This is a genomic window from Tunturiibacter empetritectus (genome assembly GCF_014201375.1).
In the GTDB taxonomy this organism is placed as follows: Bacteria; Acidobacteriota; Terriglobia; order Terriglobales; family Acidobacteriaceae; genus Edaphobacter; species Edaphobacter lichenicola_D.
The window spans coordinates 1-115015 of record NZ_JACHDZ010000004.1; the positions used below are offsets into that span (position 1 = coordinate 1).

Below are 115015 nucleotides of genomic sequence, written 5' to 3' on the forward strand. Positions count from 1 at the left end.
AGAGCAACGATACCAAGAGCAACAACAAAAAGCAGAATCCCTATGAAGGAAAAACAAAGAACAATCCCTTGACACTAGTGACCTGCTCATAGAAAATCGGCTTGTCGTCAGTGACTCAATCTGGCTGAAGGGGGAAGGACCTAGTCCCATTGTTCCTTGGGTGGTGCCCCGTACCATAGATTCGGAAGGCGAAGATGGAGTTCCCATGAGAACGGAGTTGCTGCGATTCAACGGCGCCGTCGAACACGATCCCTCCATCGAGGCGTGGATGAAAGAGCGTGGGGGTGAGTTGGGAGTCATCGCGCAGGAGTGGTTTGAGAGGATGCGACGATGCGGGGATGAAGTGCGGGAACTCTTGCATGATGGATGTCCGGTGGCGTGTTTGGGAGATGCGCCCTTCGGCTACGTGAATGTATTCGCCGCGCACGTCAACGTGGGATTCTTTCATGGCGCAGCGCTGCCGGATCCGGCGCGATTGTTGCAGGGCACCGGCAAGTTCATGCGCCATGTGAAGCTGAGGCCAGGGACGGCGACAGACGCCGCATCGCTCAGCAGGCTGATCGATGCGGCGTACTCGGACATAAAGGTTCGCGTGGAAAACGGTTAGGCAACAGCGTCCGAAGCAGTAGCTAGGCTCGGCGGCCGTCTGGGGTGAAGATTCCTTCGAAGGCGGGCCAGTAGGCCCAGATGAGGAAGAGCTCGAGGAGAGTGCAGACGAGGCCGGGTCCGATTCCTGCGCCTCCGGTTAGGGTGATGTGAAAGACGAGGATGTTGACGAGGATGGGGCCGAGGATCACCAGGCCTACGGGGACGTAGCGGCCTACGATTAGCAGGAGACCGGCGATGGTGTAGAGGATGCCGTGGAAGGTGAGCCAGCCGTGGGTGTACATGAGGGTGGCCATGACTCCGGCGTCTCCGGGGATGGTCTGCATGGGGATGAAGTGGAAGAAGGCGTTGAGACCAAATACGAGAAAGACTAGTCCAAGAAGAATGCGTGCGATCAGGACGGCGATTTTCATAGGCGGCTAACTCCTTTGATGGGATCTGGTAGAGAATTCTCTGTGTGTGCTTCAATTGCGTCAAGAAGATTGATGGGATAAGTCGAATCTATGCTGAATAGTGGTAACCCTGGTGTCACCATGTCGTTGGCTGGGAAGGTTGCACTGATTACGGGCGGTTCGCGCGGGATTGGCGCGGCGACGGTGCGGATGTTTCGGCAGGCGGGTGCGAAGGTGGTCTTCAACTATCGGTCGGCGGCGAAGGAGGCCGAGGCTATTGTTGCGGAGTGCGGCGGTGCGGAGGTGTGCCGCGCGGTGGAGCAGGCTCTTTCGACCCCGGAGGATGGTGCGGCGCTGGTGCGCGCTGCGGTGGCGGCGTTCGGGCGGGTGGATTGCGCGATTCTGAATCATGGCGTTTGGCCTGCGCAGGATGCGCCGATCGCGGAGATGACGAGCGAGCAGTGGCGTTCGACGATGGGGACAAATCTGGATAGTGTGTTTGGGGTGGTGCGGGCGGCTGTGGCGCAGATGAAGGCTCAGCCGAAGGTTGGCTCTGCGCGGGGGCATGTTGTCTTGATCAGCTCTACGGCAGGGCAGCGGGGCGAGGCGTTCCATGCAGACTACGCGGCGACGAAGGGGGCGCTGATCAGCTTGACCAAGAGCCTTTCGACGGAGCTGATTGGGGAAGGGATCTATTGCAACTGCGTTGCGCCGGGATGGGTGGCAACCGATGCTACGGTTGGGGTGCTGAGCGATCCTGAGGTCTCGAAGAAGCTGCTGTCTCTGATTCCACTGGGGCGTCCGGCGCAAGTGGAGGAGATTGCGGCTCCTGTACTTTTTCTTTGTACGCCGTTCGCTGGGTTTATCTCGGGCGAGATCTTCAACGTGAACGGCGGCGCGGTGCTGGCGGGATGAGCGGAGTGTCCATGAAGCAGGTTGTGGTTAGAATCGGCGTTGCGGTTGCGCTTGGATTGGGCTTTGGATTGGGGACGACTCAGGCGCTGTGGTCACAGGCCAGCGAGATTCCCAGTGCTGCGCCGGTGATGCCTGCGGGGCAGACGCCGGAGCAGCGTGGACGCAAGCTGATGGATGAGATGGTGGAGGCGCTGGGCGGGGACGCGTGGCTGCATCGCCGCAATATGCGCGAGCTTGGGCATGTTGGGCGCTTCTTTCGCGGCACACCGACGGGCATCGTGATTGACTTTACTTCGACGCGCCAGTTTGCGACGGCTAATCGGTTCGAGGCGCTGCGGGTTGGTTTTATTACGGATAAGAGCATCCTTCTGCCGGGGAAGAAGATCGATATTGTGCAGATCTGGACGGCTGGCAAGGGATACGAGGTGACCTATAAAGGCCGGACTGAGCTGCCGAAGGATCAGGTGACGGACTTTTACCGGCGGCAGGAGCACTCGGTGGAGGCGGTGGTGAATACGTGGCTGAAGGCTCCGGGGGTGGTGGTGGTGTATGAGGGGACCAGCATGGTGGAGCGGCAGTTGGCGGAGAAGGTCTCGATTCTTTCTGCGGACAACGATGGGGTGACGTTGTACCTGGATGCTACGACTCACCTGCCGCTGCGGCGTACGTTTGAGTGGAGGAATGAGACCTTCAAGGACTTCGACGAAGACGCGGAGGAGTATGCGGACTACCACACGATCCAGGGGCTGCCGACGGCGCTGACGATCAGCAGATATCACAATGGGGATCTGGCGAGTCAGACGTTTCTGCTGAAGGTGGAGTATGACGTGGATGCTCCGCCGGATATGTTCAATCCGGATGTGTTGCTGAAGAAAAAGCAGTAAGAAAAAATAGTGAGAACCACCGGGCCTGAGTAGACTCTGTGCAGACTGAAGGAGCGAGACGCTATGAAACGGAAGTTCGCAAATATTCTGGAGACGGTGGGGAATACGCCGGTGGTTCGGATCAACAGGCTGGCGCCGCCGGATGTGGATCTGTATGTGAAGGTGGAGGCGTTCAATCCGCTGGGGTCGGTGAAGGACAGGCTGGCGCTGGGTGTGATTGAGGACGCAGAACGGCGCGGGACGCTGAAGCCGGGGCAGACTGTGATTGAGGCTACGAGCGGGAATACGGGGATTGGGCTGGCGATGGTGTGCGCGCAGAAGGGGTATCCGCTAGTGGTGGTGATGGCGGAGACGTTCAGCATTGAGCGGCGGAAGCTGATGCGGTTTCTGGGGGCGAAGATTGTGCTGACGCCGGCGGCAGAGCGGGCGGTGGGGATGATCAAAAAGACGAATGAGCTGGCGGAGAAGCATGGGTGGTTCAGGACGCTGCAGTTTGAGAATGAGGCGAATGCAGAGATGCACTCGCGGACGACGGCGCAGGAGATTCTGAGGGACTTTGAGGGCGACCGGCTGGACTACTGGGTGACGGGTTTTGGTACAGGTGGGACGCTGAAGGGCGTGGCTCGGGTGCTGGCGGAGAAGCGGCCTGAGACGAAGATTGTGGTGTGTGAGCCGGATGTGGCGCCGATGATCTCGAGCGGGGAGGCACAGCCGCGGAATGCGGATCGGACGCCGTCGGGGAGCCACCCGGCGTGGACTCCGCACCCGCAGCAGGGGTGGAGCCCGGATTTTATCTCGAGCCTGACGCAGGATGCGATTGATGAGCACCGGATCGACCAGGTGCTGCGGATTACGAATGCTGATGCGATGAAGTGCAGCCGGGAGCTGGCGCTGAAGGAGGGGATCTTCGTGGGGATTACGTCGGGGGCGACCTTTGCGGGGGCTCTGAAGGTGTGTGCGGAGGCTAGGAAGGGATCGACTGTGCTGTGCATGCTGCCGGATACGGGAGAGCGGTACCTGAGCACGCCGCTGTTTGCGGATATTGCGGTGGATATGACGCCGGAGGAGCTGGAGATCTCGCGGTCGACACCGGGGGCGCAGCTGCAGGCGGCGGGGTGAGTCCTGCCGGACGGGCTCGCTACGCGCGAGGCGATCACTTCGTGACGGGTTTACCCCTTCGGTTGGCGCTCCCGTTGGTCGCGAAGATAATTTCTATGCAGACTGAGCTGCTGTTTCGACGGTCGGCGTGGCTCGGCGTTTATACTCATCCTTGCCATGAGCGAGACTACGACGGATCAGATTGCCGACGAACAGACTGCGGCGCGTACTACGATGGACATTCTCGAGATCATGTCCCTGCTGCCGCACCGCTACCCTTTTTTGCTGATCGACCGCGTGGTCGAGATGGAGCGGAAGCAGCGGATTGTGGCGATCAAGAATGTGACGATCAACGAGCCGCACTTTCAGGGGCACTTTCCGGACTACCCGATCATGCCTGGGGTTTTGATGGTGGAGGCTATTGCGCAGACGGGGGGGGCGCTGCTGCTGACGGAGATTCCCGATCGCGACCAGAAGCTGATGGTGTTTACGGGAATCGAGAATGCGCGGTTTCGACGGCCGGTGCTGCCCGGGGATCAGCTTCGCATTGAGGTGACGGTGCTGCAGTGGAGGAGCCGCGCGGTGAAGATGCTGGGGAACATCACTGTGGACGGCAAGCTGGTGTGCGACGCTACGGTGATGTGCCAGGTGGTGCCGCGGGTGGTGAAGAAGACTGCGCCAGAGGCTCCGACAGAGTGAGCATTCATCCGACAGCCATCGTTGCGGCGGGGGCGCAGATTCCTGCGAGTTGCACGGTTGGTCCTTACTGCACGGTTGGTCCTGACGTTGTGCTAGGCGAGGAGTGTGAGCTGGTCTCGCACGTGGTGCTCGATGGGCACCTGACGATGGGGCGGGGTAATCGCATCTTTTCGTTTGCCTGCATCGGGATCTCGCCGCAGGATTTGAAGTATGCGGGCGAGCCGACGCGGGTGGAGATCGGCGACGGGAATACGATTCGCGAGTACGTTACGATCTCACGCGGGACCAGGGGCGGCGGGGGAGTTACCAGGGTCGGGAGTGAGTGCCTGATCATGGCGTACACGCATATTGGGCATGACTCGCAGATCGGCAATGGATGCATTTTGGCGAATTCCGCCACGCTGGCAGGCCATGTGACGGTTGAGGATTACGCGAGCGTCGGCGCGCTTTGTCCGGTGCACCAGTTCTGCAGGATTGGGCGGTACGCTTACATCGGCGGCGGGACTACGATTACACAGAATGTTCTTCCTTACTCGCTGACCTCGATTGAGCGGAACAACCACGCATATGGCTTGAACAAAGTTGGGCTGGAGCGGAGAGGGTTTACGCCGCAACAGCTGAAGGAGCTGCGCGCGGCTTATCGTACTCTGCTTGCGTCGAAGCTTAATATCTCCGATGCGCTGGCGGCCATTCGCGAGATGATTGCATCGGGCGGCGCGGGGGAGCACGTCGCGTATCTCGCGGACTTTATTGCCAACAGCGAGCGTGGGATTATCAAGTAGGCGTTTCATGCAGTCTCTGGCACAGAGCATCAGATTGGAGTTGGCCCGTTATGATCTTGTCGGTTCCGAATCGTTTCGTCCTTGCTGCTTCCCTTCTCGCCGCAACTTTGTCTTTTTCTGCGAGCTCAGAGGCTCAGGCGGCTCCGCCTCTGCGCGTGGCGATCGTTGGGCTGGTTCATGGTCATGTGCAGGGTTTTCTGGGTAAGCTTGCGGCTCATCCTGAGATCACGCTGGTGGGCGTCTCCGATCCCGATCCGGCGCTGCGCCAGAAATATATCGCGAAGACACATCTACCTGGGAGTATGTTCTTCGCGACCGAAGCGGAGATGTTGAAGCGAACGCAGCCGCAGGCGATTCTGGTCTACACCTCGATCGCGGGGCATCGAGCGGCGATTGAAGAGGCTGCACCACTGCATATCGCCGCGATGGTGGAGAAGCCGCTGGCGACTACGGTGGAAGACGCGCTTGCCATTCAGGCGCTGTCGGAGAGATATAACGTTCCTGTTCTGACGAACTACGAGACGACCTGGTACAACTCGAACACGGCTGCGGTGAAGATGCTGGAGGAGGGGAAGATTGGCGAGCTGCGGAAGCTGGTGGTGCATGACGGCCACGAGGGTCCGAAAGAGATTGGCGTTGATCCGGAGTTTTTGAGCTGGCTGACTGATCCGAAGCAGAACGGTGCTGGGGCGCTCTTCGACTTTGGCTGCTATGGAGTGGATCTTGCTACGTGGATCCTTCATGGCGAGCTTCCGATCTCCGTGACTGCCGTTACGCTGCAGATTAAGCCGAAGATCTATCCCAACGTCGATGACGACAGCACGGTGGTGCTGACCTATCCGCATGCGCAGGCGATACTTCAGGGCTCTTGGAACTGGCCTTTTGCTCGGAAGGATATGGAGATCTACGGGGCGACCGGGTATGTGGATACGGTTTATGAAGATGCAGCGCCTGGTGCGAAGCTTCGCGCTCGTTTGACGGGGGAGAAGGCTGAGCACGTTGAGACTGCGCCGCCGCTTCAGGCTCCGCAGAACGATTCGCTGAACTATCTTGCTGCGGTTCTGGCTGGTACGGTGAAGCCACTGCATGATTTGAACTCTCTCGACACGAATATTACGGTGGTTCGGATTCTCGATGCTGCGCGACGGTCTGCACAGTCTGGGAAGACGATTTATCTCGCTCGTGAAGTTGCGGCAGGAACCAAATAGTCTCTATCTCAATGACGCTATCGAACGAATCAGAACGGCTGGGATTGATTGCAGGGAACGGACGCTTTCCGTTTCTCCTGCTGGATGCTGCGCGTGCGCATGGGTTGCAGGTTGTGGTTGCGGCGATCAACGAAGAGACCGACCTTGAGATGAACGATCGTGCGGCTGCCGATGCCGGGGTTCGCGTCCACTGGCTCTCGCTTGGGGAGCTCTCGCGGCTGATCGAGACTTTTCGCGCGGAGGGTGTGACGCGGGCCGTGATGGCTGGTCAGGTGAAGCACAAACAGATCTTCTCGAGCATTCGGCCGGACTGGCGGCTGGCGAAGTTGTTGCTGAACCTCCGCACTCGGAATACCGATATGCTGCTGGGCGCGGTGGCGAAGGTTCTTGGCGATGAGGGGATTGAGCTGATCTCGTCAACGCAGTATCTGGAGCCGCTGCTGGCGAAGGCTGGTGTGCTTACGCGGCGGGCTCCTGATGCGGAGGAGGAGAAGGACATTGTTTACGGCAGGGCTGTTGCGCAGGCGATTGCGGGTTACGATCTGGGACAGACGGTGGTGATTGCGGCGCAGGCTTGCGTTGCCGTGGAGGCGATGGAAGGAACCGATGCTACGATTGCGCGCGCCGGAGAGCTTTTTCGTACGCTTGGAGTGGGAGACGAGACGACGCTTCGGCGCGCGCTTACGGTGGTGAAGGTCGCCAAACCTAATCAGGATATGCGCTTCGATGTGCCTGTGATCGGCGTTGCGACGATCGACACTATGAAGGCCGCGGGGGCTACCTGCCTTGCGATTGAAGCAGAGAGAACGCTGATATTTGATCCTGCGACGATCTTCAGTACGGCGGACGACGCCGGGATTACGATCGTCGCAAAGTAAAGATCTTGTCACAGATCTGTAAAGGCCTGTGTTGGAGGGGTAAAATTGCCCTCAGTATATTCGGTGCGCGTCTTACGCGACAGCCATTCGTCTACAGCTAAGAGAACGACATAAGGGGAACCACCATGCGCAAAGCGGTTTGGATCGCAGCAATCATCGGCGTAGCAGCGGCGTGCGGCGTAGGTATAAGGGCGTATGCAGCGCCCGCCGCAGACACAATACAGGCTGGAGCCGTGGCGCCCAACTTTACCCTGCCCTCGCAGGAGGACAAGCCGGTGAGCCTGACCGACTACAAGGGCAAGTGGGTCGTGCTCTACTTCTACCCGAAAGACCAGACGACCGGCTGCACAATTGAGGCGCATAACTTCCAGCGCGACATCGCGAAGTATGACGCTCTGAATGCGGTTGTTCTGGGCGTGAGCTTGGACACCGTGGAGGGGCACAAGACGTGGTGCTCGAAGGATACGTTCAGCTTCAAGCTGCTGGCTGATCCGGATCACAAGGTGGTCGATCTGTACGGAGTTCCGGTGAAGAACTTCGGAGTGGCGAAGTTTGCGAATCGTGAGACGTTCCTGATCTCGCCCGACGGCAAGGTGGCGAAGGTGTGGGAGAAGGTCGATCCGAACGTCCACAGCACGGAAGTTCTGGCTGAGATCACGGCCGCCAAGAAGTAAAGACTTATCAGCAGACGCAAAAAGGCCCGGGCTCTCAATTGAGGAGTCCGGGCCTATTTGCTTGCCTTGATGTTAGTTACTTCTTTTTTGGAGCAGCCTTCTTTACAGCCTTCTTTACGGCCTTCTTTGCAGGAGCCTTCTTGGCTGCCTTCTTAGCAGGAGCCTTCTTTGCTGCTGCCTTCTTCGCTGGTGCCTTCTTTGCTGCTTTCTTAGTTGCCAAGGTAGTACCTCTCTTCTTTAGTTTTTTACTGCTTGCCGTGCTCTTGTTGCCGGCCGCCTTTTTGGGGGCGACCTTACCGCCGCGCAGAGCACTAACCTTCTTCGCGGCAGATTTCGATTTGGCGGCGGCCTTCTTTGGAGCGGCCTTCTTCGCCAGAACTTTTTTCGGTGCGGCTTTCTTCGCAGCAACCTTCTTGGCTACGACCTTTTTCGCGGCCTTTTTGGTGGCTGCTTTCTTCGCAGGAGCTTTCTTTGCCGGCGCCTTCTTTGCTGCGACGGCCTTCTTCACCGGAGCGGCCTTCTTGGCTGGCGCAGCTTTCTTGGCTGGCGCAGCTTTCTTTACCGCCGGCTTTGCGGGACTCGCGGAGGACTGGCTCTTCACCGGCAACACCGACTCTCTGGTTGGGGGCTCATAGCTACGCACCGGAGAGGGGGGCAGAGCGAACAGCTTCGCCTCTTCGGCGTGGGGATCGTCGTCGGTGTCTTCTTCGTCGAGCTGAGCTTCATCATCGTCCGAGGTCATCGTGACCTCTTCTTCTTCTTCGTCATCGTTGAAGCGGCTGTGCAGATCGTCCTGTTCGTCATCGTGTTCATCGCCGAAGTTATGATCGTCATCGGCTGCGGCTGCGTGAAGCTTGATGGTGTCGTCGAACATCATTTTTGTTATCCCCTCACTGCTCTCTACTTCTATCGTTCTCTGCGTTGCCTTACCAGCTTCGATGCAACAAGAAACATCTTTACTTCCCGGGACGAGATTCTAGCAACAGGATGCATCCAAGCGCTACCGAAGGCAAGCAATCTTTTTCACGAGGTAGCTTATCGTGTAGCTTTCTTTTTCGTTTTGGTCGTTGAACTCTGCCTGGCTGCACCCGCAGTCTTCTTGCCTGCGGTCTTATTTTTCGTTGACGCTCCACTTGTCTTCGAGCCAGTGCGCCCGCGGGCTGGATGCGCAGAACCCTGATGAACACTGGTCGAAAGGGTGCGCGCGCCTCTTCTTCTGCGAGCTCCTCTGACGCGCACGTGGGTCCCGGGTGCGAGCTTCACCGGCTCTGCGACTGCGAGGGAGGCACCTGGCCGCACCGCGCTTGAGGAGAGATGATTCCATCGCCGCAACTCTTCGACCGAGACGCCGAATCGATCGGAGACGGTGACCAGCGTGTCGCCATGACGCACGGTGTATCGCTGCGGTCGCGTGCTTTGAGCGACGGTCACCGGGATAACGAGTTCGTCTCCGGCATCGACACTGTCCGTTGCAGAGAGGCCGTTCGCGGCGTTGACGTCGCTGATGTGGGCATGCAGCGAGGCGACGATGCCGTCGAGCGACTCGCCGGAGCGGACCACGTGAAAGCGCCAGGTGCTGCGTTTGTCCTCGGGAATCTCCTTGAGGCGCTCGGTGAAGACGTCGCGCGTGCCGATGGGGATGTGCAGATCGAAGGGCATGTCGCCCGGCGTGGTCATGCGCAGGAGGCTGGGATTGAGGGCTACGATCTCCGGCAGGGAGGAGTTTGTAACGTCGGCGACCAGGCGCAGATCAATCGCGTAGTCGACCGACACGGTATCGGAGACGACGGGTTCGTTGGGCACCATCTTGTCGAGGCCGTACTTCTCGGGGTTCTTGGCCATGATGACGGCGGCGAGGATCTTCGGGACGTAGTCGCGGGTCTCGCGGGGCAGCGCGTTGCGGCGATAGAGCTCCCAGAAGTCCGCATAGCCGGTTCGCTGCACGGCACGCTGCACGTTGCCTGGACCCCAGTCGTAGGCGGCCATCGCGAGATACCAGTCGCCGAACTGGTTGTAGAGGGACTTCATGTACTTCGCGTAGGCGATCGAAGATTTTTCGGGGTCGAAGCGCTCGTCGAAGTAGCCGTTGCGCGCGAGACCGTAGGCACCGGTCGGCATGAACTGCCACATGCCCCCTGCGCCCGACCTCGAATTGAGCGCCTGAGGTTGAAAGCCTGATTCAGCTACGGCGAGATAGATGAGGTCCTGCGGGACACCCTGGGCCGTGAGCGCCTTCTGGATCATGGTCTTGTATTTTCCGGCGCGCTCCATGCTCGCAAGCATGTGGGCGTGGAAGGAGGGCGAGTTCGCAAAGTACCCGATGTAGCCCGCGACCTGATCGTTGATGACAAGGGGCAGGTCGGAGGAGATCTGCAGCTCCGCCTTCAGCTTTGCGGTGAGCTCGGGGTCCGCGGGGAAGGTGAGGTCTTCGGCTGTGTCGAGCGGCGCCTCTTCGATCTTCGGGGAGAATCCGTTGCCTTGCTTCAGGGCTGCCATCTCGAGCGAGTTGACCGCGTTCAAAAGATGGTCGAACTCATCGGCGAGTTGCGGGTCGGTCTTGAGGTCCATGCCGCTGGTGAGCATGAGGTCGACGGCAGAGTCGAAGTCGAGCCGTGCGGCGTCGAGACGGCCGGCGCGATAGTTGTCTACGCCGCTGCGATAGGCTGCCTCGGCGGAGTTGATCAGCTGCTGCACCTTGAAGGCCCGGGCGGAGTTTTCGATGGACTGCTCGGTGGAGGGAGCGGCCTTCGCGGATTGCGTTGGGGCTGGAGTGGATTGGGTGATCGTCGGAGCGGTTGTCGATGCGGGGGCCTTGCCGGGCGAGTCTGTCTCATCCTGCGGGCAGCCCGTCAAGAGTACGAGCGGCAGACACGCCACCACGAGTGCTACCGTTCGCACCGAATCGCTTAAAGTCATCCGCACCATCTTCGCTTCTCATTGTAAGGGGTGCAAGAAGCAAATTTGCGGCCACTGTTGGTATAGAACCTTTGTGGATGCGATGCGCGCTCTCAAATCAGAGCGAGGCGGCGTGCTGTCGCAGTGCGATCAACATTCCGTTCGGGTTATCGGCTTCGGATCAGGACTGCAGTCGCGTCATCGGTGTGGTTCGATCCGTGGCTGAATCTGCACACCTCCTCGATGAGCCCCTCCACGCAGGCCGAGGGCTGCAGGAAGTGATCGGCCAGCCGGGCTGCGCCGTACTCTTCGTCGCTGCGGTTCATCGCCTCGGTGATGCCATCCGTATAGAAGAGGAGCTGGGTGCCGGGCTTGAGCGTGACCTTGTATTCGGGATACGTCGTCGTTCCGAGTCCGAGCGGCATGCCGGTTCCTATGTCGAGGAAGGAGCACTCGCCGTTGATGAGGAGAGGAGGGAGATGTCCGGCGCTGGCGATGGTGATCTCGCGGGATCGCGCGTCGAGCACGCCGTAGATCATGGTGACGAACTTGCCCATGGGAAAGTCTTCCATCAGGATCTGATTGAGCTGCATGAGCGTTTTTCCGGGAGAGGGGTCGAGCTTGACCAGCGAGCGCAGGATGGCGCGTGTTGCCGACATCAACAGGGCCGCCGGCATCCCCTTGCCCGAGACATCGGCGAGCACGATGCCGCAGCGATGGTCACCGAGATCGATCAGATCAAACCAATCGCCGGCGACGGCTCCGGCTGGATTCCACGCGGTTTCAAACGCGAAGCCACAGACCAGCGGGACCGCCTTGACGAAGAGCGATTGCTGGACGGCGCGGGCGTCGTCTGCTTCGCGCTGCATCTGCTCGCGCTCCTGGCGTTCGTTGCGAAAGAGCCTCGCGTTTTCGATCGCCACCGCGATGTGGGCGGCCAACGCCTCCATGACGGCGATCTGATCGTCCGAGAAGGCGTTGATCTGCTTGTGATCGACGCACAGGGCTCCGATGACTTCGCCGTGAAGCAGGAGCGGAACTGCAACCTCGGACCGCGTGTCGAGTTCGCAGGCCACGTAGTAAGGATCGGTCGTTACGTCTCCGGCGTAGCGCGTTACACCGGTTGCAGCGACGTGGCCGACCATGCCTCGTTCGCCGATCTTGAGGCGGTCGCCTTTGCAGTAGGTTGAGCATCCACGCACGCCGTGGAGCACCATCTCGTCGCCCCCCGCCTCGCGCAGCCAGACGGAGACCTCGACGCAGCCGATCGCAGCGGCGATATCGTTTACGACGCGGTCGAACAGCACATCGAGGTCGAGGGTGGAGGTGATGAGTTGCGCCGTCCGCTGCAACTTCATCAGGGCCTGGATAAAATCGCAGGTGGAGTGAATACGGTGGGGAACTGCTTCGAGCGCATCGAGCTCGTCGATCGGATCGAGCGGGGGTAGATGGGTCGCCATAGTGTCCTCCTTGACAAGGACTGGACGTGAATCTATGCCCGTTTGATGTTGCGGTCAACGCCGCGATGCAAAGTTTGAGATTCTGAACAGGCTCGACTTCTGGAATGCCGTCGAACGAGATTGTCCGCTGCCTGCAAGTCGTTCGAGATCAATGCGGCCTGACCACTACCGCAATCTGCCGTTCCCTTTGTAGAAACGCATGGGTGTTAAGATGGATATTGAGGCTACCCAGCTACAAAATGGATCCAAGTCACATCCGCAACTTCGCGATCATCGCGCATATCGATCATGGCAAGTCCACCCTTTCCGACCGGCTCCTTGAGCTGACCGGTTCGCTGACCTCGCGCGAGATGCAGGCCCAGGTGCTGGACGCCATGGATCTGGAGCGCGAGCGCGGCATCACGATCAAAGCCCACACCGTCCGCATGATGTACAAGGCGCAGGATGGCGAGACCTATCAGCTGAACCTGATCGATACGCCGGGCCACGTCGATTTTTCTTATGAGGTTTCGCGCTCGCTGGCATCGTGCGAAGGGGCGCTGCTGGTGGTCGATGCGTCGCAAGGTGTGGAGGCGCAGACGCTGGCGAATGCCTATCTTGCGATCTCGAACGGACTCGAGATTATTCCGATCATCAATAAGATCGACCTTCCCAGTGCTGACATCGAACGCACCAAGGAGATGATTGAGAAGTCCGTGGGGCTGCCTGCGGATGATGCGATCGCCGTCAGCGCGAAGACGGGGCTGAATGTTGCCAGCATCCTTGAGGCTGTGGTGACGCTGCTGCCGCAGCCGGAGGGCGATCCCGAGGCTCCGCTGCAGGCGTTGATCTTCGATAGCTGGTTCGATCCCTACAGAGGCGTGATTGTGCTTGCGCGCATCATCAACGGCAGGCTGCGCAAGGGAATGAAGATCAAGGTGATGTCGAACGGCAAGACCTTCGACGTGGAGAGTATGGGCGTGATGACGCCGAAGCCGGTTGAGCTTGCGGAGCTGAGTGCAGGCGAGGTTGGTTTCTTCGTTGCCACCATCAAAAACGTTGCGGATACCAAGGTCGGCGACACCATTACTTCGGTCGAAAATCCCTGCGCTGAAGCTCTGCCGGGTTTTGAAGATATCAAGAGCATGGTGTTCGCGGGGCTGTATACCGTCGATTCCCATGAGCACGCGATGCTGCGCGACGCGCTTGAAAAGCTTCGCCTCAACGATGCTTCGTTTTCGTTTGAGCCTGAGTCTTCGGTCGCGCTTGGGTTTGGATTTCGCTGCGGCTTTCTTGGGCTGCTGCATCTGGAGATTATTCAGGAGCGCCTGGAGCGTGAGTACGATCTCGACCTGATTACGACTGCACCGGGTGTGCGCTACAAGATCACGATGACCGACGGCAGCGTGCGTGAGGTGGATAATCCCTCGCGCTGGCCGGAGACGACCGAGATCGAACAGATCGAAGAACCGGTGATCATGGCGAAGATTCTGACAAACGAAGAGTATGTCGGCGGGATCCTGAAGCTGGTGGAAGAGAAGCGCGGACGCCAGCAGAACATGGAGTATGTCTCGGACACGCGCGTTCTGATTACGTATGAGCTTCCGTTAAACGAGATTGTGCTGGATTTTTACGATCGCCTGAAGACCGTCTCGCGTGGGTACGCTTCGCTCGACTATCAGCTTGCTGGCATGTGGGTTTCGCCGATGGTCAAGATGGATATTCTTATTGGCGGCGATCCTGTGGATGCGCTTTCGATCATCATCCACAAAGATTTTGCGCAGCAGCGTGGTCGCGCGCTTGTTTCGAAGATGCGCGAACTCATTCCACGACAGATGTTCGAGGTCGCGATTCAGGCTGCGATCGGTTCGAAGGTCATTGCGCGTGAGACTGTAACCGCGATCCGGAAGAATGTAATCGCGAAGTGCTATGGCGGCGACATCAGCCGGAAGCGTAAGCTGCTCGAGAAGCAAAAAGAGGGCAAGAAGCGGATGAAGCGGATTGGCAAAGTTGATATTCCGCAGGAGGCTTTCCTTGCGGTCCTCAAGGTGGGCGAGGAGTAGCCTGATTGCACAGGGGTTTCAGGCGCTTCGAGTTTCCACTCGAGCTTTTTTTTTGGTGGAATACTGTTGATCAGGCAATTTGCGTGCGATTCCGGCACACATCTGGATTAGATGCGGAAATTTGTAACCCGGTAGTAACGTCGATCTGTGGAAACCCTTGAAACAGCGATAGTTGCTGAGAGCCGGTCATCGCTGGTTCTCATTACTTTGGGGAAGGTCTGGCAATACGCTGATTCGTATGCACTTAGACTGACACCCAGAAAGCGGCCACGCTGTCAGGAGCGGAGGTTCGACGACTTTCGCCTATGCTTTGGTTTCCACAATCCACAGGTTTTTCCACAGGGGTCTTGTGCTTAGCCCCAAAAACAAGCAAAACGCAGCGAGGAGATGACTCCTCGCTCCGTTTTGACGTGAACTTCTGGAAGTTACTGCTTCGGTGCAGCGGGTTTCGGCGTTGTCGTTGGACGCGGACGAGCTGTCGTGGGGGCCGGGGAAGACGGTCCGGACGGGGCCGGCGCAGCAACACCGGAAGTGGTGTTGTACGCGGTCACAACGGCCTGGGTGACGTCTGTGCTCTGGTTGGCCCACATCACATTGCTCTGCTGTCCGCTGACATCGAGCAGCAAGGTGTAGCCATTCTTGCTGACGTAGTCCTTCAGCGTGACTGAGACCTTGGCGGCTACCTTGCCGTAGGCTTCCTGCAGATCCGCGTTGTAGGCGGTCTGGGCATCCTCGGCGTTGCGGTTCAGCTCCTTCTCTTTGGTGTCGATGTTGCGCAGGCGAGTAGCGCGCTCTTCATCGGAGAGAGTTGCGGGAGCACTCTGCAGCTGAGCCTTGAGCGAGTCGACCTCCTTGGAGAGGGTGTCGATCTGATCCTTCTTGGGCTTGTACTTGTCCTGAATCTGCTGGACGGCACGCTGGCCTTCGTTGGTGGCGAAGACCGCCTGCTCGAAGGCGACCAGCGCGATCTTTGCGGGGATGGCCTGGGGCTCAACGGCAGCGGGTGCAGCGGTGGCAGGAGCGGGAGCTGCAGCAGTCTGGGAGACTCCGGCGGTGGTCATCAATCCGGCGCCTAGCGCGGAGATAAGAACGAGGGTGCGATTCATGCGGTCTGTGGTACTCCTTCAAAATTTCGATCTCTTCGGTCGGTCGATGCTTGTTACAAAATTTTTGCCTGTTACAAATCTCTGGATAAAACTGATTCGGCTTATCGACCACATCGTCTTCGGTGACTACGGAGGTCAGCTTTCAAAGAGATCAGCTGCGATTGGCCAACTCTCCGTAGCTCCTTAGACGAACTCTGTCATGCCCGGGGTTACTTCGGCAGTGCAGGCTTCGGCGCGGCCGAGGCGTGTGGGTGAGCGGCGGGAGAAGGCGCGGATGGAGTCGGCGGTGCGACGCCTGAAGACGCGTTGTACGCATCGAGAACTGCGCGGGAGATATCGGTGCCCTCGCTGGTCCAGAGCACGCTCATCGAACCGCCCTGCTGGCCGGTGATATCGAGCAGCATAGTGTAGCCGTTGTCCTCGACGTATTTCTTCACGACTGGGGCGAGCTTCTTGGCGACTGCTCCGATGGCTGCCTGCTGCTCGCCGCCGACGGCCTGCTGTGCATCTTCGCCATCGCGCTGGAGCTGTTTTTCCTTGGTGTCGATGGTACGCAACTTCGCGGCGCGTTCGGACTCGGTCAGGGTTGCAGGGGCGCTCTGCAGCTGCTTCTTAAGGGTGTCGATCTCCTGTGCCTTGGCCTGCAGCTCTGCCCCTTTGGGCTCGTACTTCTTCTGCAGGGCCTGCAGAGCGCGCTGTCCTTCGTTGGTTGCGGCAGCGACCTGCTCGAACTCGATGGTTGCAATCTTCGCGGGGACCGCGTGTGGCGCGACCGGGGCAGGTGCTGGGGCCGGAGCAGGTGCGGTCTGGGTGGGAGCTGCAGCGGGTGCAGCCGGTGTGCCAGCGGTCTGGGCCACTCCGGCAGCGGATGTCATTCCCGCAGCGAGGGCGGTAACAAGAGCAAAGGTGCGATTCATGCGGTGTGTGGTACTCCTTCAGGGATTGATCAAACCTTGTACGGCTTCTGGCGCACCATCGCGTGCCGTCTGGGCCGTTCCCTACCTCCACTCGATCAACGCACCCTTGAGACAGAGCACGCCCATCTTTGACCTCGCTTGGACCGACTGCTGTGACGGCAAATCGGCGGCAAAACGAGAGGGCTGCCGGAACACATAGATTATAGGGTCCAGCCAGAGCAGGGTCAATCGAGCCGATTCGCCAGCAGGCCTGGGGCTGACAGGCTACGGAAAGATGGACTGGGATTGACGCAATATACTGTTTTTCAAATTTTCCAGATGCGGCCTGGCAGCTTCTGCGGGAGATTGCCAGCGTACGGCTGGCTCTGCTTTTGGCGACCGAATTGCTCCTTCATGAAAGAGAACACGTTGGATTGAATCCGGTGTGTGCCCGGTACCGCCCCGGCTCAGCAGAAGCTACACCCAACCGATGGTGTGGTCCATAAGCCCGGAGGTCTGCTTCCTTCATCGGAAGTCTTTCAGGAGGCCAGTGACTGGCCATTTACTGTAGAGGGGCCGCTTCGCGAAGCGGTCCTTCTGGTTTTTGAACAGATTTTCTGGTTTTGAACTAAATCGTGCCCAGGAAGTCGTAGAAGAGAGCCCTTGCCAAGTGGCTTCTTTGGGCGTACCCTAGGAGTTGCCTTGTGAACCGGCTGTGGGTGCCGATCGCTGTGTGGTCATCAGAAAGCTACGAATCGGGTAGGTTTGACGACCGAAGACACAGGATTACAGTAGACCGGATTTATCGGACTCTGTCGCAAACAGGTAGAGGGTGAAAATCAGGTTCGCCGCTGTCTGGCGCTCCGGGCTGTGCGTAACCGGCAGATTGTCCGTGTGATTGCAGCCGAATACCAATAGTAGACGTCCGTTCGAGTAAAACTTGAGACCGTTTCATCCGACGCTGCAAAACCGGTTTGGTTCCTCCTCCGTGAGTTTCACGGGGCAGGAGAGGCTTTCTGCGTGGGAGAGAACGCTAATTGCGATCTAAAGCAATAGGAAGTGGAAGCATGACTTCAGAGCAGAATGTACCCGAGGTAGATTCTCACCAGGGTTCGACAATGTCTCCCGGCCAACAGGACGGGGAGGCGCAATTTGCCGGGCAGAACGTCCCGCACGGCATGGGTCAGTCCAAAAGCAGCCGCCGTCGCCGCAGGAAGCGGAAGAGCAAGGGTGGAGACTCCCCTCAGGGCGCCCAATCCGCAAACCAATCCGGCGATCAAAGTGCTGGACAGCCGGTAGGCTCCATTCAGGGCGCTGCCGCTCCGCAGAACTTTCAACCGCAGGGTGGTCAGGGCTTTCAGGCCAACGCCGGCCAGCAGCAGAACGGCTCCTCCTCGAGCGGCAAACGCTGGAAGAAGAAGTTCCGGGATCGCGACCGTCAACGTTCGCCTGAGAACCCTGGCAATGTAGCCAGCGGCAGCAACGGCGGCGGGTTCAGCAGCAATGGCGGCGGCTATCGCGATCGCGACACGCACCAGCCCGGCAACAACAGCGGCGGCTTCAAACGCAAGGGCAGCGGCGGCAAACAACAGCAGCGCGGTCCTCGCAGCTTTGTTGGGCCGATGGATCACAGCTATCGCGCAGTGAACGGCAACTTCGCCGACACTCCGCCTTCTACGATGGATTCGCATAACGGCAACTACCAGGGCCGCAGCAACGGCCATGGCGGCGGACGCAGCTATCAGAGCGACTCCCAGCCCATCGACTACTCGCAGGGCCGCGCCATTCCGATTGCCGAAGACGCCCCGACGAAGATCTTCTTCTTCATCGAAGACCTCTTCTTCATCGCCAAGATCTCTGAGACAGCGCGTAAGCTCGGGGTCAAGGTCGCCTTCGTCAAGAACGACAAGGAGGCGATTGCCTCGCTGGTCGGCGGAGAAGAGGAAGACCGGCCTGGCCTGATCGTCTTCGACCTGAATAATGCAAACGCCAAGCCCCTCACGCTGATTCCCAAGCTGAAGACCAAGCTGAAGCGCAGCACCTCGATCATCGGCTTCCTGTCGCATCTGCAGGGAGATCTCAAGGCGAAGGCCGTCGAAGCGGGATGCGATACGGTGATGCCGCGTGCAGCCTTCTCGCAGAATCTGCCGAACCTCCTCCGCCGGTATGGCATGGAAGAAGAAGAAGAGCCTAACTTCAATATGTAATTCCGCATGCGTCCTGCCGGACGGGCCCACTTCGCGTGGGGCGGTCACTTCGTGACTTGTATACCTTGTTTGGGTGAGGTTAGCTGCTTTGGTCCTCCCGTTGGTCGGAAGGAAGCTCAGTCCGCGCTAGCCTGGAGGCCAGTTCATGTGCCTGCCGCCGAGCAGATGAAGATGCAGGTGGTTCACCGTCTGGCCGCCATCGTCGCCCGTGTTGACGACGATTCGGTAGCCCTTGCTCAGCTTCTCTGCGCGCGCGATCTCGGCCGCCGCAGACATCAGGGAACCTAACAGCGCAGAGTGTTCCGCCTCCGCCTTCGCGGTGGAAGCGATGTGCTGCTTGGGGATGATGAGCAGATGCGTGGGGGCCTGCGGATTGATGTCGGGAAAGCCGATGCAGAACTCGTCCTCGTAGACGCGGTTTGCCGGGATGTCTCCTGCGACGATCTTGCAGAAAAGACAGTCGGAAGCTGCGAGATTACTCGGCGGGATCTTCATTATGGTTGAAAGTACTTTGGATGCTGCCCTGCTGTCCAGGGGTCGTAAGCTAGCGCGAAGGCGGCGCGGCTTGCCGTCGATGGGTGCCCGTCAGACCAAAAATCGATGAAGGGATGCGGGGTGGGGTCGTCGAGCGAGTTCTCTCCAAGCTTCTGAAACCCTTGCTGGGTGGTGGTTTGCGGATCGGAGACGATGCCGTGGATGGCCTCCTGCCCGTACACATCGGCGGCGTGCTCAATCGAGCGGCTGAAGCTGTTTTCGATCGGTTCGGCGAAGAAGTTCAACACGTTGAGTACGAGCACCAGCACCGCCAGACAGGCCCAGTCGTTCTGCGAACGAATCTTCCATCGCGAACCGTATCTCGCCAGCAGCCACCATGTCATTCGCTGCCCTGCGAAGAATCCGACGAGCAGCAGAACGGCACTGAACAGGACGCCCTGCACGATGTGATGGAGCGCGTAGTGGCCTAGCTCATGGCCGAAGACGCCGGCGAGTTCATCGGGCGTGGCCGCAGCGATTGTTGTATCCCAGAGCACCAGACGCTTCGACGGGCCGAAGCCGGTGACGTAGGCGTTCATGCTGGTGACTTTGCTGCTGGCTCGCATGAAGAACATTTTGTCGGGAGGCAGGGTGACGCCACTGCGCGCCACTACTCTCTCCAACTGAGCCACCAGTGCCGGATTGCGTTGCTGCAATGGCTCGAACTTGTTGAAGAGCGGATCGACGAGGATTGGGGAGAGAAAGACGCCGAACAATACGGCGACCATCGTCGGGATCCAGAACCAGAACCACCAGCGCTTCGGAGACCACCGAATGACCCAGAACAGCACCATCACCAGGATGCTGGCCACGAGCCATTCGAGCAGAAAGCTTTTGCCTAGATCGGCAAACCAGCTTCCCCAACGCTGCACCGAGAGCCCGTATGCGAGCGACACATGGTGGCCGTAGAGTCGCAGAGGCGCGTTGAGCAGCGCGGTAAGCAGCAGGAAGAGAAAGACGAAGACGAAGGATTGCCCCCAGCGGCTCTTCGTCACTCTCTCGGCGAGGTCGCGGAGGCGCGATGGCACACCCAGCGCCAGCAGCAGAATAAGCTGCAGGATTTCCCACCCTTCGCCTAGAAGATGCAGCGCGGTGCGGTCGCGGAACAACTCCTTTGCCAGCTTGAGCTTGTCCGGAGGCAGCGTATAGGCCGTGTGATTCTGTGCGGCCTCCCGCAGAGCCTGGGCCTCAGTGGGGGTGGTTCCGAGGGCTTTTGCTGAAGGAATCGTGATTACGAAAAAGCTGATCAGCAGAAGCAAAGCTGCACGGACATTCATCAATCAAAAGGCTCCATCCTGATGAAGCCAGTGTGCATGATTCGTTTGCGAGGCGCAAAGATCGAACGGCGGCGTTGCAACCTATCGGTCCGATCCAGCTCCTGAGGACTCGGCACCGATCTCCAACCCGAAGCGCGATAGCTCGCGCTTCTGCAGGTTGTAGTCGATGAAAAAGCCTACTCCGATAGCCAGGGGGATGATGCCGACGGCCGATCCTGCCAGGACATCCCGCTCCTGCACGATGACGCTGAGCGCTACAAAGAACAGGATCAATCCCACCCCAACCGAAACCAGAACAATTCCTGTACGACGCGCGTTGCCGAGGCTGCGCAGAGGATCTCTGACGCGCTTCTCCTCGTCGCCGGAGCCCAAGAGCCTCTCGATCTCGGCAATGGGAACGCCACGCGCAATCATCGCCATGCGCTGCTCTGCCTTGTTGCGGCGCTGTTGAGCTTCAAACCAGATGCCAGAAACGATGGCGACGGCACCGACGGCGCAACCGGCTACCGGCACAATAAACGGACTTGATAGGAAATCCATAAGCTACCTCCTCTTTCTGCCCGCGTTAGACCGGGAGGCACTCCGAAAGTTTCACTCGCCGAAATGAAACTTTCGGAGCACTCTATTGTCTAACTTCGCTTGGACGTCGATCTCACCTTCGAGCAGCTGGTACGCGACCATCAGGCGATGGTCTTTCGCACGCTGCTGCGTCTGACAGGCAGCCGCGAGCACATCGATGATCTTGCCCAGGATGTCTTTCTGCGTCTTTACCGGGCGTTGCCCAGCTTCCGCGGCGAAGCGCTGATTACTACTTATCTTTACCGGATCGCGGTGAATGTTGCGCAGGACGAGTGGAAGCGTCGCAGCCGTGACGACCGCTCCCACGTCTCGCTCTCGGACGAGACTTCGGCGTGGGAAGAGCGTTTGGCGCACCCCGACAGGAACGCGGAACAGCAGATCGAGGAACGCGAGTTCCAACAAGCGGTTGACGAGCAGTTGCAACGCCTCAGCCAAATCGAAAGAACAATCCTTATCCTTTATCATCAGGAAGAACGTAGCTACGAGCAGATCTCGTACACGCTGGGGATGCCAATCGGCACCGTGCGGACCCATCTTCACCGCGGACGCAAGAAGCTTCGTGAAGCGATTCAGCAGAATCAAACCAGTGAGAGGAGAACAGCATGTCAGACGAATTGATGAACTCGCGGCTGGTAAGGGCCGACGATGAACTGGACCGGCGCGTTCTCCACGCTCTGGAGACTGCGCCCAGGGTGGAAGTTCCCGCCGACTTTGCCGCCCGCGTCGCTGACAGACTTCCTGCCCGACGCCCGGTTTCGCTCACCGCCACTCACTACGGCCGGAACGCAGTGTTTCTGGGCATGATTCTTACGCTGGTCATCCTCATCGCGGTGACGCTGTACAACGGCAGGCACGCTAGCTTTGGACTGGCTGAGTCTGTTCTTCTCGGGCAGTTCCTCGCGCTGACGGTGTGGCTTAGCGTCCGCCGCCACGGCGTCGAGTAGGCTGTCGACAAAACCCGTCCGGCTGCGTCCAATCCTCAGTCGTCTGCGGAGAATCTGCACGGAGTGGCACGAGCTGCTCGGCGTTACACGCTACAGCGGCACTTCCGATACACTCGGCAGCAGGCGCATTTTGCAGGCGAAACGAGTTTCCTTTTCCATGAAGAGACAAAGAGCGGTAGTGGCCGGCGTTGGGTTTGCCGGTCTGGTAGCGGTGACGATTTCGTCTGTTGGTACCAGTGCAGTGGCGGCAACCCGCAGTGAACCCGCGCCGGCGGCGGTGCTGATCGACACCATGGAGTCTGAGCTGCATCGCGCGATGAGCTCGCTAGGCAACAACGCGACGGACGCAACCCAACAGCCCAAGCCTTACTTCCTCAGCTACGCCGTCTCGGACAGCGACAGCATGAGCCTTACCGCGCAGTTCGGAGCGATCACCGGCTCTCGCGAAAACCACCGTCGCACCGCCGATGTGCAGGTTCGTCTCGGCACTGCCGCAGAAGACAATACGCATGGCGATCACCGGAATAGCGCACTGACCACCATCCCCTTGCCGCTTGCCAACGATAGCGACGCCATCGCTCGCACACTGTGGTTCGCCACCAACCGCGGCTACGGAAAGGCGCTGGACGGCTATCTGAAAGTGAAGACGGAGCAGCAGGTCCGCGCAAAAGAAGAGGATGCCTCCGCCGATTTCTCAAGCGAGAAGCCAGCTTCGGCGATCCTTCCCCCTTCGCCGGCGCTGGTCGTCGACACCGCGGGCTGGCAGACCCGCCTGCGTGAACTCTCCGGATTGTTCAAGCAGTATCCAGACGTCTTCTATAACAACGTTGCGCTTGAGGCGACCACCGAGACTGATTATTTTGTCTCGTCCGAAGGCGCGAAGGTGGCGACACCGAACCATGTTGCGCGTCTTGTTATCGTTGCCCGTACCCGCGCTGCCGACGGCATGGATCTCTTCCGCGCCGAGACCTTCGAGGCCGACGAGGTTTCGCATCTGCCCGATCAGAAGGCGCTGATCGACAAGACGCTGGCCATGGCGAAAAATCTCGAAGCGTTGCGCGCCGCGCCGGTTACCGAGCCCTTCAATGGTCCTGCGATCCTGAGTGGCCGCGCGTCTGCCGTCTTCTTTCACGAGGTGCTTGGACATCGCCTTGAAGGCCAGCGCCAGCGTGGCGATGACGAGGGGCAGACCTTTACCAAGCTGCTTGGTAAACAGATTCTTCCGCCGTTTCTCAGCGTCTCCGACGATCCCACGCTTACTGACTTTCACGGTGTGTCCCTCAGCGGCCACTATAGCTACGACGACGAGGGTCAGCAGGCGCGTCGTGTGGACCTGATCAAAGACGGCGTCCTCGACACCTTCCTGATGTCGCGCCTTCCGATCGCCAGCTTCTCCACCTCGAATGGGCATGGACGGGCCGAGACCGGACACATGCCGACGGGCCGCCAGGGAAACCTCATCGTCACCTCCTCGAAGACCGTCAGCGACGCCGAGCTGCGCGAGATGTTGAAGGCCGAGGCGAAGAAGCAGGGCAAAGCCTACGGGCTCTACTTTGAGGACATCTCTTCGGGCTTTGCCGTTACTACGCGACGGTCGCCGCAGGCCTTTCAGGTAATTCCTCTGGTTGTCTATCGCGTGTATGTGGATGGCCGCCCAGATGAACTCGTCCGCGGGGTCAGCATTGTGGGCACGCCGCAGGCGGCACTGAATCGCATCCTCGCCACCAACGACAAACAGGATATCTTCAACGGAATCTGCGGGGCCGAATCGGGGAGCATACCCGTCAGCGCTGTGGCTCCTGCCATGCTGGTCAGCGAGATTGAGACTCAGCGTCAGGCTCAAGGCACTGCGCGGCCACCTATTCTTCCGCCCCCTGGGACAGTTATCTCTACCGGAAAGAGTGGCCAGTAATGAAATTACCTTATCAGTTACAAATTGGCAGTTTTTCCGCGATTCTCTTTTTGACTCCTATATTTAGTGCACTCTCAGTTACAAATTCTGCCGCTGCGGAGACACCTCCCGCAGTGAACGATCCGCTGCTTCACGCGATGCAGGTAGAACTTGAGCGCGAGAAGGCTCTGCTGCTTCCCGGAATGCAGCATCCCTACTTCGTGGAGTATCGGCTGGACGATCTGGCCTCGTACGAGGCTGTCGCCAACTACGGCGCGCTCACCCGCGAGGAGGAGAATTGTCAGCGCATCGTCCGCGTCACCGTGCGCATTGGAGACTATGCCGTGGACAGCAGTACCAGCCGCGGCGACGGCACCCTGGAGCTTGCGCCTACGGACGACAACCCCGAAGCGCTGCGGTACGCGCTCTGGACAGCGACCGACACCGCCTACAAGAATGCGCTCCGCGCTTATTCGGCCAAGCAGGCTGCGCTGAAGCAGTTTCAATCCCTACAGGCTCAACCCGACTTTGCGCGGACCAAGCCTGTTGTCCAGGTCTCGCCCGTCGTGACGCTTGAGCTTGATCGCGACGAGTGGAAGCGACGCATCATCGAAGCCAGCGGCCTCTTCGTCTCGGATCCCCAGGTTCGTTCCTTCGCCGAGCACGTACAGTATTCAACTGCGAACATTCGCGGCATCGCGCTCAACCGCTACCTCGTCAACACGGAAGGGACGGTAGTGCGCCAGGGCTACACAGGTTACGACGGGGCGATCAGCGTAGGCGGCCAGGCAGCGGACGGGATGCGCCTGAGCCGCGATAACGGCACCGTTGCCGTAAACCCGAAGGAGCTCGAAAGCGCTGCGGCTTTTCACAAACGCGCAATTGAGGATCTGAAGAGCTTTGAGGAGCTTCGAAACGCGCCGGTGGTTTCAGCGGACGACTACCACGGACCTGTGCTCTTCAGCGGGGATGCTTCGGCTGACGTCATCGACCGTCTGCTTGTGCCGAACATCGAAGCCGATCGGCCCGAGATGGGAACGACTGCACGCACCACCGGCGCTTACTCCTCGAGCTTCAAGGCACGCGTCCTTCCGGAGATGCTCAGCGTCACCGATGATCCGCTGCAGCCGAAGTTCGACGGCAAGGCGCTTCTTGGGGCCTACAGCATCGATGACGAGGGCGTTCCCGCGCAGTCGGTCGATATCATCGTCAACGGCAAGCTCGAAAATTTTCTTATCGGCCGGGAGCCCATCAAGGACTTTGACACCTCGAACGGGCACGGACGCGCCGCACCTGCGCAGGCTGCTCACTCCCGTGCCGGAGTCATCCTGGTCAAGGCGAGCCAGCCTTTGTCGCGAGGTGAGCTGAATAGGCGCCTCCTCTCGATGGCGAAGGAGCAAGGTCGCGACGTCTACTCTGTCGAAACCCTCGGCGGCGAACTTCTGCCGCGCCTGCTCTATCTCGTGCATCCTGACGGGAGGCGTCAGCTTGTGCGCGGTGCGATCTTCGATGAGCTCGACAATCGCAGCCTGCGCTCCGATATCGTCGCAGCCGGCAACGACCCTTACGTTTCGAACTCCCTTGGCACCGTACCGCAGACCACCATCGCGCCGAGCCTGCTCTTTGACGATATTGGCGTGAAGCGAGCGACGCTGGAGCAGCAAAAGCTTCCGTACTACGAACCGCCTGCGCTGCCTGGCAAATAGAGTTCGCGAACGTCTCCTCGCATGAGCATCAACTGGCTAGTCGGTTCGAATCAAATAGGGTGCGGCGGCAGGATCCTTGGGGTGAATGCTGTCGGCGACCTCAGTGGCGTTGCTCTTGTTGGGGAACTTCGGGCTGATCCTGACCCAATGCCCTGTCGGCCCTGGGAACTCGATCACCTTGGCGGTGGCGTAGCGCCGCATCATCTCTTCTTTCAGCTTCACGGCGTCGGACTCTCGCGCGAACGCTCCTACCTGCACGCACCAACGGCCGCCGGGATCGGCGTTGGCGCGAACCGGTGCGGCGAATGCCTCAACCTTGACTTTAGCGACGCCGGCGCGATAGACCCCGGTCGCCTTAGCTGCCGCGAGCGAGAGATCGATGATGCGGCCATGCACGAAGGGCCCGCGATCCGTGATCTTCACGACGACCGATTCGTTGTTGGTCAGGTTCGTCACACGCACCATCGTTCCCATGGGCAGGGTGAGGTGGGCGGCGGTCATCGCGTTCTGGTCATAGACGGTGCCGTCAGCGCCTTTTCGCCCGGCGTAGGGAGGCCCGTACCAACTGGCCATTCCGACTTCGCTTGAGACAGGCTTCCCCAGATTGCCCGGGACCGGAGCAGGCGGGGGTGACGCCTCGGCAGCAGTCCCATCTGCGGTTGAGTTTCGCGGGGAGCGAGAGTTTTTGCCGTGGCTTGAGGCCGTCGTCGTGGCCGGTGGAGGCGGTGGCCGGTACGCCCGCGTTGTCTCTTTATGACAGCCGCTGATCGCCAGCGCGCACGCCGACAGCACTGCGACAGTGCCAAGCCGGACTATCGTCACGGCTTCGGCGCGTCCTTTGGTGGTGGCGCGGGAGGAGCAGAGGATCGTCTCGCGTGATCGTCCATTCGCGAGGCAAGCTTGTGCAACTCCGCCGCAGCGGTTCGCAGGGCTTCGGAGCTGTTGCGGCGCACGCCCGGCACCACCTCGTCATTGATGTACTTCACGACGTTCTTCAGATCTGCTTCGAGATGTGTCGCCGCATCCCGCAACGGCTGCTCCCACGATCGTTTCGGCTCTTCGGTTGCCATGCGCGTACCTCTACCTCTTGATTAGATGACGCGGAAAACGCAAGCGTCAACGCTCATCGCATCAAAGTGCCGGGATGGTAACGCCGGTAGCGACGGGCATTGCTCCGCCGGCCGGGCAAATACAACTTGCCCCGACGCTCCTGCGTCCGTTATACATAGGCAAACGCCCACATCATGTCGTTCACGTCATGGACCAGCCACTGCTCTTTAGCCGGAGGGCGCAATTTGCTCACCTTAAGAAGCCTGACTGATCTTACTTTCATGGGATGGTCGGATGAACGCAGTGATTGGGGTCACGTAAGCATGCGTTGGTTGCTGATGATAACGTTGCTGCTGATTGCTGCGAAAGCACATCCGCAGGCACCGGTCCCGACACCGCCGAAGACACTCGCCACCCCCTCCGAATCGACCTCAAACGATCTTCCCGACGCTCCAGGCCTTCCCGACGCTCCAGGCGCAGTCGATTCCGCTCAGAGCAATGTCGTCGCCATAGCCCAGACCTCCTTCCAGCAGACCGGCGATGGGGTCAAACCCTGCAACGCCTTTCGTGCCATGAAGGTCGTCTACTACAACCCTAATCGTCTCGACGAGATCCCCAAACCCTGCAGCAATCTCATCTATCCGTATCAAAAGTTTCTCGGCACGAACATCATCATCCCAATGACCTGGCAGGAGAAGGGCTATCTCGCCCTTCACGAGCTCGCCGACCCCGCCAACTTCGTCACCATCGTTGGTACATCGGCTATCTCCGTGGCCGCTGATTCCGACTCTGCTTACGGCCCTGGCCTCAAGGGATTCGGCAAATCCGTCGGCGTCAGCTACCTGCAGGACGTGACGGGCCAGTTCTTCGGAGCCTTTGCGATCCCTGTCCTGTTCCATCAGGATCCGCGCTACTTCCGCATGCCGAAGGCTCCCCTGTCGAAGCGAATCCTGTACTCGGTCTCCCGCACCGTCATCTCACGCCACGACGACGGCCGCTCCATGCCCAACTACTCCGTCCTGTTCAGCTATCCGATTGAGGCGGTCCTGGCCAATCAGTATGTGCCCGGCGTCCATAATGACGCCTCCTCTACCGTGACTCGCATCGTCACCGGATACGCCCTCGATCCCGCCAACAATCTGCTCAACGAGTTCCTCCCCGATGTGGCCAGCCACGTCCACGTCCGCATCATCTTCGTGCAGCGAATCCTGAACAACGTCGCCAACGGAAACAGCGGCGTCAACCTGCAGTGATTTATTTATCGCCAAACTGGGGTCCCATCCACCGCCTCACGTCGCCATTCAATGCAGATTATTGCCGTTCGATACCACATGCTTCGATATGACCCGTTGACTGGGTACTGTTAAGAGGTGAGTCCATTAGGATCGCCGCTGCATCTGACAGGAAAAGCAACAGATAGCTCGAATCAAGATGCACACCTCTGGCGGCAAGCAGCATCAGATCAGCAGCCTGAAAACGGATCGAAGTAGATAAAATCAAGTAACAATCCAGACGATAACAAGACATCAGACGGACACTCAGGAGACAAAGTAAATGCCGAAGGCCAAAATTGCGGAAAAAGCTCTCACCTATGGAGCCAAAGCAGGTTGGGCAGTATTCAACAAACTGAACTCGTTCAGCCCCAACGCCAGCTTCACCCCAAAGTGGAGCGACAAGCCGCTTCTCAAGAGCTATCAGAAAGAGAAGCCGCCCCTCGGCTGGCCCCGCACCACTGACTCCCTCTGTCCCAAGTGCATCCCGGAGATTCGTCAGCAGATCGTCGATGGCAAGCTGCCTCACGAGATCCTGCTCAACGAGAAGGTCGGCGAGATCAAGGCGCAGATTATCGAGCGCGACGGCGAGATCCTGATGGTCAAGGACTGCCCGATCCACGGCCACTTTGAAGACCTGATGTCGATCGACACCGCCTTCTTCAAGCACCTCGAAGAGGTCTTCCCCGGCCGCGACATCCGCGCCCACAACGATGAGAAGCTACACAACCACGGCACCTCCACCGTCACCCACGGCCGCGGTTCGGTTCTCACCATCGACCTCACAAACCGCTGCAATATGATGTGCGATCCCTGCTTCATGGACGCCAATCAGGTCGGCTTCGTCCACGAACTCACCTGGGACGAGATCAAGACCATGCTCGACAACGCAGTCACCATCAAGCCCAAGCGTCAAATGTCGGTCCAGTTCTCCGGCGGCGAGCCCACGCTCTCCCCGTACTTCCTTGACGCCGTCTCTTATGCCCGCAAGGTTGGTTACACCTCCGTACAGGCCGCGACTAACGGTATCGAGTTCGCCAAGTCGAAGGAGTTCGCCAAAGCCGCTGCTGAAGCCGGTCTCCGCTACGCCTATCTGCAGTTCGACGGCATCGGCAACGCTGCCAACTCGCACCGCAAAGTCGGCAACGCGTTCGATGTGAAGCTCCAGGCCATCCACAATCTGCATGAGGCCGGCGTCGACATCGTCCCCGTCACCACCATCATCAACGGCATCAACAACGAGCAGGTCGGCAACATCATCCAGTTCGCGCTCGACAACCCGAAGAAGATCAACTTCCTCTCCTTCCAGCCGGTCAGCTTCACGGGCCGCGACGAAGACATCTCGGACGAACGCCGTCAGGCTCAGCGCTACACCCTGTCGCACCTCGCGCACGATGTGAAGAACCAGACCGGCCTCGGCGAACCGACCCGCGACTGGTTCCCCATCTCCTTCATGTCCACCTTCTCCGACTGGGCCGACCTCGTTCACGGACCGGATCGCGACTGGGGCCAGCTCTCCTGCGGCTGCCACCCAAACTGCGGCATCTCGATGGCGCTGATGATCGACAAGGAGACCAAGGAAGCAGTGCCGGTCACCGCGTTCATCAATGCAGACCGCCTCGCCAAGGACGTCGCCCGCATCAACGACGCAGCCCGTGGCAAGTGGCTCTCGATCATCGGCGTCACCCTCGCGCTGCTTCGCAACTACAAGCCAGAGGCTGCACCGACGCACTTTAAGATCAAGGACCTGCTGCAGAAGTTCGATAAGAGCTTCGGCGCGACCGGCCGCAGCTATGGCAAGGTCACTGCAGACCGCACCATGGCCGACATCGAGAAGCGCCGCGGCGACCGCTGGAACTTCCTCTTCATCGCCGGCATGTGGTTCCAGGATCTCTTCAACTACGACTTCCGCCGCACCGAGCAGTGCATCATCCCGTACGCCACACAAGAGGGTGAGATCAGCTTCTGCGCCTACAACACAGGCGTGGGCTGGCGCAACATCATCGAGAAGATGCACATGACTTCGACCCTCACCAAGTGGTACGAGGAGCATGGCCGTCACGAGATCTTCGCCGGCGGTAAGAAGGTTGGTCTCGAAGCCGAGATGAAGTACGACCTGGTCCTCAACGACGAGCATGTCAACGCCGCCGCCAACGACACCTTCGACAAGTCCGGCATCGCGAAGAACTCTCGCGAAGAGAAGATCCGCGCACGCGATGCGAAGATCAAGCAGGACGCCGAAAACGCCCGCATGGCCAAGCTCTACCGCAAGGAGATCCTCCAGGAACCCGACGCTCCCGCTGGCTTCATCTCCCTAGGCGAGATCAAAGCCGCCCCAGCACCCAAGGTAGAAGAGACCGTCTCCGGCGACTAATTCAAATCAACAGAAAGGCCGCCAGCAATGGCGGCCTTTCTGTTGCGGCACGAACCCTCTACTTATGAACATCCTCATCGGTGCGCTGCACCTATGCGTCAACACGAGGGTCCGGAGGCAGCTTGGTGTACAGCGACACCACATCCGTATCGAGAAGATACTTCACAGCTCCACCTTGCGAGCCTTGCTGCGGGACCGCCGGAGATCAAGACCGGAGCCCGCCAGCGGCGAGTTTTTAAAGAAGGCGGACATGGTTCGGGCGTTCTGCGCAGGAGTGTGTTTCGCCTTCTTCCATTCCTCAGGAGACACAAGCACACCGACGAGTTTGCCGTTGCGCGTAATCTCCTGCGCACCCTGCGCCGGGCCGTTTCAATCAACTCACTGAACTTTGCCTTCGCCTCCGCCACTGCCCAACTTGCCATCTCACGCCTCCATGATGACTATTCTAGTCATCCTTTTTTCGTTCACTTCTCGCCCAAAGCCGCATCACCGCTCGCGCACGGCACTTCATCGCCTTCGTCCCCTCCCGCAAGAACCGCTCCAACATCTCCTCCGCCTCATCCCGCAGCGAAGCCTCCTCGAGCGCCAATAGTCCAAGTCCCTCCACCGCCGAACACCTCACCACGTTGCTCTCGTCCTCTGCCAGCAGCGACATCGTCCGAGCTGCCCTCAGCCGCTGCATACGAGTATGCGCAACCCTCGGCACTACCAACCCAAGATGCCATCGCGTCCGCGACTCTTCCAACGGGAGCGTCTCAAGCAGGCCTGCGAGTTCGTCGGCGTAAGGCTCCAGCAGTCTGCCGTCCGTCTCTGTGATCCGCCGCGCCACATCGGCGACGCGCTTGCGTACCTCGACGTCCTCGCCGAAGAGCTCCCGCACTAAAGAACGAACCGCGGATCTGTCGGCAAGGATCTCCCCGGCGATCTCGCGCGACATTGCCAGACCCCATCGCTTCACCCTGAGCCGTTGCCCCAGAGACTCCATGCGGCGAAGTTGTATTTTCATACTCCCCCCACCCGTACCCGAAAGCGTGCAAAGTATTCAAAGTAAATACTTTGACCTTGGACTTACAGATGATCCATGTTAACCACAGAAGGCCCGGCATTTGTGCCGGGCCTTCTACTCTTCCTGGATCAATTGTAGCAGCGGTGTCAAGACTGTTTGGCTAGTCGATGTGTTCGCTGGTAGCCGGGTGAGAAGCGTCAGCTATACCAACTACAGGCAGAGACTACATCCCTGTCGCTCTGGCGGTACGATACCGGCGTCCTGGCTTGCGAGGAGTTGCGCCAAAGGCCCACTCGCGCACCGGACCCACATCGACGTGGACAAACTGCGACACCGGATAGTACCCGACCCCGCCGGCGTGCAGAGAAAGTGCGGTATTGCGAAGCTGTACCGTTGAAACTCCCGGTACGCGAAGGTCGATCGCATGACCTTCCATGTGCTGGCTGTGCTCGGCGACACCGGTCTTTACCGACGAGTGCCGCAGCGCCTCATTCGTCTCCGGTGTTCTGTACCCGCAGACGACTTGAATGACGCCACTAACCCGTCCGAGCCGCGACATCATCGCGTGAAGCACGTCGAACTCCTTCGGCTCGTAGTGCACCACGTCCTGGGTGTAGTGATCGCGCAGGAAGTAGTTCAGCTTCTCGAGCGCCTCTGGAATATAGGTGTCGCCGATCCGGTAGATAACATCGAGGCTCTCGCCGGTGTGCAGATTCGTCATCCGCAGTTGATAGGGCTTGCCGTCGTCCGGCAACTCGCCCGAGACCGCCCCGGAAGAGATCTCATCGGGCATCACACCGGGCACCACCTCTTCGCCCGTGATCGTCACCGGATGCGTTTTGGTTCTGGAGGAGGTATGGAGAGTGTTGCGCAGACCGGCATGCACCCGGGTACGCGCGGTCCTAGCCCACGACGGACCGCTCACCCCAAAGATCAATATCATGGTGGCCGCAACCGCCGCAAAGCCTTTCGTGCGCAGTCTACGCATCTAAACTCTCCCGTGTCCCAGCGTTCGAATGCTTGCCCTCAATTGCGGTCCGCGATTCGTCATTTCCTTCTTCCAGTTTATCGGACTCATCTCCGAATAGATGACGTTGCTTCTGTAACTTTAGTGTCATATTTGGATCGGCTTGCAAGCTTCCTAGACCGTCGTTCTGTAAGTCGTAACCATAGCTCTATCAATGATTAGCTTCTGCCAGCTCCAACCACGCTGTCATACACGAGTTTCGCCGAAGCTATATCCTCGATAGCAATCCCGACCGATTTGAATACCACAGGTCTATCTCTTCTCTCTAACTCCTTGCCCTGCAGCAGCTCTCCAATCTCAGCACTTATCTGCGCCTTTGCCAGCAGAATATCCCCGGGTTCCCGCAGGGCGGCTTCTCGCGACTCGACCACGACCGCTCCCTGCATCGCCTCTTCGTCGAGCTCCCTGCGATTTGGCGTCACGGCGCCGACCGCGCAGACTATCGCATCCTTCTTGAGCCATCGGCCAAACAGCACCGGCTCCGGCGAACTTGTCAGCGTCAGCACGACGTCCGCGCCGGATGCGGCCTCCTCCGCCGTCGTGACCTGTGCCCCAACCTCCTCGGCGAACCTTCTTGCGTTGCTTTCGGTTCGGCTCCAAACGCGAATCTCTTCAAACTTTCGAACCCTCGACAGGGCCCGCAGATGGGACCGTGCCTGAACTCCGCTTCCCAGAATGCCCAGCACCTTCGCCTCTGGCCGCGCGAGCAGGTCGACAGCCACGGCCGATACTGCTGCCGTCCTCATCTCGGTGATCAGCCGCCCGTCCATCATGGCCAGCGGCTCGCCCGTATCTGCACGAAACAGTTGAATCACCGCCTGATGCGTGTGCTTTCCTCTATCGGCGTTGCCTGGGTAAAACGTGACCATCTTCGCCCCCATCACGTCTCCGTAGACGGCCGGCATGACGGCGAACCATCCAGCGTGTGCGGCCACCGACATCACCGTTCGTAGCGGCTGCACCAAGCGACCGGCAGAAAAATCCATCAGCGCCTGCCGCATCGCTGGAATCAGCTCGTCATAGGAGAGCGACGCCTTCACTTGTTCTTCATCGATAGATAACACTCGGCCGCTCCACAGATCGTCTTCCACTATCGAACGAGCCAGACCGACCGTGCGTGTGGCACCCTAGTAGATATGCAGCTCGACCCAATTCAGCTTCGTGTCCTCGGCTCTCTGATTGAAAAAGAGATCACCACGCCTGAGAACTACCCACTCTCGCTCAACGCCCTGGTCAATGCGTGTAACCAGCGCTCCAGCCGCGAGCCCGTGCTGGAGCTGACGGAGGAGGAGGTTCGGCAGGCGCTCCATACCCTCGAAGATCTTGCCCTCACCACACCGGTCCACGAGGCCCGCGTCCCCAAGTACGAACATCGTATCCGGACGGTCCTCAACCTCCGTCGCGACGAGACTGCCGTCCTTTGCCTGCTGATGCTGCGCGGTCCTCAGACACCTGGCGAGCTTCGCAGCCGCGCCGACCGCCTCTACACCTTTGATGATCTTGCGGCCGTTCAGTCTACCCTTGAACGTCTTGCCACTCGTTCGACGACGGACGAATTGACGCCAGAAAAGGGCGTTCCGCTGGTGACGGTCCTTCCTCGCCAACCTGGCTCCCGCGAGGCCCGGTACGCTCATCTGCTTGGAGCATTGCCGGACCTCACGGCTTACCCATCCGAGCGAGTGGAACCCGGCACCTCGACCACTCAACGGATGACTCACCTGGAGGCTGAGGTCGCGAACCTCTACGCAGCCATTCAAACTCTGACGTCGCGCATTGACCACCTCGAAGCCGGCCTCGAAGGGCCAGCAGAAGCATCTGGGTCTGGCGGCGATTCCTCTGTAAGATGAAGTTTCGCCTCAACCTGCGCCGCTATGCCTGACTCGACCACCAAAGCGCCTGTCACTCTCAATCGCCGCGCTCAGTTCCGGCGGGAGAGCGATGCTGAGCACGACAGTCTCGCGCGACTGGTAACACTGCTGCCGGAGGCGATCCTCTGCTTTGACCGCAACTGGGTGATCACCTACGCTAACGCCGAAGCCGTTCGAGTCAGCCGCATCCAGCCCTCCGATATCAACTCCAAGACCCACTGGCAGCTCTTTCCCGAAACCGTCGGCACGGCTTTAGAACGCACCTATCGCACTGTAATGCAGACTCGCATCGCCCAGCATGTCGAGCACTTCTACGCTCCCTTCGACGCCTGGGTCAACGTGCACATCCTCCCCACCGACGAGGGCGTCGCTCTTTATTACCACGACGTCACCGACCGCAAACGCGCCGAGACCCTTCGCGACTCGGCGGTTCGTCAGCTGGAGCAGATCTTCGACGCATCGCCAGATTCCATCGTCTGCATCAATCGCAACTGGATCTGCACCTTCGCTAATCGCGCAGCTCTCGACATTCTCAAGACCGACACACTGATTGGTGAAAATCTTTGGGAGCGCTTCCCGTCGAACCAGAAGGAGCCCTTCCGCTCTCACTACCGCACCACGATGGACCGGCGCATCGCCACAGAGTTCGAAGCCTACTACCCCGAGCCGCTCGACATCTGGTTCCGAGTCTCCGCGCGTCCCTTCGAAGATGGCATCATCATCTTCTCCAGCGATATCACCGACCGCAAGGGTGCAGAGCTGCTTCGTAATGCTGCCGCCCGCCAGCTCCGTCAGGTTCTCGAAACTACCACCGATGCTGTCGTAAGTCTGAACCGCGATTGGAACTTCACCTTTCTCAATCGCCAGGCCAGACAGCTTCTCAGTCCCGTGGGCGAGCTCCTGGGTAAAAATCTGTGGGAGAAATTTCCCACTGCGGCCCACCCAAAGAGCGACACCCGTTATCACTTCCATCGAGCCATGGATAACGGCATTCCCGGCGAGTTCGAGGCCTTTTATCCGGAACCATTCAACATCTGGTTCTCGATTCAATGCCGGCCTTACAACGACGGCATGGTTCTCTTCTTTCGCGATGTTACGGCTCGCCATCAATCCGATCAGATCCTCAAGCGACAGCAGGATCTTCTCGCCTCCGTCCAGCAAACCGCTCGCGCCGCGACCTGGGAGGTAGACTACGCCACGGGCATCGCCACCTACGGGGCCGGTTCTTATCCTGTCTTTGGCCATCCTCTTGCCGACATCCCTGACGCTCGCGCCTTCAAGAAATTCCTTCTCCCCAGGTATCTGCCTACGATTGCTTCGGCAGTGCAGGCAGCCGTCGAGACCGGTCAGATGATCGTTGTGGAGTGCCAGATACAGGCCGCAGATGGTCGGGTTCTCTGGATCGAAAATCGAGGCCAGATTATCTTTGTCGACAGCAAGCCTGTCAGCCTTCGCGGCCTTACCATTGACATCACCGACCGCAAGAAAAGCGAAGAAGCCCTTGTCACGAGCGAGGCCCGTTACCGTGTCCTTGCTGATCTGAACCCGCAAGCCATATGGATGGGTGCGCCCGATGGCAGCATTACCTACGCCAACCAGGGATTCCTCGACTACATCGGACTCACGATCGAGACACTCGGTGGGCGTAATTGGCTCAATACCTTCCACTCTGAAGACCGGCAGCGTGTCATGCAAGCCTGGACTCACTCGGTCGCTACGGGAGCCGAGTATGATCTGGAGGCCCGCCTGATCCGCGCTAAAGACGGCTCTTCTCGCTGGTGGTGGCTGCGTGCTCAGGCTGTCCGCGACGACTCAGGCGAGATTCTTCACTGGCTTGGTGTCGCCATCGACATCGACGACCGCAAGACGTTTGCTGAAACGCTCCAGCTACGTCAGGAAGAGACCGAGCGTCAGCGTTCCGAACTGGAGTCCATCTACCAGACTGCCCCCGTCGGGCTCGCTCTCTTCGACGCTGCTACTCTTCGCTATCTGCGGATCAACGATCGTCAGGTAGAGATCATTGGTCTGCCGCGAGAGAAGATCCTCGGCCAGGTCATCACCGACATCGTCTCCCTTCCGGGGCTTAAGGAGCTGCTCGAGACAGCGGCCTCCGGCAGACCGGTCCGCAATCAGGTGTTGCGCGGCGAACTCCCCGGACGTCCCGACGAACAACGTTCCTTCAACGTCAGCTACTCTCCCGTCTTCGCAGCAGACGGTTCGGTCGAGGCGATCGCCGCTGTCGTCCTCGAGGTCACTCTTCAGAAAAAAGCCGAGGCTGCTCTCATTCAGAGCGAAAAACTGGCCGCAGTGGGTCGCCTGGCCAGCTCCATCTCTCACGAGATCAACAATCCGCTCGAGGCCATTACCAACCTGCTCTACCTCATCGACCTCTCTGCCGATCTGCCCGAAAACACACGCGAGTATCTCCACACCGCGCAGGGCGAACTCTCCCGCGTCTGTCAGATCGCCACGCAAACGCTCCGCTTCCATCGTCAGGCCGTGCGCGCCACACAGGTCAACGCTGCGGATCTCGTCGACGCCGTCCTCAATCTCTATCAGGGTCGGCTCGCCAACTCGCACATCAAGGTAGAGGCCACTTACGTGACGAGCACTACGATACTCTGCTTTGAAAACGACATCCGACAGGTCCTCAACAACCTGATCGCAAATGCCATCGACGCCATGCGCGCCAACGGCGGCCGTCTCATCGTCCGCGCCCATGACGCTACCGACTTTTCTCCGAACTGCGCGCAGCCGCGGCACGGCATTCGCATCACGATCGCCGACACCGGCCACGGCATGTCGCAGGCCGTAAAGGCTCGTCTCTTCGAGCCCTTCTACACCACCAAGGACCTCAACGGCACAGGCCTCGGCCTCTGGATCTCCGCTGGCATCGTCACTCGCCATCAGGGCAGACTCACTTATCGCAGCAGTGAGCATCCGATCAACCACGGTACCATCTTCTCTCTGTTTCTTCCGTGGGCAGAGGTTGATGCGCCCAACTCAGCTTAGCCGATCGCAGCCAGCCCCGCCGATTTCCTCAGTGACCATCGCCCTTCTGACCGCTTGAGGGTATCCACATCTTCCCGTATAAATCCTTCTCATCGAGCAATTGTTCAAGACCGAAGTATTATGGCTCGGTAGCTCTTTTCTGCGCACACCCGCGCGAACTGCCGCATCACGACCGGAGAACATCCTCATGCAGAAGTCCGCAACCCGCAACATCCTGACCGTCATCCTTCTCGCCGTCGGATCCACTACGACGGCCTTTGCCAGATGGGTCACAAGGCGAACACTATCCTTCTCGTCGACTTCGACCATCGCCCCTCCACTTCTCTGAATGGCGACTGGCGCACTATTGTCGACCAGTATTCGACAAGCATCTACACCCTCATCAGGAGCTTCGCAAAGATGACTTCTTCATGGATGCCCCCTTCGATCCAAAATGGCCATCCGCAGGACTACAACTTCGCCAACGCGGCCACTCTTCGCGTCCCGGGCTACTGGAATACACAGCGTCCAGAGCTCCTGTACTACGAAGGGCCGATCTGGTACGAGAAGGTTCAACTTGCAAAAAAAATGCGGATCATGGTTGAGCCGTAGTTTCGCATTTTTACTGGTATTTTGAGGGGTGTTTTGGAAAAACATGGTTCGTAGACGTGGTTTTTTGCTGGTGTAAACGTGGTGTGATGCGTGGTAAACGTGGTGAAAAAGCAGTCTTTCGCACGGCGCGGAAAAATACGCCGCGAGTTTCGACTTTATTTTTGATCGGCTTTCCGCGGATGGTCCCTGCCGGGAAGTTGAGCTGCACATTTGTCCTGACAACGGCCATCTGGCGATCCGTTGAGGAGGATTTGAAGCTGCTTGTTTCACTGGGTTTCGTCAGGGAAGAACCCACGGTTGGTGGGTTGAATGACAAGGAAAAAGGGTGGAGACCATAGGTCTCCACCCTTTTCGTTGGACTGCTGTGAGCGGTTAGAAGTTGAGCTTGAGCTGGAACTCTGTAGACCGAGGTCCGCCGATATCGCTCGTACCCGATCCGCGCTGAACACGCTGCGGAGCGTGATCCGAGAAGCCGTTCGGGCCGTTCAGCAAGCCACTCTGTGAGGCAGTGGCGGTGGGTCCACCGGCGGTTGTTGTATTGGCAAGACCACCGTTCACGTAATCCGTGAAGTTAGAGAAGTTGCCGACATTATAGAATGCGATGGATGGCACCAGAGACAATCCTTCGCGGACCCGGTTTAGACGTACTGGATACCCGACGTTGACATCCAAGGTGCGGAACCAGGGATTCTGTAACGCGGCTGATTGAGGAAGCTGTGCGATTGGCTGCTGTACTGCTTGAAGCGCAGACAACTGCGCCTGGCTGAAGAGACCAGCGCTGATCAGCGCCTGACCTGCCGGAGTTATCTGGCCGGCATTCTGGCTGTTGTACTGATTTATCAGCTTGCTGAGGTTGTTCCCCTTGTATTCATGCATGTAGTATCCGGGGTTTGTGCCTGGAATCAAGTCTCCGATGGTCCCGTCGCCGGTTACGTCGGTCTGGAAGATGCCGGCGGCTGGACCACCGGTGGTGCCGCCGGGGTCTAGAGTCAGGGTTACAGCAGCGGGCGAGAAGAAGTGCCCGATGATGCCTACTTGGGGCCCATATTTAAAGGTCGCCGATCCACCAAACGAAATCTCATGGGTGTGGTCCAAGCCGTTGCGACCTATGTACTGGAGGGGATTATCGTAGTCGTAGGAAAGAGACTGGAAGAACTGGTCGCCAGAGGTGGCGGCTCCCGCGGCGGTGTTGCCTGACGAAACGATCCTCGAGAGAGAGTAGGCGAGTTGCACATTCGAACTGACGATCCCCGGGGCGGGGTGAGACTTCTGCTGCCGGAGCAGAACCTGCAGAGCATCGTACCCGGAACGCCCAATCGGAAGTATGACGAGGCCGTTGCCGACGTTTGGATTGATGCCCGGAAACGCAGCACCGGTCGCAACGGTACCGCCATTTGCAATGGCAGGACCTCCACCGAACGTCACGTTTCCTGAGTCAAGCCCGTTCCCTGAAAAGTCGGCGATCGTAGCGCCAGCCGCGATTGCACAGGTAATGGATGCGGAAAGGCTTACGGAGCTGCACCCGAATGAAGCTGCTGTCGCCTGAATAGCATTCGTGGCAGCAGCAACGTTCAAAGTGCGAGCAGCACCGACGTGATTCACATCAATAATCTGCCCCACCTTCAGCGTGGAATTATGAACATAATCGACGCTCACGATACTGCCCTTGCGGACCTCGCGCTGGATGCCGAAGTTCCACTGTTCCGAGTAAGGCGTTTTGTAGGGTCCACCGTACGCTTGCGTGATTTGAAGAGAGTTTCCAACGTAAGATCCGTTAGAGGCGGCGCCTGCCTTTAACGTGGAGGCCTGATAGGCCGCCTGAACGTTCCGAATATGCGGAGCCGCCTGGCCTACAGACTGTCCACAGAAGGTTGAGAAGGGAGTGCCATCCACGGGATCGGAGGTGAGTGAAGACCCATCAGGAAGGAGAAGGGTATTGGTTCCACCGCAGATGACAGGGGTGTTATTGAACAAACCAGCTTTGATCAGATTGCCGCGAGCGTTGATGGTGTTGTTGAAGACGCTGCTTTCGTAGAAGATACCGAAGCCAGCGCGAATCACCGTCGTGTGATTCCCAGGGCTGTAGGTGAAGCCGATTTGAGGAGCGAAGTTTGCGTAGGGCTGGTGAGTTCTCTTCCCAAGTCCGGGCTGAAACTGGTCGAGCAGGGGGGCGCTGCCCGAGCATGGAGCGATTGCTGCGGCCACATCGGAGCAGGGCGGAGTCGGCAGGTCCTGGTTCGCGCGATCGGTGTCAACGCTCCACCGGACGCCGGCCGTCAGAGTGAAACTGGGAGCGACCTTCCAGTTGTCGGACACATAGGCAGCTTCACGCCAGTCTTCGAGGCCGCCTCCAGGCAGGTTGAATCCAGGTTTTTCTGTGGAGAAGCCTTGACCGTTGCCGAGACGAGCGGTGGTGAAGCCATAACCGTTGATCGGGTCGTGCGGGCATTGCCCTGGGGTACCGTCTGCACAGCTTGCAAGTTCTTTTGCAGCGGTGATTGTGACACGCGGCGCAAGACCGAAGAAGTTAGCGAAGCCGCCGCCGAGGATCCGGTTGATGCTGTAGCCATAACGAATATTGTGTGTCCCGTGGGTCCAGCTTCCGTCATAGCGAAACTGCTTGTCGGATTGATAGGTGTTCTGCGGAGCATCCACATTCGGGCCAGAGAACAGGTTTTGGGCAGCATACCGGAAGTTGATTCCTGGAATGCCGTTATACACGCTAGTGTTGCCTGCGGTGTCATCGCCCAGCAGATTATGGAACTTCTCGTAGCTACCGCGGAAGGAGTGGGTGAAGCGACCGGTGGAGAAGTCGGCACCACCTGCTAATCCAGGGGTGTTGTCGCGGTTGTTGTACAACTCGTACCCGGCACCGAAGTTTGAGCTCGAACGGTCTACGTTATAGTTTGCACGAACATAGAAATGTCCGCCGAAGGGGCCGTTGTAGTCCAACCGGACAGTGGAGTAGGTCTGGCGGTAGGGGGAGGGGAGAGAGGGGTGAGAGTCCTGGATGGCCCGAAATAGAGGGCCCAAGACGATTGCGTTGGAGGAGTCCTGCTTGACGCGCTCTGCATTGCCAAAGAAGAAGAGTTTATCCTTGATAATCGGGCCGCCGATGCTGCCGCCATACTGGTTCCGCTGGAACGGCACGTCTATGCCGCTCGCAGTTCTTGCAAAGAGCGCGCTGTGATCCTGGAACTGATAGAATGCCTGGCCATGGAAGCTGTTGGTTCCGGAGTTGGTTGAGACCAGTACCTGGCCAGTCGAAGTTACGTCGCCCGAAACGTCCTGTGTGGAGCGGTTGAGCTGAAAGTCTCCGATGGCGCCCTGCGATACGTTGAAAATAGTGGTGCCCACCGTTTCGTCGGTGATGTCCTGCCCGTCCAGGAGGATGCGGGTTGTACGGCCTGAAACACCGCTGGTCGAAATAGCAGAGTAGCCCGCCTTCGTCGGGTCGAACGACTCTCCGCTCTGAAGGATGACACCAGGCTCAATCTGAGCCAGATCGAGGAAGTTACGGCCATTCACAGGCAGAGAATCGATCTGGTCTTTGGTGATAACGTCGCTGACTCCAGCCTGCTCAGTGTTTACCTGAAGAGCGCCGGCGCTAACCTCGACGGTTTCTGCTGAGGATCCAAGGGTAAGCTTGAAGCTTCCCGGTGTCGCAGTACCAGTACGAACCACGGTCTTGACGGCGAGCTTTTCGAAGCCCGGGCCAGAGATGGTCACCGAGTAGGGCCCGGGATTAAGAGGGCCGACGCTATAGTATCCCGCGCTATCAGTAGTAACCGTTTTGGTGGACCCTGTATCTGTACCTAGAATCACTAGGGTCGCATTTGGCACTACCGCGCCTGAGGGGTCCGTGATCGTTCCTTGGATCGATCCGCCGTTGACCGAGGTGGCCTGGCCGTAGCTCAGCATCGCAGTGGCGAACAGCAACATAAACAGCGTAAAAAGCTTTTTCATCTTTCAGCACTCCTGGGTTCGGGACGGAACATTCCTAGCGTCGGGGATTGATTCAGTCTGCCGGTTCCAATGTGCATGCATCTTTAGGGCCATTGCGAGGTAAATTCTTTTCTGATGAAATTTTCTCTATAACCAAGGGGTTTTCCCCGGCTGGGAATAGGAAGATCTACTCTTGCATCTACCTAATTGATGGAATAAGAGATTTTATCTCCCGAAAACTGTATTGGCATAAATCACTGTTCCCACGGCAGATTGAGTGGGCCTTATACACTTGCCTGATAGATAAGTTTCGGTAAACCCTGAATTTTATTTAAATGAAGTCAAAAAGCGTTCAAATCAGTTGAATTGTCCAAAAGAGATCCCAGCTTGACCTACTTCAAGTGCACTTGACCTACTTCCAGGGCACTTGACGCGCCGCGTTGACCGTCCGCTTGATCCGCGATCCGGGGTTAGGCTCTGATCTTCTTTGCGACGAGCCCATGCAACGTCTTCATTCTCTTCTCTATAGATAGAGAATGTCGGGGCGGAATCTACATCTCGGCCCAGCGGCGCAAGAGATTATGGTAGACACCGGTCAGTTGTACGGCTGTGGGGTTGCCGGGGGTCTCGAGCGCCAGACGCTGGATGGCTGTGTCGAGATCGTAGAGGAGGGTTCGGTCGGCGTCGCTGCGAATCATGCTCTGCACCCAGAAGAAGGAGGCTACGCGGGCGCCTCGGGTGACGGGGGTGACGTGGTGCAGGCTGGTGGCGGGATAGAGCACCAAGTGTCCGGCGGGGAGCTTTACGGAGTGAACGCCGTAGGTGTCTTCGACGGAGAGGTCGCCGCCTTCATACTCCTCCGGGGCGGACAGAAAGAGCGTGGCGGAGATGTCGGTCCTGATGCGCTGGCCGGTGGAGGCGTTGGCGCGAATCGCGGTGTCGACGTGGGTGCCGAAGTGGCCGCCGCCGGTGTAGCGGTTGAACATCGGGGGAAAGACTCGCAGGGGGAGAGCTGCCGACATGAAGAGCGGTGACCGGGCCAGGGCTGCGAGAACCATCTCGCCTAACTTGACGGTTACGAGATGGCCCTCGGGGAGTTGGAGGTTCTCCTTGACGCTCTGGGCCTGGTAGCCGGCTGTGACTTTGCCGTCGACCCACTCGGCTGCGTCGAGCGCCACTTTGGCCTGCTTTACTTCGGTTGCGCTCAACACGTCGGGAATCGTAATCAGCATGGTGTTGCTCCTTCGGCAGTACAAAGCAGGCCGTGCGGTCTCGGCCTGCTTGGGCGCTTCTCTTCCAGCTTAGAACTTGAAGTTGATTCCGATCTGCGCGTTGGCTCCGGCGCCTGGAATCAGATGGCTGGGATGGGGCAGATCGATGTAGTAGCGATTGAGGAGATTGTTGACGTTGGCCTGCAGCTCGAGGCGATCGGTCAAGGGGCGTCGCACCATTGCGTTGAAGATCCAGTAGCCGGGGACCTGCTTCATCTCGGTTGCGAGTACCTGGTAGTGAACGGCGGGGGCGCCGCTTGGAGTGAGATAACTGATGGGGCCGGAGTAGGCAGTCGGGACAAAGGGGACCGTGGAGCTGGCGGTGCGGCTGGCAACGTAGTTTCCGCCTACACCGACGTTCAGCCGCAGCGGCAGGCGATGGGTCACGAAGAGATTGAAGGTCTGCTTCGGTACGTTGGCCAGGGGGAATCCGACGGAGGTTGGAAAGAACTTTGAGAAGATGACTTCGCTATCAAGATAGGCATATCCTGCGACGATATCCATTCCCTCGGGCAGCCTTCCGACCAGAGAAAACTGCACACCCTTCACGAGCTGGTTTCCGGCTGCCACGATGTTGTTGGAGTTTGTGGGGTCGGTCTCGCGGGCGTTGTCCTTCTCGGTTCTGAACCAGGAGCCTTCGGCGAGGAGTCGCTCGTTGAGGAAGCTCCACTTGGCGCCGACCTCGTAGGTTTCATTTTCCTCAGGGGCTGCTGAGCTGTTGGCGAGGCCGATGCTCAGGCTCAGCGATTCGGCCGCGGGGTTGAAGCTGGTGCCGTAGTCGAAGTAGACGCTTCCGCGGCTCGACGGCTTGTAGACGAAGGCTGCGCGGTAGCTTGGCTGCTCATCGATACGGCTGATCGGCGCGACTGGCGCAGTTACGGTTCCCCCTGCGGGAGGAGTGGGTTGGTACAAATTGTAACCAGTATCGAACCTATCCCATCTGACGCCGCCGCTTGCTTCAAACAGGCGACCCAGCTTGATTGTGTCGACGAAGTAGAGTCCAACACTTTTTGCTTTTGTATGCACGATCGAGCTGATGTAACCGTTACCGCCGAAGGGCTGACTGGCATTTGGATCGATCAGGGTCGCTGTGGGCACGGTGTTGATCTTGTTGATGGTGTAGCTGGTTCTGATGGGATTTGAGATCTCCTGTCCGCCTTCCACTCCAGCTACCAGGGCATGCTTTACGCCGAAGGTTTTAAAGCGCGCGGTGATCTCGGTCTGGTCCCACAGGTCTCCTTCGACGCTTTTGACCTGGATCTGATTTCGGTTGACGATGATCTTGCTCGGATCGCTTGCGGCGGTGTAGGCACACGGCAGAGCTGTGTTCACGGCAGAGGTGGGCAAGGACGACACGAATCCACCAACGGGCACGCTGGCCGGAGGGTTGGAACAGATCTGCGGTTCTGTAATCTGCGCCTGCCGGGGATAGTTTGCGGCACGTGCGATGGTATGCAGATTCAGGTTCGGGGAAAATTCGTGCTCGGCTTTGAACGTCAGAATATCGTCGTTCGTCTTGAGGTAGTTTTCATCGGGGAAGCCGTAGTAGCTGTGCCGAATGGACCCAGGTGCGACTGCGTTGTTGAACCACGGCAGCCCGTAGTCCGGCGTGTCGCTCTCGGTCATGTGCAGGTAGCTCAGGGTCGCGCGGGTCTTTGTGTTGAGTCCAATGGAGACTGAGGGCGCGATGCCGAACCTGCGTATCTCTGCGTAGTCTCGCCCGGCGACTCCACCCTCCTGCCCCATGAGGTTGACGCGATAGCCCGTGCCACCCAGCACATCAAGCTCCGGTTCGTTAATGTCCGCCGTGATCCTGCGAGTCTTATCGGTGCCGAACTGCGTCTGCACGTTTACGAACTGCTGCACTACAGGAACCTTGCTCTCCTGGTTGATGACGCCACCGGTTGAACCGCGTCCAAACTGGATGCCTGCAGGCCCTTCCAGCGCCTCGACCTGCTCGTAGTTGAAGGAGTCTCGGTAGTAGCTACCGAAGTCACGGATGCCGTCGAGAAAGATATCGTTGCGTGCGGTGAAGCCGCGGATAGTCAGGTTGTCTCCCTGTGCGCCTGCCTCGCCTGCCGCCAGACTGATGCCTGGTACGTTGCGCAGGGCGTCGCGCAGAGTGGAGACGCCCTCATCCTTCAGGACAAACTGCGGAACCACATTGACACTCTGTGGAGTATCGATCAGCGGCTCGGTGAGCTTCGACAGTGAGACCGAGTTCGTGACTGAATCAGTTACAGATATAGTATCCTTTGCCTGCACTCCTACGAGCATCGTCGTAGCATCTTCCACGCGGTAGTTCAGGCCAGTTCCTTCGAGCAACAGGCGCAGCGCCTCGTCTTCGCGATAGAGTCCCACCACTCCCTGCGAGTTGAACCCTGCCACAGTTCCTGAGGGCAGCACAATCTTCACGGTGAGGCCGGTTACTCTCTCAAATGCTTTGACTGCCGCATCGAGCGGGCCTGCCGGAATATCAAACTTCTTCAGCGGCAATGAAGCGTCCACCGCGCCACTGACCGCCGGATCTGTCTTCTCGACTGAGGCTATCGCCGTCTTGGAGCCACCCATCGCCGCATAAGCCGCCAGCGTTCCTGCCGCGATCCATCCGCGGCTCCCGCCAATTCGTGCCCGGCTCTTCTTCTTCCCTGATGTCGTCTTACGCGTCGACTGCTTCATTTCGTATCTCCGTTTAAGCTCCGTGCTCGGTGAGGGCGATCGCGTTCTCTTTAGTTGAGAACAGCGTCGGTCTTCACGTCTCTCTGTCAGATCGAAGGCTGAGGGCGACAAACGGGCGCACCTCATCGTCGACCGCTAACCCTCGAAAAAATCCCCGCGATGACGTGATCTCCGGAGAAATCTTTGAGGGGCCTACTGATATGTCATGGAGTTTCGAGCCGAAGTAGAACGATTCGCAGATCGAACCTTATAATACAGAGAACCTGCAGTCACTCGGCTGTAGCTTCTAGGTCCTCGCGGTCTCCGCCAAGAGATAATCCGCGGGGATCTGGCTAAACACTCCAACTCCCAATCAAGCTCCTGAATCCAGTGCTGAACTGCGATGACTTGAATATACGACGTGATGAGTCCGAGATCAAGTGAATAGGCGACAAATTTAGTCTTAGTTCGTTTAATTGTCCTCTGGAGCCCCGTTGGCTACTTTTGGCTGCTTAATGCTGAGTCGCTAGTTCGCGAAAAATCGCTATCTATATTGTGGGAAGCTCCTCTAAGGAGCTGCCCTTTTTATCCTTCGGAACCTTGTTTCCGACCTCGGATTCCCCTAAGTCCCGCCTTTTCTGCACCACATTCTGGCTTCGGAGAAACCGCACGTTCAGGCGGCTTTACCCCACCAAATCAAGCATTTATCATAGGAATACACATGGCTGACGATTTGTTTCCGCAAGACCCGAAGAATCCCAACGCACCCTCCCCGCAGGACGCGAACTCCAACAACCCTCCCCCCGCCGGATCTCCTCCGGACGGCTCGACCGTTCAGGGCCGCGGCGCGGCGTTTATGCTCTCCATCAATATTGAAGAGGAGATGCGGAGGTCGTACCTCGACTACTCCATGTCGGTCATCATCGGGCGCGCGTTGCCGGACGTCCGCGACGGCTTGAAGCCTGTTCACCGGCGCATCCTCTACGGCATGCAGGAGATGGGCCTTCAGTTCAACAAGAAGTACACCAAGTCCGCCAAGGTCGTCGGTCACGTGATGGGTAACTATCATCCCCACGGCGACTCTGCTATATACGACACCATGGTTCGACTGGCTCAGCCATTTTCTCTCCGATATCTCTTAGTAGATGGTCAAGGGAACTTCGGCTCCGTCGATGGCGACTCCGCCGCAGCGATGCGTTACACAGAGTCGCGGCTCACCCGCCTCGCCGGTGAGATGCTCGCGGACATCGACTACGACACCGTCGACTTCTCTCCTAACTACGATGAGTCGTCACTTGAGCCTACCGTGCTTCCGGCTCGGGTTCCGAATCTTATCGTCAACGGCAGCTCTGGCATCGCCGTCGGTATGGCGACGAACATTCCGCCGCACAATCTGACTGAGATTGTGAACGCCTGCATCTCGCTGCTGCAGAAGTCTCCTCAGGATCATCGGCCTGATCTGGATCTGGTGCTCGAGCATGTCCTCGGACCTGACTTTCCGACTGGCGGCTATCTCTTCGGCAAGACCAATATTCCGCAGGCTTATCGAACTGGACGCGGCCGCTTCATGATGCGTGCCAAGTGCAGCATTGAAAACATCTCCGGTGGGCGTCAGGCGATCATCGTCACGGAGATTCCTTACCAAGTCAACAAGTCGAAACTTATCGAGCGCATCGCTGAGTTGGTCAATGAGGGCGTCATCACCGACATTGCACGCGATGAGTTTCGTGATGAGTCCGACCGTGATGGCATGCGGATCGTCATCGGGCTGAAGCGTGGAGCCGAGAGCCAGATCGTGCTGAATCAGCTGCACAAACACACGCAGATGCAGGAGTCGTTCTCGATGATCTTTCTGGCTGTGCACAATGGCCAGCCGAAGGAGCTTCCGCTCGATCAGGCTATCCGGGCGTTCCTCGATCACCGGACGGAGGTGGTGCGTCGCCGGACTGCGTTCTTGCTTGCGAAGGCGCGCGACCGTGAACATATTCTGCTTGGCTACCAGATTGCGCTCGACCATCTGGACAACGTTATCAAGATTATTCGTCAGTCTTCGAGCCGCGCCGATGCTCGCGAGAACCTGTTCTCTTACTTCTCGAATAAGCGGATCAACCTGCGTGGTACGGAGCTGCGCGGCGTTACGCTCGACCCTGCGAAGTACGGCGTCGATATGACGTTCAGCACTACCGGGACGCTGATTCTTTCTTACAAGCAGATCGACGCGATCCTCGAACTGCAGCTCTATCGTCTTACGCAACTCTCTATCGATGAGCTGCTGAAGGAGCTTGCTGAGGTTCGCGATAACATCACGGAGTTTGAATCGATTCTGGCTTCGCCGGCGAAGTTGCGCAAGGTGATCGTCAAGGAGCTTACCGAGATCCGCGATAAGTATGGCGATGCTCGACGTACGCAGATTATCGATGAGACCGCTGAACTGCAGCTCGAAGACCTTATTACTGATGAGCAGGTCGCGGTTACGGTTTCGAATACTGGATATCTAAAGCGCACGCCTATCTCTATCTACCGGCAGCAGCGTCGCGGCGGCACTGGGCGGCTTGGTATGAAGACTCGCGAAGAGGACTTTGTCGCGCAGCTCATCATCGATTCGACCCATGCGTATCTGCTTTGCTTCACCAATACAGGCCGTGTTTACTGGCTGAAAGTGTATGAGGTTCCCGATGTTGGCGCGGCCGGCAAAGGCAAGGCGATGGCTTCGCTGGTGGCGCTGCAGCCTGGGGAGAAGGTGGTTACGATTCTTCCGGTGAAGGATCTTGAGGAAGAGAGCAAGTACATCTTATTTGCGACGCGCAATGGAACGGTGAAGAAGACGGCGCTGAAGGACTTTTCGAATGTGATGGCGCGTGGAATTATCGCTATCAATATTGAGAAGGATGATGAGCTGATCATTGCGCGGATCACGGATGGGCAGCAGGTGATCTTTATCGCGACGCATGATGGTATGGCTATCCGCTTCAATGAGCAGGACTTACGCCCGATGGGGCGGCCGGCTACGGGCAATCGCGGGATTACGTTGAAGAAGGGCGACTATGTGATTGGGGCGGCGGTGACGCCTTCGAACGAGGCGCGCAACAAGCAACGGCTGGAACGTGCTGCTCAGAAAGGGCTTACGGACCAGGTGGAGGCGGCGATTGACGAGGCTACGGAGTCGTCTGAGGCGCAGCCGCTGGAACTTGCTGAGCCTGGGGAACTTGCGGCGCCGGTGGCTTCGGCTGAGGTTGCGGCGAAGCTCGAAAAGCTGGATAAACAGCTGGGTTTGACGCCTTGCCTGGTGCTTACGGTGAGTGAGAACGGGTTCGGGAAACGGACCGATGTTGATCAATATCGCCTGCAATCGCGTGGTGGTAAAGGGGTTATCAATATGAAGACAACTCCTAAGATTGGCAAGGTTACGAGCATTCAGCTGGTGGATGACACGACGGAGATGATGGTGATCAGCCAGTTTGGGAAGATCATTCGCATTGATACGAAGAGTGTTAGAGCGGCTGGGCGTAGTACGCAGGGGGTGAAGCTGCTGGACCTGGAGGATCAGGACAAGGTGGCCGCCGCTGTCGTCATTCCTCCCGAAGAGGCGAAGACACAGCCTGAAGAAGGCACTTTGTTGCAGTAATTTTTTTCTGACGTGGTGACGCCCGTTTTTGCTGGGGTTTTTGGCAAAAACGGGCGTTTCTACGTGGTGTTTTGGTGGTGTGATCGTGGTGGATTGCGTGGTGGACGTGGTGTTTTAGCAGTCACTTTTTGGGGCTCGAAAAATGCGCCACGGTTTCCGGATTTATTTTGAGGGTGTCCCGTTTTGGGAATATAGCAGTATTTACTCAGACTGATCTTCAACCGTTTGGAAAGCATCTTTTGCTTCCGGGTAAGGGTCCCCGAATTTCCGATAGGTTCCCCCAACCAGTCGCTTACTGATTTGATATTGCAGGGTCCCTGATTTTTGAACTTGTGAAACAAGCCAATCCTTTCCCTGCCACCCAATTGCTTCAAATCCTGCTCCAACCCTCTTCCAGTTTGGCAGATGAAGCGCTTGCAAGGCTCCCCGAAACTCAACCGCACTTCCGTATCTATCGTCTACGTCTGGAGAAGTCGCCTTTTTTATAATCTTCGTCAGACGCTTCGATTGATAAGGTTGTGTCGGGCTTAACGCTAGGAGTTTTTGGCTCATTGTTCGACGTGCGATGCATTCGTTGACCAAAAGGCATGCGTCGCAATCATCCATCTCATTCAAATTCTCATAGCCTTGAGAATGGAGCTTTTTGATCCCAGCATTGTCTAAATGTGATGCGAGTTGATACGGCAAAGGCCCGTTGACCATTTCGTGTAAGACGATGCCAACTTGATAAAGGTCGGATCTCGTACCATAGGCATTAGGTACCGTCCAACCTTCCGGTGGAACATAGATTGGACTATGCCTCGACGAGTTGACCGTGCCACCTGACGTGGTAAGTCTCTTTACTGACCCGAAATCACCCACCTTTGCTGACGATTTTTCTCCATTCACTGACAACAAAATATTGGCAGGCTTCAAATCTCTATGAAGAAGCTGATTCTTGTGAAGTTTACCTACTCCTCTGAGTACGTCCATTGCATAGTTCACAGCGTCCGCCTGACCAATTGAGTTGTCAATTACTTTTGACGATAGATTCCCCCCGTTAACGAGCTCCATCGCCATAAGTATGTACTCTTCGCCCAGCATTTCCGCATCATGCAGTACCACAAGATGATCCGCGTCGCCGTCGGCAGTCGCTGTGACCAAAAACTTTGCTTCTTGAAATACTTCGCTGCTTTCGGTGTCTACATCGCAGATCTTTATGAACACTTCGATCCCTTTTGGAATATGTTTTGCCCGAAAGGCATAACCGTTCATTCCATCCGTATATTGCGAAATGAGTTCATATTTTCCTGAGGCGCTCGCGAGTTCCCGGACCTTATCGCTACTCTCGGTAGATAAACTCATTTGGGTAGCTGCGTCCAGCCTGTTAATACTGCGTCATTCATCACCTTAGGGGTAAAAGGGGCTCCGGCGTTAAAGACTACTTCTGGTGTTTTACCGGCGATGCTGCTAAATTTCTTCTCTTTTGTTCTAAGAGTCTGCGGGGCTACCAATTGACATGCCACCTTGCAGTGATCGGCTGCCAGTTGGATGACCGCTTCAACTTTGATTCGAACGGACGAGGAATTTCCAAATTTAGCCTTTCCTGCTTGAAGAATGGCGATCTCGTCAGGAGCCTCATGCTCGATCAAGGAACAGAGTGTCTTGAACAGTGTAGCGAGACCCGCGCCGTCTGAAACATTCATGGGCAATGCCAGCTTGCTTAAAGCAGCATGTTCCAAAGCGGGTTCGCTTTGTGTTCCACTTACTACCGTGTGCCTAAGTTGTGTAGTTTCCGTAACTATACTTAATATCTTCATTTATTCTCTCAATTTCTTAGTGATGAGCAGATTTACCTGGTGGTCATCTCCGCGCTTAGGCGCACAACGCCGGTTGTGACGGTCATGCTGCGGGACCAGTCTTGATAGCCGGTTTTCTTTACTACGATCTGGTGTTTGCCTGGGGCTAGATTCAGCGTGGATGGTGTGCTGCCCATGAAGTTTCCGTCTATCTCGATGTCGCAGTTTGGAACGCTTGCGTCGACTGTGATGGACGACTGTGGAACGGAAGCGACTGTTGGTGCGGCCGGTGCACCGCCGTATCCGCCTTCGCCGAAGCCGGTTGCGGGAGATTTCAGTTCGCTTGAGTGCGCGGACCAATTGGCGAGTATTGCTGTGCAGGCATCCTGTACGGAGCCGCCAACCGACAGAGTTGATTTGCTGAAGATTGAGTCGCCGGTCTTCTGCACGAAGACTGCAATTTTGTCTTTGTGCGCGAAGACGCTTTTGCCACCTTCGTGATCCAGCTCAACGATGTAGTTGCTTGCGTCGACGCGATTGTTCACCAGAACCTCCGGGCAACGCTGTCCGAAGGTTTTGATAATTTCAGCCGTTTGGGGGCGTGCTCCGCCTGACGAACTGGCACCGAAGGCGCCGTGAGATCCACCCGCCGAGCTTTGGGTCGACCATGAGTTGCTATCGGTTACATAGACGCGGGGTTTGTCTTGATCACTTGCAGGTACAGCGGGCGCTGCACTTTGTTGCGCTTGGGCGGGATTGCCGAATCCAGAGAGAACCAACAGGAGTGAAGCAAGGGGGTAACGCATGTTTTCGTACGACCTAATCTCATCAAGTTTGAAGTCAAGACGAAAGTTACGCTGTCTCCCTTCGCAAGACAAGTAGCAAACTCATCATTCACCACGAAAGTCGCAGAGGATCCCACTTAGGTGGGCGTGCCTCGCTGGTTCCGCATCTAACGAAAGGAACGAGCTAAGGGGAATGAATTCATGTCGCGTCAGATACAAAGTACAAAGGGCCGTATGAGCGTGGATAAAGACAAATACGGGGATCCTTCACTCCATTCGGGATGACGACCATCAAGAAGGAATCTTCAAGAATTGGTTCCTGGGGCCGATGAGTTTCCGGGTTTGATTTTTTAGTTGTTAACGCGAAAAGGGGAATGAATCGATGTCTCATCCAGATCAGGCACGGCCGCATGAACACGAAGAAGTTGAGAAGTCCAAAGCTCGCACCGCTCACGCGGAGCACGTAGAGCCAGAGAAGGGCCCGCATGACCCGAAGGAGATCAATCCGAAGATGTCGTCCGATGTTCACTACTGGGCGAAGGAGTTTGGGGTGACGGGGGATCAACTGCATGAGGCGATTCGCGTGCATGGCACGCATGTCGAAAAGGTTCGCGCGGCGTTGAAGCATCACCAGAGCTAACTGATACGGAGATGCCCGCTTTCGTGACTGCTGTGTCGTCACGAAGGCGGGCATTGTTTTGTTTCTTTGAGCTGTGGTATTTCGCGAGTGCTACTGGCCCTTGTAGGCGTTGGTATAGCCCTTCACGAATGACTCACGAAACTCGGTCTTGAAGGTGTCTTTGTCCATCCCCTTCGGGATCTTCGCGTGAGCGTAGGCCTTGTTCTCAGTAGGACGGAACGACTGACCACGCGATAGGTCGGCCTGGCCCTGGTTGAAGCCTGCAGCATAGCCTTGACGGGCCACCATGTTGGGGGTGCCGTTCTCTGGATAAGCTATATCGTAGCCGCGCGGCGAGGACCAACTATTCACATCGCTGTCGTGCGGAGCTTGCGCCAAACCAGCGGGCACAAGGCTGAAAGAAAGCACACCAGCAAGCATGAGATGCGCCCAAGCGTTTTTGCGAAAAATCATAAGAACCTCCAGACGGGCAGCCTTACAGCACTACACATCTGAGAAGTACGACTCTGTAACTATCGGCGGGGTTGCCCTGGTTTGCGCGGCGCTGCAACACGAGGTATAGAGCGCAGACAACTGCGTGAAGAGGGTGGGTGGAAAGGGACGAGCGGTTTGGGCAGGTCGGAGTTCGTCGGGATCCTTCCCCATTCGACTTCGCTCAGGGTCAGGATGACAGCAAAGGACCGCCCCTCTTCGCAGGTTGAAACTTTGCGGAGAGGGGCGGTTTTGTTGCATGGAGAACCACGGGCCCACAACTATTACTGCAGCTTTGTTTCTATTGATTCAGATCGTGGAGGGTCTGTCCGACGGCTTCGCCGACGTGTCCTGCGGCATCTTTTACGTTGCCTATGACGCGGTCCGCAGCGCCTTCGGCGACCATGTTCTGGTTGCCGATGAGCTTGCCTGCGCCCTGCTTGATGGCGCCCGCGAAAGAACCGACCTTGCCCTCGGCCTGTTTTCTGGTGCCCCAGGCGAAGGTCTTGCGGGCGGCGTCGGTGAATCCGTCATAACCGATGTCGTAGGCTGGCTCGGGTTGATCTGAGAGATCGACGAAGAGCAGGAACGTTACGGCGATGCCGACTCCGATGCCGGCCAGGATCCAAGGGAGTCCCTTCATAACAAATCCTCCAGTTGGTGAGATGCAGAGTTTGCGTGGCGTGGATGAAAAATCTCTGGTCCGACCCCTTCGTGACTGATGGGACAGGGTTTGGACGGGTTGCGGGAGGCTGGGGGGCGAATTTTCTGCTTCGATTCTTTATTGCGTCTCTTTGTTTGTCGATTCTTTCGTGCTTCGATTTTTAGTGGGTTGCGGCGCCGGTGCGCAGCGGCTGGAGATCCTGATCGAGCATCCCGGCGAGGTCCATGGCGAGGCCTGCGCCCTTCGCGTCGGTGTAGGTGCCTAGCGTGCCCTTGAGCTCGACGTCCTTCTTTTTGCCGGCGACCTCCTCGGTGCAGGGGGTTCCGGTGAGGTAGGAGGCGGTGAAGCCGATGGTGCGTTTGGCGGTGGTCTGCTCCTGGATGACGACGTGGAGGGTGCGGTCGGCGTTGGCGACGGTGTCGACTACGATAACGCCGGTGAGCCCACTGATGGCTTGACGGATCTGGCCGGCGATGGCGCCGGTGGAGTCGTCGCCGGCGACGGTGAGCAGCACGTGGATCTGGCCGGAGGGCGTGGTTCCGCTGGCCGGGCAGACTAGCCAGTGCTTGCGGGGATCGGGCTTGGCGGAGTTGATGAGGCTGGTGAGCTGCGCCTGGGTGAGCTTGTTGAGCCCGTCGGTTTTGAAGTCGTCGGAGGAGAGGCCGAGCGTCTTCTGGACGTCGGGCGACCAGGCCGCCATTGCGGTTCTGGAGGAGCTCCTCGGCTTGTGCGGAGCGGGCGTTTGCGCTGACGCGATGGAGCCGGTGAGGCCCAGGCTTATGATCCCCAGCCCTATGAGACTTACGAGCACCCTTGCCGAAATGCCATAGATCCGATTCTTCACATCCCCCTCCAATCCTGCTCTTTGAAAGCTACCGCATGTGAAGACGATCCAGCATGCCAAATAGACGAAATCGGCTCTGGGCTTGTTTGGTAGATGATGCCTGATCTTGAAAGGGATCGACTTATTGCAGATACCCCTTGGGGTTACTTTTTTGCGATGTGGGTTAAGATCCGGGTTTCGATGTGGGTTTCTGGGGTTTCCTAACTGCTGCCGTTCGTGACTTTACCCGTCTCTGGCCACGCTCTCGAATTTAAGATCCACGCAGCGGGGAGATTCCGCATCTAACCGGGAATGACCAAGCTACGAAATGCGGTCCTACTGGCTCCTCTGCTGCTCGCGACCGGCATCGCTCCGGCATTTGCGCAGCGTTACGATAACAACCATTACGCTAACAACAATGCCTACTACAGCGGGATGCGTAGTGGTGGCCGTGGCGGCAACTACTATAACGATCGCGATCGCCGCTACTACCACGACGACCACTACCGGGATAACCAGGGCGGCATTGGACCTGGCAAGGGCGCGCTGATCGGTGCAGGGGGCGGCGCGGTTCTTGGCGCGGTATTCGGCGGTGGCCTGAAGGGCACCATCATTGGCGGCGCCGCGGGTGCCGGGATTGGCGCTGTGGTCGGCCAGGCCGCTCAGAACAATCGCGACGATCGCTATCACCGGTACTAGACGCTTTCTAACCTACGCAACTAAAGGAACGATCCCATGCGCCTCTTCTCTCGCCTCGCACTCTGCTTCGCTCTGACCACGGTTGCTCTGGGTGCTTCGGCTCAGCAACCGTCGGCCGCCACCATTACGCCTTCGGCGGACTCGACTGCAGCCCACAACTGGACGAAGGAGCAGATTCTTACCTGCACGGTGTCCGACTGCTGGCAGCTTGCGGGCAAGAATGAGGCGACGTTCTTCGATATCGTCCAGCAACTGGCGGAGATCTCGGCGCAGACGCGGGGCCTGGCGCTTCCTGAGAGCGCTGAGGCCGGCAAACGCGCGGGCGAGTACATCAAGGCAAAGGCTAAGGCCGATCATGGACAGCTGCTGTATGCCATCGTCGACGCTTCCGTGCGCCGGGTAGGGACCAAGGCGTCGACGCCGCCGGCGAACTGACTCCGGGGACAACACTCCGGCTTCATAACGGGAGCGAGACGCTAAGATAGTCTGCATGCGTCTTCTCCTTCTGGTTATCGCTTCGCTTCTTGCGTCGGGAGCAGTTGCTCAGAAGCCTGCGGCATCGACACCGCTGCCTGCCTCGATCGATATCGTCAAGCTGGAACAGAATCTTTGGACCACGATGGCTGAAGGCGACTTCGGGGCGGTCCGTAGTCTGTTTACTGAAGACTTCATCCTGGTAGATGAGCATATTCAGGCTTTGGATACGCTGCTGATCACGCTGAAACACTGCAAGCTTGAGTCGTATGAGCTTCGTGATCTACAGGTTCGTATTCTGACGCAGGACTCTGCGCTCACGGCGTATCACGTGGTGAATACATTCCAGTGCGGCACGGCGGATAAACCCACTGTGATGAACAATGACAACAACTCCGTTACGGTCTGGGTTCGGCAACCCAAGAGCGGGAGATGGCTTGCCCAGGTGCACACGGAGACGCCTGCGAAGCCCTGACTGCGGGCGGCGTAATTCTTCGAGCCTCTGCTTCCGGGTCGCGTCGAACAAGCTGGGTTGCTGCTGCTGGATACTGTGGGTGCTTCTCCGTCGGGAGACTCTCTGCCTTTCTCGATCGTGCCGATCGCTCCATGTCATAACAGGTTGCGAAGATCCCGATATGGGACGCGCGGATTTGCCTATCGATTTGTTCGATAAAAACCGGCGGCCTGGCTCAGCGGCAAACTAAAATCTCGTAATAGAAAGTTCAAGACGAAATGCAAGATAAAAAGATGCCTAGCCTGTAAGGAAGCGAAAGTATTTATAGAATCGAAACTTTTGTCTGCACTTTGCGTCTTCACTTTTATTGAGATTGCGCCCCTCGAGGCACACCTCCCCAGAGGAAAAGATGATTTATGGTTTCAAGCGGTTCGCGATCACGCTGATGCTTCTTTTAGCGCTCAGCTTTGCCTTCGAGCGCCAGGCCCACGCGTACGTCGATCCTGGCTCCGGCCTGCTTTTGTTTCAAGGGATCAGCGCGGCGATCTCAGGAGCTCTCTTCTACTTCCGCCGCCGGCTGAAGAACCTCTTCGTCAGAACCCAGGAGAAGCGGGAGACCGGCACATCGAATCGGTCCAGCTCGTCGGGATTGGTCGGAGATTCAGAGCTCTAAGCCCATTAACATCAATATCGGGCGCGGCGGCTTGCTCACGCAGCCGCCACAGCGTCGAAGCTGCTGCTTGGCTTCTGTTCTGAATCGCGCGGCAGAGATTATTTCGGCGAAGACTTACTGCTGCGGATCCTCCGGCATAATCGCCCCTGCCTTCACCCACTGTTCGACTGTCGCGATGTCCGCATCGGAGAGCTTGGGCTGCTTGGGCGGCATGGGCATCGGGTCCTTCGCGGGTCCCTCATGGCGAATCAGCCGCACGAGGAGGCTGCTTGCGGGATCTCCGGGGATCAACACAGAGCCATCGTGGCCGCCCTTCAACATCCCTGCCCGCGTCTGAATGTTCAACCCGCCGCGATGGTTGATCCCGCCGTGACACCGGTAGCAGTTGGCCTGAAGGATAGGCTGAACCCTGGTTGTGTAAAACTCGGGCTTCGCTGCCTCATCCTGTGCCGCCTGCACGGTTCCGACGCGAAACCCCCACCCCATCAATCCGGTAGCGACCAGTCCTAAGCCCACCGACATCCTCTTCATCACTCCTCCTGTTAACGACCAAGTATACGGAACCCACCTCGTCACTTACGTGCTCTCTTACCAACGTTTAACTTAGGAGTTGCTCTGGCGTTCCGCGCCTCCGAAAACATGATGCGTTTGAACGCCCCCATACCGGCCCTTCTGGCGCTTGCGGCTCTGTGTTTTTCTTCTGCAAGCAGCCACGCCAAACCGATGCATCATCCCTCGGCTCATAAGAAGACTGTCGCCGCTGCAGTGGCGAAGCATCCAGACAAACGGAAGGCCGCTGCGAAACCGGCTCATGCGGCGCATGGCACGAAGCATCACAGTACGCCGAAGGCCGACCCTCCTGTGAGCGCCCGTGTCCGTGCGCGGTCTGCAAACCGACGCCGCCTGCGCCACTCGGTCAGTGCCTCGCTTCCGAAGGCGACGCAACCTGAGATGACCGCCTCAGCCAGGGCATCTCAGAAGGCGACCTCGGAGGACTTCCTGAAAGCGGCCGCGTCGACCCAGGTGGAGACCCAGGCCGCTTTGGCGATCCACGGTACGTCGCGTCCCGAAGAGGTCAACGAGACTCGTCAGGCTGCGGCTGCACCTGCGCGCAAGACCGCGTCTTCGCCGAAGCCGGTCTCGGTGGCCAAGCCGGTTCCTGTTATCAGCGTGGTTCGGCCGGCGACGGAGAGGCCGCAACTGGCCAGCGTCGAAGAGGTGGCGTCGACTCCTGTCATTCTGCCTAATCTCTATAACAAGCGTGGCCGGCTTATCGTTCCTCCGCCGCTGAAGGGATCTCACGAGATTCTCGTTCATCAGAACGAAGTGGCCGACCGCGATGGGCTCTCTCGCATTCAGGATGACAGCGACCTTATGGACATGCGCAGCAAGAAGCTGCTTGTCGCGCTGCCTGAGAACGACGCTCTTCAGGTGGACGACCGGCTTCCGGTTAACCGGCGTTACTGCCGTCCGTGGACAGCGCAGTTTCTCGCGACTCTGGCGCGCGCGCACTATGCTCGCTTCCATACGCCGCTGCAGGTGAACTCCGCTGTACGCACGGTTGAATTTCAGCAGCACCTGTTGCACATCAACGGCAACGCAGCACCGGCTGAGGGCGACACGGCCTCTCCGCATCTGACGGGGCAGGCTGTCGACATTGCGAAGCACGGCCTCTCGCTGGCGGAGATCGCGTGGCTTCGGGGCTATCTTTTGCCGCTCGTGCAATCGGGAAAAGTTGATGTGGAAGAGGAGTTCCAACAGTCGTGCTTCCACGTGAGTGTCTACAAAAGGTATCTGCCGCTGGCACCTGAGCGCGACCTCGCCATTCTGCATCATGGCGGGACTTCTGCTCTGGCTGCGGCTCTGCGGTAGAGCTCAGTTTTTCGTCAACTACAATCTCTCGCGAGATCCGCTTCGCCAGCTCTTGATCGCCGCATCCAGCGCCTGCATGTTGTGAACACCGTCTTCGCCGGTGGCCGCAAAGTGAGGTCCTCCGCGCAGGGCAACGGCAAAGCTATCCATCATGCGCGTGTAGCCATCCCCGTTGTCTACGGTGACGCGCTCGACCACGTCGCCCGCACGCCGCACAACAATCTCCACTGGGCGATCAACCGTGAGACCCCCCTCGGCAGTCATGACGCCTTCGCTGCCGTTGACCTCGACCAGAGAGCGATAGGGCGTTCGCGCACTCGTCGTCACCGTAGCAAAGACGTTGCCCGTCATCTCCATCTGCAGCGAGGCGACGGCCTCCACCTTGCCTGACGAGGCGTCCTTCCTGGCCAGAGTATCGACGCTGATCACGTCTTCGCCGAGAACGAAGCGGAGGGCGTCGATGCAGTGCACGCCGACATCTCCAATGGGTCCGCCGTAAGCCAGCGTCGCGTCGATAATCCACTTTCGTGCGGAGTTTGTGGCCGGATAGCAGTACTCGGCACGCGCAAGTTGTGGCTTTCCGATGAGGCCGGCGGTGATCTGCTGGCGCATCCACTCCAGGCTTCGGTTGTAGCGAAAGTTCTGCGCTACGCCGAAGAGCAGATCGGCTGCGTTGGCTGCTCGGTTCATCTCCTCGGCTTGCGTCGCGCTCATGGCCAGCGGCTTCTCGCACAGAACCGCCTTGCCGTGCTTGAGCGCCAGCAGCGTATCGTCGCGGTGCATCGCGTCGGGCGATGTGATGAAGACGACGTCGACGTTCGGTGAAGAGCAGAGTTCTTCGCGCGTGGCGAAGCAGTGAGGGATCTTGTACTCCGCGCAGTTGGCGAGAGCAGCCGTATGGTCGCGCCGCCACATTCCGCTCAGCGTCGCATGCTCACACTTCGGAAAGGCAGGCAATAGGCGACGGATCGCGTGGTGACCAAAGCCAAGAATCGCGAAGCGCACAGGCGACTGCGTCATGAGACCTCCCAAAAAGATGAGTGACGATATCGGTTGGAGAGTTAGTGGGCGTCGGTCTTGAAGATCTGTTCGGCGAAGAAGTTCTCCACCTTGGCCTGGTCATGCACCATCTCGAGGTAAGCACTCTTGAGCAGTTGAGAGCGCACATCGCGCAACTGCTGGCGGATGGCCTGCTGGACACGCGGATCGTTCACATCGCGCTGACCTGCGGGGTCTCGGGAGATCAGTTTGTAGATCGCATAGCCAGCCGGACGCTTCGTCTGTGCATCGAGCAGGGGAAGGATCTCGGTGATCTGGCCGGCCTTCAGCTTGGTCACGGCGGTGAAGACGGTAGGATCTGCGTGGAGCTGCGACTCGCCGACGAAGCCCATATCTCCGCCGTTGGGCGCGGTCTCAGGCTGCTCGGACCAGTTGCTGGCGATGGTGCCGAAGTCCTCACCGCTGTCCAGGCGATTCTTCAACGCCTGAATCTTCTTCTTTGCTTCGATGTCGTTGGTGGCTTTGCTTCCCTGCAAGTTTCCCGGCTGGGGTGACGGCTGACCGGTCACCTGAATGGTCGCCAGGTGATATTTGGTCTCAAGCAGATTGAACTCGGCCTTGTGCTGGTTGTAGTAGCTCGCCACATCGGCGTCGGTGACGGTGATCTTGGAGTTGATCTCTTTGTTCAGCAGCTTATTGATGGTGAGGCTGCGACGCAGCGAGTGTTTTACATCGTCGATGGTCTGGTTGCTTGCCTTCAGCCGTTCCTGAAACTGCTCCTCCGTATAGGGAGCCTTCATCTCGGCGAGCTTCGCGTCGACCTCTTCATTGGTCGCGGTCAGATTCATCTTTGCTGCGCGCTGTTCGACGATCTCTTCATCGATCAACTCGCGGAGGAGGTTCAGGCGCATCGAATCCGCCTGCTCGGGTGAGGGCTGCTGCTGTTGTTGAGCGGCGTCTCCGAGTTGCAATTTGTAGGCCTTTTCGAGATCTGCCTGCATGATGGCGTGGCCGTTGACCGTGGCGACGACATCGGCGCTGTGCCCGTGGTTGCATCCCGCAACCGGCAGGAGCCCGGCGGCCATCGTCAGCAGCAACGGAAGCGAGGCGGTGCGAAAGGAGCGCGTGTTAGAAGTACGTTCGTTTTCGGTCGACAAGCTCGGCACATCCGTGTTCCGCATCCAGATCTCCTGCATTCTTCTGCTAGTTGCCGGGTTTGGTCGCCGGCGGGGTTTGAGGCTGTGCCTGAATTGGTGTGGGCGGCGGTGGCGGCGTCTGCCCGGAGGCAATCAGCGCGCTATCGATCATACGATACACGTCCTCGAGCGGCTGCGCTCCCTCCACCTTTTCTCCGTTGATGAAGAGCGCCGGCGTGGAGTCCACCCCCAGGCTTTCGCCCAGCTTGATCGACGCTTTGATTGCGGTATCATCCTGCTTCGTGAGGCACGCATTCAGCAACTCCGCGTTGAGATTCTGCTTCTTTCCCTCGTCGCGTGCCAAGGTGTCGAGTGTCTCGTTGGCCTTGGCGAGACTCTTGTCTGGCCCGCCAAGCTCTCCGGCGTGAGCGTGGATGTAGTCCACCAGATTCCAATAGCCTATTGGACTGTGGGCGCCTACGCAGTTGGTATCGATCGCCGCGCGCATGGCCCAGGGATGCTGGTCCAGCGGGAAGTCGCGATAGACGATATGAATCTGATCTTTGTAGCGCTCGGTCAGCGCGGGAAAGAGCTGCTCGTGCATCTTCGCGCAGTAGGGGCACTCGAGGTCGTCGAAGCCGACGATCAGCACCGGCGCATTCGCCGGGCCACCGCGCGAAGGACGCCCATCGCCGCTCACGAGGAGCTTTGGATCCTGGCTGATATCGAACCTGGTGAACTGTGCCAGGGTTTTGCCGTCGGTCGAGAGCAGAAAGTCTGCGGGCTTGCTCGACTTGCCGTCGGCCAGAAACGTTACGCTGATCTTGTCGAAGCCGGGAACCTCGCTCCTGGTGCGGGATCCAATCTGGATCACATAGGCCGGTGGAATCGACGCCCTCGAACGGATCAGCACCTCCACCCTGCGCGTGAGCTCGGGAGAGAGCTTGTCCGAAGCGGAGGCGCCAGTCTGGTTCGCAGTCTGCGAAGAGGTCTGTGCATGGCAGCCGAGGGCGGCCAGCGTAGAGGCAAAGATCAGGGCTCGGAACGGCTTCACAGCGATCAACACAATACCTCGATTATCTCACGCAGAGGCAATTTACAAGGCTTCGGACCCCTCTTAGCGGCTCCAGGGGCGGCCCCAAGACGAGCCCGGGAACGGCCGCGCCATCGGCCCTTAGAAGAGGCTCGCGGCCCGGCGCAGATTGCCCGCGGTTCCGATGTTGAGCAGCGTGAAGTTGAATCTCTCCGTCGTCTCGTTTCGGACCGAGCCCAGCTCGTACTTGCGAACCTCGACGCTGAAGCCGCAGCAGTCCCAGTTATAGGACCCCTGCACCGCTCCATACTGCACCAGGCCGGTGTTATTCGCGTTGAGATCCAGGCCGACATTCCCTGCCACGCCCAGCCCCGGCCTGGTCGGCGAACCGTACCCCAGGAGCAGCCGAAGCTGATTGAAGTCTGAGACCGCGGAACTCACTCCTTCTGTATAGAAGCGTCCCGGAGCGTTCAGCCTCGCGTAGCTGAGGCCGGCAAAGACATTGTTCTCATGCACGTCCACCATCACGTTGTTCGAGGTAAACTTCTTCGCTCCGGTATCGAGATCGAAGTCCCACTCCACATCCATGTGCGACGAGGTGCGCACGCGCAGACGCGAGACCAGAGGCGAGATGGCGCGGGGCTCGGTGAGAAACGCGATTCCGGAGAAGTTCAGCGTCGTGTCGAAGATGTTACGCCGGCCGTTGATCACGGCTCCGCCAAAGTTCTCGTTGAAGAAGTACTTCTGCGTCAGCCGCCAGCTGAGCAGGGGGTGACTGCCGCAGCTGGGCAGCGCGTCTTTCCCGTTGCCGATCTGGCCCCTGGTCTGAATCTTGCCGCTATCGTCATCCCAGTACTGTGTCTGCGCTGTGGCCACGGGCCTATCTTTGCAGGGCCGGACCTTCGTCGGTCGCAGGAACAGCCGCTGCGTCACTCCATACTCCAGCTCGTTCGTGTTGCTTACGATATCGGCATCGTCGAAGCGCAGGACACTCAAAAAATTATTCACGCCGGTTACGTAGCGGTAGGTCAGCTCCGGCTCGATGGTGTGCTTCACGTCATTGCCGCCGAATAGCTTTTCGACGCCTGGCGAATCGAAGGTCCGCTCTACCACAGGCGCCCGCAGATCCGTTTCGACCTCTACGTCCGAACGGTTCAGCGGGGTCGGAAGCTCGACCGGCACTCCCATCGGCGAGTAGGGAACCTGCCTGCTTCTGGTGTACGCGGTCTCGCGAGCGCCCACCGACGCGAGCACGTGCCATCCATCGAAGCCTAGACGATAGGCGAGCTCAGGATGCACGTCGAAGCGCTGCGTTAGCCCGCCGGTCGAGAAGCCCGGTTGCACCCTCGAGAGCCCGGCGTGCGAGGCATCTATGCTCCACAGCAATCCGGTCCTGCCGATCTCATGCTCGGTGCTCCTGAAGTCGAACGACGGCGCATGAAAGATCTTCACCTGTTCTTCCGGGATTGCCGGCGTGGCCGGCGTCGCGGCTACGCCAGCCTGTTTCAGGCCCTGATATCGATCCACACGCGCCGACGCGGAATATCCGTCCCACTGGTGCACGCCATAGACGATCGAAAGGATGTCGCTCGACACTGCGACGCTGAAGTTTTCGGCAAACGCCTCGCGATAGGCGTACGAACTCAGATACTCCACATCCCCAGCCACTCTCGTCTGCGAAGTGAAGTCGTGACGCCCCGAAACAGTGGCATCTTCTCCGCCCTGATTCAGGTACACGCCGTTGGTGTAGATGCCACGGTCGAGCAGGCCGGTGTATCGGGCCTTCGCAAAGTCGTTGCCCAGTCCGCGATATCGAAACGTCGCCGACTGCTCCCACCCGCGGAGGGAGTAATACTGCGCGCCTACGGTGAGGTCGGTGCTGCGGTTGATCGCCCAGTAAAACTCCTCGCCGAGGGTAAATCCCTTGGTCGACGAGTAGCCTGGCACCGGGATCATGAAGCCGGTCTGCCTCTGCTCCGAGTCCACCGGATGGGTCACGTAGGGCAAAAACAGCACAGGAATATTCATCAGCCGGAAGGTGCTGTTCTGCGCCTTCGCCTTCTCGCTGTCCACGGCAAACTTTCCTGAGTAGAGCATCCAGTCGGGGTGCGGGAGCTGACAGGTCGTCAAGCTGCCGTCGTAGATCTCGTAGGACTGCGGCCCTGTCCGCACGACCATGCGCCCGGTGAATAGAAACGGATTGCTGCTCGAATAGGTTAGCGTGTGCCCCGCGCTCTTGAGCCCCACCGAGCCGGTTACGTCATAAAAAGTCGCTGTCTGTAGCTTCAGATTCATGGTGCCGTGACTGGCGGTGAGGTCCTCGTGATTCGCGCCTCCGCTTACGTGCAGATGGCCTGTCGCGGTTAGCTCATCAGTCTCTTCGTCATACTCGATATGGTCGGCCTGCACCACCCGGTCGCGATAGTGAAGCTCCACGTCGCCATTCAGCACATAACGGCTCCCTAGTTTCGACTGCGTATCCGACAGCATCGTCACATCGGTCGTGCCATCGGTCGCGGGGAGCACCTCTGCCACCGGATACTGCGTCGCTCTGGGATATTGCGTCGCTCCGGGCGCATCCGGCAGGCTCGTGGGCGTCTGCGGCGCATCAGAAAGGGGGGTTGCCTGACTCGTCACCTGCTGGGCCCACAGATGTGGATGACTTGCCGTGGGCACCATGATAGTTATCAAGAGGTAAACAGCCGTCCGGAGGTTGCTCGAGCAGCTTCCGTGTGCCTTCGCGACGGCAGGCAACGGCCTCACGCCGCCGAACAGCAAAGGCAGTCGGCGCAGCCAATGGGTGTTGATCCCAGGTTCGTCCGGCTTGAAACTTGATTTGAGACTAATCAGGCGCACCACTCTTTGAGGCTAAACGATTTTACGGAAGCGAGTTTGGAATTGAGCACAATGAGCTCTGCACAGCGTGACCTGCTACCACTGGACGAAACCGCGGCCGAAACGGAAGCTGGCGCGCCGTTTGCGCTTAGGGAACAGGTAGCGCAACGTCTTGCCGCCCACCGGGCCCGCCGGACCCAGCAATCGGGCTCGGCGGTCACTCCCATTGCGCAACCTGGTCCTGAGAAGTCACGCTCCTCCCGCATCGCCGCCGCGGTTGCGGAGCGGTACGCCAACTCGCCGAGCTACCGCACGTTTCTCGCCGAGCAGGCCGAAGCTGCGATTCGCGAGGCCGAAGCTGCCGCAGAAGTTGCCGCACTCAGCGCCAAGGCCGTGGCTGATGCTCAGTACCAGCTGCTGGCGGATCTGGACCAATGGACGCTGACTCCCCCCACGCCTATGCCGCCTGCGCCAGTTGCTGAGCCGAAGCTCACTGCTGGGGAGCTCTCTAACGCCGCAGCTCTTGCGCATACTCTTCCAGCGACCGCTCAGGTTTTATCCCCGGCACTCACTGTAAGGCTCTACGAAGACGCAACCCGCGGCCCGCTGCAGGAACAAGTTTCGCCGCCCAGCCGTCCCCTGATCTACGAGACCTACGAAGCCTTGAATGAGGAAGAGACTCTCGCGCTCGATGAGGAGATCGCCTTCCGCCAGGCTCCCGTCTTCGAAGAGTCCGGGCCGCCCATCGAGATTCCGGCTAACCTTATCGAGTTTCCCCGTCAGCTGGTGGCGGCAAGGAAAGCTCGGCCGCGGCTGGCGGAAGGGCCGCTCCGCGAAGAAGCCGACCAGGCGCCTCACAGCCACCAGACGGCGCAGCTTCGCATCTTCGAGGTGGAGGCTGCCCAGATCTCTACCACTCCAGAGGTGGAATCGGTTGCGCCTGAGTGGTCCTCGATTCTGCTTGCGGCCCATCCGGTTGCTGCTCCGGTTGAAACTCCAGAGGCCCCCTTCCAGTTTGAGCATCGACCCGAGGCCGCGCCTCTCAACCTGCGGCTGATGGCTACGATGGTGGATGGCTGCATCATTACGGCTTCGTTTTTGTGCTTCGTTGCAGCCTTCGCGCTGACCGTGGGGAAGCTATCTGCTAACCCGGCGAATCTTGCTGCCAGCAGCGTAACTATGAGCCTGCAGATCGCCGCGATCGGTGCGGCTGGAACTCTCGTAGTTCTCACGCTGCTCTATCAGCTTCTCTTCTTTACCTTCAGCGAGGCGACCCCCGGTATGCGGTACGCCCGCATCGGCCTCTGCACTCTTTCGGATGACAATCCCACGCGCTCGGCCATGCGCCGACGCATCTTCGCGACGGTCCTTGCTGCCTGTCCGCTGGGTATCGGCTTCCTTTGGGCCTGGATGGATGAAGACGGCCTCGGGTGGCATGACCGCATCTCCCGCATGTATCAGCGTAGCTACTAAGAGATCTTGTCCTGCCGGACGGGCCTCCTGCGCGGAGAGCGGGCGTTCACACGCCTTTTTAGAGCTTCGCGTGGTCCTCCCGTTGGTCGGAATCATCTTCCTCGCGACCAACGGGAGCGCCGACCGAAGGGGTACACACGTCACGAAGTGACCGCCGCCCGCGCAGGGAGCCGGTCCGGCAGGACATACCCTAGAAGGTCGTGCTTACCGTCAGGCGGAACGTCTTTCTTGGCTCTCGCAGGATATAATCAGCCCCATAGAACTGAAGCGCCTGCTGGTAGCTGAACTGCCCTGCTCCGTTGGTTGGGAAGTAGCTCTTGAAGGTATTCACGTTGTCCGGGCCAGAGTTCGGAACCGCCAGCTCCTGCGGAACGGTCTTGTAAAGACGCAGCGGATTGTAGGCGTAGAAGATCCGGAACGGCGCGTTGACGATCGGCAGAATCACCTGCAGCTCGGCGCCGAGGGAGTCTCGCGGAACGAAGTTCGTTCCTGGCACAATCTTCAGCAGGTTCGGGAACTGCACCGACTGGCCGCCAAAGCAGGCGCCGTTGACGATCGTGGGGCAACCATACTGTGCTCCATCGATCAGCGACTGCCCCGCAGTGCTCTGCCGCAACTGGCCATGCAGCGCATCGAAGGTCATGCCGAAGTCGTTGAAGAAGGCGAAGGTCACCTGATTCACAATCGGAATGCGGTACTCGATGTTCGAGACGAGCTGCGTGTCTCCGCCGATGGACACCATACGGTAGATCGGCAGCGGAATCTGGACCGGGCCCAGTGCGGGGTTGGTCGGATCGCGCGGAACCGAGGTCCCATCCGGGTTGGTCAGGATGTACTGAACTTTGTTCGGAATGAAGGTATAGGGACCGACCGACCGGATGTCGAAGCCGCGCAGATCGGATTCGCCACCGCTGTAGAGACGATGCGTCGGGGGGGCGACCTCGCCGCCGAAGCCCGAGGTATGAGCCAACTGGATGCGATACCCAAGCACATTGTGGCCCTCGCGGTTCACCCTTAGACCCTTCATGGGGAAGAACTGACGATAGCTGGCAATCGGCGAGAGGTACTTCACGTTACCGCCCACGCCTGCTACCTGGACCGAGACGTTGAAGTCCTTGCCGTTGTGCGGCCCGACCGCGCGATCGAGGCTGGAGAACGTGAAGCTCGGCGTTACGACCGAAGTAATGATGCCGGACAGCTGATTCTGTCCCGCAACGCCAGACCGGAACGCGAGGGATTGAAAGACGTTGGTCGTGTTCTGGTTGAACGTCGTTACCGAAGACCGCGACAGCGAGTACGAAAGACCGACACGCGTCACGCCGGTCTTTGCAAACAGATGTCGCAGAGGTTCGCTTGCCGAGATCGTCAACCCTGTCGTCGACTGGTTATAGTTCGTCAGCAGCGACTGCTGTGCCGTCGTCAGGTTGCCCGCCGCCTGGCCGGTCGCCGACTGGCTCTTCGAAGGATTGAAGTCGTACTTGCTGGCGAAGATCTGAGCGCCCAGCGAGATCGGCTTGTCCCGCAGATAGGGCTCGGTGAAACCCAGACTCAGGTTACGCGACAGGTCGCCGATATTTGCCTGCACCGAGAGCGTCTCTCCAAGTCCGAGAAAGTTATTGGTCTCGTAGTTCAGCCCGACAAAGGTTCCCGACAGCCCGCTGATGCCGCCGTTCAGGCCGATCGAGTTCTTGCCCTTCTCCTTCAGCTTCAGCAGGAGATCGACGGTTCCGTCGTCAGTATTCTGGCGGCTCTCGGAGTCCTGCTCGGCCTTCAACGGCTCAAAGTAGTTGAGCTGATTCAAACGCAGAATCGAAAGGTCCCAGAGCCGGCTGTTATAGACCTGCCCTTCTTCCAACAAGAGCTCGCGCCGAATCACCTTATCGCGCGTAATCGTATTGCCGGTAAACTCGATCCGCGAGACGTAGAACGCTTTGCCTTCATCGATATCAATGTTCAGCTTGATCGTCTTATTGGCTTCATCGATGGTCGGGACGGGCGTGCCTACGAAGTTGATGAATCCGCCTTCGCCAAAGGCCTTACGCAACTGATCCAACCCTTTGCCGAACAGGGTCGCGTTGAAGTATTCGCCATCTTTCTGAGCGAACTGCGCACGCAGCGCCTTGGTATTCGTGAAGTGGGTGTTGCCGGAGAAGGTGATCCCGGCGAGCTTGTAGCGCGAGCCCTCTTCTACGGGCATCAGGATGTCGATCCGCTTGCCTTTGGACGGGTGCAGTGTGAACGGATTGATTCCGCCCGCATCACGAATGTGCGTGGTTGGCTCGCTGGTCAGAGCCTTGAAGTAGCCGCGGTCGCGATATGCCTGGCGCACGCGCTCGGTGTCTTCATCCAGCTTGCTCGCGTCGAAGGTTCTCGCAAAGAGATTCTCCAGGATGATCGAGTGCGGAATTCCGATCGGCCGCAGGTTCTTCATCGAGGCGCGCAGGGTGCGATCGTTGATGCTGTTGTTGCCCTGGAAGGCGATCTTGCCCACCTTTACGGTCGGCCCCTCTTTAATGTTGAACGTGATCGCCACGGCCGCTGGCGGAATCGTCTTGACCTCGGTCCGGATGGTGGCGAACTGGTGTCCGTGCTCTGCCAGCAGGTCCCTCAGCACCACCTCGGCCCGCTTGATCTTGGTGGGGTCGTACTGACTCTCGACCGAAAGGGGTACCTTCGCCTTTTTGAACCGGTCCAGAATGTCCGACTGCGTGATGGAGCCGAGGCCCTTGTAGTTGATCTCGCGAATCGTCGGCTTCTCTTTGACGTAGATGATCAGTTGCACGCACTTCGGGCTGTCGACGCGCTCAATCCGCACATCGTCGAAGTAGCCGGTGTTCCAAAGCGAGTTGAAGTCCCGCTCCACCACCAGCGGGTCGTAGAGATCGTTCTGCCGGCTGTAGAGCCTGGCGAGCACGGACTCCTTGGGAATGCGTCGGTTACCGATCACCTGGGGCTGACACAGCGTCTCCACGTTACCGGACAGCGATCCGGCCTGACCGGTGAGCGATTGGGCCGAAAGCGACTGGGCCGAGAGGGACGAGGCGGCCAGCGCCGTAAACGCAATCATGTACGCGGCATAAGCGATGCGGGAGCGTCTGGAGCGCGTGCACACAGTCTTGGTCTTGCTTTTCAGGGAGCTTCCGCTCTCTCGATTCACGGTAAAGATACGCACACCCTCACTGCTCTAAAAATGACGCTCGCCAGCACTTTCAGCGAAGTCCTGATTATATGGGAGCGGCCAGCCGTTAGCGAGTTCGCCCCGTGGTTCTGGCTGGACAACCTCAATCCAACCAACGAATTTCAGCGTGATGCTTTGACGAACGCGCGCACCCAAAGGCACCTGCCACTGGCTTAACTCTCCAACTCCGCCGTAATCGTGAACTCCTGCGCCGACCCGTCCCACCGGACCGTCAGCACATTCGGCTGGCAGCAGACCTGGCAATCCTCCACATACTGCTGCTTCGAGCCGCCTGACTCGTCCACCGTCGTCTCCACCCACTCCCCACAACCCGCGCACTGAAAACCGGCTGCATGCATCCGTTACCTCTCGCTCAACCTCACGGTGTCTTCGTCTCCCCTTTAAGATACTTGTCGAACCAGCCCACCGACCGCGTCAGCTCATCCACCTGGTGCTCCCGCTTGATAAAGCCATGCCCTTCTTCGGGGTAGTACACCGCATCCACCGTGCGTCCCTCCTTCTTCAGAATCTCCACCACCTGCTCGGCCTCCTCCTTGGGCACGCGAATATCCCGCTCGCCCTGCAGCACCAGCAGCGGAGCCTTCTCCTCGCGGATGTACTTCAGCGGCGAAGAAGCCTCATAGACCGCCTTGTCCGCCACCGGATCGCCTAGCAGCGTCTTCTCATACTCCTGCAGCCGCGCGTCGGAGTGCTGCAGCATCGTGTACCAGTCAAGAATCCCGTACTCATCCACGGCCGCCGCCCACATATCAGGATTCTTCCCGATGGCCATCAACGTCATAAACCCGCCATACGAGCCGCCCCAGATCCCCACCTTCTTCGCGTCGATAAATCCAGTAGCCTTCAGGAAATCGACGCCGGCGATCTCATCCTTTAGGTCGGCGCCGCCAAGGTCTTTGTAGTTCGAGTTCTGAAACTCCATCCCGTAGCCCGTTGATCCGCGCACGTTCGGCGCAATTACTACGAACCCACGCGATACCAGCAGAATGGCCCGGGGATTGAAGCTATCTACCGTCTGGCCCGTCGGTCCGCCGTGCGGCATCACCACCACGGGGGTCGTACCATCACGCTTCAAGTTGAACGGAACCCATACAAACGCCGAGATCATCTTTCCATCGAAACTTTTGTACGTCACCAGTTGCGACGAAGGCAGCACAGCCGCCGCCAGCACCGAACTCTCATTGTGTGTCACCTGGGTAATTGCGCCGCCAGCACTCAGCAGATAGAGATTCGGCGCATGCGTCGAGTCCTGATGGGAAAACAGATAGCTGCCATCATCACGAAACGCCGTCGGCCCGGCACCAGCAGTATTCAACCCCGCCGGTATGCCGCGATCGCTCGCCTTCAGCGTCTTCGCATCCACAAAACTAATCGTGGCTCGTCCATCCGCGTTCAGGGTGTAAGTAAACGCGTCCCCCTTCGGCGAAAATTCCCCCGCGTGCCCCTCCCACTGCGTATCCGTCACCCACCGCTGCTTCTTCGAGGCGATATCCAGCAACGCGACATTCAAATAGCCGCCCTTTTCATTTGAAGTCAGCAGCAGGGTCTTGCCGTCGGGCGATATCGCGGAGGCTAAGACGAGCGCCTTCCCAGTATGAGCCGTCAGCTTCTCGGCCGCACCACTCTTGACATCCAACCGGTAGAGGTCCGCATCGTCGAGCCCCACCTGGCGCACCACGTACAGGCTTCGTCCATCCGGGCTCCAGTCCTCAACATCCCAGAAGGCCTTCGGATCCGTCTCGTGGGTCAAGACCCGCACCTTCCCCGTTGCCCACTCCATCACCGCGATGTTGGTCGAAGCCTCCACCTTCACCTTGTTGTCAAACGCCAACCACTTGCCATCTTTGGAAAAAAGCGGACTGCTCTCACTGGTCTTGTCCGTATTCGTAAGATTCCGTGGCTCCCCTCCACTCACGGCAACCGCGTAAAGGTCGTAGAGCTCATCGCCGCCCTTGTCCTGCTCGTAGACGATCTCTTTGCCGTCTTTGGTAAACGTGGGGCTGGACTGCCGGTCATCCGACTTCAGCAGCTGCCGTGCCCCCGTTCCATCCGCCTGCATCAACCAGAGATTAAGACGCCCCGAAGCATTGCTGATGTATCCGATCTGCTTACCGTCCGGCGACCATGTTGAACCTCCGAGGCGCACCGTCTGCAGCAACTCGGCTACCGGCATCGGAGATGACCCAGCCGCGCTCTCCGCCGAAACCACGCTCCTGGGGTCCGTCGCCACCCTGTCACCCGGTCCCGAAGCAAATCCCAAAACCGAAGCCAGCAGAACTAATCCAGGCAACAAGCGGAAGCGTGTCATCGCAGACTCCATAACAAATCGAAGTGAACACCAGAAACCGAACCGGGCCAGACTAGCACGCTGCGACCCGCAATTTCTCGCCGGAAAATCACATTCGGCCACAGGCGTTCAACGAATGCGAAGGATCACTTCTCCCCGCTGATCTCCTTCGTCACCTTGCCCTCAGCATTTAGAAATGCAACACGGTTCCCCATCAGGCTTTAGGCAAGACCCACCTTCTCGACGGCAAGGCTGGAGGTAATAAGACCGCGTTCACTGGTGTTGGAGAGACTGACGGTCTCGTAGCTTTTGGAGCTGAGATCGTAGACCTGACACTCATCGAAGGGGCGTGAGTAGATATGTAGTGTGACGGCGCGGGAGCCGAACGCAGGGGGATTGACGACAAGATGGATGGGTTCGTCAGAGTCGACCTCGGCAGGATTGTTAGCGTCGATGATGTAGCGGTCGGTGGGTGCGAGCTCACAGAAATGCGTCGCGGCGTCCTGGTGGACGAGGCGGTAGTTCTGCACCTGTACCTTGCCAAAGGCGATGCCCATCCAGCAACGCTGGTTCGTGTGATTGTGAATCCTGCTCTTCTGCCCGATGTCCCAGCAGATAGCGATGAGATCGAAGAGCGATGTATGAAGAATGAGATTTCGCGTGTAGCGCTCCGGGCTGAAGTAGAGATACGGATGCAGACTCTCGATGGAGACCGGATTCTCACGCATATACTCGAGCACGGCGTTGTCGGTAAATTGCTGTTCCGGAATTTCGCTTAGCCCGGTGGCGAAGGCGCTGATGTCAATCATGGAAGTTCAACTCCTACAGTGTCACTCCCGATTGTTGCTGGTCGCGACGAGGGGAGTCAAGGAACTCCAGAGAGACGGGCGCATTCGGACAGCAGGAGTCAGTCGCGGATTGAACCTTACCTGATATCGGCCTGCCGCTTCCGTACCTCAACCAAAGTCGAATAAAACGTAGCCCCGCCGCCGATATCGGTCAGCCTCTCCGATGTCAGCGCATTCACATTCGAGCCGTTTGCCGAAAGCTTGTTCCAATCCAGCCGCGCCGCGACCACGCCCGCCGCCACCTGCGCGTTCACCAGCGCGTGCAGGGTGATGCTCCCGCGCCCGTTGAAGACCTCCACCGCATCGCCCGTCGCGATCTCTCGCGCTGCCGCATCGGTCGCATGCATCTCAAGTAGGCCAGCCGTGCGCGCCTCCATCCGCTGGTGCAGCGGAATATTCGCAAACGTCGAGTTCATGTAGTTGTCCGCCTTCCGCGGCAAAAACTCCAGTGGATACGCGTCCTTCGCCGCATTCGCGCGGGACTCGGTCGGCGCGGCAAAGACGGGCACGGGCAACAACTCGCCGCGTCCGCTTGATGTTTTGAACCACTCTGCTGTGCTGAACGGCAGCACGTCACCGTTTGCATCCACCGGCATCTGTAGCGGGACGTGCCCCTCCCGCTCCAACCGCTCGCGGGTAACTCCGACAAACCAGGGGTTCTCGCTCTTCAGCGCTTGATCGATCAACTCGTCCTCGCGATCGTCAAAGCACGGCTCGTCAAATCCCATCCGCCGCGCCAGCTCCCCAAACATCGCGACGTTGCTCCGCGCCTCACCCAACGGCGCAATCGCTCGGTTGCTCACCTGCGCGAACAGATGGCCATACGCTCCCTGCACATCCTTGACCTCGAGAAACGTCGGCGCAGGCAAGAGCACATCGGCATAGTCCGCCGTATCGGTAAAGAACTGCTCGTGCACCACCGTAAACAGATCGTCGCGCTTCATTCCGCGCAGTACATCATTCTGGTTCGGAGCCACCGCCGCCGGGTTCGAGTTATACACAAACAGCGCCTTCACGCCTGGACCATCTGCCGCATCGTTGCCCAGCCTAGTCAGCGCCTGGCCCAGCTGACTCATATTCACCACGCGCGCCGGTCTTCCCAACGGACTGGCCAGCATCAACTCCGGCATCTGCAGCGCCTTGTCGTTGAACGGAAATGAACCCGACGTGGAGAGCAGCAACCCGCCGCCCTTGTACTTCCACGCACCTGTCAACAGCGGCAGCATGCAGACCGCCCGCGCCGCCGTGCCGCCGTTCTCGCTCCGCTGAATTCCGTAGTTCAACCGAATCACAGCAGGCCCTGACGAGCCGTTACGCCCCGCCGCAGCATAGGCCCGGGCCAGCCGCACGATCGCGCCCGCATCAATTCCAGTGGCCTTCGCTACATTCTCCGGCGAGTGCTCCGGCTTCAGCGCATGAGTTCGCAGCTCGTCAAACCCGTTCGTGCACGCAGCGACATACTCGCGATCCTCGAGCCCCATGCTCAGGATCACGTGCATCAGCCCCAACGCGAGCGCTGTATCGGTTCCCGGATTGATGGCCAGATGCTCATCGGCGAGCGCAGCCGTCCGCGTCCTGTACGGATCGATCACCACCAACCGCGCCCCCTTGCGACGCGCCTCTTCAATGAACGGCCACAGGTGCACATTGTTGCCGTGGATGTTGGCGCCCCAGGCAATCACCAACCCTGCATGTGCGAAGTCCTGCGGTACCGTCCCCAGCTTCACACCGTAGACAGCCTTCAGCGCCGTCCCGCCCGCCTCGGCGCAGATCGTCCGCGCCAGCTGGGAGGCACCCAGCCGATGAAAGAACCTGCGGTCCATCGACCCATAGCCAAGCTGCCCAATCGTCCCGGCGTAGCTGTAGGGCAGCACACTCTCCGGCCCGAACTCCGCCGCGATCTTCGTCAGCTTCGCCGCAACCTCATCCAGCGCCTCCTCCCACGAGATGCGCTCAAACGCCTCCGCCTCGCGCCCCTTGATGGATCCATAGCCCAGCGGCCCCTTCGCCGCGCCCTTTCGCCGACGCATCGGATACAACAATCGATCTGGCGAATAGACGCGATCAAGGTACTTCGCCACCTTGCCGCACAAAAATCCGCGCGTTACAGGATGCGAAGGATCGCCCTGCACCTTCACCGCCTTGCCGGTCAGCTCATCCACCGTCACCAGCACGCCGCACGAGTCCGGGCAGTCATGCGAACACACCGCATGAACAACCTTCCTTGCGCCCTGTTGCACGACCGTTTCGACGGGATTTACAGCCATTCCATTATTTTAGTCTCAACAGCCTGCACCCGCGCCAATCGCCGTTGTATGCTGCTCCCAACACTCAGAGCAAGCTGACAAACCCATGCCTCGCCATCACCTGTCCTCTCCAGCACGCCTTGAAGCCTTCTCCGACGGAGTCATCGCCGTCATCATCACCATCATGGTGCTTGAGCTCAAAGTTCCCGGCCAGAACGGAATCGCCGGGCTCTACTCTGTTCTCCCAATCCTCGCCATCTATGCCATCTCCTTTGCATTTACGGGGATATATTGGATAAATCATCACCACCTGGTCCACCGCACCGAGGAGGCCGATGAGCTCATCCTCTATTCCAATCTCTTCTTCCTCTTCTGCTTGTCTCTGCTGCCCTTCCTCACCTCTTATGTGCTTGAAAAAGAGATGGACTCCTTCTCGGTCGCCCTCTACATCTCTTCGATGGTCGTCACCGGCTTCAGCTTTCTGCTGTTGCGCCTCTCCATTGGCCGCCGCCTCCGCCTCACCGGCAAACTCGAGACCCAGGACACCTCCGTCCAGCGCAAGCATCTCTACTCTCTCTTCACTTATCTGGTGGCTATTCCGGTGGCCTTCTCCCATCCCCACGTGGCTCTCGGCCTGTGTGCCTTCGTCACCGTCATCTGGGTGACGCCCACCGCCGGCGTCAAACCACGCGAATCCGATGACACCGGCGACAACGCCCACTTCAACCGCGATTAGCTCGCTATAAAGCTGGCTCACGAAGCATCTCCGCATCCACCGCCTCGGTCGCTCGCCGTTCGAAGCGATCCCGAAGCACCATGAACGGGCGCTCCACCAACCCGTACAACACGCCAGCCGCCACCAGGCACGTCACCGCATAAACGACCACCGTCTTCCACTCCGGAGAAGCCGTGAGCGTGGGCAGGTACCTTCGATCCAGATTTGCGACCTCCTTATGCGTCAGATAAAGACTGAATGCAAGCGTAGCCAGCAAACGCGACCCCGGCACTGAAAACCTGCTCAGCCACCCATTGCGGCTGACGCTCGAAACCACCAGCAAACCCAACCCAATCGCGAGAAGCGGATACCCGATCACCGTTCCCCACGCAGCAATCTTCGTTGCATCGCCCATCGCATCGTCTCGAAACATCCAGCAGACCGTCCCTGTAAGCGCGATCCCTGAAACCATCGCCGCATGACCTCTGCGCGCCAGCCAGGACCACCATTCCGGCCGGAAGATCCGCACCAGTGCCAGCGTCACCCCAACCACCAGTCCATCCAGCCGCGAGTACGTCGGATAGTACAGATAGCGGTAGTAAAAAATCCCAAAGTCGTCGGGTACCTCCCGTCCACTCCATCCTGACGGCGCAATCAGAGGCAACAGCTTGTAGCCGCGAAAGCAGGTCCCAAACAGAATCACGCCACCGATGACAAAGACCGTCTTGCGCAAAGACGGCCTTCGCATCAACCAGATCACCAATAGCGGAAGCACCAGATAAAAATGCTCCTCCACACACAGCGACCACACATGCGAAAAGGCATGCTGGCTAAAGTCGACGAAGAACAGATTGACCGTGAATGTCAAAAACTGCCACAGCGGGGGCAGCACCGGAGACTCCCGCCATGCAGGAAACACAAGGTAGATCCATAAAACAGCAAAATACGCGGGAAGAATCCGATAGGCTCTCCGGCGGTAAAAACTCCGAATCGAAGGGCGATCGCCAGACGCGTAGGGCTTTAGCAGCTGCGTCCCGATCAGATACCCGCTCAACACAAAGAACAGGTCGACCCCCATCCAGCCAAACTGCGCAACAACTGCCATGCTCTCCGGAAGAGATGATTTCAGGTGATACAACATCACCGCCACGATCGCGGCCGCCCGCAACGTGTCCAGCCCCGGCAATCGCGCTGCGTACGATCGTGTCATCAACATCCTTTGTCAAAACAATAACCGGCAATTCCCTTACTCTCCGAAGACAGGTCGAAGACTATCCAAAGGGTGCACAGACAGTTACCGTAAACAATCCGGCCGCCGAATCCTTCACCCACATCGGCTACTATCAATTCAACCTGACACCGCATTTTATGAAGCAACCACACGAAGCAACGTCAGACCAAACAGCTTTTCCTTCGAGGTTCCTCATGCCACTGCGTTCCTCTCTCCGCCTTGCTTCCGTCTTCCTCTTCCTTCTCGCGCCGATTACTCTACCTGCACAGACCGAGCCGCTCCACACAGCCTCCCGCCAGGAACTCGACGTCATCAAGGTCCTCCTTGCCCAGGAGGCTGCCTGGAACCGCGGCGATCTCACCGCCTTCGCCAGCGGCTACAAAGACTCCCCTGACACCCTCTTCATCACTCACCAGATCTCCCGCGGCTACGCTGGCCTGCTCGATCAGTACAAGCGCGACTACCCCAGCCACGCCGCCATGGGCACCCTCACCTTCTCCGATCTAGAGGTCCACACGCTCGATGAAAACTTCGCCGTCTGCATCGGCAGGTATCATCTTGACCGCGGCAAAAAAGATGGCGGCAACGCCGGAGGCATCTTCTCCCTCATCTTCGAAAAGACGCCGGACGGCTGGAAGATCATCGTCGACCACACCACTTAGCCGCGCGGAGCGCTATGCTCGCTCGCCACTAAGCTCCGCGATCAGCCCTTCCAGCTCAGCCCGCACCTTGGCGCTCATCATCTCAAACAAGAAACCCGCCCCGCGCGTCCTTACCATCCTGCTGGTTCCCTCGCACCGCAGCACACGGTCATGCGCTCGAAAGATTATCTCCACCGGCGTGCCCGGAGTTAGTCGCAGCCGGGCTTCTGTTTCGATGTAGCACCCCCCCTGACTCACATCGAGCACACGCCCGCGAAACAGCATCGTCCCATCCTTCACCATCACCTCGGCCCACGCATCCACGGCGTAGCGCGTATGCTCCCGCCGTTCGACGATTCCCTCCACCGCAACACTCCGCCGTTCCTTCTGATCCTTTTGTTCTTGCTGCTCTTCCTGCTCCGCATGGCCATCGAACTGGCTCTCGACTTGACCCTCGAACTTGTCCACGCCCGCCTCCCAGAGATCTTACCCATTCCGCGAAGCGAGAACGGCTGATCCAATCATCGGCGCAGATCCCGAAAGCATTAAAGCTTTGAAACTCACGCCCAATCGCTCCTCTGCAGCACTCTCAATTTATTAGTTTCCGGTATCCAAACCGCTCCTCAAAATTGCGGGCCGGCAATCCAACCCCAGCCGTCCGACATACCTCTTATTAGCGTGTGGCTGTGCAAGCCGAGCCTAACGGAGACACCGATGCAATGCACAAAATGCCACTACGGCAAGCTCTCGCGCACAAAACGCGTCGGACTTCTCGAGGGCAGTGTCCTCCCCTTCTTCGGCTACTTTCCGTGGACCTGCTCCACCTGCAAGCAGCGAGTCCTGCTCAAAGACCGCGGAGAACGAAGGCGACTCGTCCGCGATGACGACTCAGGTCCAACCCGATCAGCCTGCCCACAAGAAAACGACCTCCACCAGCTACGGTGAAGGCCGCTCGATCTCAAGTCTGAAGACGCTCAGACCGTCATGATCTCTTTTTCCTTCGCCTTGAATAGCTCTTCCACCCGTTTGATCTCCACGTCGGTCAGCTGCTGAACCTCTTCGTTCGCCCGCTTCTCATCATCGGCCGAGATCAACTTGTCCTTCGCAGCCTTCTTGATCTGGTCGTTTCCATCGCGACGAATATTCCTGATCGCAGTCTTGTGGTCCTCGAGCGTCTTGTTCAGTTGTTTCACCACATCCTTGCGCCGCTCCTCGGTCATCGGGGGTACCGGCACGCGAATCACCTTGCCATCGGTCATCGGATTCAGCCCAGTACCCGAGGTGCGAATCGCCTTCTCGATCGCCGATACCATCCCCGCGTCGTAAGGTTGCACCAGGATCAGCGTCGGCTCGGGCGTAGAGATCTGCCCCATCTGGGCCACCGGGGTATCCGTGCCGTAGTAATCCACTTTGATCTGGTCGAGCATGTGCACATTTGCCCGCCCTGTCCGCGCCGACAGCAGATGTCCACGGAAGTCTTCGACCGTGCTCTCCATCTTCGCCTTCAGCTGCTGATGCGTGCCTTTTAGCGCTTCGATCCCTGCCATTGCCGATGCCATACGTTCTCCTCCACTGCCATCCGATATTTTACAGAGACGCGCTCCACCGTGCGAGGCTAGCCGCGAAAACCTGCCCTGGCCCCGTGTCCTGCCGGACGGGCCTCCTGCGCGGAGGGCGGTCACTTCGTGACGCGTATACCAGTCTTGGCTGGATTGGCTGCATAGGGCCTCCCGCTGGTCGGCACAATCTTCCCTCCGACCAACGGGAGGACCAGCCGAAGGGGTACACAAGTCACGAAGTGACCGCTACCCGCGCAGGGCGCCCGTCCGGCAAGGACAGCTTTAAAGAGCAGCGAGGATCTGATCGGCGATGGCGGCAGCTTCGACGGCAGGGCGGACATCATGGGTACGAAGGATATGCGCTCCAGCGAGGATGGCCGCTACGTTCGCGGCAGTGGAGGCGTGGAGGCGGTCGTCCATCGAAGGGGTTGCGCCTTCGAGAAGAACCGACAGGCTGGGGCTTTGGGCTAGAGTGTGGGCCAAGAAGCCCTTGCGCGAGATGCCGGCCAGGATCGGTAGAGCGAACCGGCTGAGTTGGTCGAAGTGCGCCAGCAGTGGGTAGTTTTCGTCGAGACGCTTGCCAAAGCCGAAGCCTGGATCGAGGACGATTTTGTTGCGTTGGACACCGGCTGCGGTTGCGGACTCGAGGCGCTCGCCTAGTTCGGTGAGGATCAGAGGCATGACTGCTTCGGGCGCCAGTGCGGGAAGGCTCGGCCACTCCTGGGGGTGGCCCCGGGTGTGCATGAGTATGGCTCCGCAGCCAGACTGGGCGCAGGTTTTGGACATGTCGGGGTCCCAGAGGTGACCGCTGACGTCGTTGATGATCTCGGCTCCTGCTTCGAGGGCGCGGCGAGCGGTAGTGGCGTGGAAAGTGTCGACAGAGAGGATGGTGCCGGGTTTTTCTTTGCGGATGGATTCGAGGACGGGGAGGATGCGGGATTGTTCTTCGCCTGGGGAGAGCGGGGTGGCGTTGGGACGGGTGGATTCTCCGCCGATATCGAGGATCTCGGCGCCTTCTTCGAGCATCTTCAGTGCCTGGGCGAGGGCTCGCTCGGGGGCGTGTTGGGGAGAGTAGAAGTAGCCGCCGTCGGAGAAAGAGTCGGGCGTGACGTTGAGGATGCCCATGATGACGGTTCGCGCGCCGAGTGGGAGGATGCGAGTGCGGAGGTGCCAGTCGTGATGGGTGCGACGGGTGAAGGGCATGGTTGGATTTTAGCTGTCTGTCCTGCCGGACGGGCCCACTGCGCTTTGTCACCCCACAAACGAAGACCTGTTTGTGGGGACCCCGATTCGGCGGGCGTTTCGCACGCCTCTTTAGAGCTTCGGGTGATCCTTCCGTTGGTCGGAACCACTTCCCTCGCGACCAACGGGAGCGCCAACCGAAGGGGTATACAAGTCACGAAGTGACCGCACCACGCGGAGTGGGCCCGTCCGGCAGGACATGGGGTCTCTTGGAAAGAGGATGCTAGACTGCGCGGATGGTGAGGCTTTCGGGATGCGGTGCGGCTTGGCTGCTGGGGATTGCGGTGTGCGCCCAGCCACTCTGGGCACAGACGCAGGACGTTGGATGCGATGGAGCGATCGTGGCGAAAGCTGGCCGGAGCGGGCCTTGCACCCCGTTGGGTCAGACGATTGCCGTGCTGTTGGAGGAGACCGCGGTGGCGCGGGATCACTGGGGCATCGCGGTGGTAGCAATGGACGGCGCACCGATCTATTCGTTGAATGAAGGACAGCTGTTTCAGCCGGCTAGTAACGCGAAGCTGTTTACTACTGCAGCGGCGATGGCTCTGCTGGGAGCGAAGGCGACCTATCAGACGAAGGTTCTGGCACGGGGTGTCTTTGAAGATGGCGGAAAGCTGACGGGCTATCTTGTGCTGGTTGGAAATGGTGATGCGAACTTGTCGGGCCGAGTGCTGCCATATGTGGCTCCGCTGCCCGGGCAGAAGCCTGATGCGGCGGAGTCAGGCCCTGCTCCGCTGCGGTATCTGGAAGAGATGGCGGACCAGATCGCGGCGACTGGGCTGAAGAGCGTGCGGGGAGATGTGATTGGGGATGACACGATCTTTCCGTGGGAGCCTTATGCGCAGAACTGGGCCATCGACGATGCGGTGTGGGGATATGGCGCGCCGGTGTCGGCTCTGTCGATCAACGATAACCAGATCAAGGTGACGGTGACGCCCGGAGATGCGGTGGGTGCGCCGGCTAGTGTGGTGATCGATCCGGCGATGCCTTATTACAAACTGGATGTTGCAGTGACTACGGGAGCGGCGAAGAGTGGGAACACGGTGCAGATGGAACGCGCTCCTGGGTCTAGGGTGTTGCGAATCTACGGAGCGATTGGTTTGCATGGGCAGCCGGATATGGAGGAGATTGCGATTCAGGATCCGGCCGCTTATGCGGCGATGGCGCTGAAGGGAATGCTGGAGGCTCGCGGGATTCATGTGACCGGAGAGGCCAGGGCGCGGCATCGGGTGTTGCTGGATACAGAGAGCTTCAGTCGCGAGTCGGGCGCGATTGTGGATGTTGCGACGAAGGAGGTGACGCCGCAACAAAGGATCGAACCGCCGGACGATGCGGCTTTTGACATAGCTGTTACGGGAGAAGAGAGGACTCTGGTTAGTCACGCGTCCGCTGCGCTTTCTGAAGACGTCGTTGTGACGAATAAGGAGAGCCAGAATCTGCATGCGGAGTTGATGCTGCGTCAGCTTGGACTGGCGCGTGGAAGAGATGGGACGATCGCGCAGGGGGCGCGGGTGTTGCGGCAGTTTCTTGTGAACGCGGGTGTTGATAAGGATGATTTTGTGTTCTTCGATGGGTCGGGGTTGAGCGGACATGATCTGGTGACGCCGCGGGCGACCGTGCGGTTGCTGCAGTATGCGACCGGGCAGACGTGGTTTGTGGATTGGAAGAGCAGCCTGCCGGGTGGGGGAGTGGATGGGTCGCTGGAAGGGCGGTTTACGAAGGCACCGCTGAAGGGGAAGGTGTTTGCGAAGACGGGGACACTGGGGGAGGCGCGGGCTTTGAGTGGTTATGTGGAGTGTGCGAGTGGGCGGACGGTGATCTTTTCGATCATGGTGGGGAATCACCTGCCGCAGGTTCACGCGGACCGCGAGGTGATGGACAAGATCGTTGAGGCGATTGCGGCAGCGAATTAATTTCGAGAGATGGATGAGAGAATGAGAGGATGATTCGGGCTTTTTCTTTGTTGTTTTTATTGGGAGTGATTGTCGGATGCAAGTCGATAGCGCCACCTACTCCGCTGGCGGATTTAAATGCGCAGCAGACGCATGGACACGCGGTGTACCAGGCACATTGTGCGCAGTGCCACTATGACCGCAAGGATGCGGCGCTGCACGGGCCGGCACTGATTGGGATGTTCAAGAAGCCTTATCTGTCGAGTGGTGCGCCGGCGAATGATGAGCGCGTGACCGCGACGATTGTGCATGGGCGCAACCTGATGCCGGCACTGGGGAGTACGCTGGATCCGCAGGATCTCGATGACCTGCTGGCGTATCTGCATACTCTATGAGCGATCCGGAAGAGATAAAGAAGCTCGAAGCGCGGGCGCATGGGATGTTGCCGGGTGTGGCGGGGATCGCGCTGTTCATGCTGGTGCTGACGATGGTGAATGCGTTCGCTGCGTTGAGCGGCAAGTTTGGTGTGGGCGCGGGGAAGTATGGTGTGCTGGCGTTGTGCACGCTGCTGGCGGCGGGGGTGTTCGGGCTGCTGCGGCTGCGGCGCTGGGGCTGGGCGCTGGTGCTGGGTGGGTGTCTGACGCTTTGTCTGGGGAACTTGTTCGTGTTTGAGAAGACGCACGCTGGGCCGTTCCTGGTGCAGGGATTGTTTGCGCTGGTGTTCTTTCTTTATCTGGTTAGAACGGAAGTTCGGGATAGGTTGCGATGAGCTGGTGGCTGCGCCATATCGGGTGGTGGCCGCCGCTGTTTGGGACGGGTATCAAGGTGACGCGGCTGGATAAGGATCTGCGCGCGATTGATGTGGAGATGCCGCTGCGGCCGTGGAATCGCAACTATATGGGGGTGCAGTTTGGCGGGTCGTTGTTTGCGCTGACCGATCCGTTTTACATGATTATGCTGGCTACGAATCTTGGGCCGGAGTTTGTGGTTTGGGATAAGGCGGCTTCGATACGTTACAAAAAGCCTGGATTGGGGCGGGTTCGCGCGGAGTTTCGTCTGACGGCGGAGCGTCTCGCTGAGGTTCGAGCGCTGGTCGCGGCGGAGGGGCGGACGGATGTGCGGTTCCTGGTGGAGGTGAAGGACGATGCGGGGGGAGTGGTCGCGGAGGTGGAACGGGTGATCTACTGCGCTACGAAAAAAGCGCATGAGGAGAAGAAAAAAATGAGGGGTGGTGGCGAGGGATGATTTTTGCCGTTTTGCTGGTGTTTTTTGAGGGGGTTTCGGGAAAAAGCTGGTTTTGGGTGTGGTGTTTTGGTGGTGTGGTTGTGGTGGATTGCTGGTGGGAGGGTGGTGTTTCGCCGCGTGTTTTTGAAGGCTGAAAGATACGCCAGCTTTTTGGGATTTATTTTTCTCTGCACAAATCTCTGCACAAGATTGTCCTGCCGGACGGGCGCCCTGCGCGGGCAGCGGTCACTTCGTGACGCGTGTACCGGTCCTGGTGGGTTCGCGACTTGGGTCCTCCCTTTGGTCGGGATCGGGGTTCTACTGCTTGCTTATTTGCTGGCTTGCGTGTTTCCCATGGAAAGGGCTGTCTGCCTGGCGTAGGTCGCAGTTGTCTGGACTGAGTCTATCGGCACACAGGGGCGCGGAGCTACGTTCTGGCCAGGGAGGACCGCTGGACCTGCGGTTCGCATCTGGCCTGCGGGACACGGCTGCAGAAGCAGCGTCGGGCGTAGATCGGCAGGCAGGGGCGGAGCCTCGATGGAGCCGGTCAGGACAGCATTCTCCTTCGAGCCGGGCCAGGCGTAGGGAGCCACACGGATGGGTCCGTAGCCCACTACCGGGAACTTGGTCGGCACCGTAAAACTCCTGTCGACCAGGACGTAGGCCGACTCAGCCGTCTTGCCTAGCAGGCGGTTGTCGGAGGCCAGCTGCAGGACGTGATCGCCTACGGTTACGGTGAGGGTCTTGTCGTCGAAGGCTCTCTTCTGTTCGACCGCGCCGGGGAAGGGATCGTTCGAGATGATCGTGGTGCCGACGCCGGGGACGTAGATGTAGACGTATTTGAGGTCCTTGATCTCGTAGTTGAGCGCGGCCTTGCCGGTCATCCCGTCGACGGTCAGGGTGCCGCGGCTGATCGAAACCGAGACTGTTTTAGGTGGCTTCTCTTTCGGGGCGTGCAGCTTCTTACCGTTCTCGTCGTATCCGAGCTCGTTTTTGGTCTGCATGACGGGCTTGTTCTGTGCGTCGAAGAGTGGGTGTCCCTTTTTGTCGCGCTGCTGCCGGATCGGCGGGTTGAACATCAGCTTTCCGTCGGGGTCCTGTTGCTGCTTGCCTTCCGCGTCGAGCATCGGGGTGGGCGGCAGCTCCACCACGGTGTTTGGCCCGGTGTACTCCTGCTTGCCTTTTTTGTCCTTAACGGCTGGTGCGGCGGGTAGCGGGGTGGTTGAAGCCGGTGCAGCTTTGGTCTCTACGAGGGAGGGTCCGGTCTGCGCCTGATCGGGCGCGGGCTGGATGGTGGGCTGGGATGTGTCTGCGGGCTGCGGGGCGGGCTGCGCCGCCTGTATCTGCTCCGCAGGCTTTGTCTGCTGGTCGGTTTGGACCTGCGCGAGGGCGTGGCCGACTGAGGTAAAGGCCAGGGCCAGACCGAGGAGGCCGGAGAGCGATGGAGTATTCGTTTGCGTTATCGTCCGCATGATTGAGATTCGCGTCATTGAGGTTCATCCTCCGTATTTCTCTGCTGTGCTGTGCACACGGCGTAAGAGTCCCTAATGGGGAGCATATGCCCAGTTCGTAATCTTTTGATGGTCTTTCTCCAGTTACGTCTACGACTTCCGGGTCATTACTTTCTGTGTACCGGGGAGGAGAGACGGTGTCAGGACTGCTACAACGTAAAAAATTAGACGGGACTCTTGACATATTCCGATATCGGAATGTAATGTTTTGGGCATGGCAAGGGCAACCACTACTTCGGACAGTTTCAATGCGGTTGCTGAGCCTCGGCGGCGGGAGATTTTGAGCTATCTTGCCGGGGCCGAGCGGCCGGTTGGAGAGATTGTGGCGGCTCTTGGCCTTCCGCAGCCTTCGATCTCCAAGCACCTGCGCGTGCTGCACGACGTGGGGCTGGTTCGGATGCGCTGCCAGGGCCGCCAGAAGCTGTACCGAACCAACGCTGAAGCGATACGGCCACTGCACGAGTGGGCTGCAACGTTCGAGCGGTACTGGCAGCACCAGTTGCTTCGTGTGAAGGAGCTGGCGGAGGCTACTGTCCGCCATGGCGCGGCCGATTGGAATTCGGCTGACTCAACCACCCCAGACTCAAAGACACCAGGCTCAAAACCACCAGACTCAAACACATAAGGAGAGATGATGATTGCTACTGACAAGACGCTCGAAGACATGACTTTTACGATTAACCAGGAGATCCACGTTAAAGCGCCGTTGGATGTAACCTTTGCCGCGCTGCTGGAGCAGCTGGGGCCCGGCAACGAGACCGAGGATGGCAAATCGATGAACATGAAGATCGAACCGTGGCCGGGTGGAAGGTGGTATCGCGACCTGGGCGACGGCAATGGGCACTTCTGGGCCAATGTGCAGGCGATCAAGCGGCCTACGCTGCTGGAGTTCTCTGGTCCGTTGTTCGCGTCGTTCCCGCTCGTGAACAACGTGCAGTATCGGCTGAGTGAAGTCGCTGGGGGAACGCTGATCACGTTCAAGCACACGGCGCTCGGCTTGCTGACGGAGAAAGACAAGGCAGGGATGCCCAAGGGTTGGAACTCAATGCATGAGCGTGTCCGCGTCCATGCCGAGGCCTCGCGCAAATAGCAGCTCGAGGCAGAGGCAGCTCTTCGATCCCTGCCCGGGACTGGACCAATTCGATTCCTGATCCCGCTTTGAAGGACACACACCCGAAAGGAGAACCGCATGCTCGCACAATACTTACTCGCAGAGTTTGAAGCTCAGGCTCCGGTTACGCGGAGGTTTCTCGAGCGCCTTCCTGAGGACAAGCTCACCTGGAGGCCTCACGCGAGGTCGTTGACCGCCGGGCAACTGGCCTATCACCTCGCGTTCGTGCCGGGAGGAGTCGTTCGCAGCGCTCAGAAGAACGAGATCACGCCGCCAGACTTCCAGTTCCCCCAACCTGCAAGCGTGCAGGAGGTCCTCGACACCATGGACCGGAGCGTGGCCACGGTGCGCGAGGTGCTGCCGGGATTCGATGACGCGGCGATGAACGCAACCTGGCGCATCGTCGACGGCGACAAGGAGATTGCAGCTATGCCGCGCATCGCCTTCCTGCGCAATATCATGCTGAACCATTGGTACCAGCACCGTGGTCAGTTCTGCGTCTACCTGCGCCTGCTCGACGTTGCTGTGCCGTCAAGCTGGGGCCCTAGCGCTGACGAGCGTTCAGCGCTCCAGCCGGAACCTCAGCCGGCGTAATCGCGGAGCAGCGGAACTGCCCGTCGCGCAAGGAGGAGAAGGCTATGTGTCCCGTGTGCTTGGCAACCGCAGCGCTGATCGCCGGCAGCGTCACCTCTTCGGGTGGGCTGGCTGCTGTTGCGATCAGGAAGCTTGGAGTGAAGCTGTCTCGCGAAGAGAACGGAGCGGGAGAGAGTGCTCCGAGGTCGAATCAGTCAACCGAATAAGGAGAGAGAAGATGTCAACGAGCATGATGGAGAAGGCGAAGGTCGTGTCGCAGGAGGAGTGGCTTGCGGCTCGCGAGGGGCTGCTGGCTAAGGAGAAACAGCTTACGCGGGAGCGTGATGCGTTGGCGGCTGAGCGCCGGCGGATGCCGTGGATGGCGGTGGAGAAGCAGTATGAGTTCGAGGGACCGAGGGGCAAGGCGAGTCTGCTGGACCTGTTCGAGGGGCGACGTCAGCTGATCGTCTATCGGGCTTTCTTCGAGCCGGGTGTGTTTGGCTGGCCGGACCATGCGTGCCGCGGCTGCTCGCTGGGTGCAGACCAGGTGTCGCATCTCTCGCATCTGAATGCGCGCGATACGACCCTTGTGTACGCCTCGCGCGCGTCGCAGCCGGAGATTGAGCGTCTGAAGACGCGGATGGGCTGGACGATGCCGTGGTACACCATTACCGACGGCTTCGACGTGGACTTCGGCGTGGACCAATGGCATGGCCATAACGCGTTTATCCGCGATGGCGACAAGGTGTTTCGCACTTACTTCATTAACAGCCGCGGGGATGAGGCGATGGGTAGCGTGTGGAGCTATCTGGACATGACTGCGCTGGGACGACAGGAGGAGTGGGAGGATTCGCCTAAGGGCTACCCGCAGACTGCGCCGTATAAGTGGTGGAACTGGCACGATGAGTACGCGGCGAGCGCAGCGCCTGACGCTGGATGGGCCAAGGTGGTCGACAGCGCCAAGGTGACGCTGGGCCTGAAGGACTGACGCGGAAGAACGTGGGTTTGGGCGGGTTGGATACAATTGAGGAATGACTCCGCCCGTGGCCCCGTTGACTCCAGAGCTGGTGCAGATTGATCTGACGCCGCGTAAACCCGCGTCGAAGCCGGCTTGGTTGAAGGCGAAGGCTCCAATGGGGGAGACCTTTCATAACCTGAAGAAGATGGCGCGCGAGCTGAACCTGCATACGGTGTGCGAGAGCGCGCAGTGTCCGAATATTGGCGAGTGCTGGAATCAAAAGTCGGCTACGTTCATGATGCTGGGGAATCTTTGCACGCGGCGGTGCGGGTTTTGCGCGGTGCCGAAGGGCAAGCCGGAGCCGATTGATTTTGATGAGCCGCGGCGGGTGGCCTATGCGGTGGCGCAGCTTGGGCTGGCGCATGCGGTGATTACGAGTGTGAATCGCGATGACGATAATGTGGGCGCGGCGCGGGCGTTTGTGAGTGTGATTGAAGAGATTCGGATGCAGGCTCCGGGGTGCAGGGTGGAGGTGCTAACCCCGGACTTTCAGGGGAACGAAGAGGCGCTGCGGCTGGTGGTGGCGGCGTGGCCGGAGATTCTGAACCACAATATTGAGACAGTGCCGCGGCTTTATCGAGTGGCGAAGTCGGGTGGGCGGTATGAGAAGTCGCTGCGGTTTTTAGAGCATGCGAAGGAGCTTGCGGCTGAGATGTTTGGCGAGTCGCTGGGGGATCGGCCATTTGTAACCCGTCCTTTTGTAACCAAGACAGGCATTATTGTGGGGATGGGCGAGGAGATGCATGAGCTGCTGGCGGTGTTTCGCGATTTGGCGGATCGGAAGGTGGATATTCTGACGATCGGACAGTATCTTCGGCCGTCAAGGGATCATCTGCCGATGGCTCGGTACTATACGCCGGAGGAGTTTGCTTTTTTGAAGCATGAGGCTGTGGGGATGGGCTTCAAGCATGTGGAGAGTGGGCCACTGGTGCGGAGTAGCTATCATGCGCAGGAGCAGGCGGAGTCGACTGGGTTGGCTTAGCGATGACCGCACCTCACCACGTAGAAGGTGATGAGTTGCGTGACGCGCTCTGGCTGCAGGTCCGTAAGATCTTGATGGAAAAGTGGGATCCCATTGGAGTTTGTGGAGAACCAAACGCAACGAATGAATACGACTCTTACATTCCCAGGCTAAGGGCACTTCTCCGTGCTGTCTCTGGAGTTGATCCGGTTCTCGACTATCTTGACTGGGTTGCGAGCGAACGAATGGGTTTCACAAGTCAACGTGAACAAGGACGCGCCGCCGCTGAATCTCTTTGCAAGTTGAATTTGACTGATCCCCACTAAATGAGTCATCGCCGGTTGCTTCCAGGCATCTTGCTTGGGTTTTAAATAAAGTCCTAAAGGATTAGTTGACAAAAGTGGGTTGGTTGCTGCTTAATCTACTAAAGGATTAGGAGGTGGGCTGGTGACGACGCAGACGAAGACGAATCAGGGGCTGACGCCGCTGGAGCTGGAGATTATGCAGGTTCTGTGGGAGGCGGGGCCGTGCACGGTGAGCGAGGTGCAGCCGAAGTTGAAGGCGGAGCTGGCCTACACGACGGTGCAGACGATGTTAAATGTGCTGCTGCGCAAGAGCAAGGTGAAGCGGGTGCAGGAGGGGCGCGCCTTTCGCTACCGCGCCGCCGTGAGCCGGGAACGGGCGACGGGGAGCGCGTTGAACGACATGGTAAAGCGGATGTTTGGCGGCTCCAGTGAGGCGCTGCTGATGGCGATGGTGGATGCGCGGCAGATCAGCGCGGAGGAGCTGGAGCGGGTGGGAAAGAGGCTGGCGGCGGCGGAGCGTGACGCGGCGAAGGAGGAGAGATGATCGAACGGACGCTGGTGGAGTATGTGGCGAATGCGTTGTGGCAGCTGCCGATGCTGGCCGGCGGCGCGTGGTTGTTGCTCGCAGCCGTGAAGGCCGGACCGCGGATCCAGCATGGGGTGTGGTTGATGGTGCTGGGTCTGGCGGTGGTGCTTCCGTTGCATGGAATGGGTGGGGAGCTGGCGCCGGTTCGAGTGCGACCGGACGTGGGGGTGTTGGTGGGAGTTCGTGATGTCGCGCCGGCTGGTGGGGATTTGACGACGGGGAGTATGCAGCGGGTTAGCGAGGAGCCGGCAGAGATATCGCTTCGTCCGCGGCGTGTGGAGGTCTCGGTGACGGCGGCGCGGTGGGTGGTGAGTCTGTATGCGGGTGCGGTGATCTTTGGGCTGTGGAGAGTGATCTGGGCCTGGCGTGCGGCGCGGCGGCTGGTAGAGCGGTCGCGGGAGGTGACGCTGGCGGGAGAACAGACGGTGGTGCTGGGGGACTATGGGCGGCGGCTTCGCATCAGGCTGCCGCAGGTGCGCGAGAGTGTGGAGATCTCGAGCCCGATGATTGTGGGGGTGATTGCGCCAGTGCTTCTTCTGCCGGTGGAGTTTGCACGGTATGAGGCCGAGGAGATGAGGGCGGCGCTGCTGCATGAGCTGGCGCATGTGAAGCGGAGGGACACGCTGGAGAATGCACTCTGCCAGTTGGTGGCGCTGCCGGTGAGCTGGCATCCGGTGACGCAGTGGGTGCAGGGGAGGATTCGTCGGACGCGCGAGATGGTGTGCGATGCGATGGCTGCGGAGGAGATGCGATCCGAGATTGGGTATGCGCGGTGTCTGCTGGCGCTGGCGAAGGGCATGATGGCGGGGCGGGAGTTTGAGCGGGAGACGGCAGGAGTTGGGTTGTTCCAATTGTTCCACAGCAATGTACTGGAGGAGAGAGTGATGAGACTGATGGAGAGTGGAGCGGTGATGGGATTGCGGACGAAGTTGATTCGCGCGGCGAGTGGAGCGATGGCGATGGTGGCGACGATGGCGGTGGCTGCGATGTTTCACCTGACGCCGACGATGGCGCAGGAGCAGATGCAGGCTCGGGTGCCGGAGATTGGACAGAGTGCGGTGCCAGAGGCTGGCCAGAGTGCGGCGCCGCAGGTTGTGCCAGATGCAGCTCCGCAGGTTGTGCCGGATGCAGCTCCGCAGGTTATGCCGGATGCCGCTCCGCAGGCTGCGCCGAATGCCGCTGCTGCTTCGGATTCAGCAGAGCGCAAGGTCACGGCCAGTAGGAAGCAGTCCGATGTCGTGGCAAAAAAGGGACAATATATCTATCACTGGGATGGCTCGGAGGATGAGCCGATCACGATCGTCAATGGACGGGTTCGAAAGCTCACTCCTGAGGAGCGCAGACAGATAAGGCAGCAGATGGAAAAGGCGAGTAAAGAGATAGCGGCGGCGACGGCGAGGATCAATAGCCCGAAGTTCAAGAAGCAGATAGAAGAGGCTGCCGCGGCGGCGGCAAAGGTGAATAGTCCGGAGTTCAAGAGGCAGATCGCTGAGGCGCAGTTGCAGGCCCAGAAGGCGAATGAGATGGTCCATAGCGAGGCCTTCAAAGAGCAGATGGCCGAGGTGCAGCGGAATCTGAAGGCGATGGAGATGCCGCGGATTCAGGAAGAGATTGCGAGGGCTACGGCAGAGGTGAATAGTCCTGAATTCAAGCAGCAGATGGCAGATATGCAGAAGGAGCTCGATGGAGTGGTGCAGCAGCGAATGGCGGAGGCGATGAAGCAGATGAAGGAGGCTCAGGAAGAAATGAAGGAGATGTCGCCGAAGTAGAACGTGCCGGAGATCGTACGAAAAAGCCACTCGATGGGATCGGGTGGCTTTTTTGTTGTCTGAGGATGATTACTGGATTGTCCTGCCGGACGGGCCTCCTACGCGGAAGGCGGTCACTTCGTGACGCGTGTACCTTGTCTTGGCAGGATCGCGGCTTGGGTCTTCCCGTTGGTCGGGTCGGATTGCCTGTTTGTGGTTGGACGTAAGATGATTTCACTCTGGGCTATGGGCTCAAAAGGGGGATCGGGCTATGGGACAGGTTGAGGTTTCGTCGAGGCTTGGGCTGAGTGAGTTGGCGCCGCGGCTGGTGCAGTCGGAGATTCGCGCGATGAGCGTGGCGTGCGATGCAATGGGTGGAGTGAACCTGGCGCAGGGAGTGTGCGACACCGAGGTGCCGGAGGTGGTAGCCGAAGGGGCGATTCGCGCGATTCGCGATGGGTTGAATATCTACACGCGGCTGGATGGGATTCCACGTCTCCGGCGAGCTATCGCCGAAAAGGTCGCGCGAACGCTGGGGATTGTGGTGGATCCCGAGCGCGAGGTGCTGGTGACCAGCGGCGTGACGGGAGCGTTTCAGGCGGCGGCAATGGCTCTGCTGAATCCGGGCGATGAGGTGCTGGTGTTTGAGCCGTTCTATGGGTATCACGTGAATACGCTGAGCTCGCTGCGGGTGGCGGCGGTGGCTGTGGCACTGACTGCGCCGGTTGGGGAGCTGGGCTGGGGGTTGGACCTGGCCGCGGTGAGAGCGGCGATTACGCCGAAGACGCGCGGTATGGTGATCAATACGCCGTCGAATCCGGCGGGGAAGGTGTTTACGAGGTTTGAGCTGGAGGGGTTGGCGGGGATTGCGGAGGAGTTCGATCTGTTCGTGTTTACGGATGAGATCTATGAGCACTTTGTGTATGGAGGCGCGACGCATCTGAGCCCGGCGTCGATTCCGGGGATGCGGGAGCGGACGATCCTGATGTCTGGGTTTTCGAAGACGTTTTCGGTGACGGGATGGAGGGTGGGGTACCTGATCGCGGATGCGAGGTGGCTGGGGTCGATTGGGTACTTTCATGATCTGACGTATGTGTGCGCGCCTGCTCCGATGCAGCAGGGAGTGGCGGATGGGGTGGAGCAGCTGGGGGAGGATTTTTACAGTGGACTGGCGATGGAGCATGAGGTGAAGCGCACGATGATTGTGGAGGCGCTGCGGGAGGCTCGGATGACGCCGCATGTGCCGGATGGGGCGTACTACGTGCTGGCTTCGGCGGCTGGGCTGCCTGGGGCTACGGCGGCAGAGAAGGCGCGGGCGCTGCTGGCGAAGACGGGAGTGGCTTCGGTGGCGGGATCGGCTTTCTTTCGGCCGGGGAAGGGTGAGGACCTGCTGCGGTTTTGCTTTGCGAAGAAGGATAAGGATCTGATGGAAGCTTGCCGGAGATTGCGGGAGCTTCGTTAGCGCGGCTTGCTTGCGGGTCCACTAAGATAGTGGTGTATGCCGCCTTTCTCTGAGGTGACGCGGATTGAAGCTGCGATCAAGAACAAGAGCTCGAAGGAGCTGGAGTGGTCGCTGTGGTACTGTCGGATGCGGCAGGCGGTGCCGAGTGCGCGGCCGGCGGATCTGAAGTACTGGCGCGGGATTGAGGCGCTGGTGAAAGAGACGATAGCGGGGCCTGTTGCGGCTAAGGTCTATCCGGTGAAGAAGAAGAAGGCGGGGCGTGGGTTGGGGCTGGGGCCGGTGGATGGCGGTGAGGATTCTTGAAGGACTCTGTCCTGCCGGACGGGCTCCCTGCGCGGGAGGCGGGCGTTCGCACGCCTTTTTAAAGCTTCGCGTGGTCCTCCCGTTGGTCGGAATAATCATCCTCGCGACCAACGGGAGCGCCAAGCGAAGCGGTATACGCGTCACGAAGTGACCGCGCTCCGCGCAGGAGGCCCGTCCGGCAGGACATGATCTTCTAAACCGGATTGCCAGCCGAGTCCGTACTCCAGCTCTCGGTCTGAAACGCGATAAATACCGCAGTCCACGTACCCTTCGACGGCAGACTGATAAACAACGCACCATCCTGCCACACGCCGTTATCCCCACTGAACCCGCCGCCTTTACCAGCCACAGGGTTTCCCTGGTTCATGTGGATGTCGTGGATCCCATCCACCTTCCCGGAGTCGGCGTACGCACTGCCGAATGCGTAGATCACGCCGTCTTTATCCGCGATCGTCATATTCAGCAGCGTGATTACGGCGTTCTCCAGCGCCTTCACCTTCGCCCGCTGGATCATCTCCTGCTCCGCACCGCCACCCTTGGCCTTCGCACGTGCCTGCGGCAGCAGAGTCATCTGCGCCTTCGTAATCATGGGCGCGCCGTTTACGGTACTCCGTACAAAGTCGAGCGCCAGTCCGCCCGGTTCACTTTTGAGCGCCGTCATCCCCATGGGCAGCGCCTGCAACCCGGCCAGATCCGGCGGCGTAAAGTCTTCGACGATGTCGTACAAGACCTCAGAGCTATCCACCGACTGAATATTGACCGCAACGGTGAACGGGCCGCCTGGGGCCTGCATCGTGATCTGGTAGTGCGTACTCGCCCCCGTGACGACCTTGCCCGAGGTCGGCTTTCCGGCCAGCACACTGTAGTTTGTAATCGGCATCCTTACTCCTCACCTCTCGATGAATGAAGACATCACAGACACCATCTCACACGCCTGCTTCGTCTTCGACGTCCTCCTCTTCGTTGTCTTCATCGTCCTCCTCTTCTTCTGCGGCGTCGTCATCTTCTTCCTCGAGTTCGTCGTCGTCCTCGTCATCGTCGACAGCAGTTGCGGCGTTGGTTGCGTCGCTACTGGCGTGCTCGGTTGGATTGCTGGTTGAGTTATCGAACATCGCCGTCGCATCCGGCCCGATCTTGTGCAGGATCTCGTCGAATTCCTGATTATTCAATGCATCTGCCATTTTAAATCTCCTATTTTCACGAAAAATTTAAGTACTGGTATGGCGATATCTCCAACCTTGCCCGTTGGATGCGGATTTATCCAGCCCGGCACCCTCCCGATTTTCCAGAGCCTGTTTCTTCGCGCGCGGTATTCTGTGGGGGAGAAGGAAATACGAATATGCTCTCAGCCCTGCTTGCCCTCGCCGCCGCCAATCTGATCTGCCTCATCCTCCTTCTGCTTCGCAAGCAGCCGGCAGCTGCGACGGACACCCGCCTCGCCCAGATGCCCGAGCAGCTTACCCGGCTTGACGCTCGAAATGAGGCGCTCGACGCTCATCTGCGAAGCGGCCTGGCTGAGATACGCCGCGACGCCGCCGACGACGCCCGCCGCACCCGCGAGGCCGCCGCGACAGACTTCACCAGCCTGCGCACCGAGATCACGGCCACTATCGCCGAACTGAGCGGCCTGCTGCAGAACGGCCTCAATGCCTTTCGCAGCGACAACAAGACCTCCGACGAGGTCCTCCGCACTGCGGTTCAGCAGAATCTGGATTCGATCGCGCAGCGGCTCTCTTACTTCATCGCTGAGGTCAATCGCAATCAGATCGAGGCTCGCGAGGCCCTGCACAGTCGCTTGAATGAGCTCTCCGGCGAGGCTAACGACCAGCAGGAGAAGCTCCGCTTTACCGTGGAAGACCGCCTCTCGAAGCTCAACGACGCCAATACCGCAAAGCTCGAGGAGATGCGCGTCACGGTTGACGAAAAGCTTCATGCCACGCTCCAGACTCGGCTTACGGAGTCGTTCGGCCAGGTGACGACGCACCTCGGCGAGGTCCAGAAGGGCCTGGGTGAGATGAAGGAGCTTGCGACCGGTGTGGGAGATCTCAAGAGGGTTCTCTCGAACGTCAAATCGCGCGGCGTGGTGGGCGAGTTTCAGCTGGGCCAGCAGCTTGAGCAGATGTTTTCGCCTGAGCAGTACATCAAGAACGCTCGCATCAAGCCCGGGACGCTTGAGTCCGTCGAATACGCCCTCAAGTTCCCCTCAGGCGAAGGCGCTGACAGCCACACTCTGCTCGCCATCGACGCCAAGTTTCCCAAAGAGGACTGGGAGCGGCTGGAACACGCCTACGAGACCGGGACCGTCGAAGAGATCGCCGCGGCTGGCCGAGCCTTTGAGCGTGGCATTCGTTCCGAAGCGAAGCGCATCTGCGACAAGTACATCGACCCACCCACCACGATGCCCCACGCCATCATGTTCCTGCCGACGGAGAACCTCTACGCGGAGGTCGTCCGCCGCCCGGGGTTGCAGTCAGAGATACAGTCGAGCTGCCGCGTCACCATCGCCGGGCCGTCGACTTTTATGGCGATCCTTACCAGCTTCCAGATGGGCTTTCACACCCTCGCCATTCAGAAGAAGGGCGACGAGGTCTGGCGCGTCCTCTCCAGCGCGAAAAAGGAGTTCGAGACCTATGGCGGGCTGATGCAGAAGGTCGAAGACCAGGTCGGCACGGTTCAGAACACGATTCAAAAGCTCGGCGTCCGCACGCGGGCCATCAACAAGGCCCTCAAAAACGTATCCTCTATTGACAACGGCGTCCCCGTATCCAACCTGATCGGGTTCGACGACGTCCCGGGCATCGCCCCGCTGCTTGCCGCCTCGGGCGAGGAAGACTGAAAAGATCCTGCCGCCCACTTCCCACGGTCGCCTGCTGTTGCTTTACACTCACTGAGGCGCTCAGTATGCTTGAGGTTGGCCGTGTCGACCTTGAGCGACAAACATCCAGGCTTCAGATTCCAGACGTAAACAGGAGAACGCAATGGCAGCAGTAGACGAGAAGGTAAAGCAGATTATTGTCGAGCAGCTTCAGGTGGATGAAGCGGAAGTCACCCCAGGCGCAAGCTTTCAGGAAGATCTAGGCGCAGACTCCCTCGACGTCGTCGAGCTCGTCATGCAGTTCGAAGAAGCCTTCGACATCCAGATCCCCGACGAGGATGCTGAAAAAATTAAAACCGTCAAAGACGCCGTCGACTACATCGAAAAGAACCAGAAGGCGGCCAAGTAAAAAATGGAGCAACGTCGCGTCGTCGTAACCGGCCTCGGCCTCGTCTGCGGGGTCGGCAAAACCGCCCCTGAGGTTTGGGAAGGGCTCATGGCCGGGCGCAGTGGCATGGCGGAGATCAAGGCATTCGACCTGACTGGCCATCCCGTCCGATTCGCCGCGGAGGTCAAGGACTTCGATCCTCTTCTCTTCGTCGACAAGAAAGAGTCCCGCAAGATGGGCCGCTTTATTCACTTTGCCCTGGCCGCGTCGGCCGAGGCGATGGCTCACTCCGGACTAAAGATCACCGAAGAGAACCGCGATCAGGTGGGCGTCCACATCGGCTCGGGCATCGGCGGCTTCGATGTCATCGAGCGGGAACACCAGAATCTGCTCAGCGGCGGCCCACGCAAGGTCTCGCCGTTTTTCATCCCGGGTTCGATCATCAACCTTGCCGCCGGCCACGTCTCGATCAAGTACGGCGCGCGCGGGCCGAATGAGGCGACTGCGACTGCCTGCACCACCTCGGCGCACTCCATCGGCGACGCCTTCCGCATCATTCAGCGAGGCGATGCCGACGCCATGATCGCCGGTGGCACCGAAGCGTCTATCACGCCGCTCGGTGTAGCAGGGTTCGCCGCCATGCGCGCCCTCTCCACTCGCAACGACGACCCCGAGCACGCCAGCCGCCCATTCGACAAGGATCGCGACGGCTTCGTGGTGGGCGAAGGTGCGGGCATTCTCATCCTCGAAGAGCTTGAGTTTGCCAAAGCACGGGGAGCAAATATCCTGGCGGAAGTTCTTGGCTACGGCCTCTCTGCCGACGCCTTCCACATGACCGGCATGGCGCCCGACGGCGAAGGCTGCTATCGCTCCATGAAGCACGCCCTAAAAGTTGCGGGGATCTCACCGGACCAGATCGACTACGTCAACGCGCATGCCACCTCGACGCCTCTCGGCGACGCGCTCGAATCGAAGGCGATCGAGAACGTCTTCGGCGAACGCGCCACCGGCGGCAAGCTCATGGTCAGCTCCACCAAGTCCATGACCGGGCATCTTCTCGGCGGCGCAGGCGGCCTGGAAGCCGGCATTACCATCCTGGCCATGCAGCACCAGATCGCGCCCCCCACGATGAATATCGTTGAGCTCGATCCGCAGTGCCGCCTGAACTACGTTCCTAACAAGCCCCTGCCTGCGAAGATCGACTACGCGCTCTCGAACTCCTTCGGCTTCGGCGGCACCAATGGCTCGCTTGTCTTCAAGCGCTGGACTGAGTAGTCAGCAGCAACCGTGATCGACACCAACCGCATCAACCAAGGCCCGGCTTCTGTCGGGCCTTTCCTTTGCCTGCGAACACGACCGCGCCACGAAGGAGCAAGCGAAACCTTCCCGCTGCGAGCCTCGTCAACACACAGTCCAGCCAGTATAAAAGTAGTCGGAGACCCGTTCATGAAGCTTCGCCTCACCCTCTGCCTCCTCGCCGCCACTCTTACCGCCCAAGCCGAAGTCTCCCTCCCCAAACTCTTCTCCAGCCACATGGTCCTGCAGCGCGACATGCCCATCCATCTGTGGGGCAGCGCTAATCCTGGTGAATCCATAACCGCCACCTTCCACGACCTTACCAACACCGCCACTGCCGACGCCACCGGCCGCTGGAGCCTCTATCTTCCCCCGCAACCCGCTGGCGGCCCCTACACGCTCACCGTCCGCAGCACGAACACCATCACCTACGACGACATCCTCCTCGGCGATCTCTGGTTTGCTTCAGGCCAGTCCAACATGGAGATGCCCCTCGACGGCTTCGGCCCCGACACGCAGATTGAAAACGCAGATAAAGAGATCGTCGCCGCCAACTACCCCGACATCCGCCTCCTCCTGATCGAAAAGGACGCCGCCGACTACCCCAGCGAAGACGTTCGCGCCACCACCGGTTGGTCACTTTGCACCCCCGCTTCCGCAAGGACCTTCTCCGCCGTTGCCTACTTCTTCGCTCGCGACCTGCAAAAGGCCCTTGAGGACAAAAAGCAGCACGTCCCCATCGGCCTGATCGACTCCACCTGGGGAGGCACGCCCGCCGAAGCCTGGACTAGCCTCGACGCCCTGGGTTCCAACGCCTCGCTGATGCCTGTCTTCGCCGCTCGCGCTGCACAAACAGATCGGGAAGCCACCGAACTACGTCTCGACGCGCTGGACAAACAGGCCCGCGCTGAGGGAAAGCCCACCACGCCCAACCGCGACTGGCACCCGAAATTAGACTCCTGGCGCCCCGCCGCACTCTACAACGCGATGGTCGCGCCCTTCACGCCGCTCCCCATCAAAGGCGTCATCTGGTATCAGGGCGAGGCGAACACCGCGCTGAACCGCGCCAGTCTCTACGACAAGGTCTTTCCTACCCTCATCGAGGATTGGCGCGAGCACTGGGCTCAGGGCAACTTCCCCTTCCTTTACGTGCAGATCTCCGCCTTCTCCAGCACGCCAAAGGAAGACTGGGGCGAACTCCGCGACGCCCAGCGCAAGACCCTCTCCCTGGTCAATACGGGCATGGCCGTCACCATCGACATCGGCAACGAGCACAACGTCCACCCCGCCAACAAGCAGGCCGTCGGCGAACGCCTCTCCCTGCTCGCCCGCCGCCTCGTCTACAACGAAGACCTCACCGCCTCAGGGCCACTCTTCCGCCTTGCCTACCCGGACAAAGGCGCGATGCATGTCTGGTTCGACAACGCCGCCGGCCTCCACACTAAAAACGGCGCACCCGAGGGCTTCGAGGTCGCCGGCGCCGATCGCATCTTCCTCCGCGCCAACGCCACGATCAATCACGAGCCGAGCGGCGACAGCATTACCGTCTCCACCCCCTCTATCCCCAACCCGCAGTACGTCCGCTATGCGTGGCCCAACTCCCCCCAGGCCAACCTCTTCAACGGCGCGAATCTGCCCGCCTCAACGTTCACCTCGCTGCAACTACCTACTCAGCCCTAGCTGGTCATTCCTAGCTGGTCATGGCGGCTGACGCAACACTCAAGATGAAGATCAACACCCACCAGCCCACCACTACGGCCGCAGCCTTCCCACGACTCACCTTCGCCACGATCGAGGTCCCAATCACCAGCAGAATCAAATTCCAGATGCCGATCACATCGAAAAAACTCAGCGCGGTCTTCAACCATGGCGTCGCGTCCGGCATAAAGTAGGCGGGGTTGGTCCCCACCGGATTCTTCAGATTAAAGCTCTCCGCATTCCCACCAAACATCACCGTCACGAGTGTCAGCAACCCGCTCAACAGCCGCGGCAGCGAGGCATACATCCACACGCAGAACATCTGCGCAAACGTCGTCTTCGCCCCCAGCCCAAAGTTGAAGCTCGCCCAGTTCACCAGAGCCCCAATCGTCGAGATGAGCAGGATAATCACCGGCGTCGCATACGACACATACTTATACCCCGCCGACATGCCCTTCATCCTGGCCGCCCGCTGATCCGGCGGCAGGCTCTGCATCTGCTCCTCCTGCTTCGGGCTGTCCAGAATCACGTTCTCCACCACGCGACCGAAGCCCACCTGCCTGTCGATCGTGAAGGTCACCCCAATCGACACGATCACCGCGAGCAAAAACGGCAGCCACCAGCTCGTGCTCCGCAGAATATCGGTGAACGTCTTTGAGGGAGCGATGAACGTATCCACCACGCGCTCCACCTGGCTCAACCCCGGCTGTCCCGACTGCGCATCCACCGCCACCACGTCGCTCATAGACTCTCCTCGAACATAGTCTTCCGGCCAATTCGGCAACTCACTGCTTACGAATGTCTTCGCATTCTAGCCCACCATCACCAACCATCCATCAAAAAACTTCAGCCCACACCGATCCATTGTCAGTGCTCAGTTCCCAGTCCCCATCAGTTGAATGTTGTCCGGTGAACTCGCAGCATTGGTCATGATCTGCAGAATCGCGCTTCGAGCTCCTGAGGCAGTGGGGGCGAAGGAGATCGTCAATGTGCAGTTTGCACCTGCGGCCAGACTACTTCCGCAGGTGCTGGCTTCGATCGGGAAGTCACCCACATTCGCACCCGTGAACGTCTCTCCAGAGAGAATGAGAGTAGCATCGCCTGCGTTGGTCAACGTCACTGTTTGAGGAATCGAGGTCGTCCCAATATCTCGCGGCGCAAAGGTAAGGGAATAGGTCGACAACGACATCGATCCCACGCCCCCTGTTCCTCGGAGGTCAATCGAGCTTTTTTCGTACGTAACAAGATCTTCCACGAAGTAAGCGGCCATTTCTGAACCTACTGGACCTGTCTGGGACGGGGTGAAGGTGACGGTCACCTGACATGGGGTCTGCGCACACGTTCCGGACGATATTGCGAAATCGTTGCTCAAGGGATAGCCATCAATTGAGGTAATCGAAACCGGATCACCGTTCGGAGCGGAGATTGCAATTGTTTGAGGCGCGCTCTGAACCCCGACTGCGGCAGGGCTAAAAGTGATGCTGCTTGGCGTAACCGATGGCGACGGTGGGTAGCCATAAACACTCAGCGGAATCGATTTTGAAATTCCAGACGTGGTGTCTGTCACAGTTAATGTGGCGGTATTGACACCTAAGTGCAATGCGACACCGGAGGTGGCCAATTGAACAGTCGCGGCAGGCGCGAGCGTGAAGTTCCCAGTGTCGCCGGGGAAAGCACCTGCGTCTGGTCCAGTTACAGTTACGGACAACGTCAAAACAGCGGTCCCTGTGTTATTTACCAGGCCTGAGGTCGAAAGCGAGAACGAAGGGACCCCAGATGGACCTGGAAATCCATATCCACTTAGTGGGGTATTCCCGTAACCCGTAACCAGCGTCGCCGTTCGCGGACCACCTGCAGTCGGTTTAAACGTTACGTAGTAATAATCCAATATGAAGCTCGGATTGCTTTGATCGAAAGTGTTGTTCTGGACTAGCGAGAAATCGGATGCATTCGGGCCAACAATTGAACCCGGAGCGTTGAACATCGCGCCAGGGAACGGAAGGTACGCAAGTAGCCTGTTCGATAAAGCTGGACTGGTTACCCCGACTGCCAAAACTCCAAAATCAAAAGCCCCTGGAGTGAACGAGATCTCGCTCGTCAACGGCACATTCACAGAAACTGTTCCGATCCCGGGATTTCCGCCGTCCATCACGGTTAAGGTTACAGTTCCACTCGGACCTTCATTAAGTTTACTGGTCTGCACATCTGTCGCCTCCACCTGTATCGTGCAAATAGACTGTGCAGGCAGGAGAGCACCACAATTATTGGTCTCCGACGCGATCGAGCCACTTGGAGTTGAGCTGATCGTAATAGGTCCCATCACGATTGGCGTCATTCCGTTGTTCGTCACAATCACCGGTTGGGGAATTCCGGGAAGGGAAAAGGTGAGCGATGACGGCGATAAGCTGACTGAACCACCCGTATGGGCCAAGCCGGTACCACTGAGAGCAATGGCCTGAGCGGGTGCCCCGACAGGCCCAACCAGCAAAGTAGCGTTGCGCACTCCACTCGCGGTGGGTAGAAATGCAATCTGTATCGTCCACGTCTGCTGAGGAAAGAGAACCCCGCCAAAATTTTGACCGTACGGAAATGAAAAATCTGCAGCCGCTGCACCCACGATTTGAACACCATAGTTAGAGAGGTTCACTGGACTCGAACCATTGTTCGTTACGATAATGCTCTGCACAGCAGACGGAAAGTTCAGGTACGCCGCAGGAAACACAAGCCCCGTCGTCGAGATAGACAGTCCACCTCAGGTCGAAGTCAGTTGCACCGCCAAGTTCGCCGGAGCCGACGTCAACGTAGGTTGAAACGGGCCTTTACCGCCAACCAGACTGAAGAGGCTCGACGAGTCCAGCGTCGGATTTTTCGCAAGATCCATCCCGGCGCTAACCACATTCGTCGGTGCCATTCCTCCGGGCGGCGTCGCAGCCGCAAATAGTATTCCGCACGCTGACCCGTCCCCGGCCACGCCTCCGGCGGAGTTGATACAGCTCGCCAGCGCATCCGCCAGCGTGTAAATCTGCGTTACGGGCACGGTGGTTCCACTCGGGACACTCAGCCCCGGCACCGTGCCAGTCGTGGTGTTCGCGAGAATGGCAGCTGTCGCAAAGGCACTCGCGAGAGCGGTCGCGCCCGAGCTCCCCGATCCAATCGCGCTGTACGAGCTCATGAACGGCGCCAGCGGCCACACCGCCGCCACCGTCGTCAGCTCGTTCACGTTGATCGTTGTCGTTGGCCCCAGGCCGCCGCAAGCTCCCAGCGCAGCCATCAAAGCCAGTTGAGGATTCGTCAAGCCGTTTGGCAGACCAGGATTGCCTCCCGTGGCCGTCAGGTAAACCAGCGTCGAAGGCGTTGGGCACACGTATCCGCTCAGGGTGAACTCGCCATTCGCATCGCTCGTGACAGCCTGCGTCAACAGAGGCGTCGCCGCGGAACCATCCCCTGCCGTCCCCACCGCATACAGCTGAATGGTCGCGTCACTCACTGGCTGTTGGCCGCCATAGGCGGTTCCGTGCACACGAAAAAACGCTACAGGCGCTGCCGCATCGCCGGCCGGTCTCTGGGCGCATCCTGCGAGTAACAAAGAGAGACACCCAAGCCCCGAAAACGCGCGCAGAAGACGGAGTTCGGTCCGAGGCATAGCGAAGCGAAAGCTTTTATCCCGCAGGCTTCCGCTGTGTTTGCCCCGCACCAGGTTCAATTCAACTCCCGATGCAGCCGCCACAGGACACTCTACCGAATGATTGTCGATCCACGCTTTACCCACAGTAAACCTCTCTTCGCACACATAGGTCGCGTCTGAATTGCCAAATTGCTTGAGGGACGAGTGCACCCGCATTCTAGCCCGCCCCACAAATCCATCCAACAAGAATCGTGCGGCGAATTCGTGACGCACCTACGTGGCTACGTTGCGCCTCTTTCGGTCGCACGGTTGGGCAGACACAGTCTCGACCATCAAGATGGAACAAGCCTGACCGCGCGGCCTAGAACGGCAGCTATGCTCTGGTCTTAACATCCACCAAACCTGTCAAGCCAAACCAGCAAATCACCGTGTCAATCCAGCGCCTTCGCGTGGCGTATCAGTTATCCTCCAACCGCTATACTAAAGAAGACTTCACGAAAGCTCAGCACCACCAGCCAGGGCTTTTCTTTTTTAACGCTCGTACCCCCTATGACTCGAGAATTGGAGCCTGCTCCTTTACCTTCCCACCGCCCACTTGCCACCCGCGATCTGCACCATCTACGCTAGCCTCGAGAAGAATCAAGACAAACCATGACGATCCAACAAGAAGTAGAATCCATCCTCGCCGCCCTCGGCGTGCCTGCTGCCGCAACCACAAAAGGCGAGCTCACCGTCCGCACCCCCATCACCGGCGAGGTCATCGCGCAGATCCCCACCATCACCGCCGAAGCCGCGCAAAAGGCCATCGCCCAGGCACACGCCGCCTACCTCGAGTGGCGCAACGTCCCCGCTCCCAGGCGCGGCGAACTCATCCGCATTCTCGGCGAAGAGCTTCGCGCCAACATCGAACCCCTGGGCCGCCTCGTGACCATCGAAACCGGCAAGCTCCTCTCCGAAGGCCACGGCGAGGTCCAGGAGATGATCGACATCTGCACCTTCGCTGCCGGCCTCTCCCGCCAACTCGCCGGGCTCACCGTCCCCTCCGAACGCAGCAAGCATCGCATGATGGAGACCTGGCACCCCCTCGGCGTTGTCGGCGTCATCTCCGCCTTCAACTTCCCCGTCGCCGTGTGGAGCTGGAACGCTGCCCTCGCGCTCGTCTGTGGGGACGCCGTCGTCTGGAAGCCCAGCGAAAAAACTCCACTGACCGCGCTAGCCACGCAGGCCATCTTCGAGCGAGCCGCAAAGAAGTTTGGCAATATTCCAGTCGGCCTGGCAACTCTCCTCATCGGCGATGCAAAGGTCGGCGAACAACTGGTCGACAGCCCTCTCATCCCACTCGTCTCGGCCACCGGATCGACTGCGATGGGCCGCGCCGTAGCTCCGAAGCTCGCCGCACGCTTTGCCAAGGCCATCCTCGAACTCGGCGGCAACAACGCAGCCATCGTCGCTCCCACCGCCGACCTCGACCTCACTCTTCGCGCCATCGCCTTCTCTGCGATGGGCACTGCCGGCCAGCGCTGCACCACGTTGCGCCGCCTCATCGTCCACGAGAGTGTCTATGACAAACTCGTCCCCCAGCTCAAGAAAGTCTATGGCTCGGTTGTCGTCGGCGACCCTGGAGCACAAGGCACCCTGGTAGGCCCGCTTATTGACGAACGATCCTTCAACGCCATGCAGAAGTCCCTCGAAGAGGCCCGCAGCGCAGGCGCGACGATTACAGGAGGCGAACGCGTTTTCACAGCGAACCCCGGGACAGCCAACCCCGAGGCCTTCTACGTTCGTCCCGCCCTTGTCGAGATCTCATCACAGGCTGAGGTCGTCAAGCGCGAGACCTTCGCACCAATCCTCTACGTCCTTAAGTACACCGGCTTCACCGACGCGCTCGCCCTGCACAACGATGTCCCGCAGGGGCTTTCGTCTTCGATCTTCACCATGAACCTTCGCGAAGCGGAGCTCTTCCTCTCCGCCACCGGCTCCGACTGCGGCATCGCCAACGTCAACATCGGCACCTCTGGCGCGGAGATCGGTGGGGCGTTCGGTGGCGAAAAAGAGACTGGCGGCGGACGCGAATCCGGCTCCGACGCGTGGAAGCAGTACATGCGCCGCGCCACCAACACCATCAACTACGGCACAGATCTTCCGCTGGCGCAGGGAGTTAGCTTCGATATCAGCTAACCGTTTGCAACTCGAGGTCAGGCCGCAAGTCCCAGCGTCGAGTTGATCGTCGCCAGTGCGGCCTTCTCCTCATCTGAAACCAGGGTGCCGCCGAAGCCAAGAAATCCGCCTTCCTTTGTCGCCTCCGCGGTCGCTTTGGCCACTCCTGCCAGCCACTGCTTCACTTCGGTCGCTTCTTCAGGTGTGGCCTTCTGTGCCAGCAGATCCGACGTTCGCTTCAGGATCTCTGTCGCCGCCGCCTGCACCTGAACAGGGGTTGCACCTGCTGGCGGTTTCGGAATCGACATCTTCTGGGTCAGGTCTTGCGCGAGATCCTTCAGCAATGGAGTCTGCGCGGTTCCTGCTGCCTGCAAAATCATCTTGCCTGCGGCGGTGGACTCCTGAACAAGGCCAATGGGACCGCTCGGACTCGCCGCCACAACCAGAATGCTCGCCATAAACGGAGAGGAACGCAGGAGGTCCCACTCATCAACGCTGAAATCGGCTCTTGTGCTCATAGAAAGTCCAGCCTTCCGTCCCTTGCATCGGCAGGATCTCTGCGAAGGGCTATGGGATTCCGACAGCAAAAGATTGGCCCACCAATCACCGCCGGACCTTGAGGCTATCGATGCAGGTCAACCCTGTCAATCGGGCAACGGTGAATTTAGCGAGAACAAAGAATGACTGAGTGCTCGAGTTCGCCTTGTCCCCTCATCGCGTCGATGTACGATGACTCGAGGAAAGGATTACCATCAGCCTGATGAATCGAAGCAAAAGAGCGTCTCTCTTCGCCATCCTCTTAGCCTGTGCCCTCGCCGCTTCGGCTCAAACCGCACCCGTCCGTCCCCGCATTCTCGGGATCTCGCACGTCGGCTTCTTCGTCTCCGATCTTCCGAAGGCACTGGACTTCTGGCACGGTCTTCTCGGTTACGACGAACCCTACGATCTCAAGAACCCCGACGGCACCATCAATATCGCTTTCATAAAGATCAACGAGCACCAGCACGTCGAACTCTTCAACCAGCAGCCACCGGCAGGCTCGGGCCATCTCAGCCACATCGCCTTCGTTGTCTCGAACGCTGAGCAGATGCGTCGTTATCTCGCTTCTCGCGGCGTTCCGGTTGGCAACAAGGTCAGCAAAGGCAAGACCGGCGACCTGAACTTCGAGATCAAAGATCCCGACGGCAATCTCGTCGAGTTCGTCGAACCCCAGCCGGACGGCATGGAAGCCCACAACGCCGGCAAATTCCTGCCTGCAACGCGCATCTCCGACTCTATCTACCACCTCGGCTTTCTCGTCGGCAGCAGCGAGAAGTCCATCAAGTTCTACGGCAACGTTCTCGGCTTTCACGAGTTCTGGCGCGGCAGCTCCAACGGCACGCAGCTAAGCTGGATCGACATGCAGGTGCCCGACGGCAACGACTACGTCGAGTTCATGCTCTACCCCGATCTTCCCGCACCTGATAAACGCGGAGGCCAGGAGCACATCTCGCTTCTGGTGCCCGACGTTCAAAAGTCCATCGCGATTCTCGAGGCTCGCCCAGCCTTCCAGGCCTACGGCAAATCCATCGCGCCACACACGGGCGTCAACGGCAAACGTCAGGTCAACCTCTTCGACCCCGACGGCACCCGCGCTGAGTTGATGGAGTCCGAGACAGCAAACGGTAAACCCGTTCCACCGTCCACGGCACCACCACCCCGCTGACTCGCTGACTCGCTGACTCGCTGACTCGCAAAAACATAGCTGCAGCGAAGCGACTCCGTCGCAGCTATCTCTCTCATCGAAACTACTTCGCAGCTGCAGCGACCTTGCCCGCCAACCGGCCATCCATATCCGCCAGCACATAAGCCACGACGGACAACATCGCCGCGTTCTTCCGAAACTCCTTCGGATCGACCTTGTCCAGCGTGTCCGCCTCGGTGTGATGCCAGTCGAAGTAATGCAGATCCTCGGTTCGCGGAGCCAGCGCAGGGACGCCGTCGTCGGTAAGCGGCTCGATATCGGACCCGCCTCCGCCCGGCAGTACCTTGTCCGCGCCAATCGGCCCCAGCAGCGAAGCTATATCCTGCAACGCGGCAAACGACTGCTGCTGATCCGGCGGCAGCTTGCTCAAATCAAACGGCGGCGCCCCTGGCATCAGCGACTCGAATCCGCCATATCCAATCCCCAGAGGCTTCTCCGCGCCTTCATCCATCTCGATCGCCGCGACCTGTTCGCCGAGCTTCGACCCAATCATCTTGCGATAAGCCTTCCCGCCCGCCTCGCCGTTCTCCTCATTCACCCAGAAGACCAGACGGATCGTCCGCTTCGGCTTCAGCCCCAGCTTGTGAATCAGCGTCACCGCCTGAAACGTTCCCATGATTCCCGACCCATCATCCTGCGCGCCCTGGCCCACATCCCACGAGTCGATGTGCCCGCCAATCACCAACACCTGCTCCGGATGTTCGCTGCCAACGATCTCGCCCATCACATTTCCGGCTTGCACCTCTGGCTCCATGTGTGCGTCCATCTGCATATGCACCTTCACCGGCCCCTCTTTGCAGAGCCGCTCAATCATTAGCGCGTCTTCTATTGAAATGGCGGCCGCAGGAATCTTCGTCACCTTCTCGTCGTAGTAGAGCGAGCCCGTATGCGGCGTCTGCATCGCCAGCCCCGTAGCCGACCGCACCAGCACGCCCACTGCACCCTTCGCCGCAGCCCTTGACGGACCAAGCGCGCGATACATCACGTTCACTCCATAGCCATGCCAGCCCGGATTGAACACCACAATCTTTCCCTTCACCTGCTCCGGGGTCATCGCATCCAGCGCCTCAAAGCTCGACACAAACACCGCATCCGCCGTAATCCCGCCCTTCGGCGTGCCCACGCTCATGCCGAGCCCCAGCATATGCAGCGGCTTGGTCACCGGCGCAACGATCGCACCCGACTCCTCGCCCCGCACCCAATGCGGCACCATCACCGGCTGCACGGTCACATTCTCGAGACCAGCCTTGCGCATCAACTCCGCGCCCCATTCGACCGCCGTGTTCAGCTGTGGCGAACCGCTTAATCGCTTGCCGATGTGATCGCACAGGTACGTCAACGCCACATATCCATCGTCATCGGTTTCGCCTGCCTTCAGAATTCGATCCGCGTCGGCCTTGTACTTCGTCGCGAGCGGCCCATGGATAGCCGGCATCGACACCGGCGGCGGCGTACCCGGTGCGCCAATCTGCGCCACCCCCGACTGAACAAAAAACAGCACAGCCCCCATACCAAAAGCAGCAAGACCTTTCATGTGAATCTCCTTTTATTTGCTACGGATTCATTGACCATAAAACCTCGCTCCTCTAAACACAAGAAGATGATCAAAATCTGCGGACGGCAAAGCCTGCCTAAAAACCGCACATACGCCGTCATCCCATTTCCTGGCCGTCTCGCGTAGCATCTCAATAACGAGCGCATGATCAACCACCGAACTCCCCGCCATCTCCTCTCCATCTGTCTCGCCTGCACTCTCACCGCAGCCGCTCCCATCGCCTCATCGCAGACTCTCGCCCGCCCCGGCTGGGTTGGCTCCGGCATCACCACAGACCTCTGGTGGAAGCGCGCCATCATCTATGAGATCAACCCCGCCGACTTCAGTCCAGCCGGAGACAGCCCCCTCCACGGCATCGCCCATCGCCTCGACTACATCCACTCCCTCGGCACCGACGCCATCCTTCTCACGCATCTGCAGTCCGATCCCACTCACGCCGAGACCATCGATCCCACCCTCGGCTCCCTCGACGAGTTCGACGATCTCCTCCGCGAAGCCAGCAGCCGTCATCTCCGCGTCCTGCTCGACCTCGACCCGGCCATACCAGCCGACGACCTGCCCAACGTCGCCCGCTTCTGGCTCAACCGCGGCATCGCAGGCTTTCATGTCAGCGGCACCAGTGAAGCCGCCCATCAACAGGCCTCAACCCTACGCACTACGACGGTCAGCTACATGGGCCAGCGCATCCTAATCGCCGATGCGGATCCCAACTTCGTCGCAACCGCCCAGCCTCAACCGCAGCCTCAACCGGCCACTCGAGGCCGCCACCACGCACACTCCCGCTCGCGACGCCAATTGCACGCAACTACTCAGAAATTCACAGCACTCGACACCCAATTCCCGCAGCTCCTCCTCGACGACCGCCTCGGCGCCATCAACCCCCTCAGCGCCGCCGCCATCCGCCCCATCATCGACCGCCTCCAGGACATTCAACAGGCCGGTCACAGCCTCCCGCTCCTCGCCACCGACGGCCCCGCCTTCACCCGCAGCATGAGTCGCTACGCCGACGGCCAGCACGATCTCGCCATCGCCAAACTCCTCGCCACGCTCCTCTTCACCACCAGCGCCGAGTCGCTGCTCTACTACGGGCAGGAGCTAGGCGTCCGCTCCGCCTCTCCCTCGAGCGCAGCTTCCCCGCTGATCGTGTGGGATGCACCCGCGCCTTCTCAACCCGCCCCCGTCAGCGAAACCTATGTCCCGTACAAGCCCACCACCAGCGAGACCTACGTCCCCTATAAACCACCTGCCAGCCAGACGCCAGTTCCAAACAAGCCCCCGACGACCACGGCCAGCGCTCCGCTCGACGCCACGCCGAACGCCGCTCTCGAGGACGCCGACCCCGACTCTCTCCTCAACTGGTATCGCCAGCTCAGCGCGCTCCATCACGGCAACTCCACCCTCGCCTTGGGCACCAGCCTCACCATTAATCGCGACGACCAGAACGTCCTTGTGCTTGTCCGTAAACCAAAGCTCGTCTCGGCTACCTCTCCGGTCATGATCCTGCTCTTCAACCTCACCGCACAGCCCGTCCAGCTTTCGCTCAAATCCGACACGACAAACCTCGGCCTGCGTGGAAGTTTTCTCCGTACCGTGTTGCGCTCAGACGACAGCATCGGCACCATGCATCTCGACGAGATGACGCTGGCACCCTACGCCGCCTACATCGGCGAACTCCGATACTAGAGGGCCGTTATGCTGACGTTCCCATCCGAGGCGCGAATGCTGAACGGAACACCGCCATTGTTCAAATGCCCGTGGAGATGGTGGCCGCCCGACTCTCTGCTGTCGTAGTGATCCATCGTCAGTGGAAGCGTGCAGTTCAAGTGTCCATCCCCAGTCGCCACATCCATGTCTGCGGAGAGAGCCTGCGGCAGCCGGATGGAAACCCGCCCATCCGAACTCTTGATCCGCGAAGCACTCGTAAGCTGAGACCCAGGAGAAAGCGTAAAGTCCAGGTTGCCGTCGCTCGTCTCTACCTGAACCATCGTGAACTGCCCATCGATCTTCATACTGCCATCGGAGCCGCGAGCATCAACGGTGCCAATCGCGTTATGAAGGCTGACACTGCCATCCGAGGCAACCAGGTGCACATCCCCTTTGATGTTGTTGAGCTCAACCGAACCATCGCCGGAATGGACCTGAACCTTGCCCGTCAGATCCTGCGCAGACAGATTCCGTCCGCAACCTTCGCATCCAGATCCAGCTTTGCCGGAGTCTCCACCGTCACCTTCGTCCTTCGGCTAGCGTTCCATTGAATGCGGAAGGGACGCGGTTTTTCTTTGAGTGTGAAGGAGACGTGATCGCCCTCTTGGTGCTCCTCAATGGAATACTCGTTCAGATTCTGAGTGGACTCCACATGAACTCTGATCTCCTTGCAGTCGCCGCAGGAGTGAATCTCAAGACCGCTGTCGCCCGTCTCCACCTTAAGCGAAGCAGCCCCTCCACCCACGGCATAGACCTTCTGCCAATCGTGCTCTGAGCTCTGAGCAAACACCGCAGAAGATGTGGAAGCAAGCATAATCGCCGCGGCCGTAGCGGCGAATCCGATGGAGCGCGTAACGAAAGAGGACATAGTGATCTCCTGGCCGCAAGAAATGGCAAAGAGGAGTACGCGGAGGAGACCGGCACGGTTCCACGCCTGTTTGTTTTCCATTTAAGTTCCTTGTTTTCGCTGTCATCCCGCCCTAAGCTTTCCGAGGGGGAAGAACTACACCTGCCTGGCCAATCGCCTACGCCAACTCCCCAACCGTCAGTCCAGCCCGGCGCACCGGCAGCAGCGTCTCGTATCCCGCATAGACGCGGTCAAACACCGCATCCCAGCTGCACCCCAGCGCATACTCCCGCGCCCTCAGCCGCATCCCATCCAGCCGTGCCCTGTCTCTCACCAGATCCGCAACCGCCGCCGCAAAGTGATCATCTTCCGTTACAAATCCCGTCTCGCCATCCCGCACGATAAACTTCGGGCCGCCATCGGGAGTCACCACCGCAGGCACACCGCTCGCCAGCGCTTCCAGCACCACATTCCCAAACGTATCCGTATGCGAAGGAAACACCAGCACATCCATATTCGCGTAAGCCTGTGCCAGCGCGGCCCCACGCAACACGCCTGCAAACTCAGCGTCTGCCAGCTCCAGCCGCAACTCCGCCTCATCGCTGCCATGCCCGACGATCAGAAACTTCACGCCGCCCACTCCCATCGCAGCAAGCTCTCTCCGTACCCGCGCCAGCAGCTTCACATTCTTCTCAATCGAAAGTCGCCCCACATATCCCAGCACCACCGTCCTGTCACTCACCTCGCGCGTACGGTGCGTCGGCGAAAACCACTCCGTGTCCACCCCGCGCTGCATCAGGTAGCAGGGCCTTCCCGTCGTTCGCTCCAGCATGCGGCAGAGCTCTTCATTCGGAGCAAACAAAACCTTTGCCAACTGGTAAAACCGCGAAGTAGCCCAGAGCGCCCCCGCCTCCACCCCGCGCTCGGTCGTCGCACCCGCCCGCGCCGACAGCCTGCCCGTCAGCCACCCCATCCTTCGTGCCGCATACTCATGCACATTCGTGTGCCACGACGCCGCCAGCGGAATCCCCAACTCCCACGCGAAGTACGCGCCAAACATCCCCAACTCACTCGGCCCCGTAATGTGAATCACATCCGGCTGAAAGCTCTCCAACTGCCGCCGAATCGCTCCACCATGCCGCCAGAACAGTGTGTCGAACTCGAGATCCTTCTCCATTCGAACCGACGTGCGGCTCCGCCCCAGCTCCAGCGTCCTCAGCTCCCCCACCTGCTCGAAGGCCCCCACCCTGCCACCTGCGCGCACGCAAAGAAACGGCAGCTCATGGCGCTCCGCATACGCCACAAAGTTGCGGCTGGTATGCGCGACCCCATTCACCTCATGGAATGAGTCCGGAAAGTAGGCAACACGCGGCACCCGCATCGCTTTAGACTACCTCTCGCGCTCCGCAGTCCGGAAAGATCTTACACAAGATAAATCGAAAAAGAAGGATAACGCCGACCAAAGGGAGGCCCCATACCGACCGCCTATCAAGACCGGGTACACGCGTCACGAAGTGACCGCCCTCCGCGTAGGAGGCCCGTCCGGCAGGACAACAGCCGCTAGTCTCTAAGCATCCAGCTTAGCCAGCGTAGTCCGCATCTCCCCGCTGTCATTCCACGCCATTCGAAGCCCGCTCGACACCGGCCCTGCGCCCATCATTCGAACCACCACCAGCACCGCCCGGAAGAACGCAGGAGCATGGCCCGTCGTCCACAACCGCGTCATCGGCTGTATCACGCCCTCGGCATCCGGATGGTAGACCCGTTCATCCCACAATCTCGACCCCTCCGGAAACTCCGGATAGTTCCGAATCGCATCCAGGGTCGACTGCAGAATCCTGTGCTTCCATGGCTCGGCATACTGCGGCATAAACAACACATGGCTCTCTCGCTCGCACCTCACCTCGTGCACAAACTCGTTGAAGCTCGTCGCCTTCGTCAGATTCACGTTCGCATTCGGTTCAACGCCGTGTCGGTCGCCGCCGCTGATCACCAGCTGGTTCCACTTCCCGGCAAGCGTGGAGGTCTCGCGGTTCTCCTTCCAGTCGCGCAGCCCGTTCAACTCCAGCGCATGAACGAACTGCCCATTCACCGCCAGAAACTCGTTCACCAGTACCTCATGCTTCTCCTTGCCCACGCGATAGAGATCCCACAGCGGGTGGTTGAACACAATCAGCACTCCCGGCAGCTCATCGAGCTCCGCCAGCATCTCGGTCAGCAGCTTCGGCGCTCTTGTTGCCACCGGAATCGCGGTAAAAGCAGCCATCCGCTCCATCCACTCCGCTCCAGTCGCGCTCGGCAGATTGTGGATCCCCAGGTGAAAAGCAGTCGCCCCGAACGGCACCGTCCACTCCACCGACACCGGAATATGCCGCGACGACGGCACCGTCCGCAACAGCATCGGCGCGTTGATGTCGTCGTGATCGGTAATCGAGACCAGCCCCTGAATCTGCAGCTTCTCTTCGATCTGCTTCCGCTCCAGGTCAAACGCCAGGCTGGGCGTCAACGGCGGCGTCCAGTAAGCCCGCGCATAGTCCGGATCTATTCCCGTCAGCCGCTTGCTTCGTCGCTCACCCCACTGAATGATCGGCTGCAGAAAGCTCCAGTCCTTCGACAGCTCCGAGATGAAATCCAGCGTCTCCTTCGACTGGTTCGTATGGCTGTGCAGCGAAACGCCGGTCACGAAGCCCTTCGCCGCCTCCGGTTCCCGCCACAGGTACGACACGCTTGACTGGCTCATCGGGTAACCCCCTTGGCTCGTAAGCCCTCAGGCTGCTTACGAGTGCAGTATGGAGGCCCTATGTGACGAGGGGATGACTGCACCAACAATGCAGCTTCAAAATCCCTAAACCCCGTATCTACAATGATTCCCCAAAGGTTGTAGCCAGCTCCTCAAGACGAATTCCGAAACGTAAATCGTCCGGCTCGTCTGACAGGGATCTCGCAATGGCGCAGCCCACCGTTGTGGTTAGAACCCGGAGCGCAACCAAAAATCTAGTTCGGCTTACCGCTCGAACCCCTGTTCGACTGCGGCTGAGACCCCGACGACGGCCTCCCCGCCGGCCTCGACTGTGGAGCAGGCCGGCTCTGGTTGCTCGGTCGAGTCTGCTGTGTCGGCCGAGGCTGCGGCGCAGGTCTGCTCTGATTCGTGGGCCGGGGTTGCGTAGGCCGAGGCTGCGGCGTTGGTCGGTTCTGTTGCGGCGGTCGGTTCTGTTGCGGCGGTCTACCACCCTGCCCCGGCTGGGATGGACGGCCCACGCTCTGACCACCGCCCGGCCGGCTTCCATTCCCCGGCCGATTTCCATTCGAACCACCGGGGCGATTCCCCGGCGTAGTTCCCGGACGACTTCCATTTGAACCGCCCGGGCGGTTTCCGGGCGTGGTTCCAGGACGCGAACCTCCTGGCCGGCTCCCGGAATGCCCAGAGGTTGGGCGCCCCGGACGGTAACCCGGCTGACCATAACCGGGACGGCTGTACCCAGGGCGATTCGCTGACATCGGTGGCCGATAGTTCGACGGACGATATCCCCAGTTGCCGCCGTATCCTGGACGGCTACCGTATGGCACCGGCCGTGGACGATAATACGGCCGCGGCGGACGGTATCCTCCACGCCATCCACCCCACGGACCATGGTTGTAGTAGATGCTGCGCCCGCCCCAGTTCCATCCCCATCCACCCCAGCCCCACGGCTGGTTGTTCACTAGCAGTGCGCCAATCCCGATCCCCACTCCAAAGCCAATGAGCGATGCCGCCACCACACTGCCAGTACTCGGCCCCACATAAACGACCGTCGGGTCATACTGCGGGATATACACCACTTGCGGATTCGTCGGCTGAATCACATAAATTGGCTGCCCCGAACTCTGTTGCACCTCTACCTGCTGCTGCGGCGTGCTGCGCAACGCCCCAGCCGTATAAGCCTGCGAACGCAACCGTTGAATCGACGCCGACACCTCCTGCTGATTCGACGACACAGCACTCCCGATCGCAGCATAGTCGTCGATGTTCTCGGCCATCATCTCGATCACCGATGGAAAGCTGGTGAGAGCAATAAAGGCAGGGTCGAAACCGTTTTTCTGCGCCGCGTCCGTCAACTCCGTTCCGCTCAGATTCTTATTCAACGCCAGCCAGTTATCGACATCCAAAATCTCCTGAGGATTCGTCGAAGCCGTCGTAATCTGCGCCAGCAGCGAGTCAGGATAGAGCGCTATCGGCGCCAGCAACTGATCCAGTTCCGCAGGCGTAGGTGGTGGTGGCGCAGCAGTCGCTTGAGCCAGAAGGCTCGCCCCGAAGCTTTGGAACATCAACAATGCGACCAATAAAAGAGCGGCAGGAACACTTGG

Annotated in this window: 103 protein-coding genes (1 of these 103 cut by a window edge); 53 read left to right on the plus strand and 50 right to left on the minus strand. The window is 59.2% G+C overall.

The window, feature by feature from the left end; translation table 11 throughout:
• Positions 1-205 precede the first annotated feature (205 nt).
• Positions 206-607: a DUF1801 domain-containing protein gene (locus HDF10_RS12080; RefSeq protein ID WP_183813753.1), complete on the plus strand. Its 402-nt coding sequence runs from the start codon at positions 206-208 to the stop codon at positions 605-607.
• A gap of 22 nt (positions 608-629) precedes the next feature.
• Here the strand turns inward: HDF10_RS12080 and HDF10_RS12085 are convergent, their stop codons facing one another.
• Complete coding sequence (locus HDF10_RS12085; RefSeq protein ID WP_183813755.1) at positions 630-1019, minus strand: DoxX family membrane protein; 390 nt, start codon at positions 1017-1019, stop codon at positions 630-632.
• Positions 1020-1109: 90 nt separating this feature from the next.
• On the opposite strand from HDF10_RS12085, the gene HDF10_RS12090 reads away from it, so the two are divergent.
• The 8 genes from HDF10_RS12090 to HDF10_RS12125 all read left to right on the plus strand — a co-directional run bounded on the left by HDF10_RS12090 (position 1110) and on the right by HDF10_RS12125 (position 8136).
• Positions 1110-1913: an SDR family NAD(P)-dependent oxidoreductase gene (locus tag HDF10_RS12090; RefSeq protein WP_183813757.1), complete on the plus strand. Its 804-nt coding sequence runs from the start codon at positions 1110-1112 to the stop codon at positions 1911-1913.
• 11 nt (positions 1914-1924) lie between these two features.
• Positions 1925-2797, plus strand: a complete 873-nt coding sequence (locus tag HDF10_RS12095) for a hypothetical protein (RefSeq protein ID WP_183813760.1) — start codon at positions 1925-1927, stop codon at positions 2795-2797.
• 63 nt (positions 2798-2860) lie between these two features.
• Complete coding sequence (gene cysK / locus HDF10_RS12100; protein WP_183813762.1) at positions 2861-3916, plus strand: cysteine synthase A; 1056 nt, start codon at positions 2861-2863, stop codon at positions 3914-3916.
• Positions 3917-4072: 156 nt separating this feature from the next.
• The gene (fabZ, locus tag HDF10_RS12105; protein ID WP_183813764.1) at positions 4073-4594 is read left to right on the plus strand and encodes a 3-hydroxyacyl-ACP dehydratase FabZ; all 522 of its coding nucleotides are present in this window, start codon (positions 4073-4075) and stop codon (positions 4592-4594) included.
• Positions 4591-5376 (plus strand): acyl-ACP--UDP-N-acetylglucosamine O-acyltransferase, encoded by a 786-nt coding sequence (lpxA, locus tag HDF10_RS12110; protein WP_183813766.1) that lies wholly within the window; start codon positions 4591-4593, stop codon positions 5374-5376. The genes fabZ and lpxA overlap by 4 nt, the downstream gene beginning before the upstream one ends.
• A 50-nt stretch (positions 5377-5426) precedes the next feature.
• The gene (locus tag HDF10_RS12115; RefSeq protein WP_183813768.1) at positions 5427-6584 is read left to right on the plus strand and encodes a Gfo/Idh/MocA family protein; all 1158 of its coding nucleotides are present in this window, start codon (positions 5427-5429) and stop codon (positions 6582-6584) included.
• Positions 6585-6595: 11 nt separating this feature from the next.
• The gene (locus HDF10_RS12120; protein WP_183813769.1) at positions 6596-7462 is read left to right on the plus strand and encodes an LpxI family protein; all 867 of its coding nucleotides are present in this window, start codon (positions 6596-6598) and stop codon (positions 7460-7462) included.
• A gap of 125 nt (positions 7463-7587) precedes the next feature.
• Entirely contained in the window at positions 7588-8136 is a 549-nt protein-coding gene (locus HDF10_RS12125; RefSeq protein WP_183813771.1) for a peroxiredoxin, read from the plus strand.
• A gap of 76 nt (positions 8137-8212) precedes the next feature.
• On the opposite strand, the gene HDF10_RS12130 is transcribed toward HDF10_RS12125, so the two are convergent.
• The 3 genes from HDF10_RS12130 to HDF10_RS12140 all read right to left on the minus strand — a co-directional run bounded on the left by HDF10_RS12130 (position 8213) and on the right by HDF10_RS12140 (position 12491).
• A complete protein-coding gene (locus tag HDF10_RS12130; protein ID WP_221271686.1) occupies positions 8213-9013 on the minus strand; it encodes a hypothetical protein in 801 nt (266 codons plus the stop codon).
• A gap of 158 nt (positions 9014-9171) precedes the next feature.
• The gene (locus HDF10_RS12135) at positions 9172-11052 is read right to left on the minus strand and encodes a lytic transglycosylase domain-containing protein (RefSeq protein ID WP_183813773.1); all 1881 of its coding nucleotides are present in this window, start codon (positions 11050-11052) and stop codon (positions 9172-9174) included.
• A 146-nt stretch (positions 11053-11198) separates the two neighbouring features.
• Positions 11199-12491 (minus strand): PP2C family protein-serine/threonine phosphatase, encoded by a 1293-nt coding sequence (locus tag HDF10_RS12140; RefSeq protein ID WP_183813775.1) that lies wholly within the window; start codon positions 12489-12491, stop codon positions 11199-11201.
• Positions 12492-12730: 239 nt separating this feature from the next.
• On the opposite strand from HDF10_RS12140, the gene lepA reads away from it, so the two are divergent.
• Positions 12731-14533: a translation elongation factor 4 gene (gene lepA / locus HDF10_RS12145; protein WP_183813777.1), complete on the plus strand. Its 1803-nt coding sequence runs from the start codon at positions 12731-12733 to the stop codon at positions 14531-14533.
• A 425-nt stretch (positions 14534-14958) separates the two neighbouring features.
• Here lepA and HDF10_RS12150 read toward each other — a convergent pair whose 3' ends face one another.
• Together HDF10_RS12150 and HDF10_RS12155 are read right to left on the minus strand one after the other, a co-directional pair.
• A complete protein-coding gene (locus tag HDF10_RS12150) occupies positions 14959-15639 on the minus strand; it encodes an OmpH/Skp family outer membrane protein (RefSeq protein ID WP_183813779.1) in 681 nt (226 codons plus the stop codon).
• Positions 15640-15848: 209 nt separating this feature from the next.
• Positions 15849-16556 (minus strand): OmpH/Skp family outer membrane protein, encoded by a 708-nt coding sequence (locus HDF10_RS12155; RefSeq protein ID WP_183813781.1) that lies wholly within the window; start codon positions 16554-16556, stop codon positions 15849-15851.
• A 1046-nt stretch (positions 16557-17602) separates the two neighbouring features.
• Here HDF10_RS12155 and HDF10_RS12160 point away from each other — a divergent pair.
• Complete coding sequence (locus tag HDF10_RS12160; RefSeq protein WP_183813783.1) at positions 17603-18742, plus strand: response regulator; 1140 nt, start codon at positions 17603-17605, stop codon at positions 18740-18742.
• 126 nt (positions 18743-18868) lie between these two features.
• Here HDF10_RS12160 and HDF10_RS12165 read toward each other — a convergent pair whose 3' ends face one another.
• The 3 genes from HDF10_RS12165 to HDF10_RS12175 form a co-directional block, all read right to left on the minus strand.
• Positions 18869-19237, minus strand: coding sequence for a histidine triad nucleotide-binding protein (locus tag HDF10_RS12165; protein WP_183813785.1), 369 nt, complete (start codon positions 19235-19237; stop codon positions 18869-18871).
• Positions 19237-20553, minus strand: coding sequence for a M48 family metallopeptidase (locus HDF10_RS12170; RefSeq protein ID WP_183813787.1), 1317 nt, complete (start codon positions 20551-20553; stop codon positions 19237-19239). The genes HDF10_RS12165 and HDF10_RS12170 overlap by 1 nt, the downstream gene beginning before the upstream one ends.
• Before the next feature lie 81 nt (positions 20554-20634).
• Positions 20635-21093 (minus strand): DUF6249 domain-containing protein, encoded by a 459-nt coding sequence (locus HDF10_RS12175; RefSeq protein WP_183813789.1) that lies wholly within the window; start codon positions 21091-21093, stop codon positions 20635-20637.
• Between the two features lie 99 nt (positions 21094-21192).
• Between HDF10_RS12175 and HDF10_RS12180 the strand changes: the two genes are divergently transcribed.
• The 4 genes from HDF10_RS12180 (at position 21193) to HDF10_RS12195 (ending at position 25673) form a co-directional block, all read left to right on the plus strand.
• Positions 21193-21750 carry an RNA polymerase sigma factor gene (locus HDF10_RS12180; protein ID WP_183813790.1) on the plus strand — a complete coding sequence of 186 codons (558 nt, stop codon included), beginning with the start codon at positions 21193-21195 and terminating at the stop codon, positions 21748-21750.
• On the plus strand, positions 21735-22076 hold the full coding sequence (locus tag HDF10_RS12185) for a hypothetical protein (RefSeq protein WP_183813792.1): 342 nt from the start codon (positions 21735-21737) through the stop codon (positions 22074-22076). The genes HDF10_RS12180 and HDF10_RS12185 overlap by 16 nt, the downstream gene beginning before the upstream one ends.
• Before the next feature lie 157 nt (positions 22077-22233).
• A complete protein-coding gene (locus tag HDF10_RS12190) occupies positions 22234-23988 on the plus strand; it encodes a metallopeptidase TldD-related protein (RefSeq protein WP_183813794.1) in 1755 nt (584 codons plus the stop codon).
• The gene (locus tag HDF10_RS12195; RefSeq protein ID WP_183813796.1) at positions 23988-25673 is read left to right on the plus strand and encodes a metallopeptidase TldD-related protein; all 1686 of its coding nucleotides are present in this window, start codon (positions 23988-23990) and stop codon (positions 25671-25673) included. The genes HDF10_RS12190 and HDF10_RS12195 overlap by 1 nt, the downstream gene beginning before the upstream one ends.
• A 36-nt stretch (positions 25674-25709) precedes the next feature.
• Here the strand turns inward: HDF10_RS12195 and HDF10_RS12200 are convergent, their stop codons facing one another.
• Complete coding sequence (locus HDF10_RS12200; RefSeq protein ID WP_311732747.1) at positions 25710-26495, minus strand: septal ring lytic transglycosylase RlpA family protein; 786 nt, start codon at positions 26493-26495, stop codon at positions 25710-25712.
• Positions 26492-26743, minus strand: a complete 252-nt coding sequence (locus HDF10_RS12205) for a hypothetical protein (protein WP_183813798.1) — start codon at positions 26741-26743, stop codon at positions 26492-26494. Before HDF10_RS12205 ends, HDF10_RS12200 begins: the two co-directional genes overlap by 4 nt.
• Positions 26744-27046: 303 nt before the next feature.
• Here HDF10_RS12205 and HDF10_RS12210 point away from each other — a divergent pair, with 303 nt between their 5' ends.
• Together HDF10_RS12210 and HDF10_RS12215 are read left to right on the plus strand one after the other, a co-directional pair.
• The gene (locus HDF10_RS12210) at positions 27047-27976 is read left to right on the plus strand and encodes a hypothetical protein (protein WP_183813800.1); all 930 of its coding nucleotides are present in this window, start codon (positions 27047-27049) and stop codon (positions 27974-27976) included.
• Positions 27977-28277: 301 nt separating this feature from the next.
• Positions 28278-30368, plus strand: coding sequence for a radical SAM protein (locus HDF10_RS12215; RefSeq protein WP_183813802.1), 2091 nt, complete (start codon positions 28278-28280; stop codon positions 30366-30368).
• A 445-nt stretch (positions 30369-30813) separates the two neighbouring features.
• Here HDF10_RS12215 and HDF10_RS12220 read toward each other — a convergent pair whose 3' ends face one another.
• The 3 genes from HDF10_RS12220 to HDF10_RS12230 all read right to left on the minus strand — a co-directional run bounded on the left by HDF10_RS12220 (position 30814) and on the right by HDF10_RS12230 (position 33465).
• Positions 30814-31374: a hypothetical protein gene (locus tag HDF10_RS12220; RefSeq protein ID WP_183813804.1), complete on the minus strand. Its 561-nt coding sequence runs from the start codon at positions 31372-31374 to the stop codon at positions 30814-30816.
• A 223-nt stretch (positions 31375-31597) separates the two neighbouring features.
• Entirely contained in the window at positions 31598-32362 is a 765-nt protein-coding gene (locus tag HDF10_RS12225) for a YcbK family protein (protein WP_260177857.1), read from the minus strand.
• 197 nt (positions 32363-32559) lie between these two features.
• Positions 32560-33465: an ornithine cyclodeaminase family protein gene (locus HDF10_RS12230; protein ID WP_183813806.1), complete on the minus strand. Its 906-nt coding sequence runs from the start codon at positions 33463-33465 to the stop codon at positions 32560-32562.
• A 72-nt stretch (positions 33466-33537) separates the two neighbouring features.
• Here HDF10_RS12230 and HDF10_RS12235 point away from each other — a divergent pair, with 72 nt between their 5' ends.
• From HDF10_RS12235 to HDF10_RS12245, 3 genes are all read left to right on the plus strand, one after another.
• Positions 33538-34248 (plus strand): YceH family protein, encoded by a 711-nt coding sequence (locus tag HDF10_RS12235; protein WP_183813807.1) that lies wholly within the window; start codon positions 33538-33540, stop codon positions 34246-34248.
• A gap of 24 nt (positions 34249-34272) precedes the next feature.
• Positions 34273-37281 carry a PAS domain-containing sensor histidine kinase gene (locus HDF10_RS12240; protein WP_183813809.1) on the plus strand — a complete coding sequence of 1003 codons (3009 nt, stop codon included), beginning with the start codon at positions 34273-34275 and terminating at the stop codon, positions 37279-37281.
• Between the two features lie 264 nt (positions 37282-37545).
• The gene (locus tag HDF10_RS12245; protein WP_183813811.1) at positions 37546-37872 is read left to right on the plus strand and encodes a hypothetical protein; all 327 of its coding nucleotides are present in this window, start codon (positions 37546-37548) and stop codon (positions 37870-37872) included.
• Between the two features lie 372 nt (positions 37873-38244).
• Here HDF10_RS12245 and HDF10_RS12250 read toward each other — a convergent pair whose 3' ends face one another.
• The 3 genes from HDF10_RS12250 to HDF10_RS12260 all read right to left on the minus strand — a co-directional run bounded on the left by HDF10_RS12250 (position 38245) and on the right by HDF10_RS12260 (position 45767).
• Positions 38245-41838 carry a TonB-dependent receptor gene (locus HDF10_RS12250; protein ID WP_183813813.1) on the minus strand — a complete coding sequence of 1198 codons (3594 nt, stop codon included), beginning with the start codon at positions 41836-41838 and terminating at the stop codon, positions 38245-38247.
• 530 nt (positions 41839-42368) lie between these two features.
• Complete coding sequence (locus HDF10_RS12255; RefSeq protein ID WP_183813815.1) at positions 42369-43049, minus strand: Fe2+-dependent dioxygenase; 681 nt, start codon at positions 43047-43049, stop codon at positions 42369-42371.
• Positions 43050-43118: 69 nt separating this feature from the next.
• Positions 43119-45767: a TonB-dependent siderophore receptor gene (locus HDF10_RS12260; RefSeq protein WP_183813817.1), complete on the minus strand. Its 2649-nt coding sequence runs from the start codon at positions 45765-45767 to the stop codon at positions 43119-43121.
• Positions 45768-46467: 700 nt separating this feature from the next.
• Here HDF10_RS12260 and gyrA point away from each other — a divergent pair.
• On the plus strand, positions 46468-49371 hold the full coding sequence (gyrA, locus tag HDF10_RS12265; RefSeq protein ID WP_183813819.1) for a DNA gyrase subunit A: 2904 nt from the start codon (positions 46468-46470) through the stop codon (positions 49369-49371).
• Between the two features lie 201 nt (positions 49372-49572).
• On the opposite strand, the gene HDF10_RS12270 is transcribed toward gyrA, so the two are convergent.
• Genes HDF10_RS12270 through HDF10_RS12280 form a run of 3 tightly spaced genes read right to left on the minus strand, consistent with a single transcriptional unit; the run spans position 49573 to position 51694 of the window.
• Positions 49573-50715, minus strand: coding sequence for a serine/threonine protein kinase (locus HDF10_RS12270; protein WP_183813821.1), 1143 nt, complete (start codon positions 50713-50715; stop codon positions 49573-49575).
• Entirely contained in the window at positions 50712-51170 is a 459-nt protein-coding gene (locus HDF10_RS12275; RefSeq protein WP_183813823.1) for a hypothetical protein, read from the minus strand. Before HDF10_RS12275 ends, HDF10_RS12270 begins: the two co-directional genes overlap by 4 nt.
• Positions 51171-51202: 32 nt before the next feature.
• Complete coding sequence (locus HDF10_RS12280; protein ID WP_311732748.1) at positions 51203-51694, minus strand: PEGA domain-containing protein; 492 nt, start codon at positions 51692-51694, stop codon at positions 51203-51205.
• Between the two features lie 622 nt (positions 51695-52316).
• Here HDF10_RS12280 and HDF10_RS12285 point away from each other — a divergent pair.
• A complete protein-coding gene (locus tag HDF10_RS12285) occupies positions 52317-52574 on the plus strand; it encodes a DUF3606 domain-containing protein (protein ID WP_183813838.1) in 258 nt (85 codons plus the stop codon).
• Between the two features lie 90 nt (positions 52575-52664).
• On the opposite strand, the gene HDF10_RS12290 is transcribed toward HDF10_RS12285, so the two are convergent.
• The 3 genes from HDF10_RS12290 to HDF10_RS12300 all read right to left on the minus strand — a co-directional run bounded on the left by HDF10_RS12290 (position 52665) and on the right by HDF10_RS12300 (position 54553).
• Positions 52665-53027 (minus strand): hypothetical protein, encoded by a 363-nt coding sequence (locus HDF10_RS12290; protein ID WP_183813840.1) that lies wholly within the window; start codon positions 53025-53027, stop codon positions 52665-52667.
• A gap of 319 nt (positions 53028-53346) precedes the next feature.
• Positions 53347-53688 (minus strand): CsbD family protein, encoded by a 342-nt coding sequence (locus HDF10_RS12295; RefSeq protein WP_183813842.1) that lies wholly within the window; start codon positions 53686-53688, stop codon positions 53347-53349.
• Between the two features lie 181 nt (positions 53689-53869).
• Entirely contained in the window at positions 53870-54553 is a 684-nt protein-coding gene (locus tag HDF10_RS12300) for a hypothetical protein (RefSeq protein ID WP_183813844.1), read from the minus strand.
• A gap of 291 nt (positions 54554-54844) precedes the next feature.
• Between HDF10_RS12300 and HDF10_RS12305 the strand changes: the two genes are divergently transcribed.
• From HDF10_RS12305 to HDF10_RS12320, 4 genes are all read left to right on the plus strand, one after another.
• Entirely contained in the window at positions 54845-55231 is a 387-nt protein-coding gene (locus tag HDF10_RS12305) for a glycine zipper 2TM domain-containing protein (protein ID WP_183813846.1), read from the plus strand.
• Positions 55232-55267: 36 nt separating this feature from the next.
• On the plus strand, positions 55268-55666 hold the full coding sequence (locus HDF10_RS12310; RefSeq protein ID WP_183813848.1) for a hypothetical protein: 399 nt from the start codon (positions 55268-55270) through the stop codon (positions 55664-55666).
• 55 nt (positions 55667-55721) lie between these two features.
• Complete coding sequence (locus HDF10_RS12315) at positions 55722-56180, plus strand: nuclear transport factor 2 family protein (protein WP_183813850.1); 459 nt, start codon at positions 55722-55724, stop codon at positions 56178-56180.
• Positions 56181-56568: 388 nt separating this feature from the next.
• A complete protein-coding gene (locus HDF10_RS12320) occupies positions 56569-56832 on the plus strand; it encodes a hypothetical protein (protein ID WP_260177858.1) in 264 nt (87 codons plus the stop codon).
• A 114-nt stretch (positions 56833-56946) separates the two neighbouring features.
• Here the strand turns inward: HDF10_RS12320 and HDF10_RS12325 are convergent, their stop codons facing one another.
• Positions 56947-57363: a c-type cytochrome domain-containing protein gene (locus HDF10_RS12325; protein ID WP_260177859.1), complete on the minus strand. Its 417-nt coding sequence runs from the start codon at positions 57361-57363 to the stop codon at positions 56947-56949.
• A 108-nt stretch (positions 57364-57471) separates the two neighbouring features.
• Here HDF10_RS12325 and HDF10_RS12330 point away from each other — a divergent pair, with 108 nt between their 5' ends.
• Complete coding sequence (locus HDF10_RS12330; RefSeq protein ID WP_183813852.1) at positions 57472-58704, plus strand: DUF5715 family protein; 1233 nt, start codon at positions 57472-57474, stop codon at positions 58702-58704.
• Positions 58705-58722: 18 nt separating this feature from the next.
• Here the strand turns inward: HDF10_RS12330 and HDF10_RS12335 are convergent, their stop codons facing one another.
• The 4 genes from HDF10_RS12335 to HDF10_RS12350 form a co-directional block, all read right to left on the minus strand.
• Complete coding sequence (locus tag HDF10_RS12335; RefSeq protein WP_183813854.1) at positions 58723-59724, minus strand: Gfo/Idh/MocA family protein; 1002 nt, start codon at positions 59722-59724, stop codon at positions 58723-58725.
• A 41-nt stretch (positions 59725-59765) separates the two neighbouring features.
• On the minus strand, positions 59766-60884 hold the full coding sequence (locus HDF10_RS12340; RefSeq protein ID WP_183813856.1) for a SurA N-terminal domain-containing protein: 1119 nt from the start codon (positions 60882-60884) through the stop codon (positions 59766-59768).
• Positions 60885-60906: 22 nt separating this feature from the next.
• Positions 60907-61905 carry a DsbA family protein gene (locus tag HDF10_RS12345; protein ID WP_183813858.1) on the minus strand — a complete coding sequence of 333 codons (999 nt, stop codon included), beginning with the start codon at positions 61903-61905 and terminating at the stop codon, positions 60907-60909.
• Between the two features lie 108 nt (positions 61906-62013).
• Positions 62014-64551: an LPS-assembly protein LptD gene (locus HDF10_RS12350; RefSeq protein WP_183813860.1), complete on the minus strand. Its 2538-nt coding sequence runs from the start codon at positions 64549-64551 to the stop codon at positions 62014-62016.
• Between the two features lie 228 nt (positions 64552-64779).
• On the opposite strand from HDF10_RS12350, the gene HDF10_RS12355 reads away from it, so the two are divergent.
• Positions 64780-66180, plus strand: a complete 1401-nt coding sequence (locus tag HDF10_RS12355) for an RDD family protein (RefSeq protein WP_183813862.1) — start codon at positions 64780-64782, stop codon at positions 66178-66180.
• A gap of 190 nt (positions 66181-66370) precedes the next feature.
• Here HDF10_RS12355 and bamA read toward each other — a convergent pair whose 3' ends face one another.
• The 5 genes from bamA to HDF10_RS12380 form a co-directional block, all read right to left on the minus strand.
• Positions 66371-69352, minus strand: a complete 2982-nt coding sequence (gene bamA, locus HDF10_RS12360; RefSeq protein WP_183813864.1) for an outer membrane protein assembly factor BamA — start codon at positions 69350-69352, stop codon at positions 66371-66373.
• Positions 69353-69531: 179 nt separating this feature from the next.
• Complete coding sequence (locus tag HDF10_RS12365) at positions 69532-69717, minus strand: CPXCG motif-containing cysteine-rich protein (protein ID WP_179580454.1); 186 nt, start codon at positions 69715-69717, stop codon at positions 69532-69534.
• 20 nt (positions 69718-69737) lie between these two features.
• Positions 69738-71687 carry a S9 family peptidase gene (locus tag HDF10_RS12370; RefSeq protein ID WP_183813866.1) on the minus strand — a complete coding sequence of 650 codons (1950 nt, stop codon included), beginning with the start codon at positions 71685-71687 and terminating at the stop codon, positions 69738-69740.
• A 200-nt stretch (positions 71688-71887) separates the two neighbouring features.
• Positions 71888-72475, minus strand: coding sequence for a cysteine dioxygenase (locus HDF10_RS12375; protein ID WP_183813868.1), 588 nt, complete (start codon positions 72473-72475; stop codon positions 71888-71890).
• 116 nt (positions 72476-72591) lie between these two features.
• Positions 72592-74781, minus strand: coding sequence for a molybdopterin-containing oxidoreductase family protein (locus tag HDF10_RS12380; protein ID WP_183813870.1), 2190 nt, complete (start codon positions 74779-74781; stop codon positions 72592-72594).
• An 85-nt stretch (positions 74782-74866) separates the two neighbouring features.
• Here HDF10_RS12380 and HDF10_RS12385 point away from each other — a divergent pair, with 85 nt between their 5' ends.
• Positions 74867-75496 carry a TMEM175 family protein gene (locus HDF10_RS12385; RefSeq protein ID WP_183813872.1) on the plus strand — a complete coding sequence of 210 codons (630 nt, stop codon included), beginning with the start codon at positions 74867-74869 and terminating at the stop codon, positions 75494-75496.
• 4 nt (positions 75497-75500) lie between these two features.
• Here the strand turns inward: HDF10_RS12385 and HDF10_RS12390 are convergent, their stop codons facing one another.
• The gene (locus HDF10_RS12390; protein ID WP_260177860.1) at positions 75501-76685 is read right to left on the minus strand and encodes an acyltransferase family protein; all 1185 of its coding nucleotides are present in this window, start codon (positions 76683-76685) and stop codon (positions 75501-75503) included.
• Between the two features lie 215 nt (positions 76686-76900).
• Here HDF10_RS12390 and HDF10_RS12395 point away from each other — a divergent pair, with 215 nt between their 5' ends.
• Positions 76901-77368 carry a YybH family protein gene (locus HDF10_RS12395; RefSeq protein WP_183813875.1) on the plus strand — a complete coding sequence of 156 codons (468 nt, stop codon included), beginning with the start codon at positions 76901-76903 and terminating at the stop codon, positions 77366-77368.
• Positions 77369-77380: 12 nt separating this feature from the next.
• On the opposite strand, the gene HDF10_RS12400 is transcribed toward HDF10_RS12395, so the two are convergent.
• Positions 77381-77815 carry a PilZ domain-containing protein gene (locus HDF10_RS12400; RefSeq protein ID WP_183813877.1) on the minus strand — a complete coding sequence of 145 codons (435 nt, stop codon included), beginning with the start codon at positions 77813-77815 and terminating at the stop codon, positions 77381-77383.
• 246 nt (positions 77816-78061) lie between these two features.
• Between HDF10_RS12400 and HDF10_RS12405 the strand changes: the two genes are divergently transcribed.
• A complete protein-coding gene (locus HDF10_RS12405; RefSeq protein WP_183813879.1) occupies positions 78062-78292 on the plus strand; it encodes a hypothetical protein in 231 nt (76 codons plus the stop codon).
• A 29-nt stretch (positions 78293-78321) separates the two neighbouring features.
• Here the strand turns inward: HDF10_RS12405 and frr are convergent, their stop codons facing one another.
• Positions 78322-78906, minus strand: coding sequence for a ribosome recycling factor (frr, locus tag HDF10_RS12410; RefSeq protein WP_183813881.1), 585 nt, complete (start codon positions 78904-78906; stop codon positions 78322-78324).
• A gap of 282 nt (positions 78907-79188) precedes the next feature.
• Positions 79189-80109, minus strand: a complete 921-nt coding sequence (gene folP, locus HDF10_RS12415) for a dihydropteroate synthase (protein ID WP_260177861.1) — start codon at positions 80107-80109, stop codon at positions 79189-79191.
• A gap of 275 nt (positions 80110-80384) precedes the next feature.
• Between folP and dacB the strand changes: the two genes are divergently transcribed.
• The 5 genes from dacB to HDF10_RS12440 are packed head-to-tail and all read left to right on the plus strand — an operon-like array spanning position 80385 to position 83419.
• A complete protein-coding gene (gene dacB, locus HDF10_RS12420) occupies positions 80385-82061 on the plus strand; it encodes a D-alanyl-D-alanine carboxypeptidase/D-alanyl-D-alanine endopeptidase (protein ID WP_183813884.1) in 1677 nt (558 codons plus the stop codon).
• Positions 82062-82090: 29 nt separating this feature from the next.
• Positions 82091-82435 carry a c-type cytochrome gene (locus HDF10_RS12425; protein ID WP_183813886.1) on the plus strand — a complete coding sequence of 115 codons (345 nt, stop codon included), beginning with the start codon at positions 82091-82093 and terminating at the stop codon, positions 82433-82435.
• Complete coding sequence (locus tag HDF10_RS12430; RefSeq protein ID WP_183813888.1) at positions 82432-82809, plus strand: hypothetical protein; 378 nt, start codon at positions 82432-82434, stop codon at positions 82807-82809. Before HDF10_RS12425 ends, HDF10_RS12430 begins: the two co-directional genes overlap by 4 nt.
• Entirely contained in the window at positions 82806-83285 is a 480-nt protein-coding gene (locus tag HDF10_RS12435) for a DUF4442 domain-containing protein (RefSeq protein ID WP_183813890.1), read from the plus strand. Before HDF10_RS12430 ends, HDF10_RS12435 begins: the two co-directional genes overlap by 4 nt.
• Complete coding sequence (locus HDF10_RS12440) at positions 83282-83419, plus strand: hypothetical protein (RefSeq protein WP_183813892.1); 138 nt, start codon at positions 83282-83284, stop codon at positions 83417-83419. The genes HDF10_RS12435 and HDF10_RS12440 overlap by 4 nt, the downstream gene beginning before the upstream one ends.
• A 174-nt stretch (positions 83420-83593) precedes the next feature.
• Here the strand turns inward: HDF10_RS12440 and HDF10_RS12445 are convergent, their stop codons facing one another.
• Positions 83594-84754: a hypothetical protein gene (locus tag HDF10_RS12445; protein ID WP_183813894.1), complete on the minus strand. Its 1161-nt coding sequence runs from the start codon at positions 84752-84754 to the stop codon at positions 83594-83596.
• A gap of 235 nt (positions 84755-84989) precedes the next feature.
• Between HDF10_RS12445 and HDF10_RS12450 the strand changes: the two genes are divergently transcribed.
• The 10 genes from HDF10_RS12450 (at position 84990) to HDF10_RS12495 (ending at position 92842) form a co-directional block, all read left to right on the plus strand.
• Positions 84990-85400, plus strand: coding sequence for an ArsR/SmtB family transcription factor (locus tag HDF10_RS12450; RefSeq protein WP_183813896.1), 411 nt, complete (start codon positions 84990-84992; stop codon positions 85398-85400).
• A gap of 6 nt (positions 85401-85406) precedes the next feature.
• The gene (locus HDF10_RS12455; protein WP_260177862.1) at positions 85407-85865 is read left to right on the plus strand and encodes an SRPBCC family protein; all 459 of its coding nucleotides are present in this window, start codon (positions 85407-85409) and stop codon (positions 85863-85865) included.
• 99 nt (positions 85866-85964) lie between these two features.
• Complete coding sequence (locus HDF10_RS12460) at positions 85965-86480, plus strand: DinB family protein (protein ID WP_183813898.1); 516 nt, start codon at positions 85965-85967, stop codon at positions 86478-86480.
• Between the two features lie 44 nt (positions 86481-86524).
• Positions 86525-86686, plus strand: coding sequence for a hypothetical protein (locus HDF10_RS12465; protein WP_183813900.1), 162 nt, complete (start codon positions 86525-86527; stop codon positions 86684-86686).
• Positions 86687-86697: 11 nt separating this feature from the next.
• On the plus strand, positions 86698-87447 hold the full coding sequence (locus HDF10_RS12470) for a DUF899 domain-containing protein (protein ID WP_183813902.1): 750 nt from the start codon (positions 86698-86700) through the stop codon (positions 87445-87447).
• A 43-nt stretch (positions 87448-87490) separates the two neighbouring features.
• Positions 87491-88459, plus strand: a complete 969-nt coding sequence (gene lipA / locus HDF10_RS12475) for a lipoyl synthase (RefSeq protein WP_183813904.1) — start codon at positions 87491-87493, stop codon at positions 88457-88459.
• 426 nt (positions 88460-88885) lie between these two features.
• Positions 88886-89287, plus strand: a complete 402-nt coding sequence (locus HDF10_RS12480; RefSeq protein ID WP_311732749.1) for a BlaI/MecI/CopY family transcriptional regulator — start codon at positions 88886-88888, stop codon at positions 89285-89287.
• Entirely contained in the window at positions 89284-91098 is a 1815-nt protein-coding gene (locus HDF10_RS12485) for a M56 family metallopeptidase (RefSeq protein ID WP_183813906.1), read from the plus strand. The genes HDF10_RS12480 and HDF10_RS12485 overlap by 4 nt, the downstream gene beginning before the upstream one ends.
• 250 nt (positions 91099-91348) lie before the next feature.
• Positions 91349-92539: a pyridoxal phosphate-dependent aminotransferase gene (locus HDF10_RS12490; protein WP_183813908.1), complete on the plus strand. Its 1191-nt coding sequence runs from the start codon at positions 91349-91351 to the stop codon at positions 92537-92539.
• Positions 92540-92575: 36 nt separating this feature from the next.
• On the plus strand, positions 92576-92842 hold the full coding sequence (locus HDF10_RS12495) for a hypothetical protein (RefSeq protein ID WP_183813910.1): 267 nt from the start codon (positions 92576-92578) through the stop codon (positions 92840-92842).
• A 193-nt stretch (positions 92843-93035) separates the two neighbouring features.
• Here the strand turns inward: HDF10_RS12495 and HDF10_RS12500 are convergent, their stop codons facing one another.
• Both HDF10_RS12500 and HDF10_RS12505 read right to left on the minus strand, forming a co-directional pair.
• Complete coding sequence (locus HDF10_RS12500) at positions 93036-93722, minus strand: YukJ family protein (RefSeq protein WP_183813912.1); 687 nt, start codon at positions 93720-93722, stop codon at positions 93036-93038.
• 46 nt (positions 93723-93768) lie between these two features.
• Positions 93769-94023: a hypothetical protein gene (locus HDF10_RS12505; protein WP_183813914.1), complete on the minus strand. Its 255-nt coding sequence runs from the start codon at positions 94021-94023 to the stop codon at positions 93769-93771.
• A gap of 158 nt (positions 94024-94181) precedes the next feature.
• Between HDF10_RS12505 and HDF10_RS12510 the strand changes: the two genes are divergently transcribed.
• The 4 genes from HDF10_RS12510 (at position 94182) to HDF10_RS12525 (ending at position 99021) form a co-directional block, all read left to right on the plus strand.
• Positions 94182-95678, plus strand: coding sequence for a DNA recombination protein RmuC (locus tag HDF10_RS12510; RefSeq protein WP_183813916.1), 1497 nt, complete (start codon positions 94182-94184; stop codon positions 95676-95678).
• Between the two features lie 142 nt (positions 95679-95820).
• Entirely contained in the window at positions 95821-96066 is a 246-nt protein-coding gene (locus HDF10_RS12515; protein WP_020715918.1) for an acyl carrier protein, read from the plus strand.
• A 3-nt stretch (positions 96067-96069) separates the two neighbouring features.
• Positions 96070-97320 carry a beta-ketoacyl-ACP synthase II gene (fabF, locus tag HDF10_RS12520; protein ID WP_183813918.1) on the plus strand — a complete coding sequence of 417 codons (1251 nt, stop codon included), beginning with the start codon at positions 96070-96072 and terminating at the stop codon, positions 97318-97320.
• Between the two features lie 171 nt (positions 97321-97491).
• On the plus strand, positions 97492-99021 hold the full coding sequence (locus HDF10_RS12525; protein WP_183813920.1) for a sialate O-acetylesterase: 1530 nt from the start codon (positions 97492-97494) through the stop codon (positions 99019-99021).
• Between the two features lie 10 nt (positions 99022-99031).
• On the opposite strand, the gene HDF10_RS12530 is transcribed toward HDF10_RS12525, so the two are convergent.
• From HDF10_RS12530 to HDF10_RS12540, 3 genes are all read right to left on the minus strand, one after another.
• Positions 99032-99784 carry a YIP1 family protein gene (locus HDF10_RS12530; protein WP_183813922.1) on the minus strand — a complete coding sequence of 251 codons (753 nt, stop codon included), beginning with the start codon at positions 99782-99784 and terminating at the stop codon, positions 99032-99034.
• Between the two features lie 129 nt (positions 99785-99913).
• A complete protein-coding gene (locus tag HDF10_RS12535; RefSeq protein ID WP_260177898.1) occupies positions 99914-101785 on the minus strand; it encodes a choice-of-anchor D domain-containing protein in 1872 nt (623 codons plus the stop codon).
• A 6-nt stretch (positions 101786-101791) separates the two neighbouring features.
• Positions 101792-102808, minus strand: coding sequence for a hypothetical protein (locus HDF10_RS12540; protein WP_183813926.1), 1017 nt, complete (start codon positions 102806-102808; stop codon positions 101792-101794).
• A 507-nt stretch (positions 102809-103315) separates the two neighbouring features.
• Between HDF10_RS12540 and amaB the strand changes: the two genes are divergently transcribed.
• Complete coding sequence (gene amaB / locus HDF10_RS12545) at positions 103316-104842, plus strand: L-piperidine-6-carboxylate dehydrogenase (protein ID WP_183813928.1); 1527 nt, start codon at positions 103316-103318, stop codon at positions 104840-104842.
• A 17-nt stretch (positions 104843-104859) separates the two neighbouring features.
• Here the strand turns inward: amaB and HDF10_RS12550 are convergent, their stop codons facing one another.
• Complete coding sequence (locus tag HDF10_RS12550) at positions 104860-105339, minus strand: hypothetical protein (protein WP_183813929.1); 480 nt, start codon at positions 105337-105339, stop codon at positions 104860-104862.
• A 242-nt stretch (positions 105340-105581) separates the two neighbouring features.
• On the opposite strand from HDF10_RS12550, the gene HDF10_RS12555 reads away from it, so the two are divergent.
• Positions 105582-106526: a VOC family protein gene (locus HDF10_RS12555; protein ID WP_183813931.1), complete on the plus strand. Its 945-nt coding sequence runs from the start codon at positions 105582-105584 to the stop codon at positions 106524-106526.
• An 82-nt stretch (positions 106527-106608) separates the two neighbouring features.
• On the opposite strand, the gene HDF10_RS12560 is transcribed toward HDF10_RS12555, so the two are convergent.
• Positions 106609-108099 carry a M20/M25/M40 family metallo-hydrolase gene (locus HDF10_RS12560; protein WP_260177863.1) on the minus strand — a complete coding sequence of 497 codons (1491 nt, stop codon included), beginning with the start codon at positions 108097-108099 and terminating at the stop codon, positions 106609-106611.
• A gap of 165 nt (positions 108100-108264) precedes the next feature.
• Between HDF10_RS12560 and HDF10_RS12565 the strand changes: the two genes are divergently transcribed.
• Positions 108265-109803, plus strand: coding sequence for an alpha-amylase family glycosyl hydrolase (locus tag HDF10_RS12565; RefSeq protein ID WP_183813933.1), 1539 nt, complete (start codon positions 108265-108267; stop codon positions 109801-109803).
• Here the strand turns inward: HDF10_RS12565 and HDF10_RS12570 are convergent.
• From HDF10_RS12570 to HDF10_RS12590, 5 genes are all read right to left on the minus strand, one after another.
• On the minus strand, positions 109800-110291 hold the full coding sequence (locus tag HDF10_RS12570; RefSeq protein ID WP_183814597.1) for a DUF4097 family beta strand repeat-containing protein: 492 nt from the start codon (positions 110289-110291) through the stop codon (positions 109800-109802). The two genes, HDF10_RS12565 and HDF10_RS12570, sit on opposite strands and share 4 nt — an antisense overlap.
• Positions 110273-110692 (minus strand): hypothetical protein, encoded by a 420-nt coding sequence (locus HDF10_RS12575; protein WP_183813935.1) that lies wholly within the window; start codon positions 110690-110692, stop codon positions 110273-110275. The genes HDF10_RS12570 and HDF10_RS12575 overlap by 19 nt, the downstream gene beginning before the upstream one ends.
• 157 nt (positions 110693-110849) lie before the next feature.
• Positions 110850-112052 (minus strand): glycosyltransferase, encoded by a 1203-nt coding sequence (locus HDF10_RS12580; RefSeq protein ID WP_183813937.1) that lies wholly within the window; start codon positions 112050-112052, stop codon positions 110850-110852.
• A 186-nt stretch (positions 112053-112238) separates the two neighbouring features.
• Positions 112239-113411: a hypothetical protein gene (locus HDF10_RS12585; protein WP_260177864.1), complete on the minus strand. Its 1173-nt coding sequence runs from the start codon at positions 113409-113411 to the stop codon at positions 112239-112241.
• A 254-nt stretch (positions 113412-113665) separates the two neighbouring features.
• Positions 113666-115015, minus strand: partial view of a DUF3300 domain-containing protein gene (locus HDF10_RS12590; RefSeq protein ID WP_183813939.1) — the 3' portion only. It continues 12 nt past the right edge of the window; the window shows 1350 of its 1362 coding nt (coding positions 13-1362); its start codon lies beyond the right edge, outside the window; its stop codon occupies positions 113666-113668.

Bases quoted from the DNA above. Each gene is read 5' to 3' on its own strand.
- HDF10_RS12395 (WP_183813875.1), top strand. From the start codon at position 76,901: ATGCCACTGCGTTCCTCTCTCCGCCTTGCTTCCGTCTTCCTCTTCCTT.
- HDF10_RS12260 (WP_183813817.1), bottom strand. From the start codon at position 45,767: ATGAAGCAGTCGACGCGTAAGACGACATCAGGGAAGAAGAAGAGCCGG.
- HDF10_RS12095 (WP_183813760.1), top strand. From the start codon at position 1,925: ATGAAGCAGGTTGTGGTTAGAATCGGCGTTGCGGTTGCGCTTGGATTG.
- HDF10_RS12310 (WP_183813848.1), top strand. From the start codon at position 55,268: ATGCGCCTCTTCTCTCGCCTCGCACTCTGCTTCGCTCTGACCACGGTT.
- HDF10_RS12430 (WP_183813888.1), top strand. From the start codon at position 82,432: ATGAGCGATCCGGAAGAGATAAAGAAGCTCGAAGCGCGGGCGCATGGG.
- HDF10_RS12220 (WP_183813804.1), bottom strand. From the start codon at position 31,374: ATGAAAATACAACTTCGCCGCATGGAGTCTCTGGGGCAACGGCTCAGG.
- HDF10_RS12370 (WP_183813866.1), bottom strand. From the start codon at position 71,687: ATGACACGCTTCCGCTTGTTGCCTGGATTAGTTCTGCTGGCTTCGGTT.
- amaB (WP_183813928.1), top strand. From the start codon at position 103,316: ATGACGATCCAACAAGAAGTAGAATCCATCCTCGCCGCCCTCGGCGTG.
- HDF10_RS12375 (WP_183813868.1), bottom strand. From the start codon at position 72,475: ATGATTGACATCAGCGCCTTCGCCACCGGGCTAAGCGAAATTCCGGAA.
- HDF10_RS12340 (WP_183813856.1), bottom strand. From the start codon at position 60,884: ATGCGGAACACGGATGTGCCGAGCTTGTCGACCGAAAACGAACGTACT.
- HDF10_RS12355 (WP_183813862.1), top strand. From the start codon at position 64,780: ATGAGCTCTGCACAGCGTGACCTGCTACCACTGGACGAAACCGCGGCC.
- HDF10_RS12495 (WP_183813910.1), top strand. From the start codon at position 92,576: ATGCCGCCTTTCTCTGAGGTGACGCGGATTGAAGCTGCGATCAAGAAC.
- HDF10_RS12135 (WP_183813773.1), bottom strand. From the start codon at position 11,052: ATGACTTTAAGCGATTCGGTGCGAACGGTAGCACTCGTGGTGGCGTGT.
- HDF10_RS12255 (WP_183813815.1), bottom strand. From the start codon at position 43,049: ATGCTGATTACGATTCCCGACGTGTTGAGCGCAACCGAAGTAAAGCAG.
- HDF10_RS12555 (WP_183813931.1), top strand. From the start codon at position 105,582: ATGAATCGAAGCAAAAGAGCGTCTCTCTTCGCCATCCTCTTAGCCTGT.
- HDF10_RS12440 (WP_183813892.1), top strand. From the start codon at position 83,282: ATGATTTTTGCCGTTTTGCTGGTGTTTTTTGAGGGGGTTTCGGGAAAA.
- HDF10_RS12465 (WP_183813900.1), top strand. From the start codon at position 86,525: ATGTGTCCCGTGTGCTTGGCAACCGCAGCGCTGATCGCCGGCAGCGTC.
- HDF10_RS12485 (WP_183813906.1), top strand. From the start codon at position 89,284: ATGATCGAACGGACGCTGGTGGAGTATGTGGCGAATGCGTTGTGGCAG.
- HDF10_RS12165 (WP_183813785.1), bottom strand. From the start codon at position 19,237: ATGAAGATCCCGCCGAGTAATCTCGCAGCTTCCGACTGTCTTTTCTGC.
- HDF10_RS12500 (WP_183813912.1), bottom strand. From the start codon at position 93,722: ATGCCGATTACAAACTACAGTGTGCTGGCCGGAAAGCCGACCTCGGGC.
- HDF10_RS12215 (WP_183813802.1), top strand. From the start codon at position 28,278: ATGCCGAAGGCCAAAATTGCGGAAAAAGCTCTCACCTATGGAGCCAAA.
- HDF10_RS12085 (WP_183813755.1), bottom strand. From the start codon at position 1,019: ATGAAAATCGCCGTCCTGATCGCACGCATTCTTCTTGGACTAGTCTTT.
- HDF10_RS12245 (WP_183813811.1), top strand. From the start codon at position 37,546: ATGGGTCACAAGGCGAACACTATCCTTCTCGTCGACTTCGACCATCGC.
- HDF10_RS12275 (WP_183813823.1), bottom strand. From the start codon at position 51,170: ATGAAGATATTAAGTATAGTTACGGAAACTACACAACTTAGGCACACG.
- HDF10_RS12460 (WP_183813898.1), top strand. From the start codon at position 85,965: ATGCTCGCACAATACTTACTCGCAGAGTTTGAAGCTCAGGCTCCGGTT.
- HDF10_RS12365 (WP_179580454.1), bottom strand. From the start codon at position 69,717: ATGCATGCAGCCGGTTTTCAGTGCGCGGGTTGTGGGGAGTGGGTGGAG.
- HDF10_RS12305 (WP_183813846.1), top strand. From the start codon at position 54,845: ATGACCAAGCTACGAAATGCGGTCCTACTGGCTCCTCTGCTGCTCGCG.
- HDF10_RS12190 (WP_183813794.1), top strand. From the start codon at position 22,234: ATGAAGAGACAAAGAGCGGTAGTGGCCGGCGTTGGGTTTGCCGGTCTG.
- dacB (WP_183813884.1), top strand. From the start codon at position 80,385: ATGGTGAGGCTTTCGGGATGCGGTGCGGCTTGGCTGCTGGGGATTGCG.
- lepA (WP_183813777.1), top strand. From the start codon at position 12,731: ATGGATCCAAGTCACATCCGCAACTTCGCGATCATCGCGCATATCGAT.
- HDF10_RS12140 (WP_183813775.1), bottom strand. From the start codon at position 12,491: ATGGCGACCCATCTACCCCCGCTCGATCCGATCGACGAGCTCGATGCG.
- gyrA (WP_183813819.1), top strand. From the start codon at position 46,468: ATGGCTGACGATTTGTTTCCGCAAGACCCGAAGAATCCCAACGCACCC.
- HDF10_RS12175 (WP_183813789.1), bottom strand. From the start codon at position 21,093: ATGGATTTCCTATCAAGTCCGTTTATTGTGCCGGTAGCCGGTTGCGCC.
- HDF10_RS12515 (WP_020715918.1), top strand. From the start codon at position 95,821: ATGGCAGCAGTAGACGAGAAGGTAAAGCAGATTATTGTCGAGCAGCTT.
- HDF10_RS12155 (WP_183813781.1), bottom strand. From the start codon at position 16,556: ATGAATCGCACCTTTGCTCTTGTTACCGCCCTCGCTGCGGGAATGACA.
- HDF10_RS12335 (WP_183813854.1), bottom strand. From the start codon at position 59,724: ATGACGCAGTCGCCTGTGCGCTTCGCGATTCTTGGCTTTGGTCACCAC.
- HDF10_RS12490 (WP_183813908.1), top strand. From the start codon at position 91,349: ATGGGACAGGTTGAGGTTTCGTCGAGGCTTGGGCTGAGTGAGTTGGCG.
- folP (WP_260177861.1), bottom strand. From the start codon at position 80,109: ATGCCCTTCACCCGTCGCACCCATCACGACTGGCACCTCCGCACTCGC.
- HDF10_RS12445 (WP_183813894.1), bottom strand. From the start codon at position 84,754: ATGACGCGAATCTCAATCATGCGGACGATAACGCAAACGAATACTCCA.
- HDF10_RS12185 (WP_183813792.1), top strand. From the start codon at position 21,735: ATGTCAGACGAATTGATGAACTCGCGGCTGGTAAGGGCCGACGATGAA.
- HDF10_RS12385 (WP_183813872.1), top strand. From the start codon at position 74,867: ATGCCTCGCCATCACCTGTCCTCTCCAGCACGCCTTGAAGCCTTCTCC.
- HDF10_RS12315 (WP_183813850.1), top strand. From the start codon at position 55,722: ATGCGTCTTCTCCTTCTGGTTATCGCTTCGCTTCTTGCGTCGGGAGCA.
- HDF10_RS12510 (WP_183813916.1), top strand. From the start codon at position 94,182: ATGCTCTCAGCCCTGCTTGCCCTCGCCGCCGCCAATCTGATCTGCCTC.
- HDF10_RS12225 (WP_260177857.1), bottom strand. From the start codon at position 32,362: ATGCGTAGACTGCGCACGAAAGGCTTTGCGGCGGTTGCGGCCACCATG.
- HDF10_RS12380 (WP_183813870.1), bottom strand. From the start codon at position 74,781: ATGGCTGTAAATCCCGTCGAAACGGTCGTGCAACAGGGCGCAAGGAAG.
- fabZ (WP_183813764.1), top strand. From the start codon at position 4,073: ATGAGCGAGACTACGACGGATCAGATTGCCGACGAACAGACTGCGGCG.
- HDF10_RS12470 (WP_183813902.1), top strand. From the start codon at position 86,698: ATGTCAACGAGCATGATGGAGAAGGCGAAGGTCGTGTCGCAGGAGGAG.
- HDF10_RS12235 (WP_183813807.1), top strand. From the start codon at position 33,538: ATGCAGCTCGACCCAATTCAGCTTCGTGTCCTCGGCTCTCTGATTGAA.
- HDF10_RS12285 (WP_183813838.1), top strand. From the start codon at position 52,317: ATGTCTCATCCAGATCAGGCACGGCCGCATGAACACGAAGAAGTTGAG.
- HDF10_RS12575 (WP_183813935.1), bottom strand. From the start codon at position 110,692: ATGTCCTCTTTCGTTACGCGCTCCATCGGATTCGCCGCTACGGCCGCG.
- HDF10_RS12530 (WP_183813922.1), bottom strand. From the start codon at position 99,784: ATGAGCGACGTGGTGGCGGTGGATGCGCAGTCGGGACAGCCGGGGTTG.
- HDF10_RS12170 (WP_183813787.1), bottom strand. From the start codon at position 20,553: ATGAATGTCCGTGCAGCTTTGCTTCTGCTGATCAGCTTTTTCGTAATC.
- HDF10_RS12550 (WP_183813929.1), bottom strand. From the start codon at position 105,339: ATGAGCACAAGAGCCGATTTCAGCGTTGATGAGTGGGACCTCCTGCGT.
- HDF10_RS12195 (WP_183813796.1), top strand. From the start codon at position 23,988: ATGAAATTACCTTATCAGTTACAAATTGGCAGTTTTTCCGCGATTCTC.
- HDF10_RS12120 (WP_183813769.1), top strand. From the start codon at position 6,596: ATGACGCTATCGAACGAATCAGAACGGCTGGGATTGATTGCAGGGAAC.
- HDF10_RS12080 (WP_183813753.1), top strand. From the start codon at position 206: ATGAGAACGGAGTTGCTGCGATTCAACGGCGCCGTCGAACACGATCCC.
- HDF10_RS12290 (WP_183813840.1), bottom strand. From the start codon at position 53,027: ATGATTTTTCGCAAAAACGCTTGGGCGCATCTCATGCTTGCTGGTGTG.
- HDF10_RS12450 (WP_183813896.1), top strand. From the start codon at position 84,990: ATGGCAAGGGCAACCACTACTTCGGACAGTTTCAATGCGGTTGCTGAG.
- HDF10_RS12525 (WP_183813920.1), top strand. From the start codon at position 97,492: ATGAAGCTTCGCCTCACCCTCTGCCTCCTCGCCGCCACTCTTACCGCC.
- HDF10_RS12405 (WP_183813879.1), top strand. From the start codon at position 78,062: ATGCAATGCACAAAATGCCACTACGGCAAGCTCTCGCGCACAAAACGC.
- HDF10_RS12390 (WP_260177860.1), bottom strand. From the start codon at position 76,685: ATGACACGATCGTACGCAGCGCGATTGCCGGGGCTGGACACGTTGCGG.
- HDF10_RS12090 (WP_183813757.1), top strand. From the start codon at position 1,110: ATGCTGAATAGTGGTAACCCTGGTGTCACCATGTCGTTGGCTGGGAAG.
- HDF10_RS12435 (WP_183813890.1), top strand. From the start codon at position 82,806: ATGAGCTGGTGGCTGCGCCATATCGGGTGGTGGCCGCCGCTGTTTGGG.
- frr (WP_183813881.1), bottom strand. From the start codon at position 78,906: ATGGCATCGGCAATGGCAGGGATCGAAGCGCTAAAAGGCACGCATCAG.
- HDF10_RS12455 (WP_260177862.1), top strand. From the start codon at position 85,407: ATGATGATTGCTACTGACAAGACGCTCGAAGACATGACTTTTACGATT.
- HDF10_RS12240 (WP_183813809.1), top strand. From the start codon at position 34,273: ATGCCTGACTCGACCACCAAAGCGCCTGTCACTCTCAATCGCCGCGCT.
- HDF10_RS12160 (WP_183813783.1), top strand. From the start codon at position 17,603: ATGACTTCAGAGCAGAATGTACCCGAGGTAGATTCTCACCAGGGTTCG.
- HDF10_RS12565 (WP_183813933.1), top strand. From the start codon at position 108,265: ATGATCAACCACCGAACTCCCCGCCATCTCCTCTCCATCTGTCTCGCC.
- HDF10_RS12330 (WP_183813852.1), top strand. From the start codon at position 57,472: ATGATGCGTTTGAACGCCCCCATACCGGCCCTTCTGGCGCTTGCGGCT.
- HDF10_RS12270 (WP_183813821.1), bottom strand. From the start codon at position 50,715: ATGAGTTTATCTACCGAGAGTAGCGATAAGGTCCGGGAACTCGCGAGC.
- HDF10_RS12505 (WP_183813914.1), bottom strand. From the start codon at position 94,023: ATGGCAGATGCATTGAATAATCAGGAATTCGACGAGATCCTGCACAAG.
- HDF10_RS12125 (WP_183813771.1), top strand. From the start codon at position 7,588: ATGCGCAAAGCGGTTTGGATCGCAGCAATCATCGGCGTAGCAGCGGCG.
- HDF10_RS12130 (WP_221271686.1), bottom strand. From the start codon at position 9,013: ATGATGTTCGACGACACCATCAAGCTTCACGCAGCCGCAGCCGATGAC.
- lipA (WP_183813904.1), top strand. From the start codon at position 87,491: ATGACTCCGCCCGTGGCCCCGTTGACTCCAGAGCTGGTGCAGATTGAT.
- HDF10_RS12325 (WP_260177859.1), bottom strand. From the start codon at position 57,363: ATGAAGAGGATGTCGGTGGGCTTAGGACTGGTCGCTACCGGATTGATG.
- HDF10_RS12580 (WP_183813937.1), bottom strand. From the start codon at position 112,052: ATGCGGGTGCCGCGTGTTGCCTACTTTCCGGACTCATTCCATGAGGTG.
- HDF10_RS12250 (WP_183813813.1), bottom strand. From the start codon at position 41,838: ATGAAAAAGCTTTTTACGCTGTTTATGTTGCTGTTCGCCACTGCGATG.
- HDF10_RS12150 (WP_183813779.1), bottom strand. From the start codon at position 15,639: ATGAATCGCACCCTCGTTCTTATCTCCGCGCTAGGCGCCGGATTGATG.
- cysK (WP_183813762.1), top strand. From the start codon at position 2,861: ATGAAACGGAAGTTCGCAAATATTCTGGAGACGGTGGGGAATACGCCG.
- HDF10_RS12320 (WP_260177858.1), top strand. From the start codon at position 56,569: ATGATTTATGGTTTCAAGCGGTTCGCGATCACGCTGATGCTTCTTTTA.
- HDF10_RS12350 (WP_183813860.1), bottom strand. From the start codon at position 64,551: ATGGTGCCCACGGCAAGTCATCCACATCTGTGGGCCCAGCAGGTGACG.
- fabF (WP_183813918.1), top strand. From the start codon at position 96,070: ATGGAGCAACGTCGCGTCGTCGTAACCGGCCTCGGCCTCGTCTGCGGG.
- HDF10_RS12205 (WP_183813798.1), bottom strand. From the start codon at position 26,743: ATGGCAACCGAAGAGCCGAAACGATCGTGGGAGCAGCCGTTGCGGGAT.
- HDF10_RS12425 (WP_183813886.1), top strand. From the start codon at position 82,091: ATGATTCGGGCTTTTTCTTTGTTGTTTTTATTGGGAGTGATTGTCGGA.
- HDF10_RS12560 (WP_260177863.1), bottom strand. From the start codon at position 108,099: ATGAAAGGTCTTGCTGCTTTTGGTATGGGGGCTGTGCTGTTTTTTGTT.
- HDF10_RS12585 (WP_260177864.1), bottom strand. From the start codon at position 113,411: ATGAGCCAGTCAAGCGTGTCGTACCTGTGGCGGGAACCGGAGGCGGCG.
- HDF10_RS12295 (WP_183813842.1), bottom strand. From the start codon at position 53,688: ATGAAGGGACTCCCTTGGATCCTGGCCGGCATCGGAGTCGGCATCGCC.
- HDF10_RS12210 (WP_183813800.1), top strand. From the start codon at position 27,047: ATGCGTTGGTTGCTGATGATAACGTTGCTGCTGATTGCTGCGAAAGCA.
- HDF10_RS12115 (WP_183813768.1), top strand. From the start codon at position 5,427: ATGATCTTGTCGGTTCCGAATCGTTTCGTCCTTGCTGCTTCCCTTCTC.